The organism is Cryobacterium arcticum (assembly GCF_003185895.1).
Lineage (GTDB): Bacteria > Actinomycetota > Actinomycetes > Actinomycetales > Microbacteriaceae > Cryobacterium > Cryobacterium arcticum.
The window spans coordinates 1,358,887-1,470,912 of record NZ_QHLY01000012.1 but is presented as its reverse complement, the minus strand read 5'-3'; the positions used below and the strand labels follow the sequence as shown (position 1 = coordinate 1,470,912).

Here is a 112,026-nt window from a genome sequence, read left to right as displayed (position 1 = left end):
GGCAGGTAGCCGCCGCCCTCGCCGCCCGACGACTCGACTACCGGCGGGATACCCGGTTCGAGGCGGCGGAGGATGCCCCGCGGTAGGTGTCTGACGTCCGGCTTCGGCGTGGACGGGCCGGGGCTACTGCCGGTGGTCCTCACCCCGCTGGCGCTCCATCAGCCGCCACGACCCACCCGCCAGCGGGCTCAGGGTGACGAGGGTGTAGAGCACCGCGATCAGGCCGAACGCCAACGCCAGGCCGATCGAGTCGGCGGCGATCCCGCCGAGCAGGGCGCCAAACGGCACACCGGCCCAGGCGCCGGCGTTGATCAGCCCGAATACCCGGCCGCGCATGTGCTCGGGCACGCGCTCGAGCTGTACCGTGCCGAGGATCGGGTTGATCGCACCCGCGGCCAGGCCCGAGAGCGCGGTCGCGGCGACCAACACCGGCAGCGATGCGCCGAGCGCGAAGGCGGCGCTCGACGGGCCGCCGGCCAGAACGAAGCACACCGCAAACGTCACCCGGCGAGGCACCCGATGGGCGACGAAGCCGAAGGCCACATTGCCCACCAGGGCGCATCCGCCCATCGTCGCCACCAGCAGGCCCAGCGCGGCCGCACCGCCCAGACGGTCGTTGTTGTACAGCGGCAGCAGGGTGGAACCGCGAGCGGCATCGAACAGGTTGGTGACCAGCACCAGGCCGACGATCAAGCGCATCAGCGGGTCCTGCACCACGAAGCGGAAGCCCTCGGCCAGGTCGGCCCAGTACGAGGTGCGCGGTGCGTCCGAGCGGTCGGGCCGCGCGGGCGCGGGTGCGGCGGCAACGAATGCCCAGGTGAGCAACGCGGAGACGGCGAAGGTAGCCGCGTTCACGAAGAGGGCCGGGATCGGCCCGACCAGCGCCACGAGCAGACCGGCGACCGAGGCGCCGATCAGCTTCGCGAACCGTTCCGACCCGTCGAGCAGGCCCACGCTCTGCTCCAGCCGCACACCGGCTCGCGCCGTGAGCGCCGGCAGCATCACGCGTCGGGCCGTCTGCCCCGGGGTGTCGAGCAGGCCACCGGCGAACACCAGCGCGAGCAACGCCCAGAACGGCAGACCCACCGTGAGGGCCAGCACTGGGATGGCGAGCACCGCCGCGCCGCTCACCAGATCGGCGACGATCGCCGCGCGCCGGTGACCCACTCGGTCGACCACCACGCCGCCGAACGCACCGCCGAGCACGATCGGGGCGGTGGCGAAGAACGCGGCGATGCCGACCTCCACCCCCGAGCCGCCCAGGCTGAGCACGTAGAACGGGATCGCGAAGGCCGTGACCACGTTGCCCGTCTGCGAGATGGCATGGGCGGCGAGCAGGGCCGAGAGGGAGCCGGTGGCGCGCCGGTTGCTGCGGCGGGCATCCGCCTGGTGCGTCGTCATCGGCCGGGCTCAGGGTCGGCGGTAGGCCTGGTAGACCAGCACCACGGGCTCGGCGCCATCCGCGACGGCCGGGTCGTGGGCGGCGCTGGTGTCGAGCCATCGGTCGACGAGGGCTTCCAGGTCGGCCCGCATCGCGGTGAGTTCCTCGACGGTGAGGCGCAGGCTGCGGTCGCCGCTGGCGCCGGCAGCGACCCACTCCCGTGGCAGCGTGGGCGTCGCGTCGATGTAGTCGCTGAACCGGGCGGCATAAGCCTGGCCGATTGATTTCTGCAGCCCGGCCGACGCCGCCAGCTTCTCGGGGTCATCGAGCAGGTCCGCGGGCTCCCAGCTGGTCAGTGCGGTCGTGGCCTGCCACCAGCGTTCGCGCTGGTCGGTGCTCTGGGCATCGGCTGGCTCGATCAGGGCGATGGAGGCCAGCTTGCCGAGGTGGTAGCTGATCGTGCCGGGCGCCTCATCGACGACATCGCCCAGCTGGGCCGCGGTCTGCGGGCCGCGTTCGCGCAGCAGCCCCAGCAGTCGCAGCCGGGTGGGATGCGCGAGCACCCGCATCGAGGCGGCCGAACTGAGCGTCGTGCGAGTGGGTTCCCGGGCTGTCATGTCCCCGACCCTATAAGCACAACAGATATTGCGCAAGAGTTGTTGTGTTATTTCGATCGAGGATCGACCGCCGCGCCCCTAGGCTCTCCCCATGGGGAACCCGACTCGCTGCTACCGCGCCGCAGCCGTACTGATGATCGTGCACGGCGGCCTCATGGAGGTCGGCGTCTTCCTGGCGGTGTTCCCGCTCCTGGCGCTCGGCGTCGATTTCGGCACGGTGGGGCAGTACTTCTCGTTCAACGTGCCGTTCTTTCAGGAGAACCTCGTGGAGATGATGGTGCTCAGTGGCGTGTTCGGGGTGACGCGTATCATCGGCGCTGTCGGGGTGCTGCGCAATCGGCTCTGGGGTCTGGCGCTCTCGGTCATCAACTGTGTCGTCACGATGGCGTTGATGGTCTTCATGCTGCCGGCCGGCATCGTCGACGGGCTGCTGGCCTGCTCCGCGCTCGTGCTGCTGCTGACGTCGTACTTCGGCACGCGGCCACTCTCGCCGCCGACGGGCCGTGCGTAGAGCGGCAGCCTTCAGTCGTCGAAGACGTTCCAGCAGATGGCGCTGCGAGCCTGCTGGTCGTCGAGAACGAGGGCCCGGATGCCGACGGGCAGTTGTGCCCGTTGCCAATCTCGCTCGGCCACCCGAACGTGCTCGGCCCGATCAGGCGGCACCGCCGCCGCTGCCGCGCGGATCGCATACGCCGCTGCGCCCAGGTCGTGGGCGGCAACATGAGCCACCGCCACCGCCTGGCCGGCCGACAGGGCGGCGAACCTGGCCGGATCCGGCAGGCCCCGGGCCGCAGCGTTCGCCGTGAACGCCGTCTGGTGGGCGACCCGCATGGGCACCTCCCCACGGATCCACGCCCGGCCGATGGCGAGTGCGTCTCGCGGGCGGGTGTCGCCGGGTTGCTCGTCTTCGAACAGGTGCAGCACGTGTTCGGTGCAGATTGCGGCCCATTCGGCGAGCATCCGGTGGTGGTCGTCGGTCAGCGTGCCGCCGCGCCGCACGGTGATCAGGCGAGGATCACGCTCTTTCGGGAGGATCGGCATGATCCATTCCTAGCACCCGTGCGCGGCGGGTCGCGGTTCGGACGCTCGGCCCGGCACCGGGCTCGGTCTCCGCCCAGGGCTGGTAGCGGTGTTCGCCCCGTTGGAGGCGCGCCCACAGCTGGCGGGGCATGGCGAAGAACCCGTCGGCCGCGAACGGCTCGAACTGCACCGTTGCCGTCCAGCTGCGGCCATCCGCGGCGTGCGCTTCGGTGTCCAGACGGTGCGGGGATTCGGGCGGTCTGACATGTTCCTCGACGCGGCCGTGGGCCGCGGCGTCGAGAAGCTCCCGCACGATGGCGACGTTGTCGACGGATGCCGGGAGGCGCCAAACGCCGTCTCCGACCTGCACGCTGATGACGTCCCCGGCTTCCGAATCCTGTCGTGCCCAGTACACGGCCGCGGCATCGACCCGGAGCGGCCGCACGGTCATCGCCGATAGGTCCGTGGCGCGCCGGATCTCGGCCACATCGGCATAGGAACGCTGCACTTCGTCGGCGAGGCTCTCGAGGAGCTCTCCAACCTCGTCGGTCATCCGTTCGCGACGGCGTTCGGCCGTGCGAGCCTCGAACTCCCGTTCCTCGATCTCCGCGGCACTCTGCCGGTATGCCGGCAGGGCGCTGCCGTCGGCGACGTCGAGCAGCACCCGGTATTCGCTGACCTCAACCAGGGCAGGCTCCTGCACCGAATCGAGCGGGTGCACAGTCGGCGCTGAACGGTCCGCTGTGTAGCTGTGCGCCTCGCCGGGAGTCGGAATGGCGGGATAGCTGACTCCGGTGATCGACGTCACCGTGCCCGTGACGGCCAGGCGCGGCACATCCTCGGCTGCCTGGTCATGCTGATCATCGAAGAACCGGGGAACGGAGCCCGCCTGGGGTTGGGCGGCGATCAGCTGCCAGCTTGCCTCGCCGCCGACCCGAAACGGTACGCCGCAGCACTGTTGGGCCCACTCGTCGATGACAACCTCGATCTGCATGGCCCCAGCCTACGGATCGGGGCGCAGGAATCGCGGTGCGCGGGTACGGCGCCGATTCGCGCGTGGCGCGCCACCCGCGAACCGGCGCCTTGCCCGCGCACCTGCGGTGGCCGGTGGTCTCACCCGCGCTCGCCTTCGCCCGCGCACCTCCGTGGGCCGGTGGTCGCACCCGCGCCCTTGCCGTCGGCCGCGGTCTGGGGTCAAATCGGTTACACACGGTGCGGGAAAGTCGAGACGATGACGTCGGGAGCTGCTCATGTCGGGAAAAGGCACACAGGACTCGTCGAGAGGGTCCGGCCGCGGCGGCATTGACCTGCGCCGGGCCGGGGGATCCTCGGTGTCGGTGGCGCTCGAGCCGGAGAAGATCCGCAACGTGGCCCTGGTCGGCCGGTCCGGCGGCGGTAAAACCCTGCTCACCGAAGCCCTGCTCGCGGCCACCGGGGCGATCACCCGCATGGGCTCGATCGAGGCCGGCAGCACCGTGAGCGACTCCGACCCGTCCGAGATCCACCAGCAACGCTCCGTCACCCTCTCCGTGCTGCCACTGGAGGTCGGCGACTACAAGGTCAACCTGCTCGACACCCCGGGCTTCGCCGATTTTGTCGGCGACCTGCGCGCCGGGTTGCGGGCGGCGGATGCGGCCCTGTTCGTGGTCTCCGCGGTAGACGGCGTCGACGACGCCACCACCGCGCTCTGGGCGGAGTGCGAGCGGATCGGCTTGCCCCGCGCGGTAGTGATCAGCCGGATCGATCATCCGCGGGCGAGCTACGAGCCGGTGCTGGCCGCGTGCCAGGAGGCTTTCGGTCCGGCGGTGCTGCCCTTGTACGAACCGATCCGCACGGCCGGGGCGATCACCGGGGTGGTAGGCCTGCTCTCCGGCAACGTCTCCGACTACAGCGCCGGCGCGGGCGACCCCAGCCAGCGCCCGGCCATCACGGCCGAGCGCACCGCGTCGGAGGCCGCCCGGGCCGCGCTGATCGAGGGGATCATCGCCGAGAGCGAAGACGAAACGCTGATGGACCGCTATCTCGCCGGCGACGAGATCGCCCCGGCAACGCTCATCGCCGACCTGGAGATCGCGGTGGCCCGCGGATCGTTCTATCCCGTGCTCGCGACATCCGCCGAAACCGGGGTGGGCCTCACCGAGCTGATCGAGATGCTCACCCGGGGGTTCCCGTCGCCGGTCGAACGGGCGGGGCCCACCGTGACCGACCTGACCGGCCGAACGCTCGGGCCGCTGGCCTGCGACCCGGACGGGCCGTTGGTGGGCGAGGTGGTGCGCACCACCATCGACTCGTTCCTCGGCCGGGTCTGCCTGGTGCGGCTCTTCTCCGGCACGCTGCGCGAGGATTCCGTCGTGCACATCGGCGGTCGCGGGCTCACCGACCGGGGCCATCAGGACCACGACAGCGACGACCGGGTCACCCACCTGCAATCCCCGCTCGGGTCGACCCTTCGGCCGGTGCGGCTGTGCATCGCCGGCGACATCTGCGCGCTCACCCGGCTGACGGATGCGGAGACCGGCGACACCGTCTCCGACCGCGAGTCGCCGGTGCTAGTGCAGCCCTGGGAGATGCCGGAGCCGCTGATGCCGGTGGCGGTGCAGGGCGCGGCGCACGGTGACGAAGACGCGCTCGCCAAGAATCTCGGCAAGGTCGCCGCCGTCGACCCGACCCTGCGGGTGGAGCGCAACCCCGAGACCCACCAGCTGGTGCTGTGGTGCATGGGCGAGGCGCACGCCGAGGTAGTGCTGGACCGGCTGCGCGGCCAGGGCGTGAAACTGCAGACCGTCGACGTGATCACCCCGCTGCGGGAGACGTTCGCCAGACCGGCCAGCGCCCGCGGCCGGTACGTCAAACAGTCCGGCGGGCACGGCCAGTTCGGCATCTGCGAGATCGAGGTCGAACCGCTCGACCGCGGCGCCGGGTTCGAGTTCGTGAACAAGGTGGTCGGCGGCGCGGTGCCCGGCCACTACGTCGGCTCGGTGGAGAAGGGTGTGCGGGCGCAGATGCAGCGCGGCGTCTCGGCCGGGTTCCCGGTGGTGGACATCCGGGTCACCCTGGTCGGCGGCAAGGCGCACAGCGTCGATTCGTCGGATGCCGCGTTCCAGGCCGCCGGAGCGCTGGCGTTGCGGGAGGCCGCCGCGGCCAGCACCATCCAGCTGCTCGAACCGGTCTCGGCCGTGACAATCACCGTGCCTGACAGTTACGTTGGCACAGTGATGACCGACCTTTCCACCCGTCGTGGCCACCTCACCGGCACCGCGGCGGTCGGCGAGGAGCACAGCGAGGTGACCGCCGAGATGCCGGATGCCGAACTGCTGCGGTACGCCATCGACCTCCGAGCCCTCACCGCCGGCAGCGGCCGGTTCGCCCGCACCTACCTGCGGCACGAACCGGTGCCGGCCACTGTGGCGGCCACGGCCACGCATGCCTGAACGGCCCGCCTCTGCGGCAAGGAGCCACCGAATGACCCGAGTGACCTGCGACATCACGGTGTCAACCGACGGCTTCGCGGCCGGCCCGAACCAGAGCCTGGCGACTCCGCTCGGCGAGGGCGGCGAACGGCTGCACCGCTGGATGTTCGAGCAACCCGACGAGAACGCTGCAGAGGTCGCGGCGATCCTGGATGCCGGCGCCTACATCATGGGCCGCAACATGTTCGGGCCCGGCCGCGGCGACTGGGACGCCGACTGGACCGGCTGGTGGGGTGACGATCCGCCCTATCACGCGGCGGTGTTCGTGCTCACGCACTACCCGCGCGAACCGCTGCCGATGGCGGGCGGCACCACTTTCCACTTCGTTACCGACGGCATCCACTTCGCCCTGGAACAGGCGCGGGCCGCCGCGGGGCAGAAGTCCGTGGCGATCGCCGGCGGAGCCTCCACGGTGCGGCAGTACCTGTCGGCCGGGCTGATCGACGAGCTGCGGCTGCACATTGCACCCATCGAACTGGGGGCGGGGGAGCCGGTGCTACCGGGGCTGCCGAACCTGAACCTGAAGCAGGTCGGTTCCCGCCAGAACGACCTGGTCACCCACGTCACCTACCGGCACACGACATGACCGGCCGGCCGGCCCGGGTGCGCTGATGGCAGTGCAGAGCGCGGGCATCCTGCTGTATCGGCATACGGATGCCGGGCTCGAGGTCTGGATCGCACACATGGGCGGACCGTTCTGGGCGCGCAAGGATGCCGCGGCCTGGTCCATTCCCAAAGGGGAATACGACCTCAGCGAAGACCCGTTTGTCGCTGCCCGGCGGGAGTTCCAGGAGGAGATCGGAGTGCCGGCACCCGACGCCGACTACACCGAGCTGGGCCAATTCCGGCAACCGTCGGGAAAGCTGGTCACGGTGTTCGCCGCAGAGACCGGGTTCGAGGTGGAGCGGGTGCTGAGCAATACCTTCACGGTGGAGTGGCCGCGGGGGTCGGGCCAGGTACAGGAGTTTCCGGAGATCGATGATGCCCGCTGGGTGGGGATCGACCAGGCCCAGGTGAAACTCGTGAAGGGGCAGCTGCCGATGCTCGACGCACTGATGGCCCGGCTGGGGTCCTAGGGGCAGGGGGTACGCGGGTGAGGCGCCGATTCGCGGGTGGCGCGCCTCGCGCGAAACGGCGCCTCACCTGCGCAGCTCTGGTTCTGACGGCGCTCGAGGCGTCGCTCGGGCCGGAGGGTCAGGCGGGCCAGGGCGCCGGCCGGCCGAAGAGGTAGCCCTGGCCGTGGGACCAGCCCTGCCCGCGGAGGGCCTCGGCCTGCGCTTCGGTCTCGACGCCTTCGGCCACGCCGGCGAGGCCGAGATGGGACACCAGCCCGGCCAGACCCGCGGCCAGGGCGTGCGCCCCGCGGCCGTCCTCGCTGAGCGGGTCGCCGAGGTCGGCAACAAAACTGGCGTCGAGTTTGAGGCCGGTCACGGGCAGGTCCCGCAGCAGGGAGATCGAGGAGAACCCGGTGCCGAAATCGTCGACGTGCAGGCCCACGCCGAGGTCGCGCACCGCCACCAGATTGGCCACGGTGACGGTGCCCAGCGCCAGCACCGCGGTCTCGGTGACCTCCACCACCAGCCGGGCCGGGTCCACCCCGTGACGCTCCACGGTAGCGGTGAACAGCTGCGCCCAATCGTCGCGAGCCAATTCGACGGCCGACACGTTCACGCTGATCGTGCCCGGCGCATCCGGATGGCCCGCCAGCACGGTGCAGACCTGGGCGAGCACGGCCCGGCCGATGCCGAGGATGAGCCCGGACTCCTCGGCGACCGGCAGGAACTCCGCCGGCGAGACCAGTCCGCGCTGGGGGTGCTGCCACCGCACCAGCGCCTCGTGACCCACCACGGCACGATCGGCCAGCGTCACTACCGGTTGGTAGTGCACCACGAAGTCGCCCGCGGCGAGCGAGGTGCGGATCTCGTCTTCCAAGGTGAGCCGGGTCATCGCCTGGGAGTGCATGGTGGCGTCGAAGAACTGCCAGCGCGCCCGACCCGACTTCTTGGCCCGGAACAGGGCGGAGTCGGTGTCCCGCAGCAGGCTCGCCGCAGTGGATTCCGGGGTAGACAGGGCGATGCCGATCGACACCGTCGGCACGATCCGGTGCCCGTGGATGGTCAGCTCGGTGCCCAGGGTCGCGGCGATCGTCGCGGCAACCCGTTCCACCTCATCGGGGCTGGTCACGTGCGGCACGACCACGACGAACTCGTCGCCGCCGAACCGGCCCACCCGGTCCTGCGGTCGCATGGCCGCCATCATCCGTTCGGCGATCTCGGTGAGCACCTCGTCGCCGGCGACGTGCCCGAGGGAGTCGTTGATGAGTTTGAAGTTGTCGAGGTCGATGAACAGCACCCCGACCGCGCCCTGGGTGCGGTGCGCGTCGGAGATGTCCGACTCGAGCGCGTTGAGGATCCAGGCCCGGTTGGGCATACCGGTCAGCCGGTCGTTGAACGCCTGGAAACGCAGTTCCTCCCGCGCGTCGTGCTCGGCCGTCACGTCTTCGAGCTGCACGACCAGCCGCGTCGGCGCGCCGGCGGCGTCCCGGATCACCGAGGCGGACCGACGGGCCCAGATCACAGTGCCGTCGGCCCGGATCAGCCGCATCTCGATGATCGGCGGGGTGCCCCCGGGTTCGAGGGTGCGTCGGCGCGCGTCCTGCAGGCCGGGCAGGTCGTCGGGGTGCACGAGGTCGTCGGTGCTGCGGGTCAGCAACCAGGCCTCGTCGCGCTGCAGGATGCGGCAGAGCGCCGCGTTGACCACCTGGATGCGCCCGATGGGGTCGCAGAGGATCATGCCCGTCGATGAGGAGGTGAGTACCGCGCGGAACATCTTCTCCGACGCCTCGAGCGCCTGGCGGGCCAGGGTCTCCTCGTGCACGTCCCGCACCGACACCACCCGGGCGACCAGCGTGGTGTCGGCGTCGCGCACCTCGCGGATGGACGCTGACACCCATCGGTACTGGCCGTCCTTGCGCCGCAACCGGAACGGGGCGAGGAGCAGGAGGCCGTCGACGAAATCGTCCCGGGTGGTCATCAGCTCGGACAGATCGTCGGGATGCACCAGCTCCATGGGGGTCCGCAGCACGAGCTCATCGGGCCGCCAGCCCAGCAGCTCCTCGGCGGAGGGGGAAACCCAGACCAGCCTGTCGTCCTGGTCGACCATCACGACCACGTCGGAGGCGTTCTCGGCCAGCAGCCGGTAGCGCTGGTGGGATTCGTGCTCGGCCCGCTGGGCGAGGTGCTGGCTGGTCACATCGCGCAGGTGCACGGATGCGCCGCGGCCGAGCGGGGACACCCGCACGTCGTACCAGCGGTCCCGGCCGGAAGCTGTGGAGTGCACACCGTCGAGACGTTGCGGCAGGGCGCTGGCGACGACCTGCGCGCAGAGCGCCGCGAGGTGCTCGGCGATCGCGACCGGCCACGGCGCGAACAACGACTCGCCCAGCAGTTGCTCCCGCGGTATCCGAAGGAACTCGCAGGCGGCGGGGTTGGCCTCGGTGACGATGAAGTCGGCGGCCATACCGTGCTCGCCCGGCTGGCTGGCCACGACCACATACGGGTCGGCCAGGCTGTCGAGCGATGCCCGGAGCAGAGCGCGTTCGGCGTCGGCGGCATCCTCGGCCTGCACCAGCGCGTCGATGCTGGTGAATCCGTGCACCCCGCCGGTGATAGTGCCGTTGGGCGCGAAGAGGGGGCTGGAGGAGAGGAAGAACCAGCGATAGCCGCCGTCGGCGCAGAGCAACCGGCAGCGGCCCTGGGTGCGCTGGCCGGTCTGGATGCCCTGCAGCAGGGCGCGCGACTTGGCGGTGTCGTCGGGGTGCTCGAACCCGCCCGGCCCGTGCCCGATGAGCGTGGTCATCGGCCACCCGGTGGCGGCGGTGACCGACGGTGACACCCACTCGATGGTGCCGTCCAGGGTGGTGCGCAGCACGAAGTCGGTGACGTTGCCGGCCAGGTCGCGATAGCTCGCGAGCACGCGGTCGGTGGCGGCGCGGCCCCGCGCGGTGTCGGTCACATCCGTGAACATCACGATGCCGGCGATGGTCGTGCCGGCGGCATCCACGGCCACGGCAGTGCTGGCGCTCAGCCAAGCCAGTGCGTCGGCTTCGCCCGACGACCCGGGCAGGGCGAGGCCGATCAGGCGCGTCTCGATCGGGCGGTTGGTGGCCAGGGTCTCGGCGCTGGGCCGCCGGTCGAGCGCGACCGGGAGGCCGTGCTCGTCGATGGGTTGCCACCGGGCGTCGTCGAGGGTGCTCTGGATCAGCGCCGGCCAGCTCGTGTGCAGCAGCCGGGCGGCGGCGGGGTTGGCCCCGATCACGGTGCCGTCGAGCGCCCGGATCACCACCCCGGTGCCGGCTTCAACCGGCGGCACCTGGTCGGCCAGCCCGGCCGAGGCTCCGTGCGGCCAGCGGATGTCGGCATCCGGGTCTATGATTCGGGGCGCTAGCTCGGTCGCGGAATCGTCGGCTGCGGGATCGTTGTCAATGGTCGATCCCACTGCCATGGTGCCCCTGCCTGCGAGCCGGGTGGATCGCGAATGTCCTCGAATAGTAGCGGACAGCCACGACCGAGAACCGAGGCTCGCGCCGGAGGCCCGCAGCGGGTCAGCCCTGCCTGGCCGGCCAGGCGGGCCACGGGGCGGGCGGACCGAACAGGTAGCCCTGCCCGTGCAGCCAGCCCTGCCGGTTGAGCGCGTCGGCCTGCGCCTCGGTCTCGATGCCCTCGGCCACGCCGGTGAGACCGAGGTGGGCCACCAGACCGGCCAGTCCGCCGGCCAGGTTCGCCGCGCCGCGCACGCCGTCATCGAGACCGGTCACAAAACTGGCGTCGAGCTTGAGGCCGGACACCGGCAGGTCGCGCAGGAGCGCGATCGACGAGAAGCCGGTGCCGAAGTCGTCAACGTGCAGGCCCACGCCCAGGTCACGCACCGCCACCAGGCCACGAATGGTGTCGGGGCTGAGGGAGAGCACCGCGGTCTCGGTCACCTCGACCACCAGACGACTCGGATCGACACCGTGCCGTTCGACCGTGGCGATGAACCCGTCGGCCCAGCCGTCGCGGCCGAGCTCAACGGCGGAGACGTTCACGCTGATCGTGCCGCCGGCATCCGGGTTCGCGGCCAGCGCTGTGCACACCCGTTCGAGTACGGCCCGGCCGATGCCCACCACCAGGCCGGAGTCCTCGGCGATCGGCAGGAACTCCGCCGGCGAAAGCAGCCCGCGGCGGGGGTGCTGCCAGCGCACCAGCGCCTCGTGGCCCACCACGGTGCGGTCGGCCAGCGCCACCACCGGTTGGTAGTGCGCCACGAAATCGCCGGCGAGCAGCGAGGTGCGAATCTCATCTTCCAGGGTGAGCCGGTTCATCGCCTGGGAGTGCATGGTGGCGTCGAAGAGTTGCCACCGGGCCCGGCCTGACCGTTTGGCGCGGAACAGCGCGGAGTCGGTGTCCCGCAGCAGGCTGGCGGCGGTGGACTCGGTCGTCGACAGGGCAATGCCGATCGACACTGTGGGCACGATGCGGTGGCCGTGCACGGTGAGTTCGGGGGCGAGCGCGCGTGCGATCCGGTCGGCCACCCGCTCCACCACCTTGGGGTCGGATGCGTCGGGGATCACCACCACGAACTCGTCGCCGCCGAACCGGCCCACCCGGTCTTGCGGCCGCATGGCGCCCATCATGCGTTCGGCGATCTCGGTGAGCACCTCGTCGCCGGCCGCATGCCCGAGCGAGTCGTTCACCAGCTTGAAGTTGTCCAGGTCGATGAACAGCACGCCCACCACGCCGTGGGAGGTTTGGGCATGGGCCAGATCGACCTCCAGGGAGTTGAGGATCCACGCCCGATTGTGCATGCCGGTGAGCCGGTCGTTGTACGCCTGGAAGAGTAGCTCCTGCCGGGCCTCGTGCTCCGTGGTCACATCTTCGAGCTGCACCACCAGTCGTTCCGGAGCCGCCGTGGAGTTGTGGATCACCGATGATGACCGTCGCGCCCAGATGATCGTGCCGTCCGAGCGGAGCAGCCGCAGCTCGGTGACCGCCGGCGAGAGGTTCCCGAGGGTCTGACCGGGCGTCTGATCGAGCAGCAGTCGGTCGTCGGAGTGCACAAAGTCCCTGGTGAGCCGGCCGAGCAGCCAGTCCTCGTCGCGCTGCAGCATACGGCAGAGGGCGTCGTTGACCAGCTGGATGCGCCCGGTGAAGTCGCAGAGCATCATGCCGGTCGATGACGACGTCAGCACCGCGCGGAACATCTCTTCCGACGCTTCGAGGGCCCGGCCGGCGAGGGTTTCGTCGTGCACATCGCGCAGCGACACGATCCGGCCGACAATACTGCCGTCGCTCTGCACCTCGCGGGTCGCCGCAGACATCCAGCGGTATGAACCGTTCTTGTGCCGCACCCGGAACGGGGGCAGCTGCACCAGGCCGTCGGAGACTGCATCCCGGTCGACGAGCAGGTCGGCGAGGTCATCCGGGTGCACCAGGTCGGTCGGCGCGCGCCGGGCGATCTCGTCCGGGCTCCAGCCCAGGGCATCCTGCGCGGAGGGGGAGACCCACTCACATCTGTTGTCGGCACCGATCATCACGACGACGTCTGAAGCGTTCTCGGCGAGCAGCCGATACCGCTGCTCCGAGTCGTGCACGGCCTGCACGGCCAGGTGCCGGCCGGTCACGTCGCGCAGCCAGACCGACACCCCCTCGCCGACCGGGCAGACCCTGAAGTCGAACCAGCGTTCCCGGTCGGCCTCCCGGGAAGGGAAGCCGTCGAGGGTCTGCGCGACACCGCTGCCCAGCACCTCGGCGCAGAGCGCGGTCAGACGGTCGGCGATGGCCACTGGTGCCGACTGGAACAGGGAGCTGCCGATGATGTCCGCGCGCGTCATCCGCTGGAAGTCGCAGGCGGCAGGGTTGGCCTCGGTGACCCGGAAATCGACGATGGCGCCGTGTTCGTCGCGCTGGGCGGCGACGACCAGGTACGGGTCGGCGAGACTGTCGAGCGAGGCCCGCAGAATGGCCCGCTCGGCGTTGGCCGCACGTTCGGCGTCGACGAGGGCGCCGATGCTGGTGAACCCGTGCACGGCGCCGGTGACGGTGCGGGTCGGCGTGAGGATGGGTCCGGACGACCGGAAGAACCAGCGGTAGCTTCCGTCGGCGCAGCGCACCTGGCACCGGGTGGAATGCCGCTCGCCGGCCCGCATGCTCGCGCTGGTCTCGGCGATCTTCGACGCGTCTTCCGGATGCCAGAATTCGAGGATCGAGTGCCCGAGCACGGTGTCGAGCTGCCACCCGGTGGCCGCCGTCACCGACGGTGACACCCACTGCACGGTGCCGGTCAGGTCGGTGCGCACCACAAAGTCGGTGACGTTGTCGGCCAGGTCCCGGTACCCGGCGAAGACCTGGTTGGCCGCGGCCCGCCCGCGGGGGCTGTCGGTGAGGTCGTCGAACAGGTTCACCACCGCCTGCGGCTCTCCGGTGGCCGTGCTGACCAGGAAGGACGTGATGGCGATCCAGGCCAGGCGGTCCACGGCCGTTGCAACTCCGGGCAGCGACAGGCCGACGAGCAGGTCGTCGACGCGGCGGCCCGTCTGCAGGGTCTGCACCGCGGGATGCCGATCGGCCGAGATGGGCACTCCCCGCTCGTCGATGGGATTCCAGTGCGGATCGCCTGGCGGGCAGAGCAACAGCTGGCCCCAGCTGAGCTGCAGCATTCGTCCGGCCGCCGCGTTGCCCCCGATTACTCGACCCTCTGGGTCGCGCACGATCACACCGACACCAGCGCTCACAACGGGCAGCTGGGCCGCCAGGCCCGGCGGGATCGCACCCGCCCAGCGAATATCGGCCGGCGGCTCCAGACTCGAGGCCTCCTGGGCGCCGAGGCCGTCCACCGTCGCTCCGACTGCCATCGCGCCCCCGCCTGCGAGCCGATCGGACCGCCAATGTGGATCAATACTGGCATAAACCATCGCCCGTATGACACCCGAAGTGGGGGTGCAATGGCCAGTCTGGCACGTTGTCCTCCTTTCGGAGGACATACAGGCGCCGATAGCTGCCCTAGCGTGGATAAACGGACTTCTTTTGGGGGAGAGACACCATGGGCAGAGTCGCTCGCATGACATCCGCGTCGGGCCGCACGACGAGGCGCCGCCGGTCAGGACGACCCGGGCCTCGGCCCGCCGGCAGCAGAGAATCATCGGTGTACGGCAGGCAAACGCGAGGCGAACAGTCCCTCGAATGGTCGGGAGCCCGATTCGCCCCGGCCTAGCGTGAAAGCACCATTGTCGAGACGAGATCCGGCCGGTGAGCGCCTCCGGCGCTTTCGCGGTCCGAAACCAGGGGGAAAAAATTGAACAAGCGCATCCGTTTCACGGCCATCATGGCCACCGCACTGCTGGGCACCGGAGCACTGGCATCCTGCGCCACGGCCGACGCCGGCTCCGGGGGCGATGATGCCGGCGGCACTCTCATCGTCTACACCAACTCCAACGGCGACGGCCGCGGCGAGTGGGTCACGGCCCAGGCCAAGGAGGCCGGCATCGACATCGAGATCGTGGGCCTGGGCGGCGCCGACCTGGCGAACCGCATCGTGGCCGAGAAGAACAACCCGGTAGGCGATGTGGTGTTCGGCCTGAACAATATGTTCTTCGAGACCCTTAAAGAGGAAGACGCCGTCACCGCCTACGAGCCGGCCTGGGCCGGCGAGGTCGACCAGGAATCCGGCGACCCGGAGGACGGCGTGTTCTGGCCGTTGGTGGAACAGGCGATCGTCACGGTCTACGACACCAACACGATCCCAGCCGCCGACGCCCCCACCGAGGTCGCCGATCTGTGGGAGGACGCCGCCTACGACGGCCGCTACGAAGTGAACACCGCCCTCGGCCAGGCCACCCCGCAGCTGGTGCTCGCCGGCCTCCTCGCGCCCTACCTCGACGACGACGGCGACCTCGGCGTCTCAGACAAGGGCTGGGAGCAGGTGGAGGAGTACTTCGCGCACGGCTCGCCCGCCGAGGAGGGAACCGACCTGTACGCCCGCATGACCCGTGGCGACGTGGACTTCGGCGTGCTGCCCTCCAGCGGCATCACCGCCCGTGATGCCGAGTACGGCACCAAGACCGGCGTGATCAGCCCGGCGGATGGTGTGCCGTACGTGACCGAGCAGATCGCCGTGATCGCCGGCACTCCGCGGGAGACCGCTGCCGAGGAGTTCATCGACTGGTTCGGCAGCGCAGAGACCCAGGGCGCGTTTGCGGCCGAGTTCGCGTCGTACCCGGTGAACGAGAAGGCTCGCGCCGAGGCGCTGCCCGAGGTCGTCGAGCTGATCGAGTCGCTGCCCAAGCAGGACATCGACTACTCGCTTACCCGCGAGAACATCGGTGCCTGGGTGGAAAAGACCGAGCTCGAGTACCTGCCGTAACCAACCCCGGGATAGCGACATCATGATCAAGTTCGAGAACATCGAAGTCACCTTCGGCGAGCACGTGGCCATTCCGCAGCTGGACCTCGAGGTCGGGCAGGGTGAGTTCTTCACCCTGCTCGGGCCCTCCGGCTGCGGCAAAACCACGGCGCTGCGCACCCTGGCCGGGTTCATCGAGCCCAGCCGAGGGTCGATCTACATCGACGGCAAGGATGCGACCCGGCTGCCCAGTGAGAAGCGCAGCGTGGGCATGGTGTTCCAGAACTACGCCCTGTTCCCGAGCATGAGCGTGCGGGAGAACATCGCATTCGGCCTCAAGGTGCGAAAGACCAATCGTGCCGAGACCGACCGGCTGGTCGACGAGATCGCCGCGCAGGTGGAACTCACCCAGGAGCAGCTGGCCAAGAACGTCTCCGAACTCTCCGGCGGCCAGCAGCAACGGGTGGCCATCGCCCGGGCGCTGGTGCTCAAACCCCGCATCCTGCTCCTGGACGAACCGCTCTCCAACCTTGACGCCAAGCTGCGGGTGCAGTTGCGGGAACAGCTCAAGAACCTGCAGCGCGAACTGGGCATCACCACGGTCTACGTCACCCACGACCAGGAGGAAGCCCTGACCATGAGCGACCGGATCGCCGTGTTCAACCACGGCGTGGTCGAACAGGTGGGCACGCCGGAGGAGATCTACAACCGTTCAGCCACCGAGTTCGTCGCCACCTTCGTGGGCGCCACCAATCGGCTCTCCGGTGAATTCCTGCAGCACCTGCGCGGCTCCGGCGGTGAGTTCCTCTCCGCCGGCAAGAACTCGTACTTGCGCCTGGAGAAGGTGGGCCTGCAACCGCCGGCGCGCGGCGCATCCATCCGGCTGGATGGCGTGATCGCCGACCGGGTCTACCAGGGCTCGCACAGCACCTACACGATCGACAGCAACGGCAGCCGGCTGCGCGCGCTGGTGCCAGAGAACGGGGCGCTGCCGCTCGCGCCGGGTGTCCGGGCGCAGCTCTACATCGACCCGTCGTCGATCCTGCAGTACTAGGACACCGGATGCGCAACTCTTCCTGGCGGGGCATGCTCCGCTCACCCCTGGTCGTCATCGTGCTCGTCGTGTTGGTCTGGTTCGTGGCCACCTTCCTTGTGCTGCCCAACGCCACCCTGCTGATCAGCACGTTCTTTCCCGACGGCCGATTCAGCTTCCGGGCGCTGGAGAAGCTGGTCAGCTCCGAGCGGGCGCTGAACAGCCTCTGGCACAGCTTCGCCCTGGCCGCGACGCTCGCGGTGACGGTGAACGTGGTGGGCATCTTCATCGTGCTGGTCACCGACTACTTCAAGATCCGCGGCTCCCGGGTGCTCTGGCTCGGTTACGCCACCACCCTGATCTACGGCGGCATCGTGCTGGCCGCCGGGTACAACTTCATCTACGGCAAGTACGGTTTCATCACCAACGCCGTGCGCAACGTCTTCCCCGACATCGATCCGAACTGGTTCTCCGGCTACTTCGCGGTGGTGGTCGTGATGACCCTCGCCACCACCACCAACCACATGCTCTTCCTCGGTTCGTCGCTGGCGAAGATCGACTACCAGACCATCGAAGCGGCCCGCAACATGGGCGCGTCCACCCTCACCATCCTCTGGCGCATCGTGCTGCCGGCGCTTAGGCCGATGATCTTCGCGGTCACCGTGCTCACCTTCCTCACCGGGCTGGGCGCACTGACCGCCCCGCTGGTGCTCGGCGGCACGGACTTCCAGACCATCGCACCGATGATTCTCACCTTCTCCAAGAGCAGCGGCTCCCGCGACCTGGCCGCGCTGCTGGCGATCATCCTGGGCCTGGCCACGATCGTGCTGCTGGCCATGATGAACCGGGTCGAGAAGAGCGGCGTGTACTTCTCGGTGGCCAAGGTGGCCACCCCGCTGCAGAAGCAGCGCATCCGCAATCCACTCGCCAACGTGCTGGTGCACGTGGCAGCATACGTTCTGTTCGTGATCTACGCCCTGCCGGTGTTATTGATCGTGCTGTTCTCGTTCCTCGAGTCCACCGCGATCAGCACCGGCACCATCACCTGGGATGCCTTCACCCTGGCCAACTACGCCACCGTGTTCGGCACCCCCGCGGTGCTGAAACCGTTCGTGGTGAGCGTGGTCTACAGCGCCCTGGCGTCGCTGATCGTGGTGCTGGGCATGCTGTTCGTGGCGAGGGTGTTCCAGAAACACCGCAACCCCGTCACGTCGCTGCTGGAGTACCTGCTGCACATCCCGTGGATTCTGCCGACGATCCTGATCGCGCTGGCTCTGGTGATGACCTTCGACCGGCCCAACCCGCTGATCGGCGGGCAGGTGCTCACCGGCACCACCATGCTGCTGCTGGTGGCGTACGTGATCATCAAGATCCCGTTCACCCTGCGGCTGCTCAAGGCCGCGTTCGCATCGGTGCCCGAATCTCTCGAGGATGCCGCGCGCATCCTGGGTGCCGGCCCGCTGTTCACCCTGCGCACGGTGCTGGTGCCGCTGGTTCTGCCCACCGCCGCGGCGATCACGGCGCTCAACTTCAACAGCCTGCTGGATGACTACGACGCCGCCGTGTTCCTCTACCACCCGCTCTACGAGCCTCTGGGCCTGGCGATCCGGGCGAGCACCGAGGGCGAGAACAACCTCGATGCCATGTCGATCACCTTCGTGTACACGGTGCTGCTGATGATCATCATGGGCTTCACCATGTGGCTGGTCTACGGGCGCGGCAGAGCGAGCAGCACCCGCCGCCGCACCCCGAGGCTGGGTGCCGGAGCGGCGGCCGCCGGCGCTGTCACCGGGTCGGCGGCCGCGGCCGAGGTCGCGCCGGTGCGGGTGCCAGTGCCACCAGCGTGAATGCACGCTCCGGCGTAAGTGCAGGCACCGGCGCAGGTGCAGGGTAGCGGATGCCGCACGGCCCGGAAGTCCCAATTCGGGTGCCCTCTGCGCGGACCCCGAGAGTATCGTCGAAGAATGACCAGTATCGCTGAGCACGATTCGGACACTCCTCAGGACGACCACCGATTCTTCGGTCAACCTCGGGCTCTGGCCAGCATTTTCGGCGTGGAGATGTGGGAGCGCTTCTCGTTCTACGGGATGCAGGGCATCCTGCTGCTCTATTTGTACTACTCGGCGGCAGAGGGCGGCCTGGGCATTCCGCAGGCCACGGCGGCGGGAATCGTCGGTGCCTACGGCGGCGCGGTGTACCTCTCCACGATCCTGGGCGCCTGGATCGCCGACCGGCTGGCCGGCTCCGAACGGGTGCTCTACGTCAGCGCGTTCATCATCATGTTCGGTCACATCGGCCTGGCGCTGATCCCAGGTGTCGCCGGTGTGATCGTCGGTCTGATCCTGATCGCGTTCGGCAGCGGCGGCCTCAAGGCCAACGCCACCTCGGTGGTCGGAACCCTGTACCGCAAGGAAGACCCCCGCCGCGACGCCGGGTTCTCCCTCTTCTACCTCGGCATCAACCTGGGCGCGTTCTTCGGCCCGATCCTCACCGGGCTGCTGCAGTCCACCGTCGGCTTCCACTACGGCTTCGGCCTGGCTGCCGTGGGCATGGCGATCGGCCTGATCCAGTACTCGTTCGGGCGCAAGCGCCTGCCCGACATCTCCCGCGAGGTTCCCGACCCGCTGCCGCGCAGCCGCTACCTGCCCTACGCGCTGATCGCCGCGGCGTTCATCCTGCTCATCGTGGTGTTGGTGCTCACCGGAGTCATCACCGCCACCAACCTCGTCACCATCGTGATCGGGGTCACGATCGTGGCTTCCGTGACCTACTTCATCGTGATCCTGGGCAACAAGCACATCTCCACGGTGGAGCGGAAGCGCGTGTATGCGTTCATCCCGCTGTTCATCGCGAGCGTGGCGTTCTGGTCTCTCTATCAACAGCAGTTCACCGTCGTGACGATCTACTCCGACCTGCGGCTGGATCGCAGCCTGTTCGGCTGGGAGATGCCGGTGTCGTGGGTGCAGTCGATCAACCCGGTGTTCATCATCGTGTTGTCGGGCGTGTTCGCCGCGATCTGGACCAAGTGGGGTGCGAAGCAACCGTCGACACCGGTGAAGTTCGCCTTCGGCACCGGCATCATGGGCCTGGCATTCCTGCTCTTCCTGCCGTTCGCCGGCGGTGCGGCGAACTCCACCCCGCTGCTGGCGATGGTCGGCATCCTGCTCATCTTCACCGTCGCCGAGCTGTTGCTCTCGCCAGTGGGGCTGTCGGTTTCCACCAAACTCGCCCCCGACCTGTTCAAGACCCAGATGGTCGCCCTGTTCTTCCTCTCGGTCGCGCTCGGAACCGCCATTTCCGGGCTGCTCGCCGAGTGGTACGCCACCGCGCCTGAGCAGTTGTACTTCGGCGTGCTCGGCGGCATCGCCATCGTGCTCGGTGTCATTCTGGGGCTGTTCACCAAGCCGATCCTGCGGCTGATGGGCGGCGTGCGCTAACCGGTGCGAGAGGCCCAGGCCGCCGGACGACCGAACAGGTACCCCTGACCGTGTTGCCAGCCCTGGCGAGTGAGGGCCTCCGCCTGCACCTCGGTTTCGATGCCTTCGGCCACGCCGGTGAGCCCGAGGTGGGTGACCAGGGCGGCAAGGCCGCTGGCGAGGGTGTTGGCGTCGTGCACCCCGGCATCGAGGTTCGACACGAAGCTCGCGTCGAGCTTGAGGCCGGTCACGGGGAGGTCGCGCAGCAACGCGATGGAGGAGAACCCGGTACCGAAGTCGTCCACGTGCAGGCCGGCTCCGAGGTCACGCACCGCTCTTAGGCTGGCGATGGTGTGCGTGGTCAGCGACAGCACGGCCGTTTCGGTGACCTCCACGATGATCCGGGACGGTTCCACCCGGTACCGGCGGAGAGTGGCCAGAAACCGCTCGGACCAGTCGTCGCAGGCCAGCTCGACGGCCGAGACGTTGACACTGATCGGCCCCGGCGCATCCGGGTGCTCGGCCAGCACCGCACAGACCTGGTCGAGCACGGCTGATCCGATGCCCACGATGAGGCCGGAATCTTCGGCGATCGGGAGGAACTCCGCCGGCACCAACAGGCCGCGCTCCGGATGCTGCCAGCGCACCAGGGCCTCGTACCCCACGATGCTGCGATCGGCGAGGGCCACGATCGGCTGATAGTGCACCACGAAATCACCCTGGAGCAGCGCGGTGCGGATCTCTTCTTCGAGGATGAGCCGGGTCATCGCCTGCGAGTGCATGGTGGCGTCGAACAGTCGCCACTGTGCGCGGCCGGAACGTTTGGCGTTGGAGAGCGCGGAGTCGGTGTCACGCAGCAGGCTGGCCGAGCTGGAATCGGTTGTGGACAGGGCGATGCCGATCGACACGGTGGGCACGATGCGGTGCCCGTGGATGCTCAGCTCCGTGCCGATGGCCGTGGCGATGCTCTCGGCCATCCGCTCGACCTCGGCGGGTCCGCTGACCGCGGGGATCACCACCACGAACTCGTCGCCGCCGAACCGGGCGACCCGGTCGGTGGGGCCGAGGGATGCCCGCAAGCGCGCGGCGACCTCGATGAGCACCTCATCGCCGGCCACATGCCCGAGCGAGTCGTTGATGAGTTCGAAGTTGTCGAGGTCGATGAAGAGCACCCCGACGACAGCGTCGTGGGTCAGGGCGGCGGCGAGGTCAGTTTCGAGCTCGGCGAGGATCCAGTCCCGGTTGTGCATGCCGGTGAGCCGGTCGTTGAACGCCTGGAAGAGGAGCTGCGCGCGTGCGAGGTGTTCGTCCGTGACGTCTTCCAGCTGCACGACCAGCCGTTCTGCCGGGGAACCGGCGCTGCGGATCAGTGACGCCGTGCGGCGCGCCCAGAAAATGCTGCCGTCGGCGCGCATCAGCCGGAGCTCTGCGGCCGGCGGCCGCGGCACATCCGCGATGGTCAAGGCCCGCGCTGCGACCAGGGCCGTCTCGTCGTCGGGGTGAACGAGGTCATTGGTGAACCGACCCACCAGCCAGTCCTCGTCGCGCTGCATCAGCTGGCAGACGGCGTCGTTGACGAGCTCGATGCGCCCGCTGAAGTCGCAGATGATCACACCGTTGGCCGACGACGTCAGCACGCTCCGGAACATCTCCTCCGACCGTTGGAGGGCCTGCTGCGCGAGGGTCTCCTCGTGAACGTCGCGCACCGCGATGATCCGACCGACGAGCTCTCCGGCGTCGTCGACCACGTCACGGGTGCGGGCCGAGATCCAGCGGTACTCCCCGTTGCTGTGCTGCACCCGGAACGGTGGCAGCCGGCGCGGGGCCGCGACGGTGCCGTCCGGCTCGCCGAGCAGGCCGGCCAGGTCGTCTGGGTGCACGAACTCCGTGGATGCGCGCAGCACCAGCTGCTCCGGTGTCCAGCCCAACGCCTCCTGCAACGACGGCGACGCCCAGATCTGCTGGTCGTGCGGGTCGACCATGAGCACGATGTCAGAGGCGTTCTCGGCCAGCTGCCGGTAACGCTGCTCGGAGTCGAGCACGGCCTGGTGCGAGAGGTGCCGGCTGGTCACGTCGCGCCACACCACGGAAACGCCGTCGCCGACCGGGGCGCCGCGGAAGTCGTACCAGCGGTCCCCGCCGTCGTCCTGCGATGACAGCGCGTGGATCCCGTTGAGGTCCTGTGGCTCTGCGGTGCGGAGCACGTCGATGCACAGCGCCGTCAGGGAATCAGAGATGGCCGCGGGCATCGGGCCGAGCAGGGAACTACCCAGGATCTCGTCCCGCGTCATCCGGTGGAACACACACGCGGCGGGATTGGCCTCGGTGATGGTGAAGTCCACGATGGCGCCCCGGTCGTCATGCACTGCCTCGACGAGAACGTACGGGTCGGCCAGGCTGTCCAGCGAAGCCCGGAGGCGAGCGCGCTCGATTTCGGTCGAATTCTCGGCGTCGACGAGGGAATCAATGTCGGTGAAGCCGTGCACCACCCCGGTGACGCCGCCGGAGTGCAGAAGCTGCGGGCGGGAGGACCTGAAGAACCAGCGGTAGGAACCGTCGGCGGACCGGAAGCGGCACCGGCCCCTCGACGAATCCCCGGCAGCCAGCCGCTGGATGGCGGCTGGGTCCTGCCAGCTTTCACCCGGGTAGGAGAAGTCGGCGCCGGCCCGCCCGACGAGGGCATCCGGTCTCCAGCCGGTCGCCGCGGTCACCGCGGGCGAGGCCCACAGCACGGTGCCGTCGCGTGCGCACCGCAGCACGAAGTCGGTGATGTTGTCGGAGAGGGCGCGATAGCCGGCGAAGACGAGCCGGGTGGCGGCGCGTGCCCGGTCGGTCTCGGAAACGTCGGTGAACACCGCGATGACCGCAAGCATCCCCTCGTCATGATCGGTGGCCACGGTGGCCGAGACGCTGATCCAGTTGAGCTGCTCCGGTGCGCCGTCGTCGCCGGGCAGGGTGATGCCGAGCAGGTTATCGGTGGCTGCACGCCCCGTCGCCAGCGTCTGCATCGCGGGTTCGAGCTCGGGCGAGAGGGGCACGCCCCACTCGTCGATCGGGGCCCAGCGCTGGTCGCCGGGAGCGCGGCCGAGCAGCTGATCCCAGGTGAGGTGAAGCAGCTGCGCCGCGGCAGCGTTGGCAGCGATGACTCGGCCGTCGGGCGCCCGGTGCACCACAATGGCGGTGCCGGCCGGCACCTGCGGGAGCTGCGCGAGCAGGCCAGTTGGAATTTCGCCCAGCCAGCGCATCCCGGTCGGCGGGACGGGCGCGGCGGCGCCGGGTCGAGCTGCCCCCGTTGACATACCGCCTCCACCTGCGAGCTGATCGCACTGCTGGTCTCGCCCCATACTCGCATAGAACGTGCGGGCACCGTCAGACAGCGCGCGATGCCGCGGCGTCGCCCTTGAAGACCGGGCACCGCGCGGCTACAGTTTCAGCGCCAGTGCTGTGATGAAGGAGGCCTGATGCCTGCAACCGCGTTGCCCTCCAGCGGCGACACCCCGCAACCCGGCGGTGGCACCGCTGCCGTCAAGACCTGCGACGCCGGCGGCATGGCCGAGATCCACCGGATGTTCCGGGCCGGGTTCGGCGAATCGCCCGCCCTGGTGGGCGCCGTCGCCGGCGGTGATGCGGCACAGGCCGACCTCGTCGGCGACTATCTGTCGATGCTCTCCGTGGGGCTGCACGGCCATCACGAAGGCGAGGACACCTTGCTGTGGGGCCGGCTCGAGAGCCGGGCTCCCTCGTGCGCGGCGCACGTCGAGCGGATGAAGGCCCAGCACGCCGAGATGCTCGTGCACCTCGGCGAGCTCGACACGGCGCTGCCGCCCTGGCGGGCTACCGGGAGCACCACGGACGCCGGTTCCGTCGTTGCCGCTCTCGACGGAATCAATTCGGCCCTGGCCGTGCACCTGCCCGATGAAGAGAAGAACATCGTGCCGGTGATGGAGACCGTGCTCACTCCGAAGGACGTCGACGCCCTCGCCGAACACGGCCGCAGGTCCACGCCCAAGGGCAAGATGTTCATTCAGTTGGGCTCGATCCTTGCCGCGCAGCCGGACGGTGGCGTGGCCTGGCAGCGCGCACACCTGCCGGCCCCGGTGCGTCTGATCTGGCGGGTCGTCGGCAAGCCCCGGTATGAGAAGTACCGGGCGGCGCTGGAGGCCTAGCCGAAGGCTGTCACCAGGCCGTACAGCCCGGGGAACAGGGCGGCCACCAGGAAGGGCCAGAAGATCGTGATCGCGAGGACCACGACCACGACGACGACCACCACGATGGCCAGGATGACCGAGTAGCTCACGACGACGGCCGCCAATTGCAGACCGACCACGCCCGCGGCCTCGGGCCGCACGTCGTGCACGTCCTCGAAGATCGCGAGGCCCTCGGCTTCGACTGTCTGCTGGTCTGACGTGCTCATTGGTACCCCCGGGATGAAGACTACCGGTGTCGCTGCGGATGGTGGGCTGCGGTGATGGTCAGTCGGTCGCGGGTTTGTAGATGGGGGTGAGGGTGTTCGTCTCGCTGTCCACGAGCATCCGGGTGCACAACTCGTCCAGCGACAGCCGGGCCTGTTCGTCGGTGAGGTCGATGCGGGCCAGCTGGTAATCCTCCGGGGCCACCGGGATCGGCGTGGGGTGCTCACCGTCGTCGAGCACGGCCCCGATGATGGTTCCGGCCCGGTCGTGCACGGCGATGAGTTGCATCACGCCTCCACTTTGATGGCGGTGAAGATCAGCAGTCCGCCGTTGCCGGACGGGCGGAATTCACGACCGACCGGATCGGACACCGACACGAGGAAGTTCTCGACAAACTGCATGTCATTGTCGGAGGTGGTCCACTGCCGCTGGATCTCGACCTGCATGTTGCCCTGGTACGGGCGCACGGCGTAGCCCCAGTAATGCGCGTTGTCGCCGAGCGCCCACGACCAGATCAGCGTGCCCCTGGCCTGGTATAAGCCGTTGTGGCCCTCGTGCAGGTGCCCAGTACTGGGTGACTGTGGTCATGGCGCACACGGTACCCCCGCGTCGGGTGCGCTTCAACGGCTCACCGGCCCCGTCGGGGTGATCCGAGGTGCCGAAGTGGGCTTTCGGGGCGAGCCCGCACAGGCGTAGCGTGGCATTCTGCGAGGTGCTGAGATGGCCGTCAGGGATGCGTTCACCGCCGACGAGTGGCGCGTGGTGGCCGCCGCCCCGTTCCTGGTGGGCATGTACCTGGTTTCGGTCTCGCCCAGCGGCCCGATCGGCGTGGTCACCGAAATGCTCACCGCGGAGAAGGCCGTCACGTTGGAGGCCTCCCGGCCCGACGGCTTGCCGATTGTGCAGGAAATCGAAGCCGACCTGATAGCGGGCGTGTTGACCCGCGACCTGGGCCGGATCAACGGCAGGGCCGGAACGCAGGAGCGGGTGCTGGTCGAGCTGGGCCGCGCGCTGGCATTGGTGGAGGCCCAGGCGCCGGCCATGGACTCCGCCTTCCGGGCCTGGTTGTACCGCGAAGGCGAGCGGCTGGCCCGAGTAGGGCCGGAGGCCGACGGGCGGCGGCGCGCGGTCAGCGACGACGAAGCGGCGGCGTTGGGCATCCTGGCCGACATGCTCGGCGTGCCGCGTTAGGGGGCGGGAACGCGCGGGGCACCCGGGTATACGGTCGGGACATGCGCAGCAGGGCACCGATCGACCGGGCGAGTGCCGACGACCTCATGGCCCTGGTCGCCGAGAACGGATCCACCCCGATGCAGGTGGGCGCGGTGCTGCTGCTCGACGCAGCCGCGGGCCTCGACCCGCGCCGCGCGGTCGAACAGCTCGGCCGGCGGGCGGCGGCGGTGCCCCGGCTGCGGCAACGCTTGCTGACCGTGCCCGCCGGTTGCGGCCGGCCGATCTGGGTGGACGACCCCGGTTTCGACGTCGCCCGGCACGTCAGCGTGCTAGAGCTGCCCGGGGAGAGACTGCCGGAGAATCTGATGCTCGCTCAGGCGGCCGAGCTGCTCGGCACGCCGCTGCCGCGGGACCGGCCGCTCTGGGTGGCCCGGTTGGTCACGACCGCCACCGGCCGGTCGGCCGCGCTCGTCGTGGTGATCCATCACGTGCTCGCCGACGGCGTGGGCGGACTGGCGGTTCTCGGCGCCCTCGCCGACGGCGCCGCCATCGGCAGCCTGGCTGCAGATTTTCCCCGCCCACAGCCGGCGCGCCGTCGGATCGCCGCGGATGCGATGCGACTGCGCGCACGAGCGATGCGCGAGCTGCCCGGCACCCTGATGCGCCTCGTCGCCGCGGCGCTGCACCGGCTGCTCGCCACGCGCGGTGAACGGCTGGACGAAATCGTGGTGTCGGTGCCGTTCTCGGCCCGGCAACAGACCGGTGCCGGGCAGCTCGGCAACGCCAGCGGCGTGATCCCGCTGCGCATCCCGGCCGTCGGCGACGCCACAACGCGACTGCACCGGGTCACCGTACTCAGCCGCACCGCTCGGGGGAGCGCACGCGGCGCATCCACGGCCCTGCTCGGCCCGCTGTTTCGCCTGTTGGCGCGGCTGGGACTGTACCGCCGGTTCATCAACGGGCAACGCCGCATCCACACGTTCACCAGCAATGTGCGCGGCCCGGCGGCGCCGCTGACGATGTTCGGCTGCCCGGTCACGGCGCTGCTGCCGCTGAGCGCACCCACCGGCAACGTCACCGTCGCGTTCGCCGTGCTGTCGTACGCCGGCACCCTGGCGATCACCCTGGTGGCCGACCTCGACGCCTGCCCCGACCTCACCACGCTGCGGAGCCTGCTGGTGCAGGAGCTGGCCGGGTTCGCGGTGCCCGAGTCGCCGAGCCCAAGCCAACCTGCCAAGAATTTCCAAACCGACCGGGATATTTAAGGTAGATTCAGGCATGGCGACAATCGGTTACATCCTCAGCTTTCTCGTGGTGACCGGTGTCGTTTTTATTTTCATGTATGTGGTGCGCCTCGCCCGGAACCAGCGACGCGCTGCACCGGGCAGCTCGATCGACCGGCGCGACGCCACCACGTGGATTGTCACCGGGGCGGCCATCGGCCTGGGTTCGGGCATGGCCGCTGTGGTGATGTTCGCCTGCGGCATGCTCTGGGGCGGGCCGTTTACCGCGCTCGGAGTCGGCGCGGTCATCGTTGCGGCGAGCAGTCTCACCGTGTCGTACGGGTCGCTGATGCGCAACCGTACCCGGGACCCGCACGACCGCTGAGCGCGCGCGGCGGGTACTCGCGCTAGATCGTGCCGAGCTCGGTGAGCTTGGCGCGCACGTCGGCGTCGCTGGGCTCGACCAGGTGTGAATCGTCGGCGAAGACGATCACCGGAATCTGGGTGCGGCCGCTGATGGCCTTCGCTCGGTCGGCGCCGTCGGCGACGCACTCCAGGTCGACGTAGTCGTAGGCCACGCCCAGCTCGTCGAGCAGTTTCTTCGAGCGGCGGCAGTCCCGGCACCACTCGGCGCCGAACATCGTGATCCCAGCGGATGCGGCGGCGGGGGAGGCGGCGGGATCGATGGTGGGAGCGGATGCGGCGGAGGCGGTCATTCTTCGAGTCTAAGCACGCTTTCACCCGAACTAGGTGAAACTCAGGGCTTCAGCGGGCTCGGTAGGGGTGCCCCGTCCAGCTACCGCACTCGGCATTGCGAACTAATTCCCTGACCAGGGCCGAACTGTGGTTAGCTAACAACACAAGTTTCACCATCAGAAGGAGCACAGCGTGAACCGCCGCATGCTCTGCGTGATCGGTCTGATCGTCTGCATCCTGGTCGGTATCGCCGGCACGGTGTTCCTCTTCACGCTCGGGCTGCGACCCGATGCGCTCGCCGCAGAGGTCGCGCCGGCCGACACCTTGGTCGGCGCCGGCAGCATGCTGGTGGGCGTGCTGGGCACTGCCGTGTTCCTGGGCCTGGTCTTGCGACCCGACGAGCCGGCGCGCGAGGTGCGCGCGCCCAACCAGATGCCGGACGCCTAGGACGGTTCCGCGGAACGTGGCGGCCAGCCGAGCGGGGGTCAGCCCGCGCTGGTGAGTTCGGGTTCGTCTGAGGGTGTCGCAGCCGGAGGAACCGGGCGCACCCTGGTGGCCAGCACGGGCGCGAACAGCACCACGAGCAGGCCGGCCAGCGGCACCACGAGCAGACCGTATCGGAGTGTGGTGAGGTCGGCGATGGCGCCCACGATCGGCGGGGAGGCCAGGAAGCCCAGCCGCAGCAACCAGGCGACGATGGTGAGTCCGGTGCCGGCGCGGAAGCCGGGAAGCTCGTCGGCCGCGTGCATGGCGGCGGGAATCAGGGTGGCCACGCCCAGCCCGGCGAGGCCGAAGCCCACGATGGTGCCGGGGATCGACGGGAAGGCGAGGGCCGTGCCCATGCCCAGGAAGACGATCGCCCCGCCGCTGCGGGCGACGGCCCGCTGGCCGAACCTGTCGACCAGGCCGTCGCCGAGCAGGCGGCCGATGAACTGCATGCCCTGCAGGGCGATGAATCCGAGACCGGCGACCAGGGCGGAGGTCTCGAGCGTGTCGGTGAGGTAGATGGGCGACCACGACGCCCCGGCGTCTTCGACCACGGCGCCGGAGGCGGCGATCACCACGAGCGCGCCGAGCACCAGCCAGCGGACGATCCGGCCGCGGCTGGGCGCGACCGGGTGCGCGTCGGTCACTGCCGCAACCTCGGGTTCCACCGGTTCGGGGCCGGCGAGCAGGAACCGGTAGGTGTAGAGCGCAAACAGGCTGAACGTGACGGCCGAGACCGCGAGATGGGTGCCGCGCGGCACCTCCAGCTGGGCAGCGGCCGCACCGAGCAATCCGCCGGTGACGGCGCCGATGCTCCACACGGCATGGAAGGAGTTGAGGATGCTGCGCTGGTAGAGCCGCTGCACCCTGAGGCCGTGCGAGTTCTGGGCCACATCGGTGATGGAGTCCATGGCGCCGGCCAGGAAGATGCCCGCGGCCAGAGCGATCCAGCTGGGCGCGAGACCGGCGATGACCAGGCCCACCGAGGTGAGCACGGTGCCGGCGATGGCCACCCGGGACGAACGGAACCGGCGGATGAGCATGCCGGCGGCGAGGCCCGCGATCAGCGCGCCGAGCGGGAACGCCGCTACGGCGAGGCCGAATTCAGCGTTGCTGAGGCCGAGCTCTGCTTTGATCGCCGGGTAGCGCGGAATCAGGTTGGCGAACAGGGCACCGTTGGTGAAGAAGAGTACGGCGACGGCGAATCGGGCGCGGCGCACCTCCACGGCAGGACGGGCGGTGGTGCGGGCGGGATGCGTCATTGCGTCGGCGGTCTTCCTGGCTGGGGGCGTGCCCGTGCGGGCGAGTGCGGGTCGGGCTTGCGGCGCGACGGATCAAGCTTGGCACGGATGCTGCGCGCGGCGGCAATCGGCACCCGGCGCCGGCCGCTCGATACGGTTCGGAACCGAACTAGCGCGGGTCAGGCGACCGGCAGCTCGAAAATCGTCTCGAGGCCGTCCTCGTCATCCCACTGTTCGCCCACCTCGACGAAACCGAACTGGGCCACGAGGGCGAGGGACGCCAGGTTCCCGGGGCTGATGGTGGCTCGCACCACGGTGACCGCCGGTTCCAGGGCGGCCCGGGCCAGCAGGGCGGTGAGCGCGGAGCGGGCGTAACCGCGCCGACGGAAGGCCACGTCGACGGCGTAGCCGACCTCGACCATACCGCGCGTATCGGGAGCTCCGTGATAGCCGGACTGACCCACCGCGAGGCGGCGCACCGGGTCGTAGATGACCCGGGTGATCCAGTCCGCGTCCTCCGGGGTGAGGGCGAGTTGCCGGCTGCGATACCGCCAGGTGCGGGCGCTGGCCGGCTCGACGAAATACGGGCTGAGCTCCACGGTGGCCTGCTCATTGGCCAGATCGAGATCCTCGTCGGCGAGGGCGTCGATGGTGGCACGGTTCAACTGAATCAGCTGCACCGCGGGCATCGCAGTTGACGGCCACGGTTTATCAAGCGGATTGTTCGGGGTCATGAGTCCTTCGGACGCGCGGGGAAGAGAAATGGCAGGAATGCCACCGCGAGAGGCCGGGGGACTGGTGCGAACGCGGCGATGGGCCGGTGGAACATTCCTCCTCAGGCTAGCGCGGGGCGAGTCGGCGTGCCGACCTCTCTGGCCCGATCGGCCCCGGGTCTTCCCGCCGGCGCGACCGCTGCTTATGCTGGCTGTGTCGTGAACCGGCCCGGCCGGTGCTGGGAGGTGCTGGTGGTGGGACTGAACGGGTCGTCGCCCGCCCGGATCGATCCGGCGCCGGGGGAACCCGGGTCGGCATGACCTACGACACCGACCTGCTCGTCGTCGGCGCCGGCAGCACGGGGCTCACCCTGGCCCTGCAGGCAGCGGCCCACGGCGCCCGGGTGCGAGTCGTGGAACGCCGGTCGCAGCCGCAGGGGCCCTCGCCGACTGTGGTGTTGCATCCGCGCAGCCTCGAACTTTTGCGACCCCTCGGGGTGACCGAGGCCCTCTTCGCGCGCGGGGAACGCTCCGTGGCGGCGCGGCTGCACCTGCGCTCGCGGGTGGTGAGCCTCACCCTCGGCCGGTTGGAGCTTCCCGGTACCGCGTTCCCGTACTTGTTGCGCATCCGGCAGGGGGAGCTCGAGGAGGTGCTGGCGGCGGCGCTCGCCGAGCGCGGCCTGGAGGTGGAGCACGGCGTGGAGGTGGTGCGCGTGGCCCGGGTGGGTGCCGGCGGCGCCCGGGCTGTGCTGCGCCGTGCCGGTCTGCCCGCCGATGAGGTGCACTGCCGCTTCCTGGCCGGCTGTGACGGACCGACCAGCCTAGTGCGCCGGTCGGTCGGAGGCTGGATCGGCGGCGACGACAGCCGGGAGGCGGTGCTCGCCGACGTGGAGCTGGGACCCGCGGCGACGGTCGCCGGCAGCCGGGCCGTTGAACCGGTTCTGCTGGAGGCCGACACCGCGCACGTGGGCGTCGGCCGAAGCGGGGTGGCCGTGCTGGTGCCTCCGGGGGCGGGCGCCGGGTGGCGCATGCACGCCTCCCGCCCCGCGGCCGCGGATCTCCCGCCGGCCGGCGAGACGGGTGCGCCGGTCTCGCGCACCGAATTGCAGCACCTCCTCGACGATGTCGCGCTGCCGGCGCGGGTGGAGGCTGTGGCCTGGTCGGCCGAGGTGCGCGTGCAGCACCGGCTCGCCAGCCGGTTCAGCCGGGGACCGTTGTTCGTGGCCGGGGAAGCCGCGCACGTGCATCCGCCGGTGGGCGGGCAGGGCGTGAACGCCGGCATCCACGACGCCGTCAACCTCGGCTGGAAGCTGGGTTTTGCCGCGGGCGCATCCTCGACGGCACGGCCTGCCCTGCTCGACTCCTATAACCAGGAGCGCCGCCGGGCGGACCGAGCCGTGTTGCGGCGCACGCACGCGCTCTACCGGGTCGCGGCCAGCCCGCATCCGCTCGCCCAACTGGCCCGAGTGGGCGCGGTGCCCCTGATCGCTCCGATCGTGCCGTTTCTGCTGCGGCAGCGCCGGGTGAGCGCGGCGGTGGTGCGCTCGCTCGCGCAACTCCGGCTGCGATATGCGCGCAGCCCGCTCTCGATGGAGGTGCCCGCCTCGGTCGTGCGAGTGCGCGGCGGCCTGGCCCAGCGCGGTTTGCGGCCCGGCTCACGGGTCGCCGACACCCTGGTGCGCTGTGCCGGCCGGCGGGTGCGCCTGCACGAGTTGATCAACGAGCCCGGCGTGCACATCCTGCTGCAGTCCGGCGCCCGGGCAGTGCCGGAGTCGATGCTGGGACCGCTGGTGCACGCCTACCGGCTCGACGACCGGCCGGGAACGGGCATGCTCGTGGTGCGACCCGACGGCTATGTGGCCCTGCGGGCGCCGGTGGTCGACGAAGCGTCGCTCGCCACCTGGCTGCGCCTGGTGGGACTGGCCGAGGGCTGAGTGACGGGTGATGGCGCTCAGCCGTGGATCGGTGGCCCGATCGGGTCGAGCCGGAAGATCGGGTGGTCGGCCGGATTCGGCAGCTCGGCCAGAAAAGCATCGGCCCGGCGGCCGAGACGCTTGAGATACGCACCCACCACGAGCTGGTGCTCGTCACCGCGCAGTTCGGTGGCGTGGAACGGAACGTGCCGCCAGCGCAGCCGCAGCTCGCAGCGCCCGGCGATGCGCAGGTTGCGCACCCACTGGGTCTCGCCGCGGCGTGCGATCAGGTACCGGTCGCCCGCGTAGTCGAAGGGCGCCACCGGGGTGCCGATCGGATGGCCGCTGATGCGGCCCCGCACGATGAGCACGGGGCCGCCGAGCGCTCGCACGAGCGGATTGGCGACCCTGCGCATGAAAGAGCCGGGGGGAATGTAACCGCCGCTACGGGTGGTCGGGCTGGACATGATGTCGGGCTCCTTCCGTCGTCAGGCAGTGGGCGTATCCGTCACCCGCTTGACACGGTACTGCCGCTGCCCGTGCGCCGAAACCCCGGTTGGGGCCATCCTTTTCTCCGGCCGAGATCCTCTGCAGCGTGTGTCGGCGGGTCAGGCCTGCGCGACGGCGATGGGGCGGATGGGTCCGACCTCGGGGTCGTTCTCGCCCGGACCGGGCACGATAGCGATGTCGGCGGGCGGCACCACGCGGCCGTCGGCCGTGACGAACGCGACCGTGGTGGCCTCGCCGGTGGCGGCGTGCTGGTAGAGGCGACTCGGGCCGTGGCCGGAGGGTCGGTAGTCGTTGCCCCACTGGGTGAGGGCGCCGAGTACGGGCAGCAGGGCAATGCCGGCGGCGGTGAGGTGGTAGTCGAAGCGCTCGCGGGCACCTGGCTCCCGGTAGCCCCGGCGCTCGAGCACGCCGGCCTCCACGAGGGAGGCCAGCCGGGAGGTGAGGATGTCGGTGGGGATGCCGAGCACCCGGCGGAAGTCGGTGAACCGGGTGCTGCCGCGAAAGCCCTCGCGCACGATCAGGATCGTCCACCTGTCGCCGAGCACCTGCATAGTGCGGGCGATCGAGCAGCGCACGTCGCCGGCTGAGCGTTTGGCTGTGGCCGGTGCCGCGGGAGCATCGGAGGATTCCGTTGTCATGCCCTCATCCTACATTGAGTTGGCTTTTCCAAGTCAGCCTGTTAGCGTGGCGGGACGGCAGTCATCCGGCGGCCGGCCTGCAACGACGCGGCGCGCATCCGTCGCCCTCGGCGCCACCTCACCAGTTCTGGGGGGTCAGCCGACTGCGCCCCATCCGGTCTGGAGCCGCATGTCAGTCACCCATCCCGCCACTCGGTTCTGGGCCGCCGCGTCCGTGGCGATGCTCGCCCTCTGGGCCAGCGGATCGCCCACCATGATCTACCCGCTCTACGCGCACGACTGGAACATGTCGCCCGCGGCCACGACCACGCTCTTCGCCGTTTATCCGCTGGTGCTGGTGGTGGTGCTGCTCGTCTTCGGCGACATCTCCGACCACATCGGCCGCCGCGCCACCATGCTCGCTGGGGTCGGCGCCATGTTCGTCGGAGCGTTGCTGTTCGCCGTGGCTCCGGCGGAGGGCTGGCTGTTCGTCGCCCGGGCCTTCCAGGGCATCGGCGTGGGCTTGGCGATGGCGCCGGCCAGCGCCGCGATGGTGGAGTTCAACACCCGAGGCGGCACCGCACGCGCCAGCTCGGTCAACACCGCGGCCACGGCGGCGGGGCTGGCGCTGGCCACGATCATCGCCGGCGCCCTGGTGCAGTACGCGCCCAACCCGCGCCAGCTCAGCTACTGGGTGGTCGTCGTGGCTGCCGCGCTGGCGTTCGTGGCGGTGCTCTCGCTGCCCAAGCATGTGCCAGACACCCAGACCGCGACCCGCTGGCGGCCGCGGCCCATCCACGTACCGGCGGCCCTGCGCGGCACCGTGACCGCCGCCGCCCTGGCCGTCACGACGGCATTCGCGGTGGGCGCCGTGCTGCTCTCGCTCGGCGCGCAGATCTCGGCCGACCTCATCCACTCGAGCAACACCCTGGTCTCCGGCCTGGTGCTCGCCATCACCTCCGTCGTGATCGGCATCACCGCCCTCGCCGCCAAGCGGATGCCCGCGCGCGTGGCCATCGGCATCGGCGGCCTGGCCAGTGCCAGCGCGGTGGCGCTGCTCGTGGTCAGCGCGGCCACGGCGTCGCTGCCGGTGTTCGCGGTCACCTCGGTGGCCGCCGGCGTCGGCTATGGGCTCCTCTTCCTCGGTGGCCTGGGCCTGGTGAACAAGCACGCTCCGGCGCACCACCGGGCAGGCACGATCTCGGTGGTCTACACCGCGGCCTACCTGATGCAGGGCATCATCGCCGTGCTGGTGGGGCTCGAGGCCACCGCGGTGGGCCTGCAGACCGCGCTCGACGTGGCCGCCCCGGTGCTCATCGTGTTGGCGCTCGGCACCTCGGCGGTGGCGCTCCGCCTGCGCGGCGGCCCCGGCCTGGTTGCCGCCCAGGAGGGGTAGCTGGTTCGGTGCGGAGGGCTCCGGGGCACCGGCCGCTGGCCTGCGTCAAGAGCTACGCGGGTGCGGCGCCGTTTCGCGGGTGGCGCGCCACGGGCGAACCGGCGCCTGACCCGCGTATCTCCCGGCACGGGCTGCGCCACCGCGCGAGCGGCCCCGCCCGCGAGCATACGAGGGCGGCAGCGGCGGGCTACGCCGGGAAGGCCCCGGGCGTGAGCCAGGCCCGCACCACCGCCAGGGCCGCGTCGCGCTTCGCCGCGAGGTCGGCCAGGTCGGTCACGGGCAGGCTCGCCCGAATATCGGAGTGCCAGGTGAGCAGACCGAGCGGGTCGCCGGTGAACGCGGATGCGGCATCCGTGTTCTCGGCGGTGGTGGCGCCCCGGTGCAGAATCAGGCGCACCGCCCCTCTACCCTGCGCGTTGATGGTGGCCTGATCGACCCCGTCGAGAACGTAGCTGGGGGAGTTCCACTTGACGATCTCCTGCGCGTCCGGGCTCGCCTCGCGCACGAGGGTGCGCAGCGCCTCGACGAGTCTGCGGCGGTCCTCGGGCTGGGCGGCGAGGAACTCCTCGACGGAACGGTGACGGTCGACCATGGTTGGAGCGTAGCGGTGGCGGTGGCCCACCGGCTAGCGCCGCCCGCCCGGTGACAACGGCGGCGCGCGCGCCTAGGGTGAGGAATGGCCCCGCAGGCACACCTGCGCGCCGTCCCGCCAGCTCTCGAAAGGCCTCCTGATGAAATACGTACGCCTGGGCACCACCGGCCTCGAGGTCTCGGCAATCACCCTCGGCTGCATGAGCTTCGGCAACCCGATGCGCGGCAACCACTCCTGGACCCTGCCCGAAGAGGTCAGCCGGCCGCTGATCAAGCAGGCGCTGGATGCCGGCATCACCACCTTCGACACCGCGAATGTGTACTCCGACGGCAGCAGCGAGGAGATCGTGGGCCGTGCGCTGCGCGACCTCGCCACCCGCGACGAGGTCGTGCTGGCCACCAAGGTGCACGGCCGCATGCGGCCGGGCCCGAACGGTGCCGGGCTGTCGCGCCGCGCCATCCTGAGCGAGATCGACCACAGCCTCACCCGGCTGGGCACCGACTACGTCGACCTGTACCAGATCCACCGCTGGGACCCGCTGACCCCGATCACGGAGACCATGGAGGCGCTGCACGACGTGGTCAAGGCCGGCAAGGCCCGCTACATCGGGGCCTCGTCGATGTACGCCTGGCAGTTTGCCACCGCCCAGCACACCGCCGACCTGAACGGATTCACCCGGTTCGTCTCGATGCAAGACCAATACAACCTGATCAACCGCGAGGAAGAGCGCGAGATGCACCCGTATTGCCTCGACCAGGGCGTCGGCGTGTTGCCGTGGAGCCCGCTGGCCCGCGGCAAACTCACCCGCGACTGGGACGACACCACCAGTCGGTCCGAAACCGACAACTTCGGCCAGACCCTCTACAAGCAGCACGAAGAGGGCGACCGGGCGATCGCCGATGTCGTGGCCGAGGTGGCCGCCGAACGCGGCGTGCCGCGGGCGCAGGTGGCGCTGGCCTGGGTGCGTCAGCAGCCGGCGGTGACCTCGCCGATCGTGGGCGCCACCCAGGCGCATCACCTTGAGGATGCCGTCGCCTCGGTCGACCTCACCCTCAGCGACGAGGAACTGGCCCGCCTCGCGGCCCCGTACCGGCCGCACGTGCCCGAGGGCTTCTGACCGGATGTCGGTGGCCCGGTCTAGCCTGACGCCACCTACTCATTCACCCTCGTGCCGAGAAAACGGAGCAGATCATGAGGGTATTCGTGGCGACCTCGGCGACCCAGGGCACGCGGGCCAGTGATTTCACCCACTGCGTCGACGGAGAACTCGTCTGGCTGAGGGATGTCTGCCCTGCCAGCCGACGACGCCCCGATGGACCGTGCGAGTGCGGGCGATCGTTTTCGGGACTGAGCTCGAACAACTACACCACTACTGCGCTCGTGCGGGAGATCCCAGATCTCACTCGCGCCGAGTATGAAGCGGCCTTGACAGCCAGCTTCGATCGGCAGGAGTGGTGCCTGTGCTGCACCAGTCGGTCGGTTGAGGAGTTCATCGATGAGCTCATGGCCTTGGCCGGGGTGTTCCCCGATGGAGCCGTCGTGGAACGACGGGTCGACAACCTCGCCGTGAGGGGGTCACTAGGCTCGGGAGGGTGACTCGTCTTCTGAAGATCCTGTCCTCCCTCGTTGTTGCGGCCTCGGTGGCGCTCGGTGCGCCGCTGGCGGCCAGTGCCGCCGCGCCCCAACCGGTCGCCAACGTGGCCCTCGCCGGCGTGGCCACCGACACCTCGGACTTCACCTTCGACTCGTTCGCGGCCGACTACTACCTCGGTCGCGACGAGGCGGGGCACTCCACCCTGCAGACCGTCGAGACCTTCGTGGCGGAGTTTCCCGATTTCGACCAGAACCGGGGCATCATCCGCGCCATTCCCAACGACTACGACGGCGTGCCTCTGCACACGGCCGTGCAATCCGTCACCGACGCCCGGGGCGAGCCGGTGTATTTCGACAGCACCGTCAACGGCGGTTTCACCGAGCTCGCCCTCGGCACCGACGAGTTCGTGCAGGGTACCCAGACCTATGTGATCACCTACACGCAGCAGAACGTGGTGCGGGCCTTCACCGACACGAACGATGATGAGTTCTACTGGGACACCAACGGCACCGGCTTCGACCAGCCGTTCGGCAGCGTCACCGCCCGGGTGCACGTCGATCCGGCCATCGCCGAATTCCTCACCGGCAACAACGCCTGCTACCTCGGCGCACAGGGCGCCAGCGGCGACTGTGCCGTCAGCCAGGCAGCGGATGCCGCCGCCGCCGCTCCGGCCGACCCCGCCGCCCCGTCCGGCCAGGTGTTCACCGCGGAGGGCACCGACGTGGGTCCGGGGGAGAACCTCACCGTGGCGATCGGCTTCACCGCCGGCACCTTCGTGCAGGTCCCGGCCGAAACCCAGCCGCAGGGACCCTCCAACGGCTCGGGCGGGTTCCAACCGGGCATCTACCAGCCAGGCTCGAACACCCCCATCGACTTCAGCATCATCCCGATCGGCCTGCTCGGCCTCGCGCTGCTCGGCGGGGCCTTCGCGCTCGCCCAGGTCTTCCTGCGGCCGCGCGACGCCAAGGGTCGCGGCACCATCATTCCGCAGTACACGGTGCCCACGGGCTACAACCTGCTCGAGGCCGCCGACCTCATCGGCCGCACCACGGCGGCGATGGCCGCGCAGATCGTGAGCTTCGCGGTGCGCGGAAAGGTGCGCATCCTGGACTACCCGGTGAGCGCCGACGGCGGCGACTACACCCTGCAGCTGCTCACCGCCGAGGGCGTGGACGACCAGGAACGCGCCCTGCTCTGGGTGTTCTTCCCCGGCCTGGAGGCCGGCGCCGTGTGCGAACTCGGCGTGACCAACGACGCGCTGGCCGACCAGCTGGCCAACGCCACCGCGGATGCCCGGCAGCGCTCGATCGGCCGGGGCTGGCGCGCCCGGCCGGTGCGGACCCCCGCCAAGACCCGGCTGCTGATCGGCTTCGCCGCGCTCGCCGTGGCCGCCCTGGCCGTTCTCGTCGTCGGAGTGGGCCTGGGGTGGCTGCCCGGCGGTGTGATCTTCGCTCTCGTGCTGCTGATCGGGCTGGGCGTGATCGGCGCCAGCGTGGTTGCGTCCCGGCCGCTCGTGCTCACCGAGGCCGGGGTGGAGCAACGCGACTACCTCACCGGCATGAAGGTCTACCTCGACCTGGCCGAGGCCGACAGGTTCCGCATGCTGCAGAGCCCGGATGGTGCGTTGCGGGTGACCGTGCCCCGGTCGGTGCCCGGTGCCGCCGGCCCCGGCGCCGAAGCGGGCGCGGCGGCAACCGGGATCGACACCGTTGAACTGGTCAAGCTCTACGAGAAGCTGCTGCCCTTCGCGGTGCTCTGGGGCGTCGAACGGGAGTGGGCGGCCGAGCTCGCGGTGTACTACGAGCAGAGCACCGCCGCCCCGGACTGGTTCCTCTCCCAGAACGCGTTCAGTGGGCTCTACCTTGCCTCGGCGCTGAACAACCTCGTCAATTCGGTGCACACCACCCAGACGCCCACGCCCCCACCGCCGAGCACCTGGTCGAACAGCGGGGGCGGTAGTTTCTCCGGCGGTTCCTTCGGCGGTGGGTTCTCCGGCGGCGGTGGTGGCGGTGGTGGCGGCGGCGGTCGCTAGAGCCGCTTGACCATCTCGATCTCCTGCGCCCCGGCGTCGAGCACGTACGGCACCCGGCGACCGGTCTCGACGAAACCGCGGCGCAGGTAGGCGGCGCGGGCACGGGAGTTGTCTTCGTGCACGTGCAGGGTGAGGGTGTCACCCTCGGTGCGGGCCCAGTCCTCGACCGCGAGCATCAGGCGGTCGAACACGCCGGCCTCCCGGCCGCGGTGTGTGGGGGAGACGTACACGCCCACGAGCAGGGCGCCGGTGGCCGGGTCGGGCACGTAACCGCCCATCGTGCCCACCCATCGCCCTGCCGTGTCGATCGCAACCAGGGCGATGGTGTGTTCGGCGGAACCGCGGGCCCCGCGCATCCGCCATTCGGCCTCAGAGTGGGTGATGGCGTCTTCCACAGTCTCGCCGAACGCGATGGGGGTGTCCCGCAGCATTTCCAGGCGGAGGTCGCGCAGTTCGCGCCAGTCGTCCGGCCCGGTGCGACGGATGCTGTACGCCTCTGTAACCATCCGCCGAGCATACCGACTTGCCGGGGCCGGGTGCCGAAACTGGCTCTTGCGGGGTGTCCGGTTCTGTGGTTCATTAGTTGAGTAACCAACCACTGAGGCAGGAACTGTGATGGACGAAGGCCGACCGATCTTCCAGCAGATCGCGGAACGGGTCGAGAACGACATCCTCACCGGTGCGCTCAGCGAGGAGGGCCAGGTGCCCTCCACCAATGAATTCGCCCTGTACTACCGCATCAACCCGGCCACCGCCGGCAAGGGCGTGAATCTGCTCGTCGAGCAGGGCATCCTCTACAAGCGTCGCGGGATCGGCATGTTCGTGGCCGCCGGCGCCCGGGAGCGCATCAGCGCCCGGCGCCGCGAGATGTTCGTCCTGGAGTACATCGCGCCGATGCTCGCCGAAGCCGCGAGCCTGGGCATCACACCCCACCAGATCAGCCAACTCATCGAGGAGGAGACATCGTGACCAGCCAGAACCCCGTCATCCAGGTGGATGACCTCACCCGCAGCTATCGGGACGTCGCGGCGCTCCAGAACGTCTCGTTCGCCCTGCAGCCCGACATCATCTGCGGCCTGCTCGGCCGCAACGGCGCCGGCAAGACCACCCTGATGCGCATGCTGACCGGCCAGGACTTCCCCAGCAGCGGCACCGCCCGCATGTTCGGCGAGAACCCGGTGGAGAACAGCGCCGTGCTGCAGCAGATCTGCTTCGTCTCCGAGGGCCAGCGCTACCCCGACGGCTATCACGCCAGGCATGTGCTGGCCGGGGCGCCCTGGTTCTTCGCCAACTGGGATGCCGCCTTCGCCGACGCACTGGTCGACAAGTTCCGGTTGCCGCTCAAGCGCGACGTGAAGAAGCTCTCCCGCGGCCAGCAGTCCGCCCTCGGTGTGATCCTGGGCCTGGCCAGCCGGGCGCCGATCACGATCTTCGACGAACCGTACCTGGGCCTGGATGCCGTGGCCCGGCAGATCTTCTATGACGCCCTGCTGGCCGACTACGCCGAGAATCCCCGCACGATCCTGCTCTCGACCCACCTGATCGACGAGGTGAGCAACTTGCTCGAGCACGTGCTGGTGCTCGACGAGGGCCGGCTGCTGCTCGACCAGGATGCCGAGAGCCTGCGCGGCAGTGCCTCGGCCGTGGCCGGCCGGGCCGGCGACGTCGACAGTTTCGCCGAGGGTCGCCGGGTGCTGCACCGCGACACCCTCGGCGGCCTGGCCACCGTCACGATCTCCGGCCGGCTCACCCCCGCCGACCACCGTGCCGCCACCGCGGCCGGCCTCGAGATCGCGCCGGTCTCGTTCCAGCAATTGATCGTCGACCTGAGCACACATCCCGATCGGCGACCCGCCGTGGCGTCGGTCGCTTACGAGTGAGGAGCCCGAAATGACTGCCATCAGCACTGACCCCGCGGTTGCACGCACGGGCACGCCGCGCCGGATCACCAACGTGATGCGGCTGCACCTGGTCAACCGCGTCACCTATATCGGCATCCCGTGGATCATCACCGCGGTGGCGCTGGGCATCTCCATCATCGTGGCGCTGTTGATCGTCGCGTCGGTGTCCGGCCCAGACCAGCAGGTCGCCCTCGAGGGCATGGGCTACAGCTGGGCGGTGCTCTCGCCGCTGTGGTACCTCGCCGTCGTGGGGGTGCAGGCCGTGAACGCGGTCTTCCCGTTCGCGCTGGGCTTCAGCATCACCCGGCGGGAATATGCCCTGGGCACACTGCTCACCTACGTCGCGATGGCGGCGTTCAACGCCACCGGCTGGGCGATCCTCACCGAGATCGAACGCGCCATCAACGCCGCCGGTGTCACCTTCCACCACTTCACCGCGCTCTGGTTCGCGGATGCCGGGGTCGGCACGGTCTGGCTGTCGCTGTTCAGCCTGCAGCTGCTGATCTTCGCCGTCACCTCGGCGTTCGCCGCGGTCTACGCCCGCTGGCGGGCGCTCGGCATGGTGGTGCTCTGGGTGGCCGTGGCGGTGGTGCTGATCGGCATCGTCGCGTTCGCGGTGCTCACCGGCACAGCCCCGCCGATCATCGACTGGCTGTTCGGGCTGTCCACCGCGAGCCTCTTCGCTGCCCTGCTCGTGCCGGCCGTGCTGGCCTTCGCACTGGGCTGGCTGGCCCTGCGCTGGGCGCCGCTGCGCGGTTGAACCAGCAGGAGTTATGCAGCCCCGCGGGTGCCGAGGGGGCGGGTGCTCGGGTAGCGGAACGCGAGCAGGTCGGGCAGCTCGAGCACCGAGGTGACCCGGCGGGTCTCCGGCACGCCGTCCCGGGCGTCGGGGTGCACCAGCACTGCCTCCATGCCCTGGGCGCGCGGTCCGTCGAAGTCGGCATCCCAGGTGTCGCCGACGAAGATCACCTGCTCGGCCTTCGCCTCCGCCAGCTCGAGAGCGGCCTGGTAGATCGCCGGGTGGGGTTTGCGGTAGCCCACCTCGAGCGACGTGACGATGTGGCTGATCGAGCCGGCGGCGCCCATCGCGCCCAACTGACGGGGCACCACGGATGCGCTGTGCGTGTTCGAAACGATCGTGAGGGTGAAACTCTGGCTCAGTTCCTGCAGGGTCTGGGCCATGCCGGGAATGAGCACCACCCCGCGTTCCCAGTCGGCCATGTTGCTCGCGGCGCCGTCGGCGATCTCGGCGGCGTCGGGCTCCCGGCCCAGCAACCGCACAATCGCGCGGCGGGAGAGCTCCTCCATCGAGAACTCCCGCATGTCGTCGGTGGCCTCATCGTTGAGCTGGTGGAAGGCCTGCAACCAGGCGGTGGCGGTCTCGTGCTCGGCGCCGGTCGCGCCCAGCGCGAGCATGCTGGCATGCGTGTCGGTGTACCCCTGTCCCGCGCGGGAATCGGAGTAGTCGACGAGAGTGCCGAAGAAGTCGAGAAACAAATGACGCATGCCCACAGCTTGCCAGCATGCGGCAGATCGCGCTGGTAGCGACCCGATCACATCCGCCCTGTGCATCCGTCGGGTCGGTGGCCACCGCGGGCGGGAATACGGCGCCACCGGGGAACGCTGCACGCACTATGAAGCACATCGGGTTCCTCTCCTTCGGCCATTACCAGGCGGTGCCGGGCTCGCTCGTGCGCACCGCGCAAGACGCGCTGCTGCAGACCGTGGAGTTGGCCGTGGCGGCCGAGGAGATCGGTGTGGACAGCGCCTCGGTGCGCGTGCACCACTTCGCGCCGCAACTGGCGTCCCCGTTCCCCCTGCTGGCCGCGATGGCCGCCCGCACCAGCCGCATCGAGCTGGGCACCGGCGTGATCGACATGCGCTACGAAAACCCGCTCTATATGGCCGAAGAGGCCGCGATCACCGACCTGATCAGCAACGGCCGGTTGCAGCTGGGCCTCAGCCGCGGTTCACCCGAGACCGCGCTGCGCGGCGCCGAGGCCTTCGGGCACGTGCCCGCACCGGGCCAGACCGACGCGGATGACGCCCGCGAGCGCACCGCCCAGTTCCGCGCCGCCATCGCCGGGGCCGGCGTCGCCAACGCGAACCCGCAGCTCACCGGCCACACCGGGCGGCTCGCCATCCAGCCGCAGTCGCCCGGCCTCTCCGAGCGCATCTGGTGGGGCTCCGGCACCCGCGCCACCGCCAAGTGGACCGGCGAGCAGGGCATGAACCTGATGAGCTCGACCCTGCTCACCGAAGACACGGGCGCCGACTTCGGTGATTTGCAGGCAGAACAGATCGCCATCTTCCGGCAGGCCTGGGCCGACGCCGGCCACCCCGGCACGCCGCGGGTGGCGGTGAGCCGCAGCATCCTGCCGCTCGTGACCGACCAGGATCGTCGCTTCTTCGGCCTGCGTGCCCAGGCCGACAACCGCGACCAGGTGGGCCACCTCGACGGCGGCCTGGCCCGGTTCGGCAAGAGCTACATCGGCGAACCCGATGTGCTCATCGAGCAGCTGGCCCAGGATGCCGCGGTGCAGGCCGCCGACACCGTGCACATCACGGTGCCCAACCAGCTCGGCGTGGACTTCAACACGCAGTTGCTCGACTCGGTTCTCCGATACGTGGCCCCTGGACTCGGCTGGCGATAGGCGTGTCTACCGTCGTCGTCGAGATCGCGCTGCCGGTCAGCGTGATCGACACCTGGGCGCTGCTCACGGATGACCGCGGCACGTGGTGGCCAGATCTCGCGTTCGACACCGCCGTGGGTGCGCCCCTGACCGAGCACTGGCGTGACGACGCCGGCAACGAGGGTGTCGCCAGCGGCTGGAATGTCGAGGTGGTTCCGCCACGCCTCCTTTCCTTCGCCTGGGCAGCGCCCGGCGATGCGGAAACGCACGTGCACTGGGAGGTCAGGACGGCTAACGGCGGCGGGTCGATAGTCACCGTGCGCGAGTCCGGGCTGGATAAGGCCGCCACGTTCGAGCACCGATCAGGCTGGACGTACCACCTCAACCGCCTGCAGGTCGCCGCGACTGTTTCGTGCACTTGACGCGATTCTGCCTGGCCGGCGCGGCCCGACCCACGCGGGCAGGGCTGCGGCGTAGGGCGCACGCCGCCGAAAAGGGCACCTGAACGGGGGGTTGGCATCTCCAGCTGGATCTGAAAGAGCGGCGCTATCACGCTGCTAGGTTCGACAGTACGAGCAGTTTGGGGATTCCAGTTGTGAACGCACCGGGCGTACCATCACGAAGCCTCCCGCCGAGACGAGCGGGCGGCCCGTTCCGTCTGCCGCACACAACCGTCTCCGTGACACAACACGGAGGTCCGCGGTGACCGCCCCCGGCGACACCGTGGAGCCGCTGCCCGCCGGTGCCACGACGCCCGCTGAGACCGAGGTACCGGGCGACGCCATCCTGGCCGCTGCCGACGCCATGGCCGACGCCATCACCGACGCCGAGGCGTCGATCGACCCCACCCTGCCGGGCGGATTCGTCGACCTCGCCGACCTCCCCGCACCAGCTGACAGCGCCGTCCTGCCCGCGCCGGTGGTGACCGCCCCGCCCACCCCGGATGACGCTGCCTCGGCCCGTTCGGTTCCGTCCACCCGCTCCGGAACACTCGCGCCGTCCCGACGCTCCGCCATCAACCAGCTGCTCGATGAGAGCGCTCAGGCCAACCGCGACGGCAAGCACCACCAGGGCGCCGCGCACGCCGAACAGGTTCTCGCCGACGAGTCGATCACCCCGGCCCAGCAGGCCAGGGCCCGGCAGCTGCTCTCCGGCCACCGGTTACGGCTGGGCGAGTTCGAGGCATCCGTGCTCAACGGCCTGCTCGCGCTGGAGTACCTCACCGCCAGCGGCGACCTGCTGGCGCAGTCGACCGTGCACTGCACCCTCGCGCTGGCGTTCCACGAGACGGCGCTGGAAGAGCCGGCGCTGCAACACGTGCTCGGCGCTCTCGAAGCCGCCCGCGCCTGCGGCAGCCACACCGCGGAGTTCTGGGCGCTCAGCCGCTCCTCGATGGTGCACCAGGCGCTCGGCGATGCCGACCGCAGCATCGAGCTCGGCCGCCAGGCCCTGGCCCTGGCCGACACCCTGCACGACCCGGAGGCCGCGTTCGCCGCCCGGAACAACCTGGGTGACAGCTGCCTGGAGATCGCCCGGTCGAAGCGTTCGCGGGGCGAGGATGCCTGGACGGTGCTCAACGAGGGCATCGAACTCACCCGCGCGGCCGTGCAGCACGCCCTGCAACAGCGGCACGCGTTCTATGAGACCGTCGCGCGCACCAACCTGGTCGGGTTCCTGATCGAGATGGGCGAGTACGCCGACGCGCGCCGGCAGGCGGTGCGGTCCAAGACCATCGCGATCACCAACAAGTACCGCAACCTGGCGGTGAACAACGACGCCCAGCTGGCCGAGGTAGCCCGGGCCGAGGGGCGGATCGACGCGGCCTGCGCCATGATGGACGCCCAGCTGGCCGATCCGTCGGTGGCCGAAGACGCGGCGCTGAACGTGAAGCTGCACCGGGCGCTGTACGAGATGCACCAGTCCAGCGGCCGGTTCGAGCTGGCCTTGAGGCACCACGAAGAACTACACGTGCTCATGCTCGGCCTCACCCGGCAGACGGCAGGGCTGCAGTCACGCATGCTGATCAACTCGCTCGAGATCGAGCAGGCCCGGCACGAGGCGCAGCGGTCGCAGCTCGAAGCCGAGATGCAGCGCATCCGGGCCGAGGAACTCGACCAGCAGGCGCACACCGACCCGCTCACCCGGCTGCCCAACCGGCGCGCTCTCGACCGGCAGCTGCCAGAGATGATGGCCACCGCCCGCGACCGGGCCGAACCGTTGTGCGCGGTGATGGTCGACATGGACCACTTCAAGCGGGTCAACGACGAATACGGCCACGCCACCGGCGACCGGGTGCTCACCACCATGGCCACCATCCTCGGTGACGCCACTCGTGAGACCGACCTCGCGGTGCGGGTGGGCGGTGAGGAGTTCCTTCTCGTGCTCGGCAACACCACCCTCGACCAGGCGATGCTCATCTGCAAACGGCTGCTGGGTCAGGTGCGGGACCACCCGTGGGGCGTCGTGACCGGGGGCCTCCGCTGCACCGCCAGCGTGGGCGTCGCCCTGCTCACGCCCGACGAGACCGTGTCGCGCTGGCTAGGGCGCGCCGACGCCGCCCTCTACGAAGCCAAGGCCGCCGGCCGCAACCGGGTCGAACTGGCCGGCGCGCGGCCCTGACCCCGCCGCGAGCTATGGCACCAGCACGATCTTGCCCACGTGGGCGGATGCTTCCAGGTGGCGGTGCGCATCCGCCGCGTCGGTGAAGCTGAACCGGCTGTCGACCACCGGGTGGAGCTCACCCGATTCGAGCCAGGGCCAGACCACCGCGAGCAGGTCGGCGATGATCGCCGCCTTTTCCACGGTCGGCCGGGCGCGCAGGGTGGTGCCCCAGTACCGGCCGCGCTTCTGCATCAACCGGAACGGGTTGAAGACCGCGTCTTCGCCGCCCTGGTTGGCGATCACCATGATCGTGCCGTTGGTCGCCAGCGCCTCCACGTTGCGGGCGGCGTATGAGCCACCCATGATGTCGAGGATGACGTCGGCGCCGTTCCCGGCGGTGGCGGCCAGCACCTCGGTCACGAAGTCCTGCTCGCGGTAGTTCACCAGGATCTCGGCGCCCAGCTCGGCGCAGACCGCCAGTTTGTCGGCCGACCCGGCCGTGACCGCCACCCGAGCGCCGGCCAGCCGGGCCAGTTGGATGGCTGTGGTGCCGATGCCGCTGCCGCCGCCGTGCACGAGCAGGGTTTGGCCCGAGCTGAGCCCGGCGCTCATGAACACGTTCGACCACACCGTCGCCAGCGCCTCCGGCAGCGCGGCGGCGTCGACGAGATCGATGCTCTGCGGCACGGGCAACGCCAGGTCCTGGTGCAACACGGCCTCGGTGGCGTAGCCGCCGCCGGCCAGCAGTGCGCAGACCCGGTCGCCCACGGCGAACCGGGTGACCGCCCGGCCGACCTCGCTGACGATGCCGGAGACCTCCAGGCCCGGCCAGGCCGGGGCACCGGTGGGCGAGGGATACAGGCCCAGGCGTTGCTGGACATCGGCCCGGTTCACGCCGGCCGCGGCCACCGCGATCCGGATGTCGCCGGCACCGAGCGGGAGGTCGGCGACGGTTTCGAGGGTGAGGGCGTCAGGGCCGCCTGGGGTGTGGACCACGAGTGCACGCATGCCGCCATCCTACGAGCGCTCGCCGGCCGTGGGCTGGATCGGCCGCCGACGTGGGGTGCGGCCGTCCACTCAGGCGCCGGTGCGCAGTCGGTCGAGCAGCAGGGCCAGCAGCAGGCTCGACCGCTGCTCGTCGGTGGTGATCTCGATCAGCTCCACCACCGCCGCCCGGTCGTCGAGGGAGGAGGCGCTCACATCGACCTCGTTGATGGCCTGAACGATCTCGATCAGGCGAGCGGCGCTGGCGGAAGCGGCGGCCGAGTCGTAGGCGGGCGCCTCGGGTGCGGACGGCGGGGGAGTCTGGTCTGAATTGGACATCAGTCCACGCTAGCTCACCCTCGCCACCCCGCTCAATTCATGCGTTCACATGGGTTGTGCAGGTTAAAATGAGGTTTCGTCCAGAAACTTTGTGCAGGCTAGGCCACTTGCCCGCGCCGAGTCCGCGCGCGTGGGCCCTTCGATCACAGTGAGCATCCGCCACCGAGCGCATTCTCACGCGACCTGGAAGCTTATGCGCCCCCCTATTTCAGAGAACTCCACGCCCGAAACCACCCCAGAGACCTACCCGACCCGTGCCGAGCGCAAGAATCGTCGCTCGCGCACCAAGCGCCTCTCCCTCATCGCCGGAGGCCTCGTGCTCGCCGGGGTCGTCGCCGGCACCGGCTTCACCGTGCAGTCCGCGGTGGCCGAGCAACAGCAGCAGGCCCAGCAGGAGCGTGAAGAGCGTGCCGCCGCCAAGGCCGCGGTCATCAGCAAGACCCACCTCGCCGCATCCGTTGCCCTCTACGACGCCGACACCGCGCTCGACGCCGCCGCCAACAAGGTGGACGCGTCGGCGCTGTCGAGCACGAGCAGCACCCTGGCCGGCTACATCTCGATGCCGCTCGACGAGGTGACCGAGCTCACCGAGCAGGCCAAGGAGCAGACCGCCGCCGTGCAGGCCGCCGCCGCCGAAGCCGACCGGGCCGCCCAGGCCGCCGCTGAGGCCCAGGCTGCCGCCGAAGCGCAGGCCGCCGCCGAGGCCCAAGCCGCGGCCGAAGCGCTCGCTGCGACCAACACCGTCGCCGGAGCCAAGGCCACCGCCGCGAGCCTGGCCGCCGAGCGTTACGGCTGGGGCGAGAGCCAGTTCTCCTGCCTGGTGCAGCTGTGGCAGAAGGAATCCGGCTGGTCGTACACCGCCTACAACGACAACGGCGGCGCCACCGGCATCCCGCAGGCGCTGCCCGGCAGCAAGATGGCATCGGCCGGGTCTGACTGGGCCACCAACGCCGCCACCCAGATCGCCTGGGGCCTGGAGTACATCAACGCCTCCTACGGCACGCCCTGCTCCGCCTGGTCGCACTCGCAGGCGATGAACTGGTACTAGACCCGGTTCGTCACTGCCAGTAGTTGTTCTGGTAGGCCCAGAGCAGCACCCCCAGTTCGACTGCGATGAGCACGTACCCCACCCACAGGGCGGTGTACGCCCAGATCCGACCGGCCGCCTCACCCCGGCGCACCCGCGCCAGGGTGAGGTGGGCCAGGATGACGCCGATCACCGGCAGAATCAGCGCGACGATGAAAGCGAGCACGGCCAGCGCCCCGGTCGCATCCGGGTTCTCCTCGACGGCGGCGGCGGCCGCGTTCTGGCGGATGCCGAGCCGCAGCAGGAAGACCAGCGCGATCGCGGCCGCGATGATGACGATGATGGTGATCGGGTAGACGCCCATGGTCTGCTCCTTGTCGGTTAGCGCGGTCGGTTAGCGCGCGGTGAGCTGGCCGAGCACTGTGCCGTCGGCGGACTGCAGGGTCATCACGCCGGCCCGCACCCGGCCTTGACTAGCCTGGCTGAGCCACTGGTCCACACCCTCGCAGGCCATCAGTGTCATGGCCCCGCCGGTGAACAGCACGGCGTCGTCGTCGGCCTGCTCCCAACTACCGGTGAGCGAATTGCAGCCGTCGTTGCCGGTGTAGCGGCCGTCGGCCTGGATCGAGAGGAACGGTGCATCCGGCGAATTCGATTCCACCCAGTAACCGATCGGGCGACCCTCAGGTCCCACGGACTCATCCGTCGAGCGCACCAGAACGGTCTCGGTCGAGTCGAACGAGCTGTGGATGACCAGCGTGTCGCCGTTCACCTCCACCCGGGTACCGCGGCTCACCGCCAGCGGCAACTGGGCACCGTCGCACGCCATCATCGTCTGTGGACCGGAGGTGGTGCGCAGCGCCCCGTCGGCGGCCACCTCCCAGGTGCCCTGCACCCGGTTGCAGCCGTCGGAGGCGCTCCAGGTGTTGTCTTGCACGAAGGCCACGTACGGCTGCTCGGGGCTGTCGAATCTCTGGTCGATCACCCAGGTTCCCACCAGTGCACCGGGCTGCACGGAGCCGGAGGGGGAGTCCGCGTTGGGGGTCAGAACCGTGCAGCCGCTGAACACCAGGACGAGCGCGGTGGCGGCAAGCGCTGAACGGAGGAGGGATCGCCTGGACATGCGGGTCTTCTTTCGGCTGTGCTCTTGACTGCGCTGAGCGTTTGACTGAGCTGCGCTTTCGACTGCAATGTAGTGCGGCCCAGCGACCCCGGCAACGCCCGGAACCCTCGGGTGTGCTGGCCGGCCGCGGGCATCTCTCCCGGTGTCATCGTGTCCGCGCGGTTCCCGGTGTACTTTCACGATGGACATCCGTTGGCTTCGTGCTGCCCGGTTCGAGAGGACGGCGGCGCACGAGTCGCCGCCAGAGGGAAGGGACGCCGGGATGACAGAGTGGGGACAGCTGCTGCCGCTGGCGCTGACCATCGCGATCAGCCCGCTGCCGCTGGCTGCCCTGCTGCTCCTGCTGTTGTCACCCGACGGGTTCAAGGCCGCGGCCGGGTTTAGCATCGGCTGGTTCGTCGGGGTGGCCCTCTCGGCCACCCTGCTCGCCGTGCTGTCGTCACTGTTGCCGCACGACAGGTCGGCGGGCTCCCGGGCGTTACAGGTGGCGGTGCCGCTGCTACTGGGTCTCGGCCTGATTGTGTTGGGTCTGGTGCAGTGGCACGACCGGCCGTCGCGCGGAACCGACGTTCCGCTCCCGCGGTGGCTGACCGCCCTGGACCGGCTCACCCCCGCTCGGGCCACGATCATCGGGGTCGGCTACGCCGCTTTCCGGCCCAAGAATCTGGTCATGGCCGCCGCGGCCGGGGTGGTGATCCTGGGAGCGCACAGCGACCCGACGGGCATCATCATCTCGGTGGGCGTCTTCACCGCGCTGGCATCGATCACGATGCTCGCGCCGGTGCTCGCCTACGCCTTCGGCGGCATCGCCGTGCGCGGCCGGCTGACCCGGCTGCGGGAGTGGCTCGTGCACAATATGCCGCTGATCACGGTGTTCACGGTGCTCGTGCTCGGTGTCTTCCTCGTGCTGGTCGGGCTCGGCACCTTCGCCGGCCAGCTGCTCGGCTGAACGAGGCCCTAGTCTGGCCTTGATCAGATCAGGAGCCTCCACATGCCTCACCCCGACCACGACAGTCGCCTCGCCACCCGCCGCACCGCCTCGGGCGAGTTCATCGAACGCCTGGAACGCCCGGCGCTCGCCGTGGAGCTCGGCCTTGAGCCGCACCCAGAGGGCGGGTGGTACCGGCGCACCTGGACCTCGCCGGTGCCGGTGACGCTCACGGATGCCGACGGCTCTGAACGCATCCGTCCGGCGGCCACGCTCATCTCGTTCCTGCTGCCCGCGGGGGAGTTCTCCGCCTGGCACCGGGTGGCCTCGACCGAGATCTGGATCTGGAACGGCCAGGGCACCGTGGAGCTTGAACTCGGCGGCGACGGCGACGAACCCGACACCGACACGACCGCTGTGCTCGGTGGCCGGCTGCTGCGCGGCGAACGCACCCAGGTGATCATCGGTGCGGATGTCTGGCAGCGCACGGTGCCGAGCGACCACGACGCCCTGGTGAGCTGTCTGGTTTCTCCCGGCTTCGACTTCGCCGACTTCTCGATGGAGTAGGCCGAACGACCCTGCAATCGGGGCACAGATGCCCGATTGGGTCCGGATTGTGTCCGGATCATCCCCGGATGGCCCCGGTTATGTCACCGCGCGAGGCGAAATGACCGTAACTTAGATAGGTAGGCACACTTCCGTCGAACCCGACGTGGGCGGAGTCAACGCACACGAGAGGTTGAGTTGTGAACGAGGAATGCATCCACGGACTGGACGGGGAGCTGTGCGCCCTGTGTTTCCCACCCGCCGCCCCCGTCGCATCGACCGTTCCCGCCGTTCGCGCACCACGCGCCAGCCGCGCGCGCACGCCTGAAGCGCCCACGGCGCTGCGCACCGTCGTTGCCCCGATCACCACCGGCACCGCCAAGACCAAGCGCCACGACGACAACGTCGGCGAACAGCGCATCTACCACCTCACGCACATCCGCAACCTGCCCGGCATCCTGGCCACCGGCCGGCTGCTGGCCGACAGCAGCGACGACTGGGCTGACCGCCCCGTCGTCGACATCTCGTCACCGGCCAACCGCGACGCCCGCCGCGACGCCCGCGTCTCCGGCCCGGACAGCCTGGCCGTTGCCGACCACGTGCCGTTCTTCCTCTCCCCGAACGCCCTGGTCTGGGAGAACATCCGTGCCCAGTCACTCGACCCGCGCCTTTCCGACGACGCGCACGAGGCTGCAGCGTTCGACTTCGTGATCCTCGTGTCAACGGTCAAGAAGGTCCTCGACCAGCAGGTCGCCGCCGCGGGAGACCCGTCGGCCGTCCACTTCGCGGTCACCGACGGTGACGCCGCATTCGCCGCCACCCGCTTCGGCGCCACCGCCGACTCGGCCGACCGGCTGCTGCGGACGCTCCGCGCAGACCTCGACTCCGACGCCATTCTCAAGGCCGAACTCCTCGTGCCCGGTGAGGTGCCGTTCGGCCTGATCACGCTGATCGGCGTCGCGAACGACCGGGTGCGGGATGCGGTCAAGCCGATCCTCGCCACCCTCGGCCACAAGCCCAAGGTCGCCGTGTACCCGCCGTGGTTCCACCCCACCGAAGAGCTCTAAGCGGGTCCTGACCCGTGGGGATCTCCCATCGGTGCGGCCTCCGCCCGGCCCCGCCGCGCTCGTGGTGAACGCGGCGCGCCGGGCCCGCAACGTCAACAAGCACCTGCCGGCGCGGGCGATCGACGTGAGCTGCGACGCCGCCAGCACCCTCGAGTTCGCTCGGGCGGCGATGGCACGGCACCACTTCACCCCGCACGGACCGATCGTCGGGGGTGTGTGGATGTTCCGGTACGGCACCCCGGCCGATGAGTTCCTCTCCGACATCCTCGGTCTCGGCCTGATCTTCCGGTTCTTCGGCCGCTCCAACGACCACGCCCGGATCGCCGTCTGGACCGAGCCGCTGCCCGCGGGAACCCGGGTCACGGTGAGCCTGGTGACGGGCATCTTTCAGGCGCCGGCCGTGCACAGCACGATCACCGAACTCATCGACGACCTCACCTCGGCCGGGGTCTTACTGCAGGCCGGGGAGCCGTTCTCCGGCATCGACCTGCCCGCGAACTCGCCCGGGCAGCCGTTCCCACGCCGTCGGGCGCGCCAGGAGGCCCGCCGCCGCTGACGCCGGCGTGCCGCGCCGCTGCCGGGTCAGACCACGCCCAGGGGAACGTGCGGCTCGGCGGGCAGTTCCACCCGCAGGTCGTCTCCGGGCGACACGGTGCCGGTGGCGATCACGATGCCCATGATGCCGGCCCTTCGCAGAACCTGGCCGGAGGCATCCGGGTGTTTGAGCGCCTTCTTGAGGCCCTGCTGGAACTTGTCGATCATCGAGCAGGGGTCGCGCATGCCGGTGACTTGCACGATCGCGTCGGCACCGAGGTGCAGACGGGTGCCGACGGGCAGGGCCAACAGGTCGAGGCCGGCGGTGGCGATGTTCTCGCCGAGCTGCCCGGCCGACACCGTGAACCCCTCGGCGGCGAGTTCGTCGAACAGTTCGGTGCGCACCAGGTGCACCTGGGTGAGGTTGGGCCTGGTCGGGTCGTTCTTGATCAGGTAGCGGTGCTGGGTGGTGGCGCCGGCATGGGAGTCACCCTCGACGCCGTGGCCGGCCACGAGGCGGATACTCGGCGCGATCGGCTTGCTGAACCGGTGCTTGTCGTCCCGGCTCACCGCGACGACGGTTCCGGTCTGCTGCGTGCTCATGCCGCCATCCTTCCAGATCCGCGCTCAGTCGATGGCCTGGATGGTGATGCCGCCGTTGGTGGTCAGCGCTGTGATGGAGCGCCGGGAGGTGCTGTCGGACGGCACGGTGTCGCTGTCGACGCTGCCGTTGGTGGTCTGGGCGGTCACGCGGTAGGTGACCCCGTCGACGGGCACCCGCACGGTGACCGAGCCGTTCGTGCTGCCCGCATCCACCGAATCCGGCGGATTGACGAATTGCAGGGTGACCGAGCCGTTGGTGGTGGTGGCGGCGACGGATGCCGAGGCGGACTCGGCCACCCTGACGTCGCCGTTGGTCGTGCGTAGGTTTACCCGGCCCACACTGCCGAGAACGTCGATGGTGCCGTTGGTGGTGTGCAGGTCGAGCCGGCCCGTGAGCCCCGATGCCGTGATCCTGCCGTTCTCCCCGTCGACAGTGCTCGGCAGGGCCGTGGGCAGTTGCACGGCAACGGTGATCGCGCACCGGGAGAACAGCTGGGGGCGGCAGCCGCCGCGCACCTCGGTCACCCCGCCGCTGGTGCGGGCGGTGAGGGTGGGCTCGTTGCCGAAATACGACCCGGTCATGCGCACGTGCACCTGGCCGTCGGTGCTCGGTTCCAGCGTGAGAGCCGCATTCGGCACCTGCACGCTCAGGCTGGTGCCCGGCGCGAGGTCAGCGCCGAGGTCGACGGGCCCGCTGCGACCGGACAGGGCGAAGACGAAGGCGGCGATCAGCAGCAGCAGCCCGAGGATCGGCACGAGGATGAAGAGCAGGGTGCGCCAGAGCGGAGCCGGGCCGGCGCCCGGCGGTGGTTGCCTCTGCGGTTGCCTCGGCAATGGCCCAGTAGGCGGCCCGGCGGGTGCCCCGGCCGAGGGGCGGCTGGGTGGAGCCGGATCAGGTGGCGGCGAACTCGGTGGTCGGCCCGGTGGTTGACCCGGCGGCGGGCCCGCCTGCGCGCGCACCACGGGCACCCGGGGACGGCCGTGCGGTGGCGTGTCGGTCATGGTCTGCTCTCCCCGGCTCGACGGGGCCGGGCGCAGAGCGCGGGGTCGCCAAGCCTTACGTGCAGGGGAAGGTAGCAGGGTTGCCGGTGCCTCGATATGGCCGCCGGAGGGCCGCTAACGCTTGGTGATGTCGCGGGACCGGTAGCGCAGCACCCGCGCGCGCACCGAGAGGATGCCGCCGATCACCAGGGCGACCACGGCCACGGGCAGCAGAATGCCGACCATGGAATTGTTCGTCGCGGCGTTGACGATCAATAGGGCGACGGCCAAGCCGCTGCAGGCGAACGCGGCGACGGTGTACGTGGTGAACGACCAGGATTTCATGGGCAGGGCATCCAATCTGAGGCAGCACGTTCGGGCGCCGGGCACCTCTACGGTAGCAGCGCGGCCCGCCCTCGCGGCGGGCAGACCACGATGGGCGAATGCTGAGGACTCCGCTCTGATGCGGTGTTCGTAACAAAGCGAACGTAGGCTTAGAGGTCCAGTCGAGAATTCAAGGACAGGTGTGTGACGTGAAGGTCATCAGCTACAACCTCCGCAAGAACCGTGCCAGCGGAGAACTCATCGCCCTGGCGGAAAAGTACGACCCCGACCTCCTCTGCCTGCAGGAGTGCGACACCATCGATCTCCCGGCCGAGGTCGGGCTGCTGCACCTCGCCGACTCCACCACCCGCAACCGGCTTGGTCTGGCCCTGTACTACCGGCGCGACCGGTTCACCGCGAAGAAGACGCAGTCTTTCGCGCTGAAGAAGTCACTGCACGACATGGTGCTCACTCCGGCGCACGAGCGGCTGATCGGCACGCTGCTGCACGACACCGCCGCCGACCGCGACCTCGTCGTGGCATCGTTTCATGCCGCACCGCTCACGGCACGGAATTCCCTGCGGCGCAACCAGATTCGCTCGGCCCACGAGGAACTCGCGGTGCTCGGGCCGAACCTGCCCACCCTGATGGTGGGGGACTACAACTACCCGATTTTCAAGAAGTACCTCAGCAAGGAGGTCAAGGAGTCCGGCTACGAACTCACGCTGAGCGACAGCCGCACTTACACCCGGTACAAGTTCTTCCGTGGCCACTTCGACCTGGCCACCTCGGTGGGCCTCACCATCGACAGCATCGAGACCCTGCCGCGTGGCACCAGCGACCACATGCCCATCCTCGTCACCTCGTCGTACAGTGAGGCGGCGGCCCGCGCGGCCGACCAGGCCCAGGATGCGCCGGCCGGCGTTGTGCCCGGCGGAGAATTCTCGATCTGAGCGGGTTTTGAGCGGCCAACCACAATCGGGCTTTTCTCCACCCTTTCGGGGGGATAGAGTCATCCATACCCAACAGCGAAGGAGCCACCGTGGCCGGCTTCGCTGTGATCGACTTCGAAACCACCGGGCTGTTCCCCGGGGCGGCCGACAGAGTGATCGAAGTGGCGGTGGTGCAGCTCAGCTCCCGCGGCCAGTTCGAGGGGCGATGGGAGAGCCTGGTCAATCCGGGTCGTGACCTCGGCCGCGCCCACAGCCACCGCATTCACGCCCAGGATGTGCGCGACGCCCCCACCTTCGCCGAACTCGCTCCCCGGCTGCTCGAGCTGCTGCAGGGCCGCGTGGTCGTGGCCCACAACGCCTCCTTCGATGTGCGTTTCCTTCGCGCGGAGCTACAGCTGGCCGGTCTCACTCCGCCGGCCGACATCGTCACGTTGTGCACAATGCAGCTCGCCCGGGACTTCCTGCCCGGTGCCGGTCGCTCACTCACCGATTGCTGTGCCGCGCTCGACATCGACCTGGACGACGGGCACCGCGCCGCCGGTGACGCCCGCGCCACGGCACGGTTGCTCGCCGCCTACATCGAGGCCGCGGACGCGCCGGAGTTCTGGTCCGCGCACCTCACCGCCGCAGCCCTGGTGCGCTGGCCGGTCGCGCCGGCTCCGGCGGCGCGGTGGCGCGAGCGCTCGGTGTCATCGCATCCGATGACCACGGCGTCGTTCCTCGAGCACCTCGTCTCGCGGTTGCCGAACACCGCCGGTCCCGCGGAATACGTCGACTACCTCGCCCTGCTCGACCGGTGCCTGATCGACCGCACCCTGTCCGCCCACGAGGCCGACTCGCTGGCACGGCTGGCCGGCCAGCTCGGCCTCGACCGTACCGTTGCCGCGAACCTGAATCGGCAGTACTACACCGCACTCACCACGCTGGCCTGGACCGACGGCATCCTCACCACCGCCGAGCTCGCCGATCTGGTGAGCGTGGGCATGCTGCTGGGCCAGCCCACGGAGACCATTGCGGCCGCCCTCGACGAGACCCGGCAGCAGACTCCCGCGCCTGCCGGCGGGGTGGAATTGGGGCCGGGCTTCCGGTTGCTTCCCGGCGACCAGGTGGTGCTCACCGGCGACATGGACCGGGTGCGCAGCGACTGGGAACGGGAACTGCGCGGGCTGGGCCTGGTGCCGTGGGGCGCCGTGACCAAGAAGGTGCGGCTGCTCGTGGCCGCCGACACCGGCTCGCTCTCCGGCAAGGCCCGCAAAGCACGCGACTACGGCATTCCCATCGTGGACGAAGCCACGTTGGTGCGGCTCGCGAGCGCCTGCGGAACCCGGGCGGAGAGTCGCTAGGCGCGCACCCGCAGCAGTCCGGCGCGGTCCGGATGCTTGGCGAACCAGTTGCCGACGTACCAGCAATCCGGTGACACGGCGCGGGTGGATGTGGCCTCGACGTCGTCCATCGCGAACGCGACCACCCGACCGGCCAGGCCCTGACCGCGACGGCTGGGCTGGGTGAAGGTGTGGTTGAACGAGATGGTGTCACCCCGCACCACGTAGTCGGCGAGGGCGGCAAGCTCGCCGTCGATGTAGAGCGCGTAGCGGGAGGCATCCGGCTCGTGCACGAGGTCTGTGGTCACCCTCCCATGGTAGCTCGCGCCCCGTCCTACCCCGCAGACGGAAGCCGCACATGTGCCCAGGAGCCGCACCGCTTACGTGTCGGTGGGGTCGGGTAACCTGACCTCACTCCACCGCTCTCGCTACGGCCCCGGCCACCTCTCGAAAGGCACGTGTGTTCCTGCTCGATTCGTCCGTGATCTTCAGCGCCACCGACCTTGGCGCCGCCGCGGGCTGCGAATGGGCGCTGATGCGCAAGCTCGACGCCAAACTCGGCCGGGTCGACGCCGTGTCCGACGAGGGCGACGCCATGCTGCGCCGTGCCGGCGCGTTGGGCGACGAACACGAGCTGCGCACCCTCGAACGCCTCAGGCTCACCCGGCAGGTGGTCGAATTTCCCCGGCCGGCGATGACCGAGCTGCCGCAGGCCGCCCTGGCCACAGCCGAGGCCTTCCGGGCCGGCGAGGACGTGCTCTTCCAGGCCACCTTCTTCGACGGCAGCTTCGTGGGCTTCGCCGACTTCATCATGCGCACCGACGACGGCCGCTACGAGGTCTACGACACCAAGCTGGCCCGCTCCGCCAAGATCACCGCCCTGCTGCAGGTGGCCGCGTACAGCGACCAGCTCGACCGGCTCGGCATTCCCGTCGGCGAGAACGTCTACCTGCTTCTCGGTGACGGCCGCACCAGCACACACCGGCTGCGCGACATCCTGCCGGTGTACCGCAAGCGCCGTGCCCGGCTCGAACGCCTGATCGTCGAGCGCGTCGCCGACCCCGAGCCCACCCCGTGGGGCGATCCGCGCTACACCGCCTGCGGCCGGTGCGCCGCCTGCGCGATCGAGGTCGAGGCGCACCGGGATGTGCTCCTGGTGGCCGGCATGCGCCTCACCCAGCGCCGGCACCTGCTCGAGGCGGGTCTCAGCACGATCGAGAAGCTGGCCGCGTCCAGTGGCCCCGTCGACGGCCTGGTGGATGCGACCGTCGACGCCCTGCGCGCCCAGGCCCGGCTGCAGCTGGCCTCCCGACAGCTGGCAGTCGGCCAGCCCGGTCACGCCGACCCGCCCGCCGTCGAGGTCTACAACCCGGTGGCGCTGGGGGCGCTGCCCGAACCCGACCCCGGCGACATCTTCTTCGACTTCGAGGGTGACCCGCTCTACAGCGAGGCCGCCGACGGCGACCGTGCCGACTGGGGCCTGGACTACCTCTTCGGCCTGATCGAGACCGACGGTACCTTTCGCGCGTTCTGGGCGCACGATTACGCCGAGGAACGCCAGGCGCTGATCGATTTCCTCGCCTACGTGGCCGAACGGCGCGCGCTCTACCCGGGCCTGCACATCTACCACTACGCCGCCTACGAGCGCACCCACCTGCTCTCCCTGGCCGCCCGGCACGGCGTGGGAGAGGACGCCGTCGACGGGTTGTTGCGCGACAATGTGCTCGTCGACCTCTACCCGGTGGTGAAGAAGAGCCTGCGCGTGGGGTCGCGCAGCTACTCGATCAAGAAGCTCGAGCCGCTGTACATGGGCGACGACCACCGCGAGGGCGTCGACAATGCGGCCGATTCCATCACCGTGTACGCCGACTCCCGCGACCTGTTCCGCGCCGGGCAGGTTGATGAGGCCCAGCAGATGCTCGACGACATCGCCGACTACAACGAGTACGACTGCCTGTCCACCCTGCGCCTGCGCGACTGGTTGCTCGCCCGCGCCGACGAGGCCGGCGTGCCCCGCGCCGCCGCCCGTGACCTCGAGCTGGCTATTCCCGTGCGGGAGCCCAGCCCGGTCTACCTGGCGCTGGCGGCCGCCGTGGCGGATGCGCCGCCCGGCGACCGCACGCCGGACCAGACCGCGATCGCCCTGGCCTCCGCCGCCATCGATTACCACCGGCGGGAGGGCAAGAAGTTCTGGCAGGAGCACTTCGACCGGCTGCGCAACCCGGTCGACGAGTGGTCCGCCACCCGCGACGTGCTGATCGTGGAACGCGCCACCGTGGAGCGCGACTGGGCCCTGGTGGGCCGGGACCGCAACCTCTCCCGGGTGCTGCGCATCGAGGGCGAGCCCGCGCCGGGCAGCTCGCTCAAACTCGGCCAGCGTCCATTCCTGCTCTACGACGCCCCGTACCCGCCGTTGGCGCCCACCGGTGAGCCCGGCTCCCGGGTGGCGCACGAGCGCACCGAGATCACCGGCCTCGTCGACGAGGCCACCGGTGAAGAGGTGCTCTTCGTGACCGAGAAGCTCGGAAAGGGTGTCGAGCCCTACGACCACCTGCCGATGGCGCTCACCCCGTCCACCCCGCCGCCGCCCGGCACGCAGGTGCCCGCGATCGCGGAGTGGGGGCAGCGGGTGCTCGACGCGCTGCCGGCGATGCTGCCGGATGCCGCGCTCGACGTGTTGCGGCGGGTGCCGCCGAGGCGGGTCGCTGGCGGAGCCCTCCCGCAGGTGGGCTCGACAAGCTCGACCAGCGGGACCGACATCACCACCGCCATCCGCGACAGCCTGCTCACCCTGGACCGGTCCTACCTGGCGGTGCAGGGCCCGCCCGGCACCGGCAAGACCTACACCGGCTCCCGGGTGATCGCCGAGCTGGTGCGTGACCACGGCTGGAAGATCGGCGTGGTGGCGCAGTCCCACGCCACGGTGGAGAATATGCTCACCGCGGTGCTCAAGGCCGGGCTGGCCTCCGGCCACGTCGGCAAGAAGGCCAAGGCGGGGGAGGAGGCCGCGACCACCGCCTGGACACCGCTGCCACCCACCCGGTTCGCCGAATTCACCAGCCAGGCCGGCGGTTTCGTGCTCGGCGGCACCGCCTGGGACTTCAGCAATGCCGGCCGCATCGAACCCGGCTCGCTCGACCTGCTCGTGATCGACGAGGCCGGCCAGTTCTCGCTGGCCAGCACCATCGCCTCCGCGGTGTCGGCCCGGCGCCTGCTGCTGCTCGGCGACCCGCAACAGCTGCCGCAGGTGAGCCAGGCCTCCCACCCCGAACCCGTCGACGTGTCTGCACTGGGGTGGCTCACCGACGGGCACGACGTGCTCCCGACGGAGCTCGGCTACTTCCTGGCCAAGAGTTGGCGGATGCACCCAGCGGTCTGCGCACCCGTTTCCCGGCTGTCGTACGAGGGCAAACTCGAATCCCAGGCCGCCGACCGGCACCTGGCCGGCGTCGAACCCGGTCTGCACCCGGTGCCGGTGCCGCACGTGTACAACTCCACCTCCTCGCCGGAGGAAGCCGCGGTCGTTGCCGAACTGATCGGCTCGCTCCTCGGCCGGGCCTGGACGGTGGGCGGGGCCACGGCTCCGCTGACCCAGCAGGACCTGATCGTGGTGGCGCCGTACAACGCCCAGGTCGAGATCATCCGCCAGCACCTCGCTCTGGCCGGCTGGCACGACGTGTCGGTGGGCACCGTCGACAAGTTCCAGGGCCGGGAGGCGGCCGTGGCGATCGTCTCGCTGGCCGCGTCCAGCGCCGACGAGGTGCCGCGCGGGCTGGAGTTCCTGCTCCTGGCCAACCGGCTCAACGTGGCCATCTCGCGGGCGCAGTGGGCGGCGTACCTGCTCTATTCGCCGGCGCTCACGGATGCGCTGCCGCACAATGCGGGCACCCTGGCGCAGTTGAGCGCGTTCATCGAGCTGGTCGAGGGGTAGCGTTCCCCGGCCGAGTCGCAGCTCAGCGCCCGAGTTCCTCCGCGAACCGGGCCGGCAGCACCACGTTGTCGCCGGCAGCGGCGAAAAACGGGGCGATCTCGGTGGGGGTGTACCCGGCGATGCCGCAGCCGATCTCGGTGACCAGGAATCTGAGTTCCGGGTGCTGTGCGGCGAAGTCCACGAACCCGGCCACCTCGTGCCGCAGAATCTGCAGGCCGCTCATGCTGTTGATCGCGTAGGACTGGCCGTGCAGGCCGTGGCCCTGGCCCCAGACGGCCCCGAAACGCTCATGCGCCATCGCGGCGGCGCCGGCACCGTGGATGCCGGCCGCGTTGGACCCGAAGACGAACACCTCACCGGGCTCGAGCTGCGTGATCCGCATCAGGTCAGGCTCCTTCAGGCGCCCGTGGGTTCAGGCGATTGGTGGGGTCGAGCTTCATCAACAGCTGGTTGGAGATGGCGTCGAGCTGCGCCACCTGCTCGTCGGTGAGCGGGTCGATCACGTTCTCCCGCACCGTGCGCACGTGCCCGGGGGCGGCTTCCTGCACCACAGCCCAGCCTTCCTCGGTGAGGGCGGCGTTGGTGGCCCTGCGGTCGGTGGGGCAGGGGCTGCGCTTGACCAGCCCGCGCTCTTCCAGCCGCTTCACCACGTGCGAGAGCCTTGGCAGGCTGGAGTTGGTCATCGACGACAGCCCGGTCATGCGCAGCGTCCGGTTCGGCGCCTCGGAGAGCATCGCGAGCACGTAGTACTCGAAATGGCTGAGCGCCGAGTCGCGCTGCAACTGGGAGTCCAGCAGGCCCGGCACCAGTTCCACGACGGCGACAAAACGCATCCAGGCGTGCAGTTGGGCGGGGTTCAGTCCCTGCACGGGAGCCGTTTCGTGTGTGTCCATACCGACAGCTTATCAAGCCCGTTCCCGATTTGGTTGACGCAACAAGTAAATTGGGATACATTACTTGTAACAACAACTAATACATCGCCGCGAGGCGAGAGGGAGCACGACATGACGAGCGTCAGCATCATCGGAGCAGGCAACATGGGAACCGCCATCGCGACAATCGCGGCCACGGGCGGTGCCGCCGTTCAGCTGTTGGCACAGGATGCCGAGAAGACCGCGGCTGCGGCCGCCACCGCCGGCGCATCCGTCGCGTCGGGTGTCGCGGGCGACGCCCTCACCGGCGACATCGTCATTCTCGCGCTGCCGTACCCGGCCGTCGCCGGGGTGCTCGCCCAGTACGCGGGACAGCTCGACGGCAAGGTCATCGTCGACATCACCAATCCGCTCGATTTCGCCACCTTCGATTCGCTGGTTGTGCCGGCTGAGGGTTCGGCCGCGCAGGTCATCGCCGAGACCGTTCCCGGCGCTCGCGTGCTCAAGGCCTTCAACACCACTTTCGCCGCCACCCTGGCCACCGCCGCGGTCAACGGCGTCGCACCCACCACCGTGCTCGTCGCCGGTGACGATGCTGCCGCCAAGGATGCGCTCATCAACGTGATCACCGCCGGTGGCGTTTCGGCCGTCGACGCCGGCGCCCTCAAGCGCGCCCGTGAGCTCGAAGCCCTCGGCTTCCTGCAGCTGACCCTCGCGGCCGGCGAGACCATCGGCTGGACCGGCGGCTTCGCACTCGTCAAGTAACCCGCCACCCCCCCCTCGCGAGCTGTGAGCAAAGCCCCCAAAATCTCGGATTTCTGGTGCTTTGCTCACGGCTCGCGGGTGGTTAAGGCTCGAGGAGACCCCGGATGTCGTCGGGGGTGAGGGCGGCGGCGAAGACGGCCTCGTCGTCGAGCACAGCCTCGACGAGCTTGGCCTTGGCCTCCTTGAGCGCCATCACCTTCTCCTCGATGGTGTCCGCGGCCACCAGCCGGTACACCATCACGTTCTTGGTCTGCCCGATGCGGTGGGTGCGGTCGATCGCCTGCGACTCGCTGGCCGGGTTCCACCACGGGTCGAGCAGAAAGACATAGTCGGCCTCGGTGAGGTTGAGCCCGAAGCCGCCGGCCTTGAGGCTGATCAGGAACACCGGGTCGTCGCCGGTCTTGAAGCCGTCGATCACGCCCGGCCGGTCGGTGGTCGAACCGTCCAGATAGCTGTAACGGATGCCGCGCTGCTGCAGGCGGGCCGCGGCCAGCGCCAGGTACGAGGTGAACTGGCTGAAGATCAGGGCCCGGTGCCCCTCCGCGACCACCTCGTCGAGCTGCTCGAACAGCGCATCCAGTTTGCTCGACGGCACGTGGGCGTACTGCTCATCGACCAGCGACGCATCCAGGCTCAGCATGCGCAGCAGCGTGATCGACCGGAACACGATGAACCGGTTGGCCTCGAGGTCGTCCATCAGGCCGAGCAGCTTCTGCCGCTCCCGCTGTAGGAAGGTGTCGTAGATCTCCCGGTGCTCCGGCGCCAGGTCGATGTGCAGCACCTGCTCCTGCTTGGCCGGCAGGTCACGCGCCACGACGTCCTTGGTGCGGCGCAGCATCAGCGGGCGGATGCGCCGGCGCAGCCGCTGCACCAGCTCGTGCTGGGATCGCACTCCGCGCTCGGCCGGGCGCAGGTATTCCTCGGTGAACCGGCGTGCCGACGGGAACAGGCCCGGCGCCACGATGCCGAACATCGACCAGAGCTCGAGCAGGTTGTTCTCCATCGGCGTGCCGGTGACGGCGAGCTTGAACGGCACCTCGAGGTCGCGAGCCGAGCGGTGCAGCTGGGAGGTGCGGTTCTTCACGAACTGCGCCTCGTCGAGAATCAGGCCGGCCCAGCCGTGCGCCTGATAGGCCGCGAAATCCAGCCGGAAGAGGGCATACGAGGTGACGAGCACGTCGACGCCCGCGGCTTGGTCGGCCAGCGACCGGCCACTGGTGGCCTGGGTGCTGGCCACCGCCCCCACCCGCAGGTCCGGTGTGAAGCGCGCCGCCTCCGTCACCCAGTTCGACACCACCGAGGTGGGCGCGACCACGAGGAACGGCCGGCGTTCGGTGCCGCCGGCTGCCGGGCTCTGCACGGCATGGCTGAGCAGCGCCAGCACCTGCAGGGTCTTGCCCAGGCCCATGTCGTCGGCGAGGATGCCGCCCAGGCCGTGCTCCCAGAGAAAGGAGAGCCACTCGAATCCGGCCACCTGGTACGGCCGCAGGGTGGCCGTGAGTCCGGTGGGCAGCGGCGTTGGGCGGGGGAGGGCCGCCGCATCGGTAACCTCCGTGTCGCCGCGCTCCAGCTGCAGCAGCCCGCCCACGGCGGCCCGCCACGACACGGCCTGTTCGGTCTCGTCGGCGAGGTCCTCGAAGTCAGACCACAGGCTGGCCTGGTGCCGGTTGATGCGCAGCCCGGTCTCCCACTCCTGCAGCGCCCGCGCTTCCTCGATCAGTTCCCGCAGCCGGTCGAACACCGGCTGGGTCAGTGAGAGATAGCTGTTGTCCACCAGCAGCAGTTTCTTCCGCCCCTTGGCCAGGGCGGTGAAGATCGGGTTGAACGGGATGCTGCGGCCGTCGATCTTCACCAGCACGCCGAGGTCGAACCAGTCCCGTTTCTCGGTCTCCACCGTCGTCACGGTCAGTTGTGGGGTGGCGGTGAGCTCCCGGTAGTCCGGTTTGTCGCCCACCAGATCCACCCGCACGCCGTCGATGCGGTCGAGTTGCGGCAGGGTCTTGTCGGTGTATTCCGCGGCGGGCACGCCCGTCAGGGTCACCGCCGGGGCCGCCGGATCGGCCGGTGCGGAGAGCCCCGGCAGCGCGGTGTTGACCCGGGCGAGCACCTCGTCCTCGGCGTCGGCGTCGCGGTCGCCCTGCCACTGCCAGTCCAGCCGCACGGCCTGCTTCGGTTCGAACTGCACGGTGTGCACGAGCACGGGCGGCGGCGGAGGCGGGAACTCGATCGAGGCATCCGCGCTGGTCACCGGCATGCCGCGCTGCAGGGTGGGGTAGTACTCGCGCAGGAACTCGTCGACCTCGCCGGCCGGCACGACCAGACCGGCCGGACTCGCGCTGCCGAGCAGACGACGCTGTTCCAGGCTCAGTGGTGCCGGGCTGGGGGCAAGCACGATGGCGGGATCGGTGCCGAGCCGGTAGGCGTAGATCCCGTGATCGCCCAGGCTGCCGGCGTCGCCGACCGGATGCTGCCGACCGTCGATGGTGAGCACGGGGGAGAGGGTGAGAGCGGTCGGGGTGTGAACGGCATCGAGCACGACGCTCGCGGCGGCGGCGACCCGAACGTCGGCGTCCTTGTGGCTACCGACCAGGGTGATGCCCAGCCGTTGGGCTTCGGCGAGCAGGTGCCAGAGCAGCGGGCTCTCGAACTCGTCGAGGTAGAGCCACTCGGTGTCCTGGCCGTTGTAGACCGGGCGGTCCACCCGGTGCAGCGGCACGAACTGGCAGAACCAACGGTGCTGCTCCGCGTTCAGGTTGAGCCGGTTGAGCTGGTAGCCCACATTGCTCCAGGTGAGGGTGGACTTGACCCATTTGCCTGAGTCGCTGCGGATCACCGGGCGCACCCCGAGCCGATAGGCGCCGGCGCGTGGGCGGGTGGCGGATGCGCGCACCGCCGTGGCCCCGCGCCACCGGTCGTTACTGCGCGGGGTCTGCTCGCGCAGTTCGAAGAGCAGGCCCATGCGGGTGCGGTCGCCGGCGCCGTGCTCGGCCGGGGCGGTGAGCGCCGGGTCGGCGGGTTCGTCGGCGGTGAGATTCCGCATCGCCGACTTCCAGTCGGCCCCGACTGCGGCGCCCGGTGCCGCTCGGGGCGACGGGTCGGTGGGCGGCATGCTCCATGTTCTCACGCGGCACCGACAGGCCGGTGGCCGGGCCGGGCCGGGCCGGCGCTGGCCGGCTCAGCTCAGACGAGCGGGAAGACGATCCGGGTCTGCCAGGTGGCCGGGTTCGGGTCGGTCTGGGGGCCGGTGAGGAATTCCTCCCACATCTCGGTGTGCGGGGTGAGGTTGTTCGCCTGCATCCAGGTGGCGATCTCGTCGTAGGTGCGGGTCATGCCGTCGTACGGGCCGACGTAGACCGTGGCGACTGCGGCGCCGTCGGGCAGCGTGCTGAGGACTAATCCGTCGGGCGCGACGGCCGGGCCGGTCACCGGGAATCCGGCCGTGACATCCACAGTGCTGGTCGGCATGCCGTGGTAGACAGCGGTGGCCGGCCCGGCGGGCGCCAGGTGCTGCTCGGCCAGTGCGGCGACGACGCGCGTGAAGGAGCGCTCGTAGAAGGCGGTGAGGTCGGCCATGACCACGATCTCCCGAATCCCCATCATGGTGCGCGGTTCCAGGTCGATCCGGTCAAACTGCACGTCGTGCTCCCTTTGTCGGCCTCACTCTATTCCTGCTGCGACGAGTCCGGCGGCGGCGCGGTCATCCAACCAGCGTTCTAGCTCGGCCGCCGGCACCGGCCGGGACAGGTAATAACCCTGGGCGACATCGCAGCCGAACCGCACCAGCTGGTCGAGCACCTCGGCCGTTTCGACGCCCTCGGCCACGATCCGCAGGTCCAGGCTGTGTCCGAGGTTGATCGACGACGCCACCAGCGCGGAGGCCCGGTCGTCGTCGAGCATCGGGATCACGAAGGACTGGTCGAGCTTGAGCTCGTCGATCGGCAGGTCGCGCAGGTAGGCGAGCGAGCTGTACCCGGTGCCGAAATCGTCCACGGCGATGAGCACACCGGCGGCCCGCAACCGCAGCAGCACGTTCCGGGCGCGGTCGCGGTCCACGAGCAGGAATTCCTCGGTGACTTCGAGCATGAGCGCAGAACCCGGCAGTTCCCTGTCAGCGAGCATCCGGGTCACCACATTGACCAGCTGGTAGTCCAGCAGCGACCGGCTCGACAGGTTGACGGCGACGGTGAGAACCCGGCCCTGATCCTGCCAGAGCACGGCCTGGTCGAGCGCGAGCTCGAGAACCACCCGGGTGAGGGTGCGCATCAGCCCACCGTGCTCGGCCACCTCGAGGAACTCGTTCGGGAACAGGAGACCACGGGTGGGATGGTTCCAGCGCACCAACGCCTCAACTCCCGGCACCGAATCACGCGGCAGGTCCACCTTGGGCTGGTAGTGCAGCACCAGCTGGTTCTCTGCCAGGGCGATGCGCAGCTCGTGCAGGGTGCGGAGACGCGCTTCGTCGTTGCTGTCATCTCCCGCCGAGTAGATGCGCTGGCCCACTCGGCTGGATTTCGCCGAGTACATGGCCATCTCGGCCTTGCGCAGCAAGCCGCTGAGGTCTGAGCCGTGCTCGGGCGAGAGGGCGATGCCGATGCTCAGGCCGACTTCCAGGCTCAGGCCGTCGATCACGATGGGCCGGGCGGTCACGGCGCGCAAGCGGCGGGCCATGGCCGTGGCGCGTTTGTCGTCGGCGTGGTGCAGGTGCACCGCGAACTCGTCGCCGCCGAGCCGGGCGAGCAGGTCGCCGGCACGGAGCGCGCCGGTCAGCCGGGCGCTGATCCGCCCGATCAGGCGGTCGCCGGCCTCGTGGCCCAGGCTGTCGTTGACCTCCTTGAACCGGTCCAGGTCGAGCACCAGGAGGGCGCTCGGCCGGGCATCGGCGGCCCGCAACCGGGAGGAGACATCCATCGCCAGGGCACGGCGATTGGGCAGGCCGGTGAGTTCGTCGGTGCGGGACAGGGAGTTCAGCATCCGTTGCCGGAAGGCCAGGGGTATCGCGGCCAGGGCCAGGGTGGCGCCGGCCAGCGCCACGGCGAGGGTCGAGACGTGGGTCTGGCTGGCGAGGAGTAATACGGCCAGGCCCGCCGCTGTCGCGATCAGTGGGGCGGCCACAGCGGAGACCGTGTAGGCCGTACCGTCGGCCAGTGTGGCCACGGAAGACCGATTCGGCTGTTCCCGCCCGCGGGCCGCAAGGAGCACCCAGAGCACGATCAGGGCGAACCCGATCGCCCAGGCGCCGTTGAGAGCCGTGCCCATCGCCACCGACTGCACCTGCACCTGCTGGGCATAGACGACATCGGCCGTGGCGAAGAGGATCAACCCCACAACCAGCAGCAGCCCCGAGCGGCCGAGAACCCGCACCGGGGTCGCTGCGATGCCGGCCAAGGCAGCCACGAGCAGCAGGTCGAGCACCGGAAAGGCGATGCTCAAGAGGATCGGCATCGAGAACGGGGCGGCCAGTGCGGATTCCAGGGCAGGACCGAGCAGCACGGCCAATACCGATGTGGCGCCGAGGGCGCCCACCGTGCTGGTGAGCAGTACCGGCCAGGCCTGACCGCAGAGCGACTCCCGCACGAGCACGGTGAGTGCACCCATGAGCAGAAGGTAGAACGACAGATAACCGGCGTCGGCCAGCGACGGGCCGAACGCCGAACCGGTGTCGCCGGGGAACACCCGGTAGGCGGTATCGCTCACGGTGAGGGACGTCACCGCCGCGGCGGCGAGCACGACGTGCAGGCGACGGGAGGGGGAACGCTGCACGGCCAGCCAGACCAGAACCGTGGCGGCCCAGTCGCTGAAGATGGGCAGCGATCCGTCGACAACAGGGTTGTAGCCGCCGCCGTGGAAGATCAGACCGATCAGGTTGGCGAGCAAGACCACCGCAACGCCCGCGACGATCACGCCGTCACTGCGGGAGAAGCGGGGGGCCGGACGCACGGGGGTCGACGCGAGCTTCACGGGCGCGTTCCCCTTTCGAAAACCACATCTTTGCGGCAGTGTGTAGCGTCGAGCTCTGCCGTTGTGCGGCACAGTCCGCGATTACACCACTTTACCCGGCGTCAAAGTACCCCTGAACAGGGTCTATAGACCTATTCCCCGGCGTCGGCGTCGATGGTCTCGCCGACCGCTGCCAGCTCGCCTTCTCCCGACGGATGCGCGCCGGCCGCGTCGATCAGCCAGGCGTAGTCGAACGCCCGCTCGCGCCAGCCGGCGTACCGGCCGGAGACCCCGCCGTGACCGGCCGACATCTCGGTCTTGAGCAGGGCATCCGCCCCCACCTCACGCAGCCGGGCGACCCACTTGGCCGGCTCCACGTAGAGCACCCGGGTGTCGTTCAGGCTGGTGACGGCGAGGATGCGCGGGTAGTGCGTCTGGTGCACGTTCTCCAGCGGAGAATATGACTTCATGTAGGCGTACACCTCCGCGTCGTGCAGCGGGTCGCCCCACTCGTCCCACTCGATCACCGTGAGCGGAAGGCTCGGGTCGAGGATCGAGGTGAGCGGGTCGACGAACGGCACGCCGGCGAGGATGCCGGCGAACAGGGCGGGTGCCATGTTGGCGACGGCGCCCATCAAGAGGCCACCGGCGCTGCGGCCCTCGGCGACGAGCTTGTCGGCCGAGGTGTAGCCGCAGTCGATCAGGTGCTCCGCGCAGGCGACGAAGTCGGTGAACGAGTTGCGCTTCTGGTGGGTCTTGCCGTGCTCGTACCAGAGGCGGCCGAGTTCGCCGCCGCCGCGCACGTGCGCAACCGCGTAGACCATGCCCCGGTCGAGCAGGCTGAGCCGGGCGATGCTGAACGACGGGTCGATGCTGATCTCGTAGGAGCCGTAGCCGTAGAGCAGGGTCGGCGCCGGGGTGCCCGGCTCCACCAGGTCCTTGCGGTACACGATCGAGATGGGCACGCGGGTTCCGTCGGCGGCCACGGCCCACTCCCGGCGCTGTTCGAACAGACTGGGGTCGTAGTGGCCGAGCACCGGCTGCTGCTTGAGCTGGCGCAGTTCGCCCGTGGCGACCACGTAGTCGTACACCGTGGACGGGGTCACGAAGCTGGTGTAGCCGAGGCGGATGGTGGGCTGCGTCCACTCGGGGTTGCCGCCGGTGCCCACGGCGTAGAGCTCCTCGTCGAAGCTGAGCTCGGTGAGTCCGCCGCCGCGCTTGGTGGCGTACGCCACCCGGGTGAGACCGTCCTTGCGGTACTCCACCACCACGAAGTCGCGGAACGCGTCGACGCTTTCCAACCGGATGCGCTCGTTGTGGGGGAGCACCACCCGCTTGTCGCCCTGCGGGTCGTCGGCGGCCACGCTCACGAGCTCGAAGTTGACGGCGTGGTCGTTGTGCACGATCAGCAGGCGGTCTTCGCCGTCGATCACGGCGTGCTCCACGTCGTACTCCACGTTGTCGCGGCGCGGCCACACCACGCTGAACTCGCCGGTGGGATCGGCTGCGTCGAGCAAAAAGGTCTCGCTGGTCACGCTGGAGCCGGCCTCGATCATGAGGTAACGGTTGCTACGGGACCGGCCGACGCCCACCCAGAAGCGCTCGTCGGGCTCGGTGAACACCTGCACGTCGGTGTCGGCCGCGGTGCCCACCTCATGCCGCCACACGGTGTCGGGACGCCAGGCGTCGTCGACGGTGGTGTAGAAAATGAACCGGCCGCTGGGGTCGAAGAGTGCCCCGGCGCTGGTGTTGGGAATCTCGTCGGCGAGGTTCTCGCCGGTGGCGATGGTGCGCACCCGCACCGTGTAGCGTTCGTCGCCCTCGACGTCGACGGCGTAGAGCAACTGGCTGCCGTCGTCGCTGACGTCGAAGCTGCCCAGCGAGTAGAAGTCCAGGCCGGCGGCCTCGGCGTTGTCGTCGAGGAGAATCTGCTCACCGGGCAGGCCGGCGTCGGCGGCGGTGCCGGTCGCGGTCTCGATCACCGGCGGAGCCCAGTCGTCCGGGCCGGAGATCGGCGCCCGGCAGTGGATGCCGTACTCTTGGCCCTCCACCGAACGGGTGTAGTGCCACCACTGTCCGCGGCGCACCGGCACCGACAGGTCGGTCTCCTGGGTGCGGTCCTTGATCTCCTCGAAGATCTGCTCCTGCAGGAGTTCCAGGTGGCTGGTGCGGGCATCCGTATAGGCGTTCTCGGCCTCGAGGTGCGCCGTGACCTCCGGGGCTTCCTTGTCGCGCAGCCACTCGTAGTTGTCGACGTACACATCGTTGTGGTGGATGCGCCGCGTGGGCTTCTGGGCGGCGACGGGGGGAAGGTTCATCCCTTCAGCGTACCTACCCGGTGCGACGGTGTCCTGTGCGGCCGCGCGGATGTCGCGGGCGCGTGCCGCACCCTCGTTCGGGGGTGCGGATCGCGGCACCGGATGGGCTGGGGAGCCGTAGGGTGAAACGCAGGGGAACGGCGACGACGGGGTGGGTCCATGCGCAGACGAATTCCGGTGGTGGCCGTGGCCGCCGCCCTGCTGGCGCTGCTGGCCGGATGCACGGCAACACCGGGCCCGTCGGCGCTGCTGCCGACACCGTCGCTGCTGCCCACACCGTCGCCCGTGCCCACCTTCATCGGCGGGGTGGGCGATGAGGTCGTGCTCATCAACTGCGAGATGTTCGTGCCGATCGCGGCAGCCGCCGAGGTGCTGGGCGTGCCCGTCGCCGATGTCATCGACCAGCAGTACCTGCCCGCAACGACCTCCCCGTACCCGGGGGTGGTGGCCGCGGCCATGGCGACTCAGGCCGTTCGCGCGGCCGGTGGTCAGCAGTGCCGGTACGTCCTGGCCGGCGCAGAGGATGGCGGCCCCCAAGTTCTCGTGACGGTGCTGCCGAACGCGGCCGACGAATTCGGCCGGATCGAACCCGATGTGAACGACGGACTGCGCAACCTGCTCCCGGTAGAGCTCGGCGACCAGGCGTTCTCCGGCTGCCGCGACGGCGAATGGCAGGGTTGCCGGGCCGAGGTACTGATCGGCACGACCTGGCTGTCCGTCTCCGTGAGCACGCCGGAACCGGACCCGGCGGCTTTCCAGGCCTACGCGAGCGACATAGTCGACTCCCTGGGCGCCCTGAAATTCGATCAGCCGCTCGCTCCGGCGCGAGCACAGTGCGACACGCTGCTCAGCCCCCACGACGTCAGCGTCTCCGGCGCACTCGTCGACGCAAGCGTCAGTGACGGGCTGGTACTGGATGATCGGTCGACCCAGAACGGCGCCGCCCGCGTTCGCGGGGGCCTTGTCGATTGCACCTGGAGCGGCACCGAGGGTGCGGCGAACGTGACACCGATCGGCTACAGCGGGGTGGCACTCACGATCCTGCCCGGCGCCGAGGGCTTGTGGGCCTACTCGTCGCCGACCGCCCTGCCCTCAACGATCGCGCTCGTGCCGGTGGACCTGGCCGGTGAATCCGGTGCGCGCTGGCCGGACAGCGGGATCCAGTCCCTGGGTGGCTGTGCCGGGGATCAGTGCCAGGTCACCCTCGTGGCAGACGGGGTCTGGCTCACCGTGACCACGACCGGCGCGGCCGGCTTGGCCGGAACGTCGGCCCTGGCCGCGGCCGCGTACGCCCGTTACGCCGCCGCTGTGTGATGACAGCGGGGTGACGACAGCGGGGTGACGACACGCGGGGTGACGACACGCGGGGTGCGTAGCCGGCGAAATGACAAATGTCCGATTCGGAAACAGTTACGACATTGCCCCACTATTAGGTGACATTTCCTCGTATATATCTCTGATTCGTGGGAGAATGGGGGCATGGACGAAGACCTGGCAGGTGGTTCCACAGCAGCGGGAGGCTCTCCCGCTGCCCCGGCGTCAGCCGATTGGAACACCAGCCTGGCCGTGCCATCACCCACTCGTGCGGAACCACTTGACTCGCGCGGAGGCGGCACCTTCGGCAGCCGAGCCGCTGTCCCCGAGGTGCCGAAGCCGAGGAAGGCGCAGCCGGTGTGGCGCGAGCCCGAGGAGATTCCCGCGGTGCAACTGGCACGATCCGGCGCATTCGGCGAGAAGCTCGGTGCGCTGGCCGACGCGGCACGCACCGTGCAGGCGGTGCTGGCGTCGATCGATGCCGTGGGGCTCAGTGACGCCGAAGCGGTCGCGCTGACGCAGGCGGTCGAACAGCTGGGTCGCCCGGTCGACACGGCCCGGGTCACCACCGCAACGGTGATCAGCGCCCGCGCTCAGCGTGGCCTGGGTACCGATTCCCTCGCTTGGCGCATGGGCGCCAGGCACGAAAGCGAGCTCCTCACCCTGCTGACCCGCACCTCGGTCGCGGAGATGAAACGGAGGGTGGTCCTGGGTGAGAAGGTCGCGCCCCGGCTCATCGCCGGCTCGGTCCTGGAACCGGTGTTCCCGATCGTGGCCGCCGCCCTGACCGCCGGTGAACTCGGCATCGACGCGGCCGAGAACATCGTCAGAGGCCTGGCGGACTACAAGGTGCACGGCCGATTCGACGCGAACCCGGCCGATGTCGACGCCGCCGAACGGGACCTCGTCGAGTCCGCGACCGGATCACGCTTTGACCGCGCCAGAAACGACGACAGCCCGGTTTCCACGAGCCCGGGTGCGGTGGTGCGGGTGGGTGATTCGGACGGGTTCACCTTCACCGCCGACCGGATCAACGACATGACCAAGACCTGGCAGGCCCGATTGAACCCCGACGGGGCGGCCCCGAACGCGCCGCTGCTCGAGGCGAAATCGTCGTTCTCCTTCGGCACACTCCGCGACGGCCTCTACCCGCTCCGCGGCGGCGTCACCCCTGACCTCAAAGGCGTGATGCAGAACCTGTTCAACACCTACCAGTCCGCCCGCACCGCCGTGAAGTTCCCCCTCTGCCGAGGACCAGCAGCGCATCGAAGCCGGCAACTGATCCCCGACGAAATCCTGGACGAACGCACCGGCGGCGAGAAACGAGCCGACATTCTCCGGGGCATCCTCACCCAGGTCGCCCAAGACCCCCGCACCCCGACCATGGGCGGCATGCCCCCGACCGTGATGGTGCACGTGAACGCCACCGACCTGCTCAAGAACTCCGGCGTCGGCTGGATCGACGGGGTGGACGGGCCGATCTCGATGAAGAGCATCAACCAGATGATCGACAACGGCGGCATGCAACCCATCTTCTTCGGCGGAAACGGCGCCGTCCTCGGCCTGGGCTCCAAAGCCCGCTGCTTCTCCCCGTTGCAACGCAAGGCGATCACCGCGAGGGATGGCGGCTGCATCATCCCGGGCTGCACCTGTCCACCGCAGTGGTGCGAAGTGCACCACGTCGAAGACTGGCAATACGGCGGACAAACGCACGTGGACAACGGGGTGTTGCTGTGCTGGTACCACCACCACACCATCACCAGCAGCACGGGCTGGAAAATCCGGATGGTCAACGGCATGCCCCAAGTGAAAGCACCGCACTGGGTCGACCCCACCGAGAAATGGCGCACCCCGGAAAAGCACCGCGCCCACGACCCGAAAACCCGAAAACCACCCGGATAGTCCCGAGGCCTGTGGTTACCGCCCGCAATCGGGCCTCGTTAGGGTCGTAGAAGAAGCCGCAGAGTGTTCGCCGACCTGCTTCTGGAAGTGGAATCACCCATGACGACCCCCGACCATGCACGTGACGACGGCTCCGCCGACCTCATCGACTCGCTGCCAGAGGGGCAGGCGCACCCGGTTATCGGCCGCGTCTTCCAGGGGGTGCTCTTCGACATGGACGGCACCCTGGTGGATTCAACCATGGCGGTGAACCGGTCCTGGCGGCAGTGGTCGGATGAGATGGGCCTCGGCGCCCTCTTCGCCGGTGTGCAGCACGGCCGGCCCGCACGGGAGATGGTCGCCGACCTCGTGTCCGCCGACCAGGTCGAGGCGTCGATCCTGCGGGTGACCGAGCTCGAGCTGGCCGACACCGACAACATCGCCATCCTGCCGGGTGCGGCCGAGCTGATGGGCAGCCTGCCGGAGGAACGCCGCGCCATCGTCACGTCGTGCAGCCACGATCTGTGCCGCATCCGACTGGCCGCGGCCGGCTTCGAGGCGCCCGCCGTCGTGGTGACCATCGAAGACACCGCAAAGGGCAAGCCCGCACCCGACCCGTTCCTGGAAGCCGCCGACCGTCTCGGCCTCGACGCCCGGCAGTGTGTCGTGATCGAAGACGCTCCGGCCGGACTGGCCGCCGGCCGCGCCGCCGGCTGCGCCACCATCGGTGTCGTGGGCACGCACTCGGCCGCGGAACTCGACGCTGACCTCGTGGTGCCCAGTCTCGACCGGCTGCGCATCGAACTGCACGACCACGGCGTGGTCTTCGTGATCGTGCCGGAGCCGGCCGAGACCGGCCCGATCAGCGCGGGATAACGGCCAGCAGGTCGGCGAACATCGGTACCAGGATGCCGACGGAGACGATCAGTCCCAGCACCGATATACCCACCCACGCCCAAATCGGAGCGAGGCCCCGGCCGATGCGGCGCTGCACGATGATCGAGCGGCCGATGATGTAGACGCCCGAGTACAGGAAAGCCCAGGCCCAGTGGAACGGGCGCACGTAGCCGGCGCGCAGCAGGGTGCGGCGGTCGTGGAATGCGAGCGCCACCGACGTTCCCCAGACGACAAAGCTCAGCGCATTCCGTACCAGGCCGTTCAGGTCGAACGATCGTTGCAACTCCTGGGCCGATTGCAGGTCGGTGTACGAGCCGAACGACGGCAGCGGCAGCACCAGCAAGCCCGCGACCGTCACCAACGGCAGGAACACCATCAGCCAGATGCTCCAGGTGTAGACCGTCGTGTCGGCCGGAAGCGGCTGTTGCACCGGGGGGCCCAGCTCGGCCGGTCCCATCACCGCGGTCGTCCACTGGGTGCCGTCCCACCAGCGCAGGCCGCCGCCGCCCTCCGGATCGGCGTGCCAGCGAGGTTCGCCGTGTTCTGGTGATGTTGCGGTCATGATGTTCCCCCGATTCCTGATTCATGCTCCGGCGTAAAAAAGCGGGAAAGTCCCTCCCGATGACCTCAAGGTAGTAGACAAGAGTCATGACTGGGCGCGAACAGACCGAGATCGAACGCAAATATGACGTCGAAGACCCCACCGGGATGCCCCAGTTCGCGGACATTCCGAGCATCACGGCCGTCGAAGCGCACGAGCCGTTCACCCTCACCGCCGTCTACTACGACACCGCCGACCACGACCTGGCCCGGCGACGCATCGTGCTTCGGCGTCGTGAGGGCGGCGCTGACGCCGGCTGGCACATCAAACTGCCCGCCGACGAGGGGCGCACCGAGGTGCACTGGCCGCTGAGCCTGTCCGGGTCCGACGACACCGCTGACGCCGTTCCCGCAGAAGTGCTGGAAGCGGTGCGGGCCATCGTGCGCGACCGAGTGCTCACCCCGCTGGCGCGACTGGTCACCGAGCGCACCACGGTGCACCTGATCGACGCCGCCGGCAGCGCCGTCGCCGAGGTCGCGGACGACCAGGTGTCGGCATCCGACGCTCGCGGCGGCACGTACCGCAAGTGGCGGGAATGGGAGGTCGAACTGCTTGACGGCGCTCCGGACACCCGCAAGAAGCGCACCCGTCTGCTCGACGCCGTCGAAGCCGCGCTGCTCGCTGCCGGCGCGCGTCCCTCCGCCAGCGTCGCCAAGATCGCCCGCGCCGTCGGTGTGGAGTCGCTCACCGATCTGCCCGAGGCCCCGGCGCTGCCCAGCCTGCTGCCCGCGGCCGCGCTGCAGGACCCGGGTTCGGCGGGAGCGGTCGTGGTGGGGGCCCTCCGCGAGCTCACCGCCACCCTGATCACCCTCGATCCGGCGGTGCGAGCGGATGCGCCGCACGCGGTGCACCACCTGCGCACCACCGTCCGCCGGCTGCGCAGTGTGCTCGCGGTGTACTCCCGACTGTTCGAGAAGACCGCCGTTACGGAGCTCCGCACCGAGCTCGGCCACCTGGGCCGGCAACTCGGCCGTGCCAGGGACGCCGAGGTGCGCGCCCGGCGGGCGGATGCCGAACTCAGCGCCGCCCGGCCGCATCCGATCGACGACGCGCACACCCGCCTGGTCGGGGGAGCGCGCCGGGACTACGCCACCGGCCTGGAGGTCGTGCGCGGCTACCTGCTCAGCAGTCGCTACTACCGACTACTGGACTCGTTGGAAGCCTTCACCGAGTGGCCCCCGGTCAGCGCCCAGGCCGCCCGGCCCGCGGCCGCAGAGATCAAGCGCGGGCTTCGTCGAGCCGTGGCTACCCTGAACCATAGAACGGCGCAGGTCGCCGATGCGGATGCGCCGGAGGCCGCGCTGCACGAGGTTCGGAAGGCCGCCCGCCGGGTGCGGTACGCCGCCGAAGCCGTTGCCCTGGCCGAGCCGGTGCTGCCGAAGGTCGAGGCCGCTGCGGCCCGCACGGGCGGCTCGAAGAAGGCGATCAAGAAGGCGCTCAAGAAGGCACACCAAAAGGCACTCGCGAAACGGGCGAGTGCTCTCAAGCGGCAGGCCAAACGCCGCCGCCGCTATGCCGAGATCGGCACCGTGGCCAAGCCGCTGGTCAAGCGCCTCGGCGACCGGCACGACAGGCTGCTCTACACCGAGGAGCTCGAGCAGGCCGCGCAGGCCGCGCACGAAGCCGGCGAGAACACCCTGGTCTACGGTCTGCTGGTGGCGCGCGCGGAGCGGCCGGACGGCACCGCGCAGAACGCGCTGGCCGAGGCCGAGGGAACGGGAGCCCGGCTCAAGACGCTGAGCCGAGCACTGTAGTCGCGGGCTGTAGTCGGCTGCGGATGCGGGGTCACCACCGCTTGGCCGACGAGGCCGCGATGATCTGCAGCAGTGCCGCACGGAGTTCGTCGGCATTCTCCAGCGGGGGGAAGATGTCACTCTCCAGGTGGCGGGCCTGCTGCCAGACCTCGACGCCGGCATCCGTGCGGGTCACCACGTGCCGGCGCGCATCGTGTTCGTCCCTGATCCGCACGATCAGTCCCTCCCGCTCGAGCCTGTCGAGGGTTCGGGACATGGTCTGGGTCTGCACCCGGGCCTGCTTGGCCAGCTCGGTCTGGCTGAGCGCGCCGCCGGCCAGCAGATGCAGCACGATGAGCCCCGCGTGGGTGAGGCCGAGGGAATCCAGCGCCTGAACCCAGGCGTGCTCGACCAGGCGGGCCGCCGTGGAGAGCAGCCGGCCGTTGGGCCATTGCGCCATCGCCTCTGGCGCGGAATCAGGAGTGGTCACTCGTTCAATGTACTGCTACCGTGGTTTAGTCAGCTAGCTGATCAATTCGTCCGCGAAGGAGTCCGACATGTCAGAGCCCAGAGACCTTGTGCGACAGGGCACAGTGCTCGTCAGCGCCATCCTCGCCCTGGCCGGCTCGTTCGTCGGCTCCGGCGCGGCCGGCGGCACACCGATCCAGGATGCGTCCGGGGGCGCCCTCGCCGCGGATGCCACTCCGATCGCCCCCGGTGGGCCGGCGTTCGCGATCTGGACGCCCATCTACGCGGGCCTCGTGCTCTACGCGATCTGGCAGTTCCTGCCGCGGCAGAAGACCGATCCCCGGCAGCGCCGCCTCGGTTATGGCGTCGCAGCCTCGTTGCTGCTCAACGCCGCCTGGATCCTCAGCGTGCAGTTCGACCTGCTCTGGGCGAGTGTTCCGGTGATCGTGCTGCTGCTCGCGGTGCTGGTCTGGCTCTTCCTCACCACCCTCGACACCCGGCCGCGTGGCCTGGTCGAGACCGTGCTCGTGGACGGCACCCTCGGCCTCTACCTCGGCTGGGTCTGTGTGGCCACCGCGGCCAACATCACCGCCGTGCTCGTTGCCGCGGGCTTCGCCGGATTCGGCCTCTCCGCCGACGTCTGGGGAGTCGTGGTCATCGCGGTGGCCGGCGCCGTCGGGGTGGTGCTCGCCGTGATCGGCCGGGGCCGCCTCACCCCCACCATCGCTCTCTGCTGGGGGCTGGCGTGGGTGGCCGTCGCCCGGCTCACCGGAGACCTGCTCTCCACCCCCACCGCTATCACGGCGATCGTGGCCGTGGTCGTTGTCGTCTCGGCCACCCTCGTCTGCCGGCTGCGCGCCATCCGCCGCACACCGGTGACCCAGGACGCCGGGGTGCGCGCGTGACCGGCGCCCGCCGGCGCTGGTTCGGTCTTGTCTTCATCAGCATCGCCGTCGCCCTGATCATCGTCGACTCCACCATCGTCAACGTCGCCATCCCGTCGATCATCGACGACCTCGGCATCACCTCCACGCAGGTGCAGTGGGTGCAGGAGAGCTACACCCTCGTTTTCGCCGCGCTGCTGCTGGTCTTCGGCACGCTCGCCGACCGGTACGGCCGCCGGCGCATCCTGCTGACCGGTGTGGTGATCTTCGCCGGCGCGTCGGTGCTCGCTGCCCTCGCGCAGACCGGCGACCTGCTGATCGCCTCCCGGCTGGTGCAGGGCGTCGGCGGTGCCATGGTGCTGCCCACCACCCTGTCGCTCATCAACGCCACCTTCCGCGGCCGTGACCGCGGCATCGCTTTCGCCATCTGGGGGTCCACCATCGGCGGCATGGTCGCCGTCGGCCCGCTGCTCGGCGGCTGGCTCACCACCTCGTACTCCTGGCGGTGGGCGTTCGGTATCAACGTGCCGCTGGGCATCATCATCGTGGTCGGCATCCTGCTCTTCGTCTCCGAGTCCCGCGACACCGGTGAACCGCGCCGCATCGACGTGGTCGGCGCGGTGCTCTCGGTGGTGACGAGCGCCACCCTGGTGTTCGGCCTCATCGAGGGCCGCACCTACGGCTGGTGGCTCACCAACACCGCTCCCACCCTCGGTGACTGGACCTGGCCGTTCGACCTGTCGATCATCCCGGTCGCGTTCCTGATCACGCTCGTCTCCGGCACACTGTTCATCTGGTGGGGCCTTCGCCGCCAGAGGCTGGGCAAATCCACCCTGCTCGCATTCTCGCTGTTCCGCATCCCGTCCTTCCGCAACGGCAACATCGCCGCGCTCATCGTGTCGCTCGGCGAATTCGGCATCATCCTCTCACTGCCGCTCTGGCTGCAGAACGTGCTCGGCTACGACGCCCTGCAGACCGGCTTCGTGTTGCTCGCCCTGGCGATCGGCTCGTTCGTGGCCAGCGGCATCGCCGGCGCGTTCGGCAACAAGGTCTCGCCGCTCACCATCGTGCGCGTCGGCATCGCGGCCGAGATCGTGGGCGTGGCGGGCCTGGGCATCATGATCACCGTGGATGCGACCTGGCTGTCGATCGTGCCGTTCCTGTTCGTCTACGGCATGGGTGTCGGCCTGGCCACGGCCCAGCTCACCGGCGTTGTGCTCGGCGACGTTCCGGTCGAACAGAGCGGTCAGGGCTCCGGCACCTCGAGCACGGCTCGGCAGATCGGCTCAGCACTGGGAATCGCGGTGCTCGGCACCGTGCTGTTCACCTCGGTGGGCCTGTCCCTGCAGGCCAAACTCGACGAGCTGGGCGTGCCCACCGCCGCCAGCAGCCAGATCGTCGACGCCGTCGTCGACAGCGCGGGGGCGGCGATCCCGGCCCTGTCTGCACCCGATTCGGCGCTCGGCGAGAACAGTGCCGCCGTTGCGGAGGCGGCCAAGGAAGCCTTCAGCGAGGGCACCCGGTACTCGGCCTTCGCGGCCGCCGGGTTCCTGGCCGTTGGCCTCGCCGCCACGATGCGGCTGACGCCCCGGCGGGTAGACGACAATGACCGGCCGCTGGTCGCGGCCGGTCAAGGCTGAGTACTCGCTGAGTGCAAACGCTTGAGCACTTGCGCCCTTCGTAGGGAGTAGTACTGTCGTGTGCAAGATCAGCTCGCTCGCCCTACACGAGCGAGCTGACCCTTTTAAGAAACGTTGAGAGGCGCTCAGAACGCCGACTCAAAACGACTGCAGGTGTTACTCGGCGTCGAGGTCAGTCTCAAGGATCTTGACGAGGCTTTCGAGGGCCTCATCGGCGCCATCGCCCTCGGCGCGCAGCACGACGACCTGGCCGTTTGCGGCACCCAGGCTCATCAGGCTGAGGATGCTCGAGGCATCCATCGCGTCGTCGGCCGGGTCGCCCTCGAGGGCGATGGTGACCTCAACGGGCAGGGCGCCGACGGCCTCAGCGAAGATCGCTGCGGGGCGGGCGTGCAGGCCGACGCGGCTGGCGATGGTGGCGGTACGTTCTGACATGATTCCTCCTGAAGACTGACGGACTTCAACTGTATTGCGGGGAGGATGTGCTGTCGCCGTGAGCGACAGCACATCCCGAGGTTTCCCGAGTGGGATTCCTAGAGGCCGAGTTCGTCGAGCACGGGAAGTTCGGCGCGCACCTGGGCGCGGGCTTCGAGCGCGTTGGGGGCGGCGAGGGCGATCGTGGCGAGGCGCTGGGCTTCGGCCAGGGTGACGGTGTTCAGCACCGCGCCAACGGCCGAGAGGGCGCGGGCGGTCATGGACAGGGTGTTCACGCCGAGTCCGACGAGGACCACGGCCAGGGCGGGGTCGGCTGCGGCTTCGCCGCAGACCCCGACGGGCTTCTGGTTGCCCTCGGCGAGGGACCCGGCCACGGTGAGCTGGATCAAGCGGAGCACGGCGGGCTGCCACGGCGTGTTCAACGCGGCGAGCGGGCCGAGCTGCCGGTCGGCGGCCATGGCGTACTGGGTCAAGTCGTTGGTGCCGAGGCTGGCGAAGTTGACCTTACCGAGGATGGTTTCCGCGGTCAGGGCGGCGGAGGGGACCTCGACCATGACACCGGGGTTGGTCAGGCCGGCCTCGGCGCACATCGCGGCGAAGTCACCGGCTTCGTCGGCGGTGGAGATCATCGGGGCCATCACCCAGACATCCGCTTCGGTGCCCTCGGCGGCGGCGGCGATCGCGGCCAGCTGACGCTTGAGCACACCCGGGGAGGTGAAGTCGGTGCGGTACCCGCGCACGCCCAGCGCCGGGTTGGGCTCGGACGCGTCGGTGAGGAACGGGAGGGGCTTGTCGGCGCCGGCGTCGAGGGTGCGCACGACGACCTTCTTGCCCGGGAACGCGTCGAAGACACCGCGGTAGGCGGTGATCTGTTCCTCGTGGGAGGGTTCGGTGTCGCGTTCGAGGAAGCAGAACTCGGTGCGCAGCAGTCCCACGCCCTGCGCGTTCGCGGCAGCGGCCTTGACGGCGTCCTTCGCCCCGCCGACGTTGGCCAGCAGCGGCACCAGGTGCCCGTCGGCGGTGACGCCGTTGCCGTCGAACACGGCCAGGGTGGCGGCGGTCGTCGCCCACGCGGCGGCCGCGGCGACCTGGTCGGCGTCGGGGTCGACCGTGACGCTGCCGGCGGCACCGTCGACGTAGATCTCGGTGCCATCGGTGATGGCGTCGACACCGACCGCGGCGACGACCGCGGGCAGGCCCAGGGCGCGGGCGATGATCGCGGTGTGTGACTGGGGTCCGCCGCCGGAGGTCACCAGGGCCAACACGATCGCCGGGTTCAGCGTGGCCGTGTCGGCCGGGGCGAGGTCGTCGGCGACGAGGATGAACGGGGTGTCCGAGGCGGGAATGCCCGGCGCGGGCACCCCACGCAGCTCGGCCACGATGCGCGAGCGCACGTCGAGCACATCGGTGGAGCGCTCGGCCATGTAGCCGCCGAGGTTGTGCAGCATCTCGGCCACCGACGCAGCCGACTCCCAGATCGCCCGCTCGGCGGACGTGCCGTTGTTGGTGATCAGCTTGACCGCGCCCTTGATCAGCATCGGGTCAGCGGCCATCAGGGCGGTGGCCTCGAGAACCGACTTGCCCGCACCGGTGGCGCCGACCGAGCGCTCCTTGAGCTCAGTCTGCACCACCTTCGCGGCCGTGCGAAGCGTGACTGCGGCATCCTCTGCCGTTGTCGACGAGGCCAGCTTTTCTCCTGCTGGCGGCTCGCTCACGGCCTTGGGCATCTGCCGAACGGATCCAACGATCCGGCCGGGGCTGACCCCTACTCCAGTGAAACTCTGCACGGAACTTCCTCGTTTCTTGAAGCGGTGGTGACGCCAGCGGATGCTAGGCGGTCACCAGCGCGGTGTTGTTCTGCTCGGCGGCCTCGGCGCTCGGCGCCTTCCGGACGTAACGCTTGAGAGCAATCACGGCGAGGGCAGAGATGATCGTGCCAATGACAATCGCCAGGATGAAGCCCAGGACGTTCTCGATGGCGAAGAAGACAAAGATTCCGCCGTGCGGAGCCTTTGACGTCACGCCCCAAGCCATGGTCAGCGCACCAGTAGTGGCCGCGCCAAGCATACTCGCCGGAATCACGCGCAGCGGGTCGGCCGCGGCGAACGGGATGGCGCCTTCGGAGATGAAGGAGGCACCGAGCAGCCAGGCTGCCTTGCCGTTCTCGCGCTCAACCGGGGTGAACAGCTTGCGGTCGAGCACAGTGGCCAGGGCCATCGCGAGCGGCGGAACCATGCCGGCGGCCATGACCGCGGCCATGATCTGCCACGGCGCCTGGTTGGCCAGGGTGGCTGCACCGAGGCCGGCGACGGCGAAGGAGTAGGCCACCTTGTTGACCGGTCCACCGAGGTCGAACGCCATCATGAGGCCGAGGATCAGGCCGAGGATGACGACGGAGGCGCCGGTCATGCCGTTCAGCCAGTCGCTGAGGGCCACGGTGAGCCAGGCGATCGGTCCGCCGAGCACCAGGAACATCAGGCCGGAGGCGAAGATCGAGGCGAGCAGCGGGATGATCACGACGGGCATCAGGCTGCGGAGCCAGCGCGGAACCTCGAACGAACCGATCCAGGCCGCGGCCATACCGGCGAGCAGGCCACCGACGATGCCGCCGAGGAAGCCGGCACCCATGAAGCCGGACACTGCACCGGCGACGAAGCCGGGAGCGATACCGGGGCGGTCCGCGATGCCGTAGGCGATGTAACCGGCCAGCGCGGGAACGAGGAAGCCCATCGACAGGGCACCGATCTTGAACAGCACAGCGCCGAGGTAGATCAGCAGGCCACCCTCCGGCAGGTTCCACAGGCTGTTCTGCAGCACGACGACGTCGGCGATCTCGGTGATCTTGTAGCCACCGAGCAGGAAGCCCAGGGCGATCAGCAGACCTCCACCGGCGACGAACGGGATCATGTAGCTGACGCCGGTGAGCAGGGCCCGCTTGACCTTCTGGCCCAGGTGCTCGTTCTCGCTGACCGAGTCGGACGCGGCTGCTGCGCCGCCGGAGACCCGGCGGGCATTGGGGTTGTCGACGGCCGCGAGGGCCTCTTCGATCATCTTCTTCGGCTCGTCGATGCCGCGCTTGACGGGCGACTGGATGACGGGCTTGCCGGCGAAGCGGTTCTTGTCACGCACGTCCACGTCGACCGCGAAGATCACGGCGTCGGCGGCATCGATGACCGAGGCGGCCAGCGGGGTCGCTCCGGCGGAGCCCTGGGTCTCGACCTGCAGGTCGATGCCCATCTCCTTCGCGGCCGCGACGAGCGCATCCGCTGCCATGTAGGTGTGTGCGATGCCGGTGGGGCAGGCAGTGACGGCCACGAGGCGGCGGCTGCCGGCGGTGGCGGCTCCGGTCGTGCCCGCTCCGGTCGGTGCCTGGACGGGCACGGCCGAGGTGGTGCGCGGGGCTGCCGGGCCGGCGTGCGCACCGGCGGGCGCGGTGACCGGGGCGACGATGTCGGTGACCAGGGTCACGATTTCGTCGGGGGTCTTCGCGGCGCGCAGGGCGGCGGTGAAGTCCTTCTTCATCAGCGAACGGGCCAGCTTCGACAGGATCTTGAGGTGGTCCTGGTCGGCGCCCTCCGGGGCGGCGATCATGAAGATCAGGTCGGCGGGGCCGTCGGCGGAACCGAAGTCGACGGGCTGCGACAGCCGGGCGACGACGAGGGTCGGCTCGGTGACGGCGGTGGAACGGCAGTGGGGGATGGCGAGGCCGCCGGGGATGCCGGTGGACGTCTTCGCCTCACGGGCGAGGGCATCCGCGTACAGGCCCTCGATCTCGGTTGCGCGGCCGGCTCCGACGACGAGTTCGGCGAGGTGCCGAATCACTGTCGACGGTGTGTCACCGAGGTTCTGGTCCAAAGCAACGAGCTCTGGGGTAATCAGTGCACTCACTGGTCATCCTCCTTTGGATGGGTGGCAAAAGCCGTCACGGTGACGGCGCTGGGATCGGTGTGGTTCAACGCCGGCACGGTTGAGCCGGGCAGGGATGCGGCGGCGGCGCCGTGGGCGACGGCCTGACGCAGGCAGTCCGGAGCGGTTGCCCCGGCCAGATCGCTGAGCAGGAAGCCTGCGAGCGAAGAATCTCCGGCGCCGACGGTGGAGACCGCGACGATCGGGGGACGAGTGGCGAGCCAGTAGCCCTCTGCGGTGACCAGCAGCGCGCCCTTGGAGCCGAGGGTGGCCAGCACGGCGCCGACTCCCGCGGTGATCAGGGTCTGGGCAGCGCGAGCGGCCAGGTGTGGGTCGGCTTCGAGGCTGTCGGCATCCGACATGCCGGTGAGCTCGGCGAGCTCGTCGGCGTTGGGCTTGAGCAGGGCGGGGGCGGCCGCGACGGCCGCGGCCAGCGGGGCGCCGGAGGAGTCGATGGCGACCTTGGGGGCCTGGTCGCCCAGACGGGTCTTGAGTTCCCGGGTGAGGTCGGCGTAGAAGGTGTCCGGAACTCCGGGCGGCAACGAGCCGGCCAGCACGAGCCAGCTGGCTCCGGCGGCCTTCTCGAGCACGAGTTCCACTAGGGCCTGCTGCTGCTCGGCACTCAGTGCCGGGCCGGGCTCGTTCACCTTGGTGGTGGTGCCGTCGGGCTCGGTGATGGCGATGTTGCTGCGCAGGGTGGCGCCGATCGGCAGGCCGAGGTGAGGGATGCCCTGGGCGACGAGCGCGAGCAGCACCGGGTCTTCGGGGTCGCCGGGCAGGATCGCCAGGCTCTCGATGCCGGAGGCCTCGAGGGCGCGGCAGATGTTGACGCCCTTGCCGCCGGGTTCCTGGTGGGCGTCCAACGCGCGCTGCACGTCGCCGCGGGCCAGGGGGCCGGCGAGTTCGATGGTGCGGTCGAGGCTGGGGTTGGGGGTGAGTGTGACGATCATGCGATTACGACCTCGACATCCGCCGCGGCCAGGGCCTCGGCAAGTTTCTGGGAAGGGGGAGCATCGGTGATGAGCGCGTCGATATCGCCCAGCGCCGCGAATCGAACCAGGGTTTCCTGATCGAGTTTGGAGGAGTCAGCCAGCGCGACGACGCGGCGGGCAGAGCGCACGATGGCGGTCTTCACGGCGGCTTCGACCGAGTCGGGGGTGCTGAGGCCGAAGCCCGCATCCACGCCGTTGGCGCCGACGAAGGCGATGTCGGGGCGCATGGCGTCGAGCTGCTGGGTGGTGCGGGTGCCCACGATGGCGCGGGTGAGGCCGCGCACCCGACCGCCGAGGATCTGTAGCGAGATGAAGTCGTTGCCGGCCAGCTTGTAGGCGATGGGCAGGGCGTTGGTGATCACGAGGAGCTGGTCGCCGAGGTTGGCGGGCTTCCAGTCGAGCAGGCGGTCGGCCAGCAGCTCGGTGGTGGTGCCGGAGTCCAGGATGATCGAGCCGGTGGTGCTCGCGGGGATCATGGCCAGGGCGGCCTCGGCGATGCGGGCCTTCTCGTCGTGGTGCTGGGTCTGGCGCTCTTCGAGGCTGGGCTCGGACATGCTCAGCCGGTCGATGGCCACGGCGCCGCCGTGCACGCGGCGCAGGTGCCGGTTCAGCTCGAGGGCGGAGAGGTCGCGGCGCACGGTCTCCGGCGTGATGTCGAAGCGCAGGGCCAGTTCGTTCACGGTGACCCGGCTCTGGTCGGACACCAGTGCGGCGATCTTCGACTGACGCTCTTCGGCGAACATCGGGCCTCCTCGACGGTGAGAACTACTGAGAACTGGGCGGTCGTGCGCGGCGAAATGCCGGGGCAAAAGTTGTTATGCCTGACTTTAGACCCGTTTCCTTTTGTATGTCAACACAAACACAGATAAACAAAGATCCCCCCAGTGGCGGACGTGCCCTCCCTTGACCCAATACGCCTCGTTTCCGAACTTCTCACGGTGCGGAGGCCCCACGACTATGCACTTTCCGGAAGCGAACGCACAAAACGCTGCGGACGACGTGCGTCGCGCAGGAGTTCTCGCCTCGCGCATTCCCGTTGCCGCACTTCGCCGGGTTGCGAGGCCGCAGAACGGTGCGTTTTCCGGAATCGAACGTCCACTGCCGTGCACGGGCATCCCGGCTCGCCGTATTCATGGCTCGCCGTTCGTTTGCGGACTTCGCAGGGTTGAGAGGCCTCCGGACTGTGCGTTTTCCGGAAACGAACGCGCCGGGCGCCGCGGGCGAGGGCGCCGCGTCGTCGTCCTTCCCTCTCGCGGTCTCGTTTCCGGACTTTGCACGGTTGGGAGGCCGCAGAGGTATGCGTTTTTCGGAAACGAGAACAACGGGCCGCCGGTGTCGCACCGGCCTGTGGAGAATCTCGGCGGGGAGTGACGCAGTGAGGCACCCTCGTCCGATGACCGCACGCATCCCTCTTCCAGACGGCTGGGCCGACCGACCATTCCGGGTGGGCGATGCCCTCGAGGCGGGAGTGGCGCGTTCCCGGCTGAACAGCAAGGATCTCGACCGGCCGTTCTGGGGCATCCGCACACCGGCACGTACTTTTGCGGGGTCGCCGACGTCCGTCGCATGGGCGAACCGTACCGACCTCGAAGCGCTCTGCCGCGCGCTCCTTGTTCGCATGCCGCCGGATTCCTTCTTCAGCCATTCGACGGCCGCCCTGCTCCTGGGGCTGCCGGTGCCGACCCGGCTGGCGCGCTTGCGACCGATCCATGTCGGCGTCCCGGCGTCTGCGCGGGGGATGGAGGCCCGGGATATCGTCGGTCACCGCGTGACTATCGACCCCGACACCCTCGTCGACCGCGGCCCGCTGCGGCTCACCGGCCCGGCCCGTACCTGGCTCGACCTGGCCGCGCTCCTCACCCTGGGCGAGCTGGTGGCGGTCGGGGACTATCTCATTCGTTGGGAGGCGCCGATCCTGACTCCGAGCGAGCTGCAGCATGCCCTCGAGCGTTATCCCAGCCGCAGCGGACTCAAGCGAGCCCGTGCCGCCCTGCCGCTGCTGCGGGACCGGGCGGAATCGCAGCGCGAGTCCCTCCTCCGGGTGGTCATCGTGCTCGCTGGGCTGCCCGAGCCCGCGTGCAACTACAGGGTGTTCAGTCAGTGACGAGGGCGAGTTTCTCGGTCGGGGAGACCTGGCCTACCCGGAGTACAAGCTGTTCGTGGAGTATCAGGGTGATCAGCACCGCACGGATCGTGCGCAGTGGCGTGCCGACATCCGCCGTGTCGGCCGGCTCGAAGACCACGGCTGGCAGGTGCTGCAGTTCACCGACGACGACCTGCGTGACCCGGCCGCGCTCGTCGCCCGGATCGCCCTGCGGTTGCGTGCCCGGGGCGCGAAAATCCCGTCCGGCCGCCCACGCACCGGCTCATGAGGACTCGTTTGCGGAAAACACTCAGTCACGAGGCGGAAACACCCGGCGTTGTTCGGAAATGAGCGCCGAGTGACGGGCACGTGCGACCCGAGAGGCGGGCGCCGAGGACGAAATCGCTCGCGAGGAACGCACACGCGTACGTGTGTGCGCGCCCGTGTCGGTGGTCGACTGTAGCGTGAGAGGTATGAAGATCCTGCACACGAGTGACTGGCACATCGGGCGCACCTTCCAGACCCACTCCACCCTCGACCACCTGCAAACGGTGCTCGACGCGCTGGTGGAGGTCGTGCGCGAACACGAGGTCGACGTGGTCGCGGTGGCCGGCGACATCTTCGATTCCGCCACCCCCTCTGCGGATGCCTACGCCCTTCTGAGCGGCACCCTCGCGAAGCTGCACGCCACCGGCGCCCGCGTGGTCATGACCAGCGGCAACCACGACTCCGCCACCCGCCTCGGCTTCCAGTCGGAGTGGACCGGGCTCGCCGGCATCCACGTCGTCACCGGCTTCGACCAGTACCGCACGCCGATCACGATCGACGACGAATACGGTCCGGTGCACTTTTACGGCATCCCGTTCCTCGAGCCGGCCCTGATCCGGCACCACTATCCCGACGAGCTGCTCAAGACCCACGAGCAGGCACTCGGCCTGGCCATGCGGCAGGTGCGTGACGACCTCGCCGAACGCGACGGCCGCTCGGTGGTGCTCTCGCACTGCTTCGCCGCCGGAGTGACCGCGAGCGATGTGGAACGCGACATCAGCGCCGGCGGCCTCGATCTCGTTCCGGCCAGCGTGTTCGACGGCCCCGACTACGTGGCCCTCGGGCACATCCACGGCCGCGCCATCCTGAGCGAGCGGATGCGCTACTCCGGCGCTCCGCTGCACTACTCCTTCGCCGAAGCCGACAAGCCCCGCGGCGCCTGGCTGGTGGAGCTCGACGCCGGCGGCCTGGCCGGAGTGGAATGGGTCGATCTGCCCGTTCCCCGTCGCTTGCGAGTGCTCACCGGCGAGCTGCTGGAGCTCGCCCACAAAGACGAATTCTTGGCGTTCGAGAATGACTGGGTGGCCGCTGTGCTCACCGACCAGGTGCGACCGCTCGACGGCATGCGCATTCTGCAGAAGCGGTTCCCGCACTGCGTCGCGCTCGAGCACCGCCCGGCGATTTCCATGTCCGCCGGCCCCTCCACGTATTCCGACCGGGTGGCACACAAAAGCGACCCCGAAATCGTGGCCGGGTTCCTCGAGTTCGTGCGCAACGGTGTCGGGCTCACCGACTTCGAACGCGAGTTGGTCGCCGATGTGCTCGGCCAGAACCCGGAGGGAGCGGCCGGATGAAGATCACCCGCCTGCGCATCGCCGGCTTCGGTCCGTACAAGACCGAGCAGGAGGTCGACTTCACCCGTTTCGACGCCGACGGCATCTTCCTGATCACCGGCAAGACCGGCGCCGGCAAGTCCAGCATCCTCGACGCCATCTGCTTCGCCCTCTACGGCTCGGTGCCGCGCTTCGATGGCAGCGAGCTGCGGCTGCGCAGCGACCACTGCGACCCGGATGACCCGAGCTTCGTCGAACTCGAGTTCACCCTCAAGGGCGAGACCTACCGGGTGTACCGCACGCCCCGGTTCGAGAAGCCCAAGAAGCGCGGCGTCGGCACCACCACCGCCCAGCCGGATGCCCGCCTCGACCGTTTCGAGGCCGGTTCCGGCGCCGACGGCTGGGTGGGCATCGCGTCCCGGCCCGTCGATGTGGGAAACGAGCTCAGCCGGATCCTGCCGCTCAAGCAGGACCAGTTCCTGCAGGTGATCCTGCTCGCCCAGAACCGGTTCCAGCGGTTCCTGCTCGCCAAGACCGACGATCGGCTCACGGTGCTGCGTACCCTCTTCGGCACCCTGCGATTCCAGCAGCTGGAGACCGAGTTGCTCGCCCGCCGTAAGGTGCTCGATGACGAGCTCTCGCTGGCCCGCCACGAGATCGACGGCCTCGTCGCCGCGACGATGCGCCAGCTCTGGCGGGACGGTGACCAGGCCGAAACGGCAGCGGGGGAGTCCGCGCATGCCGAGATCGCGCCCGGCGGTGTCGCAACGGCCGAGGCCGCGCCGGAAGCCCCGGCCGACCCCGACCTCGCCTGGTTCGAGGCGGCCCTCGAGACCATCGAACGGCGCCTGGCCGCGGCGACAGTGCGCGCCGAGGGAGCGTCGGCGGCACTGATCACCGCCACCCTGGACTGCGAGGCCATCGAAGACCGCCGCCGCCGGCAGGACCGCCGCGACACCGCCGCTGCCGCACTGGCCGAGCTGACTGGTCGCGCGACGGAGATCGCCACCAGGCGGGAGCGCCTCACGGCGGCGGAGCGCGCCGCCCGGGTCTGGCCGCAGGTGCGCGCGAGCGCGGATGCGCAGGCTGAGGTCGCCACCGCCGACGCCGCCGAACAGAGCGCCCGCCGTGCGTGGGTGACTGTCCTGGCCGATACCGACGCTGATACCGCGGCACCCGTCGCCGCGCAGGCCGACCTGGACGCGGCCGGCCTCGCCGTCGTCGTCGACGAACGGCTCCGCCAGCTCGGCGGCCTCAGCGACATCCTGAGCGAAGAACGTCGGCTGCCCGCCCTCGCCGGGCGCATCACCGACCTCGAACTGCTGGCGGGCGAACACACCACAGCCCTCGACACCGCCCGGCTGCTGCTGCTGGCCCTGCCGGAACGCATCGATGCCGCCGCCGACGCCCTCGCCGAGGCGTCACTCGGAGCGGCCCGGCTGCCCGAAGCGGAGGCGGCGGTCGCCCGTGCCGAGACCGCCCTGGCCGCCGCCGATGACGTGCGCCGGCTGCAGACCGAACTCGTGGGTGTGCACCGCGCCGAGCGCGACGCTGTGGCCCTGAACTCCACCGCTGCCCTCGACTACCAGCATCTGGTCGACCGCCGGCTCGGCGGCTTCGCAATCGAACTGGCGGCAGAGCTGGTGGACGGCAGTCCGTGCGCGGTCTGCGGAGCCACCGAGCACCCTGCGCCCAAGACCGGCGATGCCGAACTGGTCACCGAAGAGCACCTTGACGCCGCCCGGCGCCTGATGGGCAGCCGGCAGGCCGCCGTCGACACCTGCCGCACCGAGTCCCAGGCCGTTGCGACGAGGCTCACCGAGGCCCGCACCCGGGCCGGCACCGACGATTCCGACCAGCTCGACGCCACCCTCACCCTCGCCCGGCAGGCACAGGCCGAAGCCGCCGACCACCTCGCTCGGGTGCCCATGCTCGAAACCGCCCTGGCCCGCCTGCGCGCCGACCAGGCCGAGGCCCAGACTGCCCTGGCCCCGTTGCAGCTCGCCCGCGACGAAACCGCCGTGCAGCTGGCCGAACTCCGCACCGAGCGGGAAACCATCGCAGCCAGGGTCGAAGCCCAACGATCGGGCTTTGCGAGCGTCACCGACCGGGCGAACCGGCTACAGGCCGAGCTCGACGCCGCCCGGTCGCTCAGCGACGCCGTGGCGCTGTGCGCCTCCGCCCGCCGTGCCGCGGAGACAGCCGCCGACGCCCTGGCACGCCAGCTGGCCGAGGAAGGCTTCGCCGACGAGGCCGAGGTCCTGGCTGCCCGGCTCACCCCGGCCCAGGTGCACGACGAGGAAGACAGCATCCGGGCGCACGATGACGAGCTGGCCGCGGCCCGCGGCGTGCTCGCCGAATCCGGGCTCGCCGGGCTGCCCGCCCACCCCATCGAAGTCGAACCGGCCCGCGAGACCCGCCGCCTCGCCGCGGAGGCCCGCGACGCCGCCATCGCCCGGCGTGGATCGCTCGGCGAACGCGCCGACGCGCTCACCGCCCTGGTAGTGGATGCGCGCGCCACGTTCGCCCTCGCCGCCGACCTGCTCGCCCGGCACGGCCAGGTGCGCCAGCTCGCCGCCGTCGTGCACGGCGACGACCCCAACACGAAGCGCATGAAACTCGAGACCTACGTGCTCGCCGCCCAGCTCGAAGAGATCATCGCCGCCGCCAACAACCGGCTGCGCACCATGACCGGCGGTCGCTACGCCCTCGAACACGACGACGCCCTGCAGTACCGCGGCAGCCAGGCCGGACTCGGGCTCGCCATCCGCGACGAACACACCGGGCGGGCACGAGCCACGCACTCGCTCTCCGGCGGGGAGACCTTTCTCGCCTCGCTCGCCCTGGCGCTCGGGCTCGCCGAGGTGGTCTCCAATCAGGCCGGCGGCATCGCCCTCGATACCCTCTTCGTCGATGAGGGCTTCGGCTCCCTCGACGCCGAGACGCTGGAGACGGCCATGAGCACCCTCGACAGCCTGCGGGCCGGCGGTCGCACCATCGGGCTGATCAGCCACGTCGAATCGATGAAGGAACAGATTCCGGCGAAGTTGCAGATCCGGGTCACGCCGCAGGGCTACAGCGAGATCGATGCTCCTCGGTCTCCGGCACCCGGAGCGCTCTCAGGGCAACTCGCAAGCCTTTCCTCAACGTCGTCATAGGTCACCCATAGGTTCGACGGCTTGTCTGAATCCAGACGCGAACGGTTCCCCGCTCGCCCAGGAAAGGACACCGAGCATGAGCGAGTCTGAGACAGCACCCGAGTCTGACACCACGGCGCAGGCACAGGCGCAGGCCCCGGCCGCCCACCACCAGCGCTGGCGCACCGGCGACATCGTCGCTATGGGCCTTGCCGCGGCCCTCGTGGTCGGCGCCTCTGGAACCGGTCTCTACGCCGCCGTGCACGCCATCGAATCCCAGTCGGCCGCCGCCGAGCAGACCACCCAGACCGACACCACGGCGACTACCCAGGACAGCACCGATTCGACCGATAGCACCCAGGCCTACGGCTCAGACGGTTACGGCGGCACCTCGGGCTACGGACCCGGTCAGTCCGGCTCCGCTCAATCCGGTCTGGGCCAATCCCCACTGGGCCAGTCCGGCCTCGGTCAGTCCAGCACCGGCACCACGACCCTCGACACCACGGCCGCCACGGCGGAACAGTCCGCCGGCGTCGTCGTGATCGACACCGTGCTCGGCTACGAGAGCGCCGAGGCTGCCGGTACCGGCCTCATCCTCACCGCCGACGGCCGCATCCTCACCAACAACCATGTGGTGGAGGGCGCCACCAGCATCACCGTCACCGTCGTGTCCACCGGTGCCGAATACACCGCGGAGGTCGTCGGCACCGACGCCACCGACGACATCGCCGTGCTCGAACTCGTGGACGCCAGCGGCCTCACGGTCGCCGACCTCGACACCTCCGGCGCGGTCGCCGTGGGCGATACGGTCACCGGGGTGGGCAACGCCGGCGGCACCGGCACCCTCACCGCGGCCTCCGGTACCGTGCTCAGCCTGGAGCAGTCCATCACCGCGCAGGACTCCGATGGCTCCGATGCCGAAGACCTCACCGGCCTCATCGAGGTCGACGCCGACATCGAGTCCGGCGAATCCGGCGGCCCGCTCTACGACGCCGACGGCGAAGTGATCGGCATCGACACCGCCGCATCCTCCGGCACCGCCGACATCACCGGCTACGCGATCCCGATCGAAGACGCCCTGACCATCGTCGACGCCATCGACGCCGCGGTGGCCAACGGGGCCAGCACCGACACCATCACCGTGGGCAACCCGGCCTTCCTCGGCATCGGGCTCGGCTCCAGCACGACCACGACCTCGCCGACGACCACGGGCACGGATGCCGCGGCCACCGTTGCCGGCGTCATCGCCGACACTCCCGCCGCCACCATCGGCCTCGCCGCGGGTGACACCATCACCGCCGTCGACGGGGTGGCCGTCGCCACCGCGGCAGCGCTCTCGGCCGAACTGGCCGCACACCTGCCGGGTGACACCGTGACCATCGACTGGCTCGACGAGGCAGGCACTGCGCACAGCGCCGACGCCACCCTGATCGCCGGACCAGCCGCCTGAGCCCCGCGATTGACACAGTGTGCCGCGATCGTCCAGATCGCGGCACACTGTGTGCATGAGCCGCACAGACGCATCACCACAACCTTCCTCCGCCGCGGCGGGGTGGACGACCCTCACCTTCGTCTACCTGGCACTCGGCATCGTGGGGTTGATCGGCACCTGGACCTGGAACATCCAGGCCATCGTGGAAGCCCGCAACTTCATCGGCGACTGGACCCTGAGCGGACCGGCGGTTTCGTCGCTCACCACCGACCTGCTCGTCGTGTTCATCGCCGGCAGTATCTTCATTCTCGTCGAGGCGCGACGGCTCGGCATGCGGGCCGGCTGGGCCTACGTGCTGGGCGGCCTGGTGACCGCGTTCGCCTTCACGTTCCCGTTGTTCCTGGCCATGCGGCAGCGCCGCCTGGCGCGCGGCCGGTAACCCTCAGGTAAGCCCAGCTCAGCTCACGTCGCCGGCGGCGAGGCCGGCCTCGTCCCCGGCGAACCGCTCACGCAAGGCGTGGAACTGCGACACGGTGAGGCCGTGCCGCAGCAGGTACGCCTCCGTGCCGCCGTGACCGGCGATCGCGGCCAGCGCATCGCGCAGTGCGGCCGGATGCGGTTCGGCGGGGAGGGCGGCGGCCAGCGCCTCATCGTGCGGGAGCCCCGCGGCCAGCAGCGCGAGGGCGAGGACCAGGCCGGTGGTGTGCTCACCGTCGGCCCCGTGCACGAGCAGCGGCCCGTCGGCGTCGGCGATCACGGCCACCGCGCCGGTGAGTTCTCGCCCGTGCAGTCTCACCAGATCGGCGTAACCCTGTGCATTCTCGGTCGCTGGATTGCTCATGGTGCCCTCCCGGAAACTGCGTCGAAACCTGGTGGCACCGGTGTGCTCCACCCCGGTGAACGGCAGGTGAAGCCGGGTGCAGGCTAGGCCAGGTCGCGGGTGAGCTCGGTCACCCGCCGGCGGCCGAGCCGGCTCAGCCCGATCGCGGCCGCAGAGATACCGATGATCACGACGGCGATCACCAGGATGTACAGCAGCACCTTGGGCCATCCGCCCGGCTCGTTCGGGTTGAGGAACGGGTAGGTCCAGTAGTCGGTGACGCCGCCGCGCACGAGCGCGTAGCCCAGCCAGACCACCGGATAGATCATCGCGAACCAGATCCGGTTCCAGGCCAGCGCCGGGCGACCGGGCGCCAGCAGCCAGTCGGCCACGATGAGCACCGGCGCCCAGACGTGCAGAACCTCGTTGGGCCAGTCCAGGCCCACAAAGCTGCCGTCCGGCGGAAGGTTGCGCAGCAGCAGGTTGTAGACCACCCCGGTGATCACGGCATAACAGAGCGTGGACATCCGTACCCGCGCCATCAGTTCGGGTTCGGCGGCCACGCGCAGCGCCAGTGCGCCGCCCACCGCGAGCACGACAACGTTCATCAGGCTCGACTGGATGGTGAAGAAGCCGAAATAGCGGGCCGGTTCGAAGGCATCGTGGGTGATCTGGTCCACGATCTGGGTCACGATCGCAGCGAATATCAGCACCGCCAGCAGGATGCGCAGGATTCCCACCATGCGCCGGTAGGGGGAGGGGGCGACCGGTGCGGTCACAGCGGAAGAAGTCACTCGTTCAGGTTAGGCCGTGGTTGCCCCGCGACACGCAGGCGGAGTACGCTCAAAAAGGAGCACACTCCGTTTGGTGGTGTTGCGGCCGGCTCAGAGGAGCGACAACATGCGTGGAAATGCACTGCGTGAACCTGCACTTCGTGAACCTGCACTGCGTGAACCTGCACTGCGTGAACCTGCACTGCGTGAACCTGCACTGCGTGAACCTGCACTGCGTGGAAATGCACCGCGGGGGAGTGAACCGGCCACCCGACGGCTGCGCAACATGCAGGACAAGCGCCGGCGCATCTTCACCGCGGCGGCCGGCCTGTTCGCCGAGCGGGGCTTCGACAATGTCACCACCCAGGCGATCTCCGACCGCGCCGATGTGGCCACCGGCACCCTGTTCCGGTATGCGGCCAACAAGGGCGAACTGTTGCTCATGGTCTACAACGAGGAGTTCGGCCGGGCGATCAACGCCGGCAGGGAGCTCGCCGCGCGAGCCGTCGACCCCTCGGCGGCCGTGCTCGCGGCGGTCGAGCCCGTGCTCGTCGTCGGCCGGCTCGACGCGCCCAATACCGTCGCCTACCAGCGTGAGCTGTTGTTCGGCCCGCCGGATGCGCCCTATCGGGCCGTCGGCCTCGCCCTGGTGCGCGACCTCGAATCCCTGCTCGCGGCTCTGCTCGCCGCGGGCGAACCGCCGAGCGAACACCGTGTCGTGGCTGCCCGCCGTGCCGCGCGGTCCATTTTCGCCGTTTTGCACCACACCCTGGTGCAGCCTTCTGCCGGGATACTCCCGGAGCACGACCCCGATGCCGACGCGCGCGGGCAGGTGGCCCAGATTGTTCTGGGCTTCCAGGCCTCCGTGCGCACGGCACCGAGTGAACAAGATTCAGACCCACAAGGAGACCCAGATGTACTACAGCAGCGGTAACTATGAGGCATTCGCCCGCCCCCGCAAGCCAGAGGGAGTCGACGGCAAGACCGCCTGGTTCGTCGGCTCCGGCCTCGCCTCACTGTCCGGCGCCGCGTTCCTGATCCGGGACGGCCACATGGACGGCGCCAACATCACCATCCTCGAGCGGTTGAAACTGCCCGGCGGCGCGCTCGACGGCATCAAGGCGCCGAAGAAGGGTTTCGTCATCCGCGGCGGCCGTGAGATGGAAGACCACATGGAATGCCTGTGGGACCTGTTCCGTTCGGTGCCCTCGATCGAGGTCGACGGCGCCAGTGTGCTCGACGAGTTCTACTGGCTCGACAAGGACGACCCGAACTACTCCCTGCAGCGGGTGACCGAGAAGCAGGGCCAGGATGCCCGCACCGACGGCCTGTTCACTCTGAGCGAGAAGGCGCAGAAGGAGGTCACCAAGGTGTTCCTGGCGCCCCGCGAGGAGATGGAAGGCAAGCGGATCAACGAGGTCTTCTCGGCCGACTTCCTGGCCAGCAACTTCTGGCTGTACTGGCGCACCATGTTCGCGTTCGAGGAATGGCACAGTGCGCTGGAAATGAAGCTCTACCTGCACCGCTTCGTGCACCACATCGGCGGACTCCCGGACTTCACCGCGCTCAAGTTCACCAAGTTCAACCAGTACGAGTCCCTGGTTCTGCCGCTCTACCGCTGGCTGCTCGAGAAGGGCGTCACCTTCCGGTTCAGCACCGAGGTCACCGACATCGACTTCGACATCAACATCAGCGCCGGCCGCAAACAGGCTACCCGCATCCACTGGCTGACCGACGGCGAGCAGGGCAGCGTGGAGCTCAGCGAGACCGACCTGGTCTTCACCACCATCGGCTCACTGACCGAGAACTCCACGGACGGCGACCAGCACACGCCCGCCGGCCTCGACGAGGGCCCCGCTCCGGCCTGGGACCTCTGGAAGAACATCGCCAGGAGCGACCCGTCGTTCGGCCGCCCCGAGGTGTTCTGCGGCAATATCGCCGAGAGCAAGTGGGAATCGGCCACCGTGACCACCCTCGATGCCCGGATTCCGGCGTACATCGAGAAGATCGCCAAGCGTGACCCGTTCAGCGGCAAGGTCGTGACCGGTGGCATTGTCACGGCACGCGACTCGAGCTGGCTGCTCAGCTGGACCGTGAACCGGCAGCCGCACTTCAAGCAGCAGAGCCCGGACCAGATCGTGGTCTGGGTGTACTCGCTGCTGGTGGACACCCCCGGCGACTATGTGACGAAGTCGATGCAGGACTGCACCGGCGAGGAGATCACCCAGGAATGGCTGTTCCACCTGGGAGTGCCGGTGGCCGACATTCCCGACCTCGCCGCGAACGCGGCCCGTACCGTGCCGGTGATGATGCCGTACGTCACCTCGTTCTTCCTGCCCCGCAAGGCCGGCGACCGGCCGGAGGTCGTGCCCGCTGGCGCGGTGAACTTTGCCTTCATCGGCCAGTTCGCCGAGACCACGCGCGACACCATCTTTACCACCGAGTACTCGGTGCGCACCGGCATGGAAGCGGCCTACCAGCTGCTCGGGATCGAGCGCGGTGTGCCGGAGGTGTTCAACTCCACCTACGACGTGCGCAAGCTGCTCGCGGCGATGAGCCGGCTGCGCGACGGCGAAGAGCTCAACCTGCCGGTTCCCGGGTTCGTGCAGAAGCGGATCATCAAGAAGCTGGAGACCACCGAGATCGGCGAGCTGCTCAAGGAGTTCGGGCTGATCGCCTAGCGCCTGCCCCTAGAAAGGAAAGAGCAGCCGGTGCAGGAACTGGCGGGTGCGCTCGTGCTGGGGGTTGCGCAGCAGTTCCTTCGGATCGCCGTGCTCCACGATGGTGCCACCGTCGACGAAGGCGACTTCGGTGGCCACCTCGCGGGCGAACTCCAGTTCGTGGGTGACGATCACCATGGTCCAGCCTTCGCCGGCGAGTTCCTTGATCAGGCGCAGTACGTCGCCCACCAGTTCAGGGTCGAGGGCGCTGGTGGGCTCGTCGAAGAGCAGCAGGGTGGGCCGGAGCGCCAGGGCGCGCACGATGCCCACCCGCTGCTGCTGGCCGCCGGAGAGCTCGAACGGGTAGCTGTCGCGTTTGTCGCCCAGGCCCACCCGGTCGAGCAGCTGCAGTGCCTCGGCCTCGACCTCGGCGCGCGGGCGGCGCTGCACGACGACGGGGCCCTCCATCACGTTCTCGAGCACCGTCTTGTGCGGGAACAGGTTGTAGTGCTGGAAGACCATGGCCGAGCGGTCGCGCAGGGTGCCGAGTGCCTTCTTCGGCACCCCGGCACGCTTGCCGTGGGCGGGCGCGAAGTCAATCACCACGGGCGCGTGCGTTGCGTCCTCCGCGCCGACGATCTCGATGGTGCCGCCGTCGGCGATCTCGAGGCCGTTGAGGCAGCGCAGCACGGTGGTCTTGCCCGAACCGGACGGGCCGATCAGGGCCAGCACCTGACCTCGCGCGACGGTGAGGTCGACCGATTTCAGGACCTGGTTGGAACCGAAGCTCTTCTGCAGGCCGCGAACGGTGAGCAGCGCCGGTGCAGGCGCGGCAGCGGACGAATCAGTGGGCGACATAGCGGTCCAATCGCTTCTCGAGCACGCTCTGGCCACTGGAGAGGACCAGGCAGATCACCCAGTAGATCAGGGCGGCCTCCAGGTAGAGGGCCATGAACTCCCGGCTGAACGCGGCAATCTCCTGCGCCACACGGAACAGCTCGGTGACCAGGATGAGCGAGGCCAGGGAGGTGTCCTTCACCAGGCTGATGAAGGTGTTCGACAGTGGCGGCACCGACACGCGGGCCGCCTGCGGCAGGATGATGCGGGTGAGCGACCGCTGGTGGGACATGCCGATCATGTACGCGGCTTCCCATTGCCCCTTGGGCACCGACAGGATGGCCGCACGGATGACCTCGGCCGCGTAACCGCCGACGTTGATCGAGAACGCCAGGATGGCGCTGGGCCACGGGTCGATCACGATGCCCAGCGGCGGCAGACCATAGAAGATCACGAACAACTGCACCAGCAGTGGGGTGCCGCGCACGATCGAGATGTACACCCGGGCGATCGACGACAGCCAACGCCGCCGCGACAGCCGCATCAGCGCCAGCACAAGGGCCAGCACCAGGCCGATCGCGAACGACGCCAACGCCAACGGGATGGTGCCCATGATCGCGCCGCTCAGCATCGGCCAGAGCGAATCGAGCATCAGCTGCCAGGTGGTATCGCTCATCGTACGAGCCTACTTGGAGACGTCGGCTCCGAAGTAGGTGTCGGAGATCGTGGCCAGGGTGCCGTCCTCGCTCAGCGTCGCGAGGGCATCCGACACGGCGTCGGCCAGTGCTGTGCCGCCCTGAACGAAGGCGAACGCGCTCTCTGAGCGGTCTTCGGTCTCGGCGGCGACCTTCAGGCCGGCAGCCCCGGTCTGCTTCTTGTAGTCGAGGTAGGTGAGCTTGTCGTTGATGGTGGCGTCGACCCGGCCGTCTTCGACCAGGGCCACGGACTGGGCCCAGCCCTCGACACCCTGCACGGTCGCACCGCTCTCGGTGGCCAGGGTGTTCCAGTTGCTGGTGAGCGACTGAGCGGTGGTCTTACCGGCGAGGCTCTCGAACGAGGTGATGTCGGTGTTGTCCTCCGGCACCACGATGACGCCGGTGGAGTAGGTGTACGGGGTGGAGAACTCGTAGGACTCTTCGCGCTCGGGGGTGATCGACACCTGGTTGGCGATGGTGTCGAACCGGCCGGCCTCGAGGCCGGCGAAGATGGCGTCCCACTGGGTTTCCTCGAACTTGACCTCGACGCCCAGTTCGTCGGCGACGGCCTTGGCCACCTCGACGTCGTAGCCGGTGAGGTCGCCGGAACCGTCGGCGTGGAAGGAGAACGGGCGGTAAGTGCCCTCTGTTCCGACGGTCAGGGTGCCGGACTCGAGCACCGAGCTGAGCGACTCGTCGGTGCCGGTCGTGGCGCTGGAGTCGGAGTCGCCGGCCGACGCGCTGCATCCGGTCAGGGCCACCGCTGCGGCGAGGGTGAGGACGGTGGCGGAGACGAGGTGGCGCTTCATGTGAATGTTCATCCAATTGCTAATCGCGGTAAGGGTGGCCTGCTGGGTCGGCGGTCCTCCTGGTGAGAGGCCGCACACCGAGGTTAACAAGTCGGGAGCGGCCGGGGTTATTCCGATGACGTCGAATGACGGGTGTGGCCCCCGTTCGGGCGGCTCCGCCCACCTGTCGGCCCTGGGCCTTTAGGCATAGGCTGCCGCCGTCGCACTCAACCCGAAGGAGTACGCATGAAGTTGTCTATGCCCCAACACGACCGCTCGTCAGCTGTTCTGCTCGGCATGGCCTGCGGAGATGCGCTGGGGGCGGGCTATGACTTTGCCGGTCCGTTGCCGCCGACCGCCGACGTCGGTATGCGCAGCGGTGGCGGCGCGCACTGGGCGCGAGGGGAGTGGACGGACTACACAGCGTTGGCGATCCCCGTGGCCAAGGCCGTGGCCGACGGGCGGGATCTGAAGGCCGAAGCAACCCTCGACCTCATCGCGGCCGAGTGGGTGGACTGGGCGAATACCTCGCCGTTCGCCGGCGCCCAACTCGGGGCGGCGCTGACCGGTCCGGTGCCCACCGCAGCCGGCGTGCGTCGGGCGGCACGCGAACACCACGACCGTCTCGGCCGCAGCGCCGGCAATGGCTGCCTGATGCGCACCGCGCCGGTGGCGCTGTCTTACCTGCACGAACCCGCTGACCTGGCCACTGCCGCCAGGGCGCTGAGCGAGCTCACCCACTGTGAGACCGATGCCGGCGACGCGTGTGTGCTCTGGGGCCTGGCCATCCGTCATGCCGTGCTGGAGGGCGAGCTCGAGCTGCGGGTGGGCCTGGACACCCTTGCGCGCGGGCGCCGGGAGCTGTGGTCGGCCCGGATCGAGCACGCCGAGCGCAAGGTGCCGAGCGACTTCCCTCGCAACGGCTGGGTGGTGCAGGCGCTGCAGGGCGCCTGGTCTGCCATCGTGACGACCGACAACAGTGACGCCGGCCAGTATCGTCGGGGCGTGGAGGCGGCGGTGCGCGGCGGGGGCAACACCGACGCCGTGGCCGGGATCGCCGGTGCCCTGCTCGCCGCCCGCTGGGGATTGGCGGCGGTGCCGACCGAATGGCGGCGGCTGGTGCAGGGCTGGCCCGGCCTGCGCGGCGCCGATCTGGTGCGTCTCTCGGTGCTCGCGGCGCACGCCAAGGACACCGACGAGGCCGGGCGACCGCAGGCCTTTCGGATGCACGTCGTGCGTTGACCCGTGCCCTCCGAGCACCTGTGCCCTACGAGCACCGGTGCCCTACGAGCGCAGCGCCAGGGTGAACGGCAGTACGCCGGCAGCGCCGGCCCGGCGCAGTAACCGGCCGGCCACCGTGAGAGTCCAGCGGCTGTCACCGAGGTCGTCGACGAGCAACACCGGCCCGGTGGCCTCAGCCAGGTTCGCGGCGAGGCCTTCGCCCACCTCGAACGCGCCCCACACGCTGGCGAGCCGGTAGGCGCTGTTGCCGCCGGATTCACCGCTGGGCCCGGCACCGACCAGGCCGAGCGTGCCCAAATGCGGCAGGCGCCCCACCCGGCTGAGCTCGGCGGCCACAGAGGCCACCAGCAGCGGATGCGTGCGCGACGGCATGGCCACGACGCCGACGGGTCGCTCGGCCCAGCCCCACTCGGCGAGAACCCGCACGCAGGCGGCCAGCATCGCGGGCGAGGCCGGCGCATCCGGGGTGCCGGGCGCGAAGACGTCGCGCAGGGTGTTGCCCCAGCCCAGGTCGGTGAGCCGGGCGAGGGCGCGGCCGGGCAGTACCCGGTCGCCGGCGTCGATGCGGCCCTTGGCGGTCACACCGAGCCTGTCGGCGCCGGTGGGCCACTGCGCGCGCGGTTCGAGGGCAACGCCCACCCGGTCGAGCGCGGCGCGCGCCGTGTCGGCGGCGTCGCCCTGCACGTCGGTGGGGTACCAGGGCGCGGTGCAGTTGTCGCAGCGGCCGCACGGCACGGCGGTGTCGTCGTCGAGGGCGCGCTGCAGAAACTCCATCCGGCAGCCGGTGATGCGCTCGTAATCGAGCATGGCGTTCTGTTCCGCGCGGCGGGCGGCGCCGATGCGTTCGTACCGGTCACTGTCGTAGACCCAGGGCGTTCCGGTGGCCACCCAGCCGCCGGTGACCCGGCGCACGGCGCCGTCCACGTCGAGAACCTTGAGCAGCAGCTCGAGCGGGGAGCGGCGCAGGTCGACGCGCGACTCCAGCGCTGGCGTCGACAGCGGTGCACCGCCGGCGGCGGCCAGGGCCATCAGCACCGCCTCAGCCTTGTGCTGGCTCGGCATCGACGAGGTGGCGAAGTACTGCCAGATGGCTTCGTCTTCCACCCCAGGCAACAGCAGCACGTCGGCGTTCTCGGTGGCGCGGCCGGCGCGGCCCACCTGCTGGTAGTACGCCACCGGGGAGCTCGGGGCGCCGAGGTGCAGCACGAAGCCGAGGTCGGGTTTGTCAAACCCCATGCCCAGAGCGCTGGTGGCCACGAGGGCCTTCACCTGGTTGGCCTTGAGCAGACCCTCCGACTCCTCGCGTTCGGTGGTGTCGGTCTGCCCGGTGTAGGCGCGCACGGCGTGGCCGGCGTCACGCAGCAGCCGGGCGGTGTCTTCGGCGGCCGAGACGGTGAGGGTGTAGATGATGCCGCTGCCGGGCAGCTCGGCCAGGTGGCTGAGCAGCCAGGCCAGTCGGGCGCGGGAGTCCGGCAGTCGCAACACGCCCAGGCGGAGGGAGGCGCGGGCGAGGGGGCCGCGGATGGTGACGACGTCCGTACCCCCTCTAGAGACCTGCTCCGCCACATCCGTCACCACCCGGCTGTTGGCCGTTGCGGTGGTGGCGAGCACGGGCACCCCGGCGGGCATGGCGGCGATGAGGTCGCGCAGCCGCCGGTAGTCGGGCCGGAAGTCGTGGCCCCAGTCGGAGATGCAGTGCGCCTCGTCGACCACGAGCAGGCCCACCCGGTCGAGCAGGGCCGGCAACTGTTCGTCACGGAACGACGGGTTGTTCAACCGTTCGGGCGAGACCAGCAGCACGTCGACCTCGTCGGCGCGCAGCTGGGCGAGCACATCGGTCCACTCGTGCGCGTTGGCGGAGTTGATCGAGACCGCGCGCACTCCGGCGCGGGCGGCGGCGGCCACCTGGTCGCGCATCAGGGCCAGAAGCGGAGAGACCAGGATGGTGGGGCCGGCGCCCTGGCGGCGCAGCAGCAGGGTCGCGACGAAGTACACCGCCGACTTGCCCCACCCGGTGCGCTGCACCACCAGGGCACGGCGGCGCTGGTCGACGAGCGTCTCGATGGCCTCGTACTGGCCCTCATGGAAGTCGGCATCCGGGCGGCCGACCAGGGTGCGCAGAATCTCGAGGGCGTCGTCGCGCGTGGTCGTGGACTGGGAGGTCACTGGGCATCCAACCGCGCGGCCACATCGGCCGGGAAGCCGCCGGTGGCGATCGGGCTCCACCGGGTGGGCGTGATGCGGATGAGCGACTTGTCCTGCAGGGCCATGGCCTGGCGGTACTCGTCCCAGTTCGGGTGCTCGCCGGCGATGCACCGGTAGTAGTCCACCAGCCCGTCGGCGGCCTCCGGCATGTGCAGAATCTCGGCGTCACCGTCGATCTGCACCCAGGCGCCGTCCCACTCGTCCGAGAGCACGAGCACGGATGTCTGCGGGTCACGCTCGGCGTTGCGGGTCTTCGCTCGCGACGGGTACGACGAGATGACCAGGCGGCCATGGTCGTCGACCCCGCCGGACACCGGAGAAATCTGCGGGCGGCCATCCGTGCGGGTGGTGGCCAGCAGCATCCGGTGCCGCGGTCGAACGAAGTCGAGCAGAGCGGTCAGGGAGACGGGAGTGCTGGTTGCTACGGTTCTGGCCATGCCTTCAGGCTAACGGGGCCCGCCGACAGAGTCGTGGGCAGCTCACTCGTGCACGTCCTCCGGCATGGCGGACATGTCCATGTAGATGACCTCCCAGAGGTGGCCGTCCGGATCCTGGAAGCTGCGGCCGTACATGAAGCCCATGTCCTGCGGCTCGTTGGAGAAGCTGCCACCGGACTCGAGCGCCTTGTCGGCGAGTTCGTCGGCGTCGGCGCGGCTGTCGGCGCTGAGCGAGTAGATGCCAGCTGTGGCCGTCGTGGAATCGACGATGGGCTTGTCGGTGAACCTCGCGAAGCTCTCGTGGGTGAGGAGCATCACGAACAGGTGGTCGTCGTCGAGAACGATGCATGCGGCGGTGTCATCGGTGAATTGCGGATTGACGGTGAAACCGAGGTCGACGTAGAACTGCTTCGACCGGTCGAGGTCGGTGACGGGCAGGTTGAGGAACATCATCAGGGACACGGTTACGACTCCAGACGGCGGTGGCGGATGCGGGTGATCAGGTGTGCGTTGCGTCAAGTAGACGACAGCGGGGAGGGCGGCGCAACCCTCCGGAGACCCGGGATGGTTGGATGGAGGCATGACTTCCCTCTCGGCCTACATCGACGACTTCGCCCGATTCATCACAGCGTCGCCGTCGTCGTACCACGCCGCCGCCGAATCGGCCCGGCGCCTGACCAGGGCGGGATTCACCCAGCTGCACGAGAGCGACGACTGGTCAGAGGTGCCATCACTGTCGTCGATGAGGGGCACAGCGCATGCCGGCCGGTACTTCGTCGTGCGCGATGGGGCGGTGGTCGCCTGGGTCAAGCCGGCCGGCGCCAAGCCCACCACGCCGTTCCGCATTCTCGGCGCCCACACCGACTCGCCCGGGTTCAAGCTCAAGCCCAAGCCGACCACCGGCTCCTACGGCTGGTTGCAGGCCGGCGTCGAGGTGTATGGCGGGCCGCTCGCCAACTCCTGGCTCGACCGCGAGCTCGAGCTCGCCGGCCGCCTGGTCACCACCGACGGGGTCGAACACCTGGTGCGCACCGGTCCGTTCCTGCGCATCCCGCAGCTGGCCGTGCACCTGGACCGCTCCGCCAACGAGGCCCTCACCCTCGACCGGCAACGGCACCTCAACCCGATCTTCGGCATCGGCGATGTGCGCCAAGCCGACCTGGTGGCCCACCTCGCGGCCCTGGCGGGTATCGACGCGGCGGATGTGGCCGGGTATGACATCCTCACCGCCGACACCAACCCGCCGGCCCGGTTCGGCCTGAACGACGAGCTCTTCGCCGCCGGCCGCATGGACAACCTCTCCTCGGTGCACGCCGGTCTCACCGCGCTGATCGAGGTGTCGGAGAACGACGACGCGATCAACGTGCTCGCCGCGTTCGACCACGAAGAGCTCGGCTCGCAGTCCCGCTCCGGGGCGAGCGGACCGATGCTCGACGACATCCTCAGCCGCATCGGTGACGACCTCGGCGCCACCGTCTCCGAGCGGTTGCGCGCCTACGCCGACTCCTGGTGCGTCTCCGCCGACGCCGGCCACTCGGTGCACCCGAACTATCCCGAACGCCACGACCCGGTCAACCTGCCACTCGCCGGCCGCGGCCCGCTGCTGAAGATCAACGGCAACCAGCGCTACGCCACGGATGCCGCCGGTGCCGCCCTCTGGGCGCGCTGCAGTGCGGCCGCCGGGGTGCCGTACCAGGAGTTCGTTTCGAATAACAACGTGCCCTGCGGCTCCACGATCGGGCCGCTCACCGCGACCCGCCTGGGCATCCGCACGGTGGATGTGGGTATCCCGCTGCTGTCGATGCACTCGGCGCGCGAGCTGGCGCACGTGAACGACCCGTTCGCGCTCTCCGCGGCGATCGGCGCGTTCTTCGCCGGAGCCTAGGCCCCCCTCGCGGAGCACGAAACGTCTCGCGGCGCGGGACACGTGTCGTGGCGCAGGAGAAAGCGCGCACAAAGGTGCGCCACGAGACTTGACGTGCGCCACGAGGATCATGGTGCGCCACGACGCGGGGCGCCTACAGTCGGCCGCTGAGCCTCTCGTGCATGGCCTGGCTGCGCTCGTCGAGGCCGTGGAAGGTGACCGTGGCACCGTGCTGGCGGTACTTGGTCTCCACGGAGTCGAGCACGGCCACGGTTGAGGCATCCCAGATCTGCGCCTGCGCCAGGTCCACGTCGACCACCGCCGGGTCGATGCCGTAGGAGAACTGCTCGACGAGGTCGTTGCTGCTGCCGAAGAACAGCGGCCCGCTCACGGTGTAGCGCGCCGAGAGGCCGTCGGCGGCGATCACGCGATCCACCCGCACCACGTGCGCGACCCGGCGGGCGAAGAGCACCATCGCCAGCAGCACGCCGGCGGCGATGCCGATCGCCAGGTTGTGGGTCGCCACCACCACGGCAACGGTCACGAGCATCACGACGGTCTCCGGCACCGGCATCCGTCGCAGTGTCGCCGGGCGCACGCTGTGCCAGTTGACCGTGGTGATGGCCACAATCATCATCACCGCGGCCAGTGCCACCATCGGGATCTGCTCCATCAGGCCGCTCAGCGCGGTGACCAGCAGCAACAGGAAGATTCCCGCGACGAAGGTGGAAATGCGGGTGCGGGCCCGGCCGAGCTTCACGTTCACCACGGTCTGGCCGATCATGGCGCAGCCGGCGATGCCGCCATAGAGCCCGGCCAGCATGTTCGCGATGCCCAGCGCCCAGGACTCGCGGCCCTTGGCCGAGCGGGTGTCGGTGATGTCGTCGACCAGCTTGGCGGTGAGCAGGGTCTCCACCAGCCCGACGAAGGCCACGCTCAGCGCGGTCGGCCAGATGATCTGCAGGGTCTCGAGGTTCACCGGCACGAGCAGCGGGGTGATTCCGGGCAGTCCGCCGGAGACGGCGCCCTGGTCGCCCACGGTGGGCACGGCCAGGTGCCAGGTCATGGCGATGGCGGTGACCACCACGATGGCCACCAGCGGGGCCGGCACGGCACGGGTGAGCCGGGGCAGGCCGAGCACGATCAGCACCGTCAGGGCGAACAGCGGGTAGACGAGCCAGGGCACGTCGATCAGGTGCGGCAGCTGGGCGACAAAGATCAGTATGCCCAGTGCGTTGACGAAGCCGATCATCACCGACCGCGGGATGAACCGCATCAGCCGGGCCAGGCCGGTGACGCCGAAGAGGATTTGCACCAGGCCCGCCAGCAGCACCGCCGGAAGCAGGTACTCCACTCCGTGATCGCGCACCAGGGGAGCCACCACCAGGGCGACGGCTCCGGCCGCGGCGGTGACCATGGCGGAGCGGCCGCCGAGGAACGACATCGACACCGCGAGCACGACGGAGGCGATGAGGCTCACCTTGGGGTCGACACCGGCGATGATCGAGAACGAGATCACCTCGGGGATGAGGGCGAGGGTGGTGACGATGCCGGCGAGCACCTCCACGCTGAGCGCCCGGGGGCGGCGCAGGGTGGCTCGCACGGTGGGGGCCGGAGGAACCGACGAGAGGGTGGCGGCAGGGCGTTGGGGCACCGTGCAACTGTAATCGGCGCCAAGAGCGCACGGCGCCGCGCTATAGACAGCGACACTATCCGATAGTTACACTATCCGTATGAAAATGGCCCAGCTGAGCAGCGCGAGCGGCGTCCCGGTGGCGACGATCAAGTACTACCTGCGCGAGGGTCTGCTGCAGCCCGGGCAGCGGAGCGGCCCGAACCAGTCGCTTTATGGCCCGGAGCACCTGCGCCGGCTGCGCGTCATCCGGGGCCTGCTCGATGTGGGCGGGCTCAGCGTCGCGGCGGCGCACCAGGTGATCGATGCCATCGATTCCGATCTGGGCCTCGCGCACACCTTCGACATCGCCCAGCGCACGGTGTCGCCGCAGCTCGAGCGCACGGCACTTGCGCCGGACGCCCTCGCGCAGGTCGACGACGTGCTCGACGGATGGCTGGTGTCGCCCGACAATCCGGGTCGCCTCGCCGCCGCCCGGGTGCTGCAGACCTTCCGGGAGCTCGGGCAGCCCGACCTCAGCGGCTGGGTACCGGCCTATGCCGCCGCGGCGCTCGCCGTGGCCGACGCCGACCTCGACGAGATCGACGCCAGGGCGGACCGCGAATCGAAGACCGAGATGGTCGTCATCGGCACCGTTCTCGGTGACGCCCTCTTCGCTGCCCTGCGCCGCGCCGCGCAGGAGCACGTCACCGCAGAGAGATACGCGGCGCCGCCCGCACCCTAACCCGCACCCGCAACCCAGGCACCACCCGAGCGTCAGGAGTTGGTTCTCATGGCCACAACCCGCACCGGATCCTTTCGAAGCACCATCCTCAATGGTCCGCCGCCGGGCGGGGACGACTCGTCGGGGCCACCCGACATCCGTTGGCACCGCCCGCTGCTCTGGCTCGCACTGGCCATGGCCGCCCTCGCTGTCGTCGCCGTCGTCGGTCTCGTGGTCGATCCGCGCACCGTCACGGGAGCACCGCTCTGGGCCAAACCTTTCAAGTTCGCCATCTCGGTGGCCATCTACGCCGTGACCCTGTCGTGGTTGATCGGCCTGCTGCCCGGCTCCTTCTCCGGTCGTCGCCGGCTGGCCTGGTGGGCGGGTACGGTGGCGACGGTCTTCCTGCTGGTGGAGATGGTGATCATCGTCGGCGCCGCGGCGACCGGCCTGACCAGCCACTTCAACGTGTCCACCCCGTTCGCGGCCGTGCTCTGGTCGGTGATGGCCGCGTCGATCGTCACGGTCTGGGTGGCGGCCGTGCCGATCGCCATCCTGCTGCTGCGCACCGATCTGGGCGACCCGGCCCGCGCTCTCGCGATCCGGGCGGGCCTCCTGATCGCCCTGCTGGGCATGGCGCTCGCGTTCCTCATGACCGGGCCCACAGCCGCTCAGCTCGACGACTACCAGGGCATCGTGGGCGCGCACACCGTCGGGGTTGCCGACGGTGGGCCCGGCCTGCCCCTGGTCGGGTGGAGCACTGTCGCCGGCGACCTGCGCATCCCGCACTTCGTGGGCATGCACGCCCTGCAGGTTCTGCCCCTGGCCGCGCTGCTGCTCGAGGTCCTCGCCCGGCGGATGCCCGCTCTCGGGCGTCCGCTCACCCGCCGGGGTGTGCTGCGCGTGCTGGTCGGCCTCTACCTCGGTGTGCTGGTGCTTCTCACCGGCCAGGCTCTCGCCGGTCAGTCGATCGTGCAGCCCAGCCCCCTCGTGGCGGGCATCGCCGCCGCCCTGCCCCTCACCGCGGCCGTCGCCATCACCGTCACCCTCCGCCGCCACCCCAGCCCCCGGGCGGCATAACCCAGACGAGGACTAGGCCTCCGGCGGGGGAGTGGGGTCGAGGGCGTCGAGCCGGGCGATGCGGGAGAGGGCGGCGTCCTCCGACGTCGACCGGGAGCCGAGCAGCATTCGCACCAGGCCGAGCACGGCACCGGTGGCCCAGATCACCGGCAGCGGGCTGCGGCGCAAGCCCAGCATCCGCCGGTATTCGACCGGGATGGAGGCCACGGCGCCGGCGAACATGATGCGATAGAACGGCATCATGCCGCGGCGGAGCGGCGGCTTGCGGATGAACCGCACGGCCTCTGCGACCCGGTCGCCGCCCATCAGCACCCCCGCGTCGCTGAACGCGCGGAGCTGTGCGGCGAGTTCTGCATCGGACCGGGGCGGATCGTCGACGCCGACCAGTTCGCCGGCCTTCGCCCACTCCCGCACATACCGGTCGGCCCCGCCGGGGATCGCGCCGTCCCAGACCTGGTGGCTGGTCAGGAAGGCATCGGTGAAGACCACATGCACCCAGGAGAGCAGCTCGGGGTCGCCCGCGGAATACTCCCGCTCCACGCCCCGGGCATCACGGTAACGGCCGGCGACCCGGTCGTGGAACCGGCCCACCCGGGCGGATTCGCGTTCGGCCTGTTCGGTGGCGGCGAAGGTCACCGTGACCAACCACTGGATGGTGCCGCTGAGCCGGCCGAGCGGGTCGTCCCGGTAGCGCGACCAGTCGTGCACCCCGGCCATCGCGCCGGGATGCAGTGTCTGCATGAGCAGCGCACGGATGCCGGCGACCATGGTGGCCATGCCGCCGTGCACCGCCCAGGATGCCGAACCCGGCCCAAAGAACCCGGCGTCGTTCCCTTCGGCCATGGTGCCCACCCAGGCCGGCCGGCCGTCGTCGTTGCCGGAAAGAGTGACGAGCAGGTGCGAGCGCCAGCTGTTCACGAAACCGTCCAGGAATCTGCCCATTCCGGCACCCTAATCGACGGCACGCGGTACGCCAGGGATGCGCCGTGAACTCCCAGCCAGACCGGCGACCGCGGCACCCACGGCTGCTAGCGGGCCTGCCGGAGCGGTCGTAGGCTGGCGCGGACTGCGCCGTGGCAGCCGGCCATGGCTCGACACGAGAGGATCCGCGCCATGGACATGAAGATCGAACTCGTCTACATCCCGGTGACCGACGTCGACCGGGCCAAGGAGTTCTACGTCGAGAAGGTGGGTTTCCACGCCGACTACGACCAGGAGGTGAACCCCGACCTGCGGTTCGTGCAGCTCACCCCGCCCGGCTCCGCCTGCTCGATCGCGATCGGTAAGGGCCTGACCGACATGGAGCCCGGCTGGCAGCGAGGCCTGCAAATGGTGATCGACGACGCGGATGCCGCCAGGGCCCAGCTGCTGGCGGCCGGCGTCGACGCCAGCGAGGTAGACGAGCAGGACTGGGGCCGGTTCGTGTACTTTTCCGACCTGGACGGCAACACCTGGGCCCTGCAGCAGCTGCCACCGCGCGACTGACCGCGCCGCGCCGGGGCCTGACCCCGCCGCCTACGCTGGAGGCATGCCGTCTTATCGCGTGGTCATGTCCATCGGAGCCCTGCAACCGGGGGTGCGGCCGGATGCGGTGCTGCCCGCCGCCGCCCGGGCCGCGGCGGAGCGCACCACTGTGGAGGCCTCCGATCTGGCCGTCGTGGCCGGCCAGGCGCGGGCCACCGTGCGGTTCACCGCCGACGACAACGCTGCCGCCCTCACGATCGGCCGGCACGTCGTGGCTGAGACCCGCCTCGTCGCCGATCCCGTCGCCTGGCAGGTCACGGAGCGGGTGAAGGGCCGCTGGTTCCCGGTGCGCTGACCGACAGCGTGCCGCCGCGCTGCTCCGGCCGGGCCGGGGCGATGATCGTGCCTCTCCGGCCCTCCACCACCAGCGGGTCGGTGGCCCCGAGCACCTGGCAGCGCAGGGCGCCGTAGCGGTGCCAGAGCGACGCCGTCCAGGCCGCCAGGAGGGCGTCGATGAGGTCCTCCCGATGTTTGTACTCCCGGTCGCCGAGTGGCGACGGCTCGGTGACCAGCAGGTCGGTGACCGCATGGCTGCCCAGGTCCAGTGGGGGAGAGGCGCTCTGCAGCCGCCACATCCGCTCGATCAGGTCGTCGCAGACCACGGCCCGGGCGGCCCGTCGTTCATCGAGCGGCAGGTCGGTTCCCATGCGCTTGTACCGGGGCCGTTTCGACACGTAACCGAACTCCGCGGCGCCCACCAGGGTGGTGTACGGGTAACACTCGAACAGGCTTGGCACGCCCGGCGCGACGGCGCCCAAGCCGTCGGTGTAGACCCAGCCGAGATGCTCGAGCCGGATGCGCAGGGCCACTCCGGCCAGCCTCGGCAGGGCCTGGTTCGACGCGTTCGCCGACACGTGCCAGCGGCCGTAGCGTGCCCCGGTCTCCCGCTCGCACTGCCGCATTCCCACCGGATTGTTGACCACCAGTGGGGCGTCGACCGCCAGCACGGCACCGGGCTCCGCCATGCGCTGAATCCAGTCGACAACGGCATCGAGGCCCCGTGCCCAGCCGGCGTCGATCACGCGGCCGGTGTGGTCGGTGCAGGCCAGGCCGGTCTCGTTCGCGGCCTTTTCGGCTGTGCCCTCCGCCCAGGCCAGATCCACCCCGAGGAATCGTGTCATGGCTCCAGGACTACCAGAAGGGGGGTAACCGTGGAAGA

General features: G+C 69.6%; 105 protein-coding genes (1 of these 105 only partly in view). 54 read left to right on the top strand and 51 right to left on the bottom strand.

Annotated features, from left to right (window positions below; all coding sequences use genetic code 11):
* On the top strand, positions 1-86 hold the 3' end of the coding sequence (locus CTB96_RS16590; RefSeq protein ID WP_110127907.1) for an SDR family NAD(P)-dependent oxidoreductase. The gene continues 754 nt to the left of window position 1, outside the view; only the last 86 of its 840 coding nucleotides appear in the window; its start codon lies off the left edge, out of view; its stop codon occupies positions 84-86.
* Positions 87-123: 37 nt separating this feature from the next.
* On the opposite strand, the gene CTB96_RS16585 is transcribed toward CTB96_RS16590, so the two are convergent.
* Positions 124-1,401 carry an MFS transporter gene (locus CTB96_RS16585; protein WP_110127906.1) on the bottom strand — a complete coding sequence of 426 codons (1,278 nt, stop codon included), beginning with the start codon at positions 1,399-1,401 and terminating at the stop codon, positions 124-126.
* A gap of 9 nt (positions 1,402-1,410) precedes the next feature.
* Positions 1,411-1,998, bottom strand: a complete 588-nt coding sequence (locus CTB96_RS16580; RefSeq protein ID WP_110127905.1) for a helix-turn-helix domain-containing protein — start codon at positions 1,996-1,998, stop codon at positions 1,411-1,413.
* Between the two features lie 91 nt (positions 1,999-2,089).
* Here CTB96_RS16580 and CTB96_RS16575 point away from each other — a divergent pair, with 91 nt between their 5' ends.
* Positions 2,090-2,509, top strand: a complete 420-nt coding sequence (locus CTB96_RS16575; protein WP_110127904.1) for a hypothetical protein — start codon at positions 2,090-2,092, stop codon at positions 2,507-2,509.
* An 11-nt stretch (positions 2,510-2,520) separates the two neighbouring features.
* Here the strand turns inward: CTB96_RS16575 and CTB96_RS16570 are convergent, their stop codons facing one another.
* On the bottom strand, positions 2,521-3,039 hold the full coding sequence (locus tag CTB96_RS16570; RefSeq protein WP_110127903.1) for a putative immunity protein: 519 nt from the start codon (positions 3,037-3,039) through the stop codon (positions 2,521-2,523).
* A complete protein-coding gene (locus CTB96_RS16565; protein WP_110127902.1) occupies positions 3,014-4,012 on the bottom strand; it encodes a DUF6578 domain-containing protein in 999 nt (332 codons plus the stop codon). Before CTB96_RS16565 ends, CTB96_RS16570 begins: the two co-directional genes overlap by 26 nt.
* A gap of 256 nt (positions 4,013-4,268) precedes the next feature.
* On the opposite strand from CTB96_RS16565, the gene CTB96_RS16560 reads away from it, so the two are divergent.
* Genes CTB96_RS16560 through CTB96_RS16550 form a run of 3 tightly spaced genes read left to right on the top strand, consistent with a single transcriptional unit; the run spans position 4,269 to position 7,564 of the window.
* Positions 4,269-6,449: an elongation factor G-like protein EF-G2 gene (locus CTB96_RS16560; RefSeq protein ID WP_110127901.1), complete on the top strand. Its 2,181-nt coding sequence runs from the start codon at positions 4,269-4,271 to the stop codon at positions 6,447-6,449.
* Positions 6,450-6,480: 31 nt separating this feature from the next.
* Complete coding sequence (locus tag CTB96_RS16555) at positions 6,481-7,074, top strand: dihydrofolate reductase family protein (RefSeq protein WP_110127900.1); 594 nt, start codon at positions 6,481-6,483, stop codon at positions 7,072-7,074.
* Between the two features lie 25 nt (positions 7,075-7,099).
* Complete coding sequence (locus CTB96_RS16550; protein ID WP_110127899.1) at positions 7,100-7,564, top strand: NUDIX hydrolase; 465 nt, start codon at positions 7,100-7,102, stop codon at positions 7,562-7,564.
* 118 nt (positions 7,565-7,682) lie between these two features.
* On the opposite strand, the gene CTB96_RS16545 is transcribed toward CTB96_RS16550, so the two are convergent.
* Positions 7,683-10,991 (bottom strand): sensor domain-containing protein, encoded by a 3,309-nt coding sequence (locus CTB96_RS16545; protein WP_110127898.1) that lies wholly within the window; start codon positions 10,989-10,991, stop codon positions 7,683-7,685.
* A gap of 100 nt (positions 10,992-11,091) precedes the next feature.
* Positions 11,092-14,379: an EAL domain-containing protein gene (locus CTB96_RS16540; protein WP_181397313.1), complete on the bottom strand. Its 3,288-nt coding sequence runs from the start codon at positions 14,377-14,379 to the stop codon at positions 11,092-11,094.
* A gap of 440 nt (positions 14,380-14,819) precedes the next feature.
* Between CTB96_RS16540 and CTB96_RS16535 the strand changes: the two genes are divergently transcribed.
* The 4 genes from CTB96_RS16535 to CTB96_RS16520 all read left to right on the top strand — a co-directional run bounded on the left by CTB96_RS16535 (position 14,820) and on the right by CTB96_RS16520 (position 20,336).
* Complete coding sequence (locus tag CTB96_RS16535) at positions 14,820-15,887, top strand: extracellular solute-binding protein (protein ID WP_248283414.1); 1,068 nt, start codon at positions 14,820-14,822, stop codon at positions 15,885-15,887.
* A 22-nt stretch (positions 15,888-15,909) separates the two neighbouring features.
* On the top strand, positions 15,910-16,920 hold the full coding sequence (locus CTB96_RS16530; protein WP_110127896.1) for an ABC transporter ATP-binding protein: 1,011 nt from the start codon (positions 15,910-15,912) through the stop codon (positions 16,918-16,920).
* Between the two features lie 8 nt (positions 16,921-16,928).
* Complete coding sequence (locus CTB96_RS16525) at positions 16,929-18,746, top strand: ABC transporter permease (RefSeq protein WP_110127895.1); 1,818 nt, start codon at positions 16,929-16,931, stop codon at positions 18,744-18,746.
* 117 nt (positions 18,747-18,863) lie between these two features.
* Positions 18,864-20,336 carry a peptide MFS transporter gene (locus tag CTB96_RS16520; RefSeq protein WP_110127894.1) on the top strand — a complete coding sequence of 491 codons (1,473 nt, stop codon included), beginning with the start codon at positions 18,864-18,866 and terminating at the stop codon, positions 20,334-20,336.
* Here the strand turns inward: CTB96_RS16520 and CTB96_RS16515 are convergent.
* Positions 20,333-23,614, bottom strand: coding sequence for a sensor domain-containing protein (locus tag CTB96_RS16515; protein WP_181397312.1), 3,282 nt, complete (start codon positions 23,612-23,614; stop codon positions 20,333-20,335). The genes CTB96_RS16520 and CTB96_RS16515 overlap by 4 nt on opposite strands.
* Positions 23,615-23,776: 162 nt before the next feature.
* Between CTB96_RS16515 and CTB96_RS16510 the strand changes: the two genes are divergently transcribed.
* The gene (locus tag CTB96_RS16510; protein ID WP_110127892.1) at positions 23,777-24,481 is read left to right on the top strand and encodes a hemerythrin domain-containing protein; all 705 of its coding nucleotides are present in this window, start codon (positions 23,777-23,779) and stop codon (positions 24,479-24,481) included.
* Here CTB96_RS16510 and CTB96_RS16505 read toward each other — a convergent pair.
* From CTB96_RS16505 to CTB96_RS20610, 3 genes are read right to left on the bottom strand one after another with little or no spacing between them, the layout of a single operon-like run.
* Positions 24,478-24,729, bottom strand: a complete 252-nt coding sequence (locus CTB96_RS16505; RefSeq protein WP_110127891.1) for a hypothetical protein — start codon at positions 24,727-24,729, stop codon at positions 24,478-24,480. The two genes, CTB96_RS16510 and CTB96_RS16505, sit on opposite strands and share 4 nt — an antisense overlap.
* 58 nt (positions 24,730-24,787) lie before the next feature.
* Complete coding sequence (locus tag CTB96_RS16500; RefSeq protein ID WP_146215840.1) at positions 24,788-25,018, bottom strand: hypothetical protein; 231 nt, start codon at positions 25,016-25,018, stop codon at positions 24,788-24,790.
* A complete protein-coding gene (locus tag CTB96_RS20610; RefSeq protein WP_181397311.1) occupies positions 25,015-25,173 on the bottom strand; it encodes a hypothetical protein in 159 nt (52 codons plus the stop codon). Before CTB96_RS20610 ends, CTB96_RS16500 begins: the two co-directional genes overlap by 4 nt.
* Before the next feature lie 274 nt (positions 25,174-25,447).
* Here CTB96_RS20610 and CTB96_RS16490 point away from each other — a divergent pair, with 274 nt between their 5' ends.
* The 3 genes from CTB96_RS16490 to CTB96_RS16480 are packed head-to-tail and all read left to right on the top strand — an operon-like array spanning position 25,448 to position 27,508.
* Positions 25,448-25,918 (top strand): hypothetical protein, encoded by a 471-nt coding sequence (locus tag CTB96_RS16490; protein ID WP_110127888.1) that lies wholly within the window; start codon positions 25,448-25,450, stop codon positions 25,916-25,918.
* A 41-nt stretch (positions 25,919-25,959) separates the two neighbouring features.
* On the top strand, positions 25,960-27,165 hold the full coding sequence (locus CTB96_RS16485; protein ID WP_110127887.1) for a wax ester/triacylglycerol synthase domain-containing protein: 1,206 nt from the start codon (positions 25,960-25,962) through the stop codon (positions 27,163-27,165).
* 13 nt (positions 27,166-27,178) lie between these two features.
* On the top strand, positions 27,179-27,508 hold the full coding sequence (locus CTB96_RS16480; protein WP_110127886.1) for a hypothetical protein: 330 nt from the start codon (positions 27,179-27,181) through the stop codon (positions 27,506-27,508).
* A gap of 22 nt (positions 27,509-27,530) precedes the next feature.
* Here CTB96_RS16480 and CTB96_RS16475 read toward each other — a convergent pair whose 3' ends face one another.
* Positions 27,531-27,764 (bottom strand): glutaredoxin domain-containing protein, encoded by a 234-nt coding sequence (locus CTB96_RS16475; RefSeq protein WP_248283499.1) that lies wholly within the window; start codon positions 27,762-27,764, stop codon positions 27,531-27,533.
* A gap of 247 nt (positions 27,765-28,011) precedes the next feature.
* Here CTB96_RS16475 and CTB96_RS16470 point away from each other — a divergent pair, with 247 nt between their 5' ends.
* Positions 28,012-28,266: a hypothetical protein gene (locus tag CTB96_RS16470; RefSeq protein WP_110127884.1), complete on the top strand. Its 255-nt coding sequence runs from the start codon at positions 28,012-28,014 to the stop codon at positions 28,264-28,266.
* Positions 28,267-28,304: 38 nt separating this feature from the next.
* Here the strand turns inward: CTB96_RS16470 and CTB96_RS16465 are convergent, their stop codons facing one another.
* Complete coding sequence (locus CTB96_RS16465; RefSeq protein ID WP_110127883.1) at positions 28,305-29,567, bottom strand: MFS transporter; 1,263 nt, start codon at positions 29,565-29,567, stop codon at positions 28,305-28,307.
* A 158-nt stretch (positions 29,568-29,725) separates the two neighbouring features.
* Entirely contained in the window at positions 29,726-30,280 is a 555-nt protein-coding gene (locus CTB96_RS16460; RefSeq protein WP_219993273.1) for a GNAT family N-acetyltransferase, read from the bottom strand.
* 296 nt (positions 30,281-30,576) lie between these two features.
* On the opposite strand from CTB96_RS16460, the gene CTB96_RS16455 reads away from it, so the two are divergent.
* On the top strand, positions 30,577-32,193 hold the full coding sequence (locus CTB96_RS16455) for an FAD-dependent oxidoreductase (protein WP_110127881.1): 1,617 nt from the start codon (positions 30,577-30,579) through the stop codon (positions 32,191-32,193).
* Positions 32,194-32,210: 17 nt separating this feature from the next.
* On the opposite strand, the gene CTB96_RS16450 is transcribed toward CTB96_RS16455, so the two are convergent.
* Both CTB96_RS16450 and CTB96_RS16445 read right to left on the bottom strand, forming a co-directional pair.
* Positions 32,211-32,639: a nitroreductase/quinone reductase family protein gene (locus CTB96_RS16450; RefSeq protein ID WP_110127880.1), complete on the bottom strand. Its 429-nt coding sequence runs from the start codon at positions 32,637-32,639 to the stop codon at positions 32,211-32,213.
* Positions 32,640-32,780: 141 nt separating this feature from the next.
* Positions 32,781-33,320, bottom strand: coding sequence for a winged helix-turn-helix transcriptional regulator (locus CTB96_RS16445; RefSeq protein ID WP_110127879.1), 540 nt, complete (start codon positions 33,318-33,320; stop codon positions 32,781-32,783).
* Between the two features lie 169 nt (positions 33,321-33,489).
* Here CTB96_RS16445 and CTB96_RS16440 point away from each other — a divergent pair, with 169 nt between their 5' ends.
* Positions 33,490-34,695, top strand: coding sequence for an MFS transporter (locus CTB96_RS16440; RefSeq protein WP_181397310.1), 1,206 nt, complete (start codon positions 33,490-33,492; stop codon positions 34,693-34,695).
* 187 nt (positions 34,696-34,882) lie between these two features.
* Here CTB96_RS16440 and CTB96_RS16435 read toward each other — a convergent pair whose 3' ends face one another.
* Complete coding sequence (locus CTB96_RS16435; protein ID WP_110127877.1) at positions 34,883-35,287, bottom strand: DUF1801 domain-containing protein; 405 nt, start codon at positions 35,285-35,287, stop codon at positions 34,883-34,885.
* 139 nt (positions 35,288-35,426) lie between these two features.
* On the opposite strand from CTB96_RS16435, the gene CTB96_RS16430 reads away from it, so the two are divergent.
* The 3 genes from CTB96_RS16430 (at position 35,427) to CTB96_RS20605 (ending at position 38,913) form a co-directional block, all read left to right on the top strand.
* Positions 35,427-36,404: an aldo/keto reductase gene (locus tag CTB96_RS16430; protein ID WP_110127876.1), complete on the top strand. Its 978-nt coding sequence runs from the start codon at positions 35,427-35,429 to the stop codon at positions 36,402-36,404.
* 74 nt (positions 36,405-36,478) lie between these two features.
* On the top strand, positions 36,479-36,883 hold the full coding sequence (locus CTB96_RS16425) for a DUF7715 family protein (protein WP_110127875.1): 405 nt from the start codon (positions 36,479-36,481) through the stop codon (positions 36,881-36,883).
* Positions 36,880-38,913, top strand: coding sequence for a DUF2207 family protein (locus CTB96_RS20605; RefSeq protein ID WP_181397309.1), 2,034 nt, complete (start codon positions 36,880-36,882; stop codon positions 38,911-38,913). The genes CTB96_RS16425 and CTB96_RS20605 overlap by 4 nt, the downstream gene beginning before the upstream one ends.
* Here CTB96_RS20605 and CTB96_RS16415 read toward each other — a convergent pair.
* On the bottom strand, positions 38,910-39,419 hold the full coding sequence (locus CTB96_RS16415) for a GNAT family N-acetyltransferase (protein ID WP_110127874.1): 510 nt from the start codon (positions 39,417-39,419) through the stop codon (positions 38,910-38,912). The genes CTB96_RS20605 and CTB96_RS16415 overlap by 4 nt on opposite strands.
* A gap of 109 nt (positions 39,420-39,528) precedes the next feature.
* Between CTB96_RS16415 and CTB96_RS16410 the strand changes: the two genes are divergently transcribed.
* The 3 genes from CTB96_RS16410 to CTB96_RS16400 are packed head-to-tail and all read left to right on the top strand — an operon-like array spanning position 39,529 to position 41,574.
* Positions 39,529-39,882: a GntR family transcriptional regulator gene (locus tag CTB96_RS16410; RefSeq protein WP_110127873.1), complete on the top strand. Its 354-nt coding sequence runs from the start codon at positions 39,529-39,531 to the stop codon at positions 39,880-39,882.
* Positions 39,879-40,793, top strand: a complete 915-nt coding sequence (locus tag CTB96_RS16405) for an ABC transporter ATP-binding protein (RefSeq protein ID WP_110127872.1) — start codon at positions 39,879-39,881, stop codon at positions 40,791-40,793. Before CTB96_RS16410 ends, CTB96_RS16405 begins: the two co-directional genes overlap by 4 nt.
* Before the next feature lie 10 nt (positions 40,794-40,803).
* Positions 40,804-41,574, top strand: coding sequence for a hypothetical protein (locus CTB96_RS16400; protein WP_110127871.1), 771 nt, complete (start codon positions 40,804-40,806; stop codon positions 41,572-41,574).
* Positions 41,575-41,585: 11 nt separating this feature from the next.
* Here CTB96_RS16400 and CTB96_RS16395 read toward each other — a convergent pair whose 3' ends face one another.
* Positions 41,586-42,320: an HAD family hydrolase gene (locus CTB96_RS16395; RefSeq protein WP_181397308.1), complete on the bottom strand. Its 735-nt coding sequence runs from the start codon at positions 42,318-42,320 to the stop codon at positions 41,586-41,588.
* A 128-nt stretch (positions 42,321-42,448) separates the two neighbouring features.
* Between CTB96_RS16395 and CTB96_RS16390 the strand changes: the two genes are divergently transcribed.
* The 3 genes from CTB96_RS16390 to CTB96_RS16380 all read left to right on the top strand — a co-directional run bounded on the left by CTB96_RS16390 (position 42,449) and on the right by CTB96_RS16380 (position 46,066).
* A complete protein-coding gene (locus CTB96_RS16390) occupies positions 42,449-43,468 on the top strand; it encodes an LLM class flavin-dependent oxidoreductase (RefSeq protein ID WP_110127869.1) in 1,020 nt (339 codons plus the stop codon).
* 2 nt (positions 43,469-43,470) lie between these two features.
* Entirely contained in the window at positions 43,471-43,869 is a 399-nt protein-coding gene (locus tag CTB96_RS16385; protein ID WP_181397307.1) for an SRPBCC family protein, read from the top strand.
* A 280-nt stretch (positions 43,870-44,149) separates the two neighbouring features.
* Positions 44,150-46,066: a tetratricopeptide repeat-containing diguanylate cyclase gene (locus CTB96_RS16380; RefSeq protein WP_110127867.1), complete on the top strand. Its 1,917-nt coding sequence runs from the start codon at positions 44,150-44,152 to the stop codon at positions 46,064-46,066.
* A gap of 12 nt (positions 46,067-46,078) precedes the next feature.
* On the opposite strand, the gene CTB96_RS16375 is transcribed toward CTB96_RS16380, so the two are convergent.
* Positions 46,079-47,056, bottom strand: coding sequence for an NAD(P)H-quinone oxidoreductase (locus CTB96_RS16375; protein WP_110127866.1), 978 nt, complete (start codon positions 47,054-47,056; stop codon positions 46,079-46,081).
* Between the two features lie 69 nt (positions 47,057-47,125).
* Positions 47,126-47,371, bottom strand: coding sequence for a hypothetical protein (locus tag CTB96_RS16370; RefSeq protein WP_110127865.1), 246 nt, complete (start codon positions 47,369-47,371; stop codon positions 47,126-47,128).
* A 193-nt stretch (positions 47,372-47,564) separates the two neighbouring features.
* Here CTB96_RS16370 and CTB96_RS16365 point away from each other — a divergent pair, with 193 nt between their 5' ends.
* Positions 47,565-48,419, top strand: a complete 855-nt coding sequence (locus CTB96_RS16365; RefSeq protein WP_110127864.1) for an aggregation-promoting factor C-terminal-like domain-containing protein — start codon at positions 47,565-47,567, stop codon at positions 48,417-48,419.
* A 10-nt stretch (positions 48,420-48,429) separates the two neighbouring features.
* On the opposite strand, the gene CTB96_RS16360 is transcribed toward CTB96_RS16365, so the two are convergent.
* Both CTB96_RS16360 and CTB96_RS16355 read right to left on the bottom strand, forming a co-directional pair.
* Positions 48,430-48,762, bottom strand: coding sequence for a DUF4190 domain-containing protein (locus tag CTB96_RS16360; RefSeq protein ID WP_110127863.1), 333 nt, complete (start codon positions 48,760-48,762; stop codon positions 48,430-48,432).
* A gap of 30 nt (positions 48,763-48,792) precedes the next feature.
* Positions 48,793-49,521 (bottom strand): META domain-containing protein, encoded by a 729-nt coding sequence (locus CTB96_RS16355; protein ID WP_181397306.1) that lies wholly within the window; start codon positions 49,519-49,521, stop codon positions 48,793-48,795.
* Between the two features lie 262 nt (positions 49,522-49,783).
* Between CTB96_RS16355 and CTB96_RS16350 the strand changes: the two genes are divergently transcribed.
* From CTB96_RS16350 to CTB96_RS16335, 4 genes are all read left to right on the top strand, one after another.
* Positions 49,784-50,470, top strand: coding sequence for a GAP family protein (locus tag CTB96_RS16350; RefSeq protein WP_181397305.1), 687 nt, complete (start codon positions 49,784-49,786; stop codon positions 50,468-50,470).
* 42 nt (positions 50,471-50,512) lie between these two features.
* Positions 50,513-51,016, top strand: a complete 504-nt coding sequence (locus CTB96_RS16345; RefSeq protein ID WP_110127860.1) for a cupin domain-containing protein — start codon at positions 50,513-50,515, stop codon at positions 51,014-51,016.
* 179 nt (positions 51,017-51,195) lie between these two features.
* Complete coding sequence (locus CTB96_RS16340; protein WP_110127859.1) at positions 51,196-52,062, top strand: DUF4433 domain-containing protein; 867 nt, start codon at positions 51,196-51,198, stop codon at positions 52,060-52,062.
* A 31-nt stretch (positions 52,063-52,093) separates the two neighbouring features.
* The gene (locus CTB96_RS16335) at positions 52,094-52,618 is read left to right on the top strand and encodes a hypothetical protein (RefSeq protein ID WP_110127858.1); all 525 of its coding nucleotides are present in this window, start codon (positions 52,094-52,096) and stop codon (positions 52,616-52,618) included.
* Between the two features lie 26 nt (positions 52,619-52,644).
* Here the strand turns inward: CTB96_RS16335 and CTB96_RS16330 are convergent, their stop codons facing one another.
* From CTB96_RS16330 to CTB96_RS16320, 3 genes are all read right to left on the bottom strand, one after another.
* The gene (locus tag CTB96_RS16330; RefSeq protein ID WP_110127857.1) at positions 52,645-53,199 is read right to left on the bottom strand and encodes an MOSC domain-containing protein; all 555 of its coding nucleotides are present in this window, start codon (positions 53,197-53,199) and stop codon (positions 52,645-52,647) included.
* Between the two features lie 24 nt (positions 53,200-53,223).
* Positions 53,224-54,033: a DUF4097 family beta strand repeat-containing protein gene (locus CTB96_RS16325; RefSeq protein ID WP_146215837.1), complete on the bottom strand. Its 810-nt coding sequence runs from the start codon at positions 54,031-54,033 to the stop codon at positions 53,224-53,226.
* A gap of 282 nt (positions 54,034-54,315) precedes the next feature.
* The gene (locus CTB96_RS16320) at positions 54,316-54,525 is read right to left on the bottom strand and encodes a hypothetical protein (protein ID WP_110127855.1); all 210 of its coding nucleotides are present in this window, start codon (positions 54,523-54,525) and stop codon (positions 54,316-54,318) included.
* A 188-nt stretch (positions 54,526-54,713) separates the two neighbouring features.
* Between CTB96_RS16320 and CTB96_RS16315 the strand changes: the two genes are divergently transcribed.
* Both CTB96_RS16315 and CTB96_RS16310 read left to right on the top strand, forming a co-directional pair.
* Positions 54,714-55,457 (top strand): endonuclease/exonuclease/phosphatase family protein, encoded by a 744-nt coding sequence (locus CTB96_RS16315; RefSeq protein ID WP_110127854.1) that lies wholly within the window; start codon positions 54,714-54,716, stop codon positions 55,455-55,457.
* Between the two features lie 89 nt (positions 55,458-55,546).
* Positions 55,547-56,800, top strand: coding sequence for an exonuclease domain-containing protein (locus tag CTB96_RS16310; RefSeq protein WP_181397304.1), 1,254 nt, complete (start codon positions 55,547-55,549; stop codon positions 56,798-56,800).
* Here the strand turns inward: CTB96_RS16310 and CTB96_RS16305 are convergent.
* Positions 56,797-57,087, bottom strand: a complete 291-nt coding sequence (locus tag CTB96_RS16305; RefSeq protein WP_110127852.1) for a GNAT family N-acetyltransferase — start codon at positions 57,085-57,087, stop codon at positions 56,797-56,799. The two genes, CTB96_RS16310 and CTB96_RS16305, sit on opposite strands and share 4 nt — an antisense overlap.
* 152 nt (positions 57,088-57,239) lie before the next feature.
* On the opposite strand from CTB96_RS16305, the gene CTB96_RS16300 reads away from it, so the two are divergent.
* Positions 57,240-60,710, top strand: coding sequence for a TM0106 family RecB-like putative nuclease (locus tag CTB96_RS16300; protein ID WP_110127851.1), 3,471 nt, complete (start codon positions 57,240-57,242; stop codon positions 60,708-60,710).
* Between the two features lie 22 nt (positions 60,711-60,732).
* Here CTB96_RS16300 and CTB96_RS16295 read toward each other — a convergent pair whose 3' ends face one another.
* Together CTB96_RS16295 and CTB96_RS16290 are read right to left on the bottom strand one after the other, a co-directional pair.
* A complete protein-coding gene (locus CTB96_RS16295) occupies positions 60,733-61,092 on the bottom strand; it encodes an A1S_2505 family phage non-structural protein (protein WP_110127850.1) in 360 nt (119 codons plus the stop codon).
* 4 nt (positions 61,093-61,096) lie between these two features.
* Entirely contained in the window at positions 61,097-61,603 is a 507-nt protein-coding gene (locus CTB96_RS16290; protein ID WP_110127849.1) for a MarR family winged helix-turn-helix transcriptional regulator, read from the bottom strand.
* 111 nt (positions 61,604-61,714) lie between these two features.
* Between CTB96_RS16290 and CTB96_RS16285 the strand changes: the two genes are divergently transcribed.
* Positions 61,715-62,347 carry an NADPH-dependent F420 reductase gene (locus tag CTB96_RS16285; protein WP_110127848.1) on the top strand — a complete coding sequence of 211 codons (633 nt, stop codon included), beginning with the start codon at positions 61,715-61,717 and terminating at the stop codon, positions 62,345-62,347.
* A gap of 82 nt (positions 62,348-62,429) precedes the next feature.
* Here the strand turns inward: CTB96_RS16285 and CTB96_RS16280 are convergent, their stop codons facing one another.
* From CTB96_RS16280 to CTB96_RS16265, 4 genes are all read right to left on the bottom strand, one after another.
* Entirely contained in the window at positions 62,430-65,456 is a 3,027-nt protein-coding gene (locus CTB96_RS16280) for a DEAD/DEAH box helicase (RefSeq protein WP_110127847.1), read from the bottom strand.
* A 71-nt stretch (positions 65,457-65,527) separates the two neighbouring features.
* On the bottom strand, positions 65,528-65,983 hold the full coding sequence (locus CTB96_RS16275; RefSeq protein WP_110127846.1) for a GyrI-like domain-containing protein: 456 nt from the start codon (positions 65,981-65,983) through the stop codon (positions 65,528-65,530).
* A 21-nt stretch (positions 65,984-66,004) separates the two neighbouring features.
* Entirely contained in the window at positions 66,005-68,305 is a 2,301-nt protein-coding gene (locus CTB96_RS16270) for a putative bifunctional diguanylate cyclase/phosphodiesterase (RefSeq protein ID WP_110127845.1), read from the bottom strand.
* A gap of 131 nt (positions 68,306-68,436) precedes the next feature.
* On the bottom strand, positions 68,437-70,602 hold the full coding sequence (locus tag CTB96_RS16265; RefSeq protein ID WP_110127844.1) for a S9 family peptidase: 2,166 nt from the start codon (positions 70,600-70,602) through the stop codon (positions 68,437-68,439).
* Between the two features lie 159 nt (positions 70,603-70,761).
* On the opposite strand from CTB96_RS16265, the gene CTB96_RS16260 reads away from it, so the two are divergent.
* The 3 genes from CTB96_RS16260 (at position 70,762) to CTB96_RS16250 (ending at position 74,673) form a co-directional block, all read left to right on the top strand.
* Positions 70,762-71,916 (top strand): hypothetical protein, encoded by a 1,155-nt coding sequence (locus CTB96_RS16260; RefSeq protein WP_146215836.1) that lies wholly within the window; start codon positions 70,762-70,764, stop codon positions 71,914-71,916.
* Between the two features lie 357 nt (positions 71,917-72,273).
* Positions 72,274-73,818, top strand: a complete 1,545-nt coding sequence (locus CTB96_RS16255) for an HNH endonuclease signature motif containing protein (RefSeq protein WP_181397303.1) — start codon at positions 72,274-72,276, stop codon at positions 73,816-73,818.
* A gap of 99 nt (positions 73,819-73,917) precedes the next feature.
* Entirely contained in the window at positions 73,918-74,673 is a 756-nt protein-coding gene (locus CTB96_RS16250; RefSeq protein WP_110128546.1) for an HAD-IA family hydrolase, read from the top strand.
* Here the strand turns inward: CTB96_RS16250 and CTB96_RS16245 are convergent.
* Positions 74,660-75,256 carry a DUF2510 domain-containing protein gene (locus CTB96_RS16245; protein WP_110127841.1) on the bottom strand — a complete coding sequence of 199 codons (597 nt, stop codon included), beginning with the start codon at positions 75,254-75,256 and terminating at the stop codon, positions 74,660-74,662. The genes CTB96_RS16250 and CTB96_RS16245 overlap by 14 nt on opposite strands.
* A gap of 86 nt (positions 75,257-75,342) precedes the next feature.
* Between CTB96_RS16245 and CTB96_RS16240 the strand changes: the two genes are divergently transcribed.
* Positions 75,343-77,049, top strand: coding sequence for a CYTH and CHAD domain-containing protein (locus tag CTB96_RS16240; protein WP_110127840.1), 1,707 nt, complete (start codon positions 75,343-75,345; stop codon positions 77,047-77,049).
* Positions 77,050-77,080: 31 nt separating this feature from the next.
* Here CTB96_RS16240 and CTB96_RS16235 read toward each other — a convergent pair whose 3' ends face one another.
* On the bottom strand, positions 77,081-77,518 hold the full coding sequence (locus CTB96_RS16235) for a MarR family winged helix-turn-helix transcriptional regulator (RefSeq protein WP_248283413.1): 438 nt from the start codon (positions 77,516-77,518) through the stop codon (positions 77,081-77,083).
* Between the two features lie 67 nt (positions 77,519-77,585).
* On the opposite strand from CTB96_RS16235, the gene CTB96_RS16230 reads away from it, so the two are divergent.
* Positions 77,586-78,401, top strand: coding sequence for a tryptophan-rich sensory protein (locus tag CTB96_RS16230; RefSeq protein ID WP_110127838.1), 816 nt, complete (start codon positions 77,586-77,588; stop codon positions 78,399-78,401).
* Positions 78,398-80,020: a DHA2 family efflux MFS transporter permease subunit gene (locus CTB96_RS16225; protein WP_110127837.1), complete on the top strand. Its 1,623-nt coding sequence runs from the start codon at positions 78,398-78,400 to the stop codon at positions 80,018-80,020. Before CTB96_RS16230 ends, CTB96_RS16225 begins: the two co-directional genes overlap by 4 nt.
* Before the next feature lie 156 nt (positions 80,021-80,176).
* On the opposite strand, the gene CTB96_RS16220 is transcribed toward CTB96_RS16225, so the two are convergent.
* The 5 genes from CTB96_RS16220 to CTB96_RS16200 form a co-directional block, all read right to left on the bottom strand.
* Positions 80,177-80,455: an HPr family phosphocarrier protein gene (locus tag CTB96_RS16220; protein WP_110127836.1), complete on the bottom strand. Its 279-nt coding sequence runs from the start codon at positions 80,453-80,455 to the stop codon at positions 80,177-80,179.
* A 98-nt stretch (positions 80,456-80,553) separates the two neighbouring features.
* Positions 80,554-82,242 carry a phosphoenolpyruvate--protein phosphotransferase gene (gene ptsP / locus CTB96_RS16215; protein ID WP_110127835.1) on the bottom strand — a complete coding sequence of 563 codons (1,689 nt, stop codon included), beginning with the start codon at positions 82,240-82,242 and terminating at the stop codon, positions 80,554-80,556.
* Between the two features lie 43 nt (positions 82,243-82,285).
* The gene (locus tag CTB96_RS16210; RefSeq protein WP_110127834.1) at positions 82,286-84,343 is read right to left on the bottom strand and encodes a PTS fructose transporter subunit IIABC; all 2,058 of its coding nucleotides are present in this window, start codon (positions 84,341-84,343) and stop codon (positions 82,286-82,288) included.
* Positions 84,340-85,311 carry a 1-phosphofructokinase family hexose kinase gene (locus CTB96_RS16205; RefSeq protein WP_110127833.1) on the bottom strand — a complete coding sequence of 324 codons (972 nt, stop codon included), beginning with the start codon at positions 85,309-85,311 and terminating at the stop codon, positions 84,340-84,342. Before CTB96_RS16205 ends, CTB96_RS16210 begins: the two co-directional genes overlap by 4 nt.
* The gene (locus tag CTB96_RS16200; RefSeq protein ID WP_110127832.1) at positions 85,308-86,096 is read right to left on the bottom strand and encodes a DeoR/GlpR family DNA-binding transcription regulator; all 789 of its coding nucleotides are present in this window, start codon (positions 86,094-86,096) and stop codon (positions 85,308-85,310) included. The genes CTB96_RS16205 and CTB96_RS16200 overlap by 4 nt, the downstream gene beginning before the upstream one ends.
* Positions 86,097-86,746: 650 nt before the next feature.
* On the opposite strand from CTB96_RS16200, the gene CTB96_RS20600 reads away from it, so the two are divergent.
* The 6 genes from CTB96_RS20600 to CTB96_RS16175 all read left to right on the top strand — a co-directional run bounded on the left by CTB96_RS20600 (position 86,747) and on the right by CTB96_RS16175 (position 94,045).
* On the top strand, positions 86,747-87,457 hold the full coding sequence (locus tag CTB96_RS20600; RefSeq protein WP_181397302.1) for a hypothetical protein: 711 nt from the start codon (positions 86,747-86,749) through the stop codon (positions 87,455-87,457).
* Positions 87,411-87,725 carry a DUF559 domain-containing protein gene (locus CTB96_RS20595; RefSeq protein WP_282433156.1) on the top strand — a complete coding sequence of 105 codons (315 nt, stop codon included), beginning with the start codon at positions 87,411-87,413 and terminating at the stop codon, positions 87,723-87,725. The genes CTB96_RS20600 and CTB96_RS20595 overlap by 47 nt, the downstream gene beginning before the upstream one ends.
* Positions 87,726-87,909: 184 nt before the next feature.
* The gene (locus CTB96_RS16190; protein WP_110127830.1) at positions 87,910-89,058 is read left to right on the top strand and encodes an exonuclease SbcCD subunit D; all 1,149 of its coding nucleotides are present in this window, start codon (positions 87,910-87,912) and stop codon (positions 89,056-89,058) included.
* A complete protein-coding gene (locus CTB96_RS16185) occupies positions 89,055-92,195 on the top strand; it encodes an AAA family ATPase (RefSeq protein ID WP_110127829.1) in 3,141 nt (1,046 codons plus the stop codon). Before CTB96_RS16190 ends, CTB96_RS16185 begins: the two co-directional genes overlap by 4 nt.
* A gap of 76 nt (positions 92,196-92,271) precedes the next feature.
* Positions 92,272-93,624, top strand: a complete 1,353-nt coding sequence (locus CTB96_RS16180; RefSeq protein WP_181397300.1) for a S1C family serine protease — start codon at positions 92,272-92,274, stop codon at positions 93,622-93,624.
* A 55-nt stretch (positions 93,625-93,679) separates the two neighbouring features.
* Entirely contained in the window at positions 93,680-94,045 is a 366-nt protein-coding gene (locus CTB96_RS16175) for a DUF2834 domain-containing protein (RefSeq protein WP_110127827.1), read from the top strand.
* A gap of 18 nt (positions 94,046-94,063) precedes the next feature.
* Here the strand turns inward: CTB96_RS16175 and CTB96_RS16170 are convergent, their stop codons facing one another.
* Genes CTB96_RS16170 through CTB96_RS21040 form a run of 3 tightly spaced genes read right to left on the bottom strand, consistent with a single transcriptional unit; the run spans position 94,064 to position 95,443 of the window.
* Positions 94,064-94,498: a tyrosine-protein phosphatase gene (locus CTB96_RS16170; protein WP_181397299.1), complete on the bottom strand. Its 435-nt coding sequence runs from the start codon at positions 94,496-94,498 to the stop codon at positions 94,064-94,066.
* A gap of 32 nt (positions 94,499-94,530) precedes the next feature.
* Positions 94,531-95,220, bottom strand: a complete 690-nt coding sequence (locus tag CTB96_RS20590) for a Pr6Pr family membrane protein (protein WP_181397298.1) — start codon at positions 95,218-95,220, stop codon at positions 94,531-94,533.
* A 49-nt stretch (positions 95,221-95,269) separates the two neighbouring features.
* On the bottom strand, positions 95,270-95,443 hold the full coding sequence (locus CTB96_RS21040) for a pentapeptide repeat-containing protein (RefSeq protein WP_427846508.1): 174 nt from the start codon (positions 95,441-95,443) through the stop codon (positions 95,270-95,272).
* A gap of 42 nt (positions 95,444-95,485) precedes the next feature.
* Here CTB96_RS21040 and CTB96_RS20580 point away from each other — a divergent pair, with 42 nt between their 5' ends.
* Both CTB96_RS20580 and CTB96_RS16160 read left to right on the top strand, forming a co-directional pair.
* A complete protein-coding gene (locus tag CTB96_RS20580) occupies positions 95,486-96,133 on the top strand; it encodes a TetR/AcrR family transcriptional regulator (protein ID WP_181397297.1) in 648 nt (215 codons plus the stop codon).
* Positions 96,114-97,880 carry an oleate hydratase gene (locus tag CTB96_RS16160; RefSeq protein WP_110128545.1) on the top strand — a complete coding sequence of 589 codons (1,767 nt, stop codon included), beginning with the start codon at positions 96,114-96,116 and terminating at the stop codon, positions 97,878-97,880. Before CTB96_RS20580 ends, CTB96_RS16160 begins: the two co-directional genes overlap by 20 nt.
* A gap of 9 nt (positions 97,881-97,889) precedes the next feature.
* On the opposite strand, the gene CTB96_RS16155 is transcribed toward CTB96_RS16160, so the two are convergent.
* From CTB96_RS16155 to CTB96_RS16145, 3 genes are read right to left on the bottom strand one after another with little or no spacing between them, the layout of a single operon-like run.
* The gene (locus CTB96_RS16155) at positions 97,890-98,717 is read right to left on the bottom strand and encodes an amino acid ABC transporter ATP-binding protein (protein WP_110127824.1); all 828 of its coding nucleotides are present in this window, start codon (positions 98,715-98,717) and stop codon (positions 97,890-97,892) included.
* Positions 98,704-99,372, bottom strand: coding sequence for an amino acid ABC transporter permease (locus CTB96_RS16150; RefSeq protein WP_181397296.1), 669 nt, complete (start codon positions 99,370-99,372; stop codon positions 98,704-98,706). The genes CTB96_RS16155 and CTB96_RS16150 overlap by 14 nt, the downstream gene beginning before the upstream one ends.
* Before the next feature lie 9 nt (positions 99,373-99,381).
* Positions 99,382-100,212, bottom strand: coding sequence for an amino acid ABC transporter substrate-binding protein (locus CTB96_RS16145; protein ID WP_181397295.1), 831 nt, complete (start codon positions 100,210-100,212; stop codon positions 99,382-99,384).
* Between the two features lie 213 nt (positions 100,213-100,425).
* Between CTB96_RS16145 and CTB96_RS16140 the strand changes: the two genes are divergently transcribed.
* The gene (locus tag CTB96_RS16140; RefSeq protein WP_219993272.1) at positions 100,426-101,421 is read left to right on the top strand and encodes an ADP-ribosylglycohydrolase family protein; all 996 of its coding nucleotides are present in this window, start codon (positions 100,426-100,428) and stop codon (positions 101,419-101,421) included.
* A gap of 42 nt (positions 101,422-101,463) precedes the next feature.
* Here the strand turns inward: CTB96_RS16140 and CTB96_RS16135 are convergent, their stop codons facing one another.
* From CTB96_RS16135 to CTB96_RS16125, 3 genes are read right to left on the bottom strand one after another with little or no spacing between them, the layout of a single operon-like run.
* Positions 101,464-103,587: a RecQ family ATP-dependent DNA helicase gene (locus tag CTB96_RS16135; RefSeq protein ID WP_110127821.1), complete on the bottom strand. Its 2,124-nt coding sequence runs from the start codon at positions 103,585-103,587 to the stop codon at positions 101,464-101,466.
* Positions 103,584-104,063 carry a PPOX class F420-dependent oxidoreductase gene (locus CTB96_RS16130; protein WP_110127820.1) on the bottom strand — a complete coding sequence of 160 codons (480 nt, stop codon included), beginning with the start codon at positions 104,061-104,063 and terminating at the stop codon, positions 103,584-103,586. Before CTB96_RS16130 ends, CTB96_RS16135 begins: the two co-directional genes overlap by 4 nt.
* A gap of 42 nt (positions 104,064-104,105) precedes the next feature.
* Positions 104,106-104,516 carry a VOC family protein gene (locus CTB96_RS16125; RefSeq protein WP_345788787.1) on the bottom strand — a complete coding sequence of 137 codons (411 nt, stop codon included), beginning with the start codon at positions 104,514-104,516 and terminating at the stop codon, positions 104,106-104,108.
* Between the two features lie 127 nt (positions 104,517-104,643).
* Between CTB96_RS16125 and CTB96_RS16120 the strand changes: the two genes are divergently transcribed.
* Positions 104,644-105,948 carry a M18 family aminopeptidase gene (locus CTB96_RS16120; RefSeq protein ID WP_110127818.1) on the top strand — a complete coding sequence of 435 codons (1,305 nt, stop codon included), beginning with the start codon at positions 104,644-104,646 and terminating at the stop codon, positions 105,946-105,948.
* Positions 105,949-106,081: 133 nt separating this feature from the next.
* On the opposite strand, the gene CTB96_RS16115 is transcribed toward CTB96_RS16120, so the two are convergent.
* Positions 106,082-107,581, bottom strand: coding sequence for a SulP family inorganic anion transporter (locus CTB96_RS16115; RefSeq protein ID WP_110127817.1), 1,500 nt, complete (start codon positions 107,579-107,581; stop codon positions 106,082-106,084).
* A gap of 79 nt (positions 107,582-107,660) precedes the next feature.
* Between CTB96_RS16115 and CTB96_RS16110 the strand changes: the two genes are divergently transcribed.
* Positions 107,661-108,284 (top strand): MerR family transcriptional regulator, encoded by a 624-nt coding sequence (locus CTB96_RS16110; protein WP_110127816.1) that lies wholly within the window; start codon positions 107,661-107,663, stop codon positions 108,282-108,284.
* Positions 108,285-108,332: 48 nt separating this feature from the next.
* Complete coding sequence (locus CTB96_RS16105; protein ID WP_110127815.1) at positions 108,333-109,343, top strand: hypothetical protein; 1,011 nt, start codon at positions 108,333-108,335, stop codon at positions 109,341-109,343.
* A gap of 12 nt (positions 109,344-109,355) precedes the next feature.
* On the opposite strand, the gene CTB96_RS16100 is transcribed toward CTB96_RS16105, so the two are convergent.
* Positions 109,356-110,285 (bottom strand): oxygenase MpaB family protein, encoded by a 930-nt coding sequence (locus CTB96_RS16100; protein WP_110127814.1) that lies wholly within the window; start codon positions 110,283-110,285, stop codon positions 109,356-109,358.
* 171 nt (positions 110,286-110,456) lie between these two features.
* On the opposite strand from CTB96_RS16100, the gene CTB96_RS16095 reads away from it, so the two are divergent.
* Together CTB96_RS16095 and CTB96_RS16090 are read left to right on the top strand one after the other, a co-directional pair.
* Positions 110,457-110,828: a VOC family protein gene (locus tag CTB96_RS16095; RefSeq protein WP_110127813.1), complete on the top strand. Its 372-nt coding sequence runs from the start codon at positions 110,457-110,459 to the stop codon at positions 110,826-110,828.
* Positions 110,829-110,871: 43 nt separating this feature from the next.
* Positions 110,872-111,162: a hypothetical protein gene (locus CTB96_RS16090; RefSeq protein WP_110127812.1), complete on the top strand. Its 291-nt coding sequence runs from the start codon at positions 110,872-110,874 to the stop codon at positions 111,160-111,162.
* Here the strand turns inward: CTB96_RS16090 and CTB96_RS16085 are convergent.
* Entirely contained in the window at positions 111,122-111,988 is an 867-nt protein-coding gene (locus CTB96_RS16085; RefSeq protein ID WP_110127811.1) for a DUF429 domain-containing protein, read from the bottom strand. The two genes, CTB96_RS16090 and CTB96_RS16085, sit on opposite strands and share 41 nt — an antisense overlap.
* Between the last annotated feature and the right edge of the window lie 38 nt (positions 111,989-112,026).

Bases quoted from the DNA above. Each gene is read 5' to 3' on its own strand.
- CTB96_RS16280 (WP_110127847.1), bottom strand. From the start codon at position 65,456: ATGCCGCCCACCGACCCGTCGCCCCGAGCGGCACCGGGCGCCGCAGTC.
- CTB96_RS16245 (WP_110127841.1), bottom strand. From the start codon at position 75,256: ATGACCGCAACATCACCAGAACACGGCGAACCTCGCTGGCACGCCGAT.
- CTB96_RS16200 (WP_110127832.1), bottom strand. From the start codon at position 86,096: ATGTTCGCCGAAGAGCGTCAGTCGAAGATCGCCGCACTGGTGTCCGAC.
- CTB96_RS16415 (WP_110127874.1), bottom strand. From the start codon at position 39,419: ATGGTTACAGAGGCGTACAGCATCCGTCGCACCGGGCCGGACGACTGG.
- CTB96_RS16395 (WP_181397308.1), bottom strand. From the start codon at position 42,320: ATGCGTCATTTGTTTCTCGACTTCTTCGGCACTCTCGTCGACTACTCC.
- CTB96_RS16250 (WP_110128546.1), top strand. From the start codon at position 73,918: ATGACGACCCCCGACCATGCACGTGACGACGGCTCCGCCGACCTCATC.
- CTB96_RS16515 (WP_181397312.1), bottom strand. From the start codon at position 23,614: ATGTCAACGGGGGCAGCTCGACCCGGCGCCGCCGCGCCCGTCCCGCCG.
- CTB96_RS16435 (WP_110127877.1), bottom strand. From the start codon at position 35,287: ATGGTCGACCGTCACCGTTCCGTCGAGGAGTTCCTCGCCGCCCAGCCC.
- CTB96_RS16575 (WP_110127904.1), top strand. From the start codon at position 2,090: ATGGGGAACCCGACTCGCTGCTACCGCGCCGCAGCCGTACTGATGATC.
- CTB96_RS16550 (WP_110127899.1), top strand. From the start codon at position 7,100: ATGGCAGTGCAGAGCGCGGGCATCCTGCTGTATCGGCATACGGATGCC.
- CTB96_RS16095 (WP_110127813.1), top strand. From the start codon at position 110,457: ATGGACATGAAGATCGAACTCGTCTACATCCCGGTGACCGACGTCGAC.
- CTB96_RS16145 (WP_181397295.1), bottom strand. From the start codon at position 100,212: ATGAACATTCACATGAAGCGCCACCTCGTCTCCGCCACCGTCCTCACC.
- CTB96_RS16320 (WP_110127855.1), bottom strand. From the start codon at position 54,525: ATGAAATCCTGGTCGTTCACCACGTACACCGTCGCCGCGTTCGCCTGC.
- CTB96_RS16440 (WP_181397310.1), top strand. From the start codon at position 33,490: ATGTCAGTCACCCATCCCGCCACTCGGTTCTGGGCCGCCGCGTCCGTG.
- CTB96_RS16290 (WP_110127849.1), bottom strand. From the start codon at position 61,603: ATGGACACACACGAAACGGCTCCCGTGCAGGGACTGAACCCCGCCCAA.
- CTB96_RS16390 (WP_110127869.1), top strand. From the start codon at position 42,449: ATGAAGCACATCGGGTTCCTCTCCTTCGGCCATTACCAGGCGGTGCCG.
- CTB96_RS16140 (WP_219993272.1), top strand. From the start codon at position 100,426: ATGAAGTTGTCTATGCCCCAACACGACCGCTCGTCAGCTGTTCTGCTC.
- CTB96_RS16400 (WP_110127871.1), top strand. From the start codon at position 40,804: ATGACTGCCATCAGCACTGACCCCGCGGTTGCACGCACGGGCACGCCG.
- CTB96_RS16110 (WP_110127816.1), top strand. From the start codon at position 107,661: ATGAAAATGGCCCAGCTGAGCAGCGCGAGCGGCGTCCCGGTGGCGACG.
- CTB96_RS16100 (WP_110127814.1), bottom strand. From the start codon at position 110,285: ATGGGCAGATTCCTGGACGGTTTCGTGAACAGCTGGCGCTCGCACCTG.
- CTB96_RS16485 (WP_110127887.1), top strand. From the start codon at position 25,960: ATGCGCAGCAGGGCACCGATCGACCGGGCGAGTGCCGACGACCTCATG.
- CTB96_RS16450 (WP_110127880.1), bottom strand. From the start codon at position 32,639: ATGTCCAGCCCGACCACCCGTAGCGGCGGTTACATTCCCCCCGGCTCT.
- CTB96_RS16265 (WP_110127844.1), bottom strand. From the start codon at position 70,602: ATGAACCTTCCCCCCGTCGCCGCCCAGAAGCCCACGCGGCGCATCCAC.
- CTB96_RS16185 (WP_110127829.1), top strand. From the start codon at position 89,055: ATGAAGATCACCCGCCTGCGCATCGCCGGCTTCGGTCCGTACAAGACC.
- CTB96_RS16425 (WP_110127875.1), top strand. From the start codon at position 36,479: ATGAGGGTATTCGTGGCGACCTCGGCGACCCAGGGCACGCGGGCCAGT.
- CTB96_RS16355 (WP_181397306.1), bottom strand. From the start codon at position 49,521: ATGTCCAGGCGATCCCTCCTCCGTTCAGCGCTTGCCGCCACCGCGCTC.
- CTB96_RS16090 (WP_110127812.1), top strand. From the start codon at position 110,872: ATGCCGTCTTATCGCGTGGTCATGTCCATCGGAGCCCTGCAACCGGGG.
- CTB96_RS16465 (WP_110127883.1), bottom strand. From the start codon at position 29,567: ATGACGCATCCCGCCCGCACCACCGCCCGTCCTGCCGTGGAGGTGCGC.
- CTB96_RS16540 (WP_181397313.1), bottom strand. From the start codon at position 14,379: ATGGCAGTCGGAGCGACGGTGGACGGCCTCGGCGCCCAGGAGGCCTCG.
- CTB96_RS16120 (WP_110127818.1), top strand. From the start codon at position 104,644: ATGACTTCCCTCTCGGCCTACATCGACGACTTCGCCCGATTCATCACA.
- CTB96_RS16510 (WP_110127892.1), top strand. From the start codon at position 23,777: ATGCCTGCAACCGCGTTGCCCTCCAGCGGCGACACCCCGCAACCCGGC.
- CTB96_RS16190 (WP_110127830.1), top strand. From the start codon at position 87,910: ATGAAGATCCTGCACACGAGTGACTGGCACATCGGGCGCACCTTCCAG.
- CTB96_RS16260 (WP_146215836.1), top strand. From the start codon at position 70,762: ATGCGCAGACGAATTCCGGTGGTGGCCGTGGCCGCCGCCCTGCTGGCG.
- CTB96_RS16505 (WP_110127891.1), bottom strand. From the start codon at position 24,729: ATGAGCACGTCAGACCAGCAGACAGTCGAAGCCGAGGGCCTCGCGATC.
- CTB96_RS16445 (WP_110127879.1), bottom strand. From the start codon at position 33,320: ATGACAACGGAATCCTCCGATGCTCCCGCGGCACCGGCCACAGCCAAA.
- CTB96_RS16350 (WP_181397305.1), top strand. From the start codon at position 49,784: ATGACAGAGTGGGGACAGCTGCTGCCGCTGGCGCTGACCATCGCGATC.
- CTB96_RS16475 (WP_248283499.1), bottom strand. From the start codon at position 27,764: ATGTTCGGCGCCGAGTGGTGCCGGGACTGCCGCCGCTCGAAGAAACTG.
- CTB96_RS16520 (WP_110127894.1), top strand. From the start codon at position 18,864: ATGACCAGTATCGCTGAGCACGATTCGGACACTCCTCAGGACGACCAC.
- CTB96_RS16130 (WP_110127820.1), bottom strand. From the start codon at position 104,063: ATGGCCAGAACCGTAGCAACCAGCACTCCCGTCTCCCTGACCGCTCTG.
- CTB96_RS16560 (WP_110127901.1), top strand. From the start codon at position 4,269: ATGTCGGGAAAAGGCACACAGGACTCGTCGAGAGGGTCCGGCCGCGGC.
- CTB96_RS16490 (WP_110127888.1), top strand. From the start codon at position 25,448: ATGGCCGTCAGGGATGCGTTCACCGCCGACGAGTGGCGCGTGGTGGCC.
- CTB96_RS16585 (WP_110127906.1), bottom strand. From the start codon at position 1,401: ATGACGACGCACCAGGCGGATGCCCGCCGCAGCAACCGGCGCGCCACC.
- CTB96_RS16370 (WP_110127865.1), bottom strand. From the start codon at position 47,371: ATGTCCAATTCAGACCAGACTCCCCCGCCGTCCGCACCCGAGGCGCCC.
- CTB96_RS16365 (WP_110127864.1), top strand. From the start codon at position 47,565: ATGCGCCCCCCTATTTCAGAGAACTCCACGCCCGAAACCACCCCAGAG.
- CTB96_RS16180 (WP_181397300.1), top strand. From the start codon at position 92,272: ATGAGCGAGTCTGAGACAGCACCCGAGTCTGACACCACGGCGCAGGCA.
- CTB96_RS16125 (WP_345788787.1), bottom strand. From the start codon at position 104,516: ATGATGTTCCTCAACCTGCCCGTCACCGACCTCGACCGGTCGAAGCAG.
- CTB96_RS16360 (WP_110127863.1), bottom strand. From the start codon at position 48,762: ATGGGCGTCTACCCGATCACCATCATCGTCATCATCGCGGCCGCGATC.
- CTB96_RS20580 (WP_181397297.1), top strand. From the start codon at position 95,486: ATGCAGGACAAGCGCCGGCGCATCTTCACCGCGGCGGCCGGCCTGTTC.
- CTB96_RS16085 (WP_110127811.1), bottom strand. From the start codon at position 111,988: ATGACACGATTCCTCGGGGTGGATCTGGCCTGGGCGGAGGGCACAGCC.
- CTB96_RS16530 (WP_110127896.1), top strand. From the start codon at position 15,910: ATGATCAAGTTCGAGAACATCGAAGTCACCTTCGGCGAGCACGTGGCC.
- CTB96_RS16545 (WP_110127898.1), bottom strand. From the start codon at position 10,991: ATGGCAGTGGGATCGACCATTGACAACGATCCCGCAGCCGACGATTCC.
- CTB96_RS16565 (WP_110127902.1), bottom strand. From the start codon at position 4,012: ATGCAGATCGAGGTTGTCATCGACGAGTGGGCCCAACAGTGCTGCGGC.
- CTB96_RS16345 (WP_110127860.1), top strand. From the start codon at position 50,513: ATGCCTCACCCCGACCACGACAGTCGCCTCGCCACCCGCCGCACCGCC.
- CTB96_RS20600 (WP_181397302.1), top strand. From the start codon at position 86,747: ATGACCGCACGCATCCCTCTTCCAGACGGCTGGGCCGACCGACCATTC.
- CTB96_RS16480 (WP_110127886.1), top strand. From the start codon at position 27,179: ATGGCGACAATCGGTTACATCCTCAGCTTTCTCGTGGTGACCGGTGTC.
- CTB96_RS16430 (WP_110127876.1), top strand. From the start codon at position 35,427: ATGAAATACGTACGCCTGGGCACCACCGGCCTCGAGGTCTCGGCAATC.
- CTB96_RS16150 (WP_181397296.1), bottom strand. From the start codon at position 99,372: ATGAGCGATACCACCTGGCAGCTGATGCTCGATTCGCTCTGGCCGATG.
- CTB96_RS16330 (WP_110127857.1), bottom strand. From the start codon at position 53,199: ATGAGCACGCAGCAGACCGGAACCGTCGTCGCGGTGAGCCGGGACGAC.
- CTB96_RS16175 (WP_110127827.1), top strand. From the start codon at position 93,680: ATGAGCCGCACAGACGCATCACCACAACCTTCCTCCGCCGCGGCGGGG.
- CTB96_RS16375 (WP_110127866.1), bottom strand. From the start codon at position 47,056: ATGCGTGCACTCGTGGTCCACACCCCAGGCGGCCCTGACGCCCTCACC.
- CTB96_RS16295 (WP_110127850.1), bottom strand. From the start codon at position 61,092: ATGCGGATCACGCAGCTCGAGCCCGGTGAGGTGTTCGTCTTCGGGTCC.
- CTB96_RS16205 (WP_110127833.1), bottom strand. From the start codon at position 85,311: ATGATCGTCACACTCACCCCCAACCCCAGCCTCGACCGCACCATCGAA.
- CTB96_RS16105 (WP_110127815.1), top strand. From the start codon at position 108,333: ATGGCCACAACCCGCACCGGATCCTTTCGAAGCACCATCCTCAATGGT.
- CTB96_RS16455 (WP_110127881.1), top strand. From the start codon at position 30,577: ATGACCTACGACACCGACCTGCTCGTCGTCGGCGCCGGCAGCACGGGG.
- CTB96_RS16555 (WP_110127900.1), top strand. From the start codon at position 6,481: ATGACCCGAGTGACCTGCGACATCACGGTGTCAACCGACGGCTTCGCG.
- CTB96_RS16240 (WP_110127840.1), top strand. From the start codon at position 75,343: ATGACTGGGCGCGAACAGACCGAGATCGAACGCAAATATGACGTCGAA.
- CTB96_RS16285 (WP_110127848.1), top strand. From the start codon at position 61,715: ATGACGAGCGTCAGCATCATCGGAGCAGGCAACATGGGAACCGCCATC.
- CTB96_RS16155 (WP_110127824.1), bottom strand. From the start codon at position 98,717: ATGTCGCCCACTGATTCGTCCGCTGCCGCGCCTGCACCGGCGCTGCTC.
- CTB96_RS16580 (WP_110127905.1), bottom strand. From the start codon at position 1,998: ATGACAGCCCGGGAACCCACTCGCACGACGCTCAGTTCGGCCGCCTCG.
- CTB96_RS16570 (WP_110127903.1), bottom strand. From the start codon at position 3,039: ATGCCGATCCTCCCGAAAGAGCGTGATCCTCGCCTGATCACCGTGCGG.
- CTB96_RS20610 (WP_181397311.1), bottom strand. From the start codon at position 25,173: ATGCAGGTCGAGATCCAGCGGCAGTGGACCACCTCCGACAATGACATG.
- CTB96_RS16220 (WP_110127836.1), bottom strand. From the start codon at position 80,455: ATGTCAGAACGTACCGCCACCATCGCCAGCCGCGTCGGCCTGCACGCC.
- CTB96_RS16230 (WP_110127838.1), top strand. From the start codon at position 77,586: ATGTCAGAGCCCAGAGACCTTGTGCGACAGGGCACAGTGCTCGTCAGC.
- CTB96_RS16460 (WP_219993273.1), bottom strand. From the start codon at position 30,280: ATGACCCCGAACAATCCGCTTGATAAACCGTGGCCGTCAACTGCGATG.
- CTB96_RS16160 (WP_110128545.1), top strand. From the start codon at position 96,114: ATGTACTACAGCAGCGGTAACTATGAGGCATTCGCCCGCCCCCGCAAG.
- CTB96_RS16525 (WP_110127895.1), top strand. From the start codon at position 16,929: ATGCGCAACTCTTCCTGGCGGGGCATGCTCCGCTCACCCCTGGTCGTC.
- CTB96_RS16410 (WP_110127873.1), top strand. From the start codon at position 39,529: ATGGACGAAGGCCGACCGATCTTCCAGCAGATCGCGGAACGGGTCGAG.